The 115,343-nt window shown below is 41.7% G+C and carries 104 protein-coding genes, 1 pseudogene and 2 CRISPR repeat arrays (2 of these 107 only partly in view); of the genes and pseudogenes, 33 read left to right on the top strand and 72 right to left on the bottom strand.

The genetic code is table 11. The features are described from left to right. The 9 genes from DTOX_RS21310 to aroF (DTOX_RS04830) form a co-directional block, all read right to left on the bottom strand. Positions 1–1,410: the 5' portion of a methyl-accepting chemotaxis protein gene (locus DTOX_RS21310; RefSeq protein ID WP_015756617.1), read on the bottom strand. Its footprint begins 177 nt before the window's first position; only the first 1,410 of its 1,587 coding nucleotides appear in the window; it begins with the start codon at positions 1,408–1,410; its stop codon lies beyond the left edge, outside the window. Between the two features lie 388 nt (positions 1,411–1,798). Beyond that, positions 1,799–2,290 carry a CBS domain-containing protein gene (locus tag DTOX_RS04865; protein ID WP_015756616.1) on the bottom strand — a complete coding sequence of 164 codons (492 nt, stop codon included), beginning with the start codon at positions 2,288–2,290 and terminating at the stop codon, positions 1,799–1,801. 32 nt (positions 2,291–2,322) lie between these two features. Continuing rightward, on the bottom strand, positions 2,323–2,811 hold the full coding sequence (locus tag DTOX_RS04860) for a CBS domain-containing protein (protein WP_015756615.1): 489 nt from the start codon (positions 2,809–2,811) through the stop codon (positions 2,323–2,325). Positions 2,812–2,837: 26 nt separating this feature from the next. Further along, positions 2,838–4,208 (bottom strand): sigma-54-dependent transcriptional regulator, encoded by a 1,371-nt coding sequence (locus tag DTOX_RS04855; protein WP_015756614.1) that lies wholly within the window; start codon positions 4,206–4,208, stop codon positions 2,838–2,840. Then, on the bottom strand, positions 4,209–6,044 hold the full coding sequence (gene atoS, locus DTOX_RS04850; protein ID WP_015756613.1) for a two-component system sensor histidine kinase AtoS: 1,836 nt from the start codon (positions 6,042–6,044) through the stop codon (positions 4,209–4,211). A gap of 196 nt (positions 6,045–6,240) precedes the next feature. Next, the gene (locus DTOX_RS04845) at positions 6,241–7,329 is read right to left on the bottom strand and encodes a sulfite exporter TauE/SafE family protein (protein ID WP_015756612.1); all 1,089 of its coding nucleotides are present in this window, start codon (positions 7,327–7,329) and stop codon (positions 6,241–6,243) included. A gap of 2 nt (positions 7,330–7,331) precedes the next feature. Beyond that, positions 7,332–7,598 carry a hypothetical protein gene (locus DTOX_RS04840; RefSeq protein ID WP_015756611.1) on the bottom strand — a complete coding sequence of 89 codons (267 nt, stop codon included), beginning with the start codon at positions 7,596–7,598 and terminating at the stop codon, positions 7,332–7,334. A 501-nt stretch (positions 7,599–8,099) separates the two neighbouring features. After that, complete coding sequence (locus tag DTOX_RS04835) at positions 8,100–9,194, bottom strand: prephenate dehydrogenase (protein ID WP_015756610.1); 1,095 nt, start codon at positions 9,192–9,194, stop codon at positions 8,100–8,102. A gap of 129 nt (positions 9,195–9,323) precedes the next feature. After that, positions 9,324–10,376, bottom strand: a complete 1,053-nt coding sequence (gene aroF, locus DTOX_RS04830; RefSeq protein ID WP_015756609.1) for a 3-deoxy-7-phosphoheptulonate synthase — start codon at positions 10,374–10,376, stop codon at positions 9,324–9,326. A 369-nt stretch (positions 10,377–10,745) separates the two neighbouring features. On the opposite strand from aroF (DTOX_RS04830), the gene DTOX_RS04825 reads away from it, so the two are divergent. Further along, positions 10,746–11,681: a methyltransferase gene (locus DTOX_RS04825; protein ID WP_015756608.1), complete on the top strand. Its 936-nt coding sequence runs from the start codon at positions 10,746–10,748 to the stop codon at positions 11,679–11,681. 20 nt (positions 11,682–11,701) lie between these two features. Here DTOX_RS04825 and DTOX_RS04820 read toward each other — a convergent pair whose 3' ends face one another. Together DTOX_RS04820 and DTOX_RS04815 are read right to left on the bottom strand one after the other, a co-directional pair. Then, on the bottom strand, positions 11,702–12,160 hold the full coding sequence (locus DTOX_RS04820) for a Fur family transcriptional regulator (RefSeq protein WP_015756607.1): 459 nt from the start codon (positions 12,158–12,160) through the stop codon (positions 11,702–11,704). A gap of 219 nt (positions 12,161–12,379) precedes the next feature. Further along, the gene (locus DTOX_RS04815; RefSeq protein WP_015756606.1) at positions 12,380–13,609 is read right to left on the bottom strand and encodes a D-alanyl-D-alanine carboxypeptidase family protein; all 1,230 of its coding nucleotides are present in this window, start codon (positions 13,607–13,609) and stop codon (positions 12,380–12,382) included. Positions 13,610–13,891: 282 nt separating this feature from the next. Between DTOX_RS04815 and DTOX_RS24715 the strand changes: the two genes are divergently transcribed. Continuing rightward, complete coding sequence (locus DTOX_RS24715; RefSeq protein ID WP_015756605.1) at positions 13,892–14,026, top strand: hypothetical protein; 135 nt, start codon at positions 13,892–13,894, stop codon at positions 14,024–14,026. Between the two features lie 100 nt (positions 14,027–14,126). Here DTOX_RS24715 and DTOX_RS22020 read toward each other — a convergent pair whose 3' ends face one another. Next, positions 14,127–14,342: a DUF4368 domain-containing protein gene (locus DTOX_RS22020; RefSeq protein WP_242652600.1), complete on the bottom strand. Its 216-nt coding sequence runs from the start codon at positions 14,340–14,342 to the stop codon at positions 14,127–14,129. A gap of 23 nt (positions 14,343–14,365) precedes the next feature. Between DTOX_RS22020 and DTOX_RS23740 the strand changes: the two genes are divergently transcribed. From DTOX_RS23740 to DTOX_RS22015, 8 genes are all read left to right on the top strand, one after another. Next, on the top strand, positions 14,366–14,770 hold the full coding sequence (locus DTOX_RS23740) for a hypothetical protein (RefSeq protein ID WP_157862857.1): 405 nt from the start codon (positions 14,366–14,368) through the stop codon (positions 14,768–14,770). Between the two features lie 492 nt (positions 14,771–15,262). After that, a complete protein-coding gene (locus DTOX_RS04805) occupies positions 15,263–15,478 on the top strand; it encodes a helix-turn-helix domain-containing protein (protein ID WP_042315423.1) in 216 nt (71 codons plus the stop codon). 30 nt (positions 15,479–15,508) lie between these two features. Further along, positions 15,509–16,492, top strand: a complete 984-nt coding sequence (locus DTOX_RS04800; protein WP_015756601.1) for an SH3 domain-containing protein — start codon at positions 15,509–15,511, stop codon at positions 16,490–16,492. A 20-nt stretch (positions 16,493–16,512) separates the two neighbouring features. Next, complete coding sequence (locus tag DTOX_RS04795) at positions 16,513–17,583, top strand: virulence RhuM family protein (protein ID WP_015756600.1); 1,071 nt, start codon at positions 16,513–16,515, stop codon at positions 17,581–17,583. Positions 17,584–17,613: 30 nt separating this feature from the next. Beyond that, entirely contained in the window at positions 17,614–17,739 is a 126-nt protein-coding gene (locus tag DTOX_RS24710; RefSeq protein ID WP_015756599.1) for a hypothetical protein, read from the top strand. Between the two features lie 11 nt (positions 17,740–17,750). Next, complete coding sequence (locus DTOX_RS04790) at positions 17,751–17,933, top strand: hypothetical protein (RefSeq protein ID WP_015756598.1); 183 nt, start codon at positions 17,751–17,753, stop codon at positions 17,931–17,933. A gap of 55 nt (positions 17,934–17,988) precedes the next feature. Beyond that, positions 17,989–18,996 carry a hypothetical protein gene (locus tag DTOX_RS04785; RefSeq protein ID WP_042315422.1) on the top strand — a complete coding sequence of 336 codons (1,008 nt, stop codon included), beginning with the start codon at positions 17,989–17,991 and terminating at the stop codon, positions 18,994–18,996. Positions 18,997–19,325: 329 nt separating this feature from the next. Further along, entirely contained in the window at positions 19,326–19,637 is a 312-nt protein-coding gene (locus DTOX_RS22015) for a DUF1998 domain-containing protein (RefSeq protein ID WP_157862855.1), read from the top strand. A 296-nt stretch (positions 19,638–19,933) separates the two neighbouring features. Here DTOX_RS22015 and DTOX_RS04780 read toward each other — a convergent pair whose 3' ends face one another. Further along, on the bottom strand, positions 19,934–21,214 hold the full coding sequence (locus DTOX_RS04780) for a glycosyl hydrolase family 18 protein (protein ID WP_015756596.1): 1,281 nt from the start codon (positions 21,212–21,214) through the stop codon (positions 19,934–19,936). 224 nt (positions 21,215–21,438) lie between these two features. On the opposite strand from DTOX_RS04780, the gene DTOX_RS04775 reads away from it, so the two are divergent. Then, positions 21,439–22,101 (top strand): undecaprenyl diphosphate synthase family protein, encoded by a 663-nt coding sequence (locus DTOX_RS04775; protein ID WP_015756595.1) that lies wholly within the window; start codon positions 21,439–21,441, stop codon positions 22,099–22,101. Positions 22,102–22,153: 52 nt separating this feature from the next. Here the strand turns inward: DTOX_RS04775 and DTOX_RS04770 are convergent, their stop codons facing one another. Next, positions 22,154–23,854, bottom strand: coding sequence for a Na/Pi cotransporter family protein (locus tag DTOX_RS04770; RefSeq protein ID WP_015756594.1), 1,701 nt, complete (start codon positions 23,852–23,854; stop codon positions 22,154–22,156). 101 nt (positions 23,855–23,955) lie between these two features. Next, positions 23,956–25,215 carry a nickel-dependent malate racemase, LarAH6 family gene (larAH6, locus tag DTOX_RS04765; protein ID WP_015756593.1) on the bottom strand — a complete coding sequence of 420 codons (1,260 nt, stop codon included), beginning with the start codon at positions 25,213–25,215 and terminating at the stop codon, positions 23,956–23,958. Between the two features lie 140 nt (positions 25,216–25,355). Here larAH6 and DTOX_RS04760 point away from each other — a divergent pair, with 140 nt between their 5' ends. Together DTOX_RS04760 and DTOX_RS04755 are read left to right on the top strand one after the other, a co-directional pair. Then, the gene (locus DTOX_RS04760; protein WP_015756592.1) at positions 25,356–26,783 is read left to right on the top strand and encodes an FAD-binding oxidoreductase; all 1,428 of its coding nucleotides are present in this window, start codon (positions 25,356–25,358) and stop codon (positions 26,781–26,783) included. After that, complete coding sequence (locus DTOX_RS04755) at positions 26,777–28,012, top strand: (Fe-S)-binding protein (protein WP_015756591.1); 1,236 nt, start codon at positions 26,777–26,779, stop codon at positions 28,010–28,012. Before DTOX_RS04760 ends, DTOX_RS04755 begins: the two co-directional genes overlap by 7 nt. Positions 28,013–28,197: 185 nt before the next feature. Here DTOX_RS04755 and DTOX_RS04750 read toward each other — a convergent pair whose 3' ends face one another. Continuing rightward, a complete protein-coding gene (locus DTOX_RS04750; protein ID WP_015756590.1) occupies positions 28,198–29,346 on the bottom strand; it encodes a S1C family serine protease in 1,149 nt (382 codons plus the stop codon). A 134-nt stretch (positions 29,347–29,480) separates the two neighbouring features. Beyond that, the gene (locus tag DTOX_RS04745) at positions 29,481–30,218 is read right to left on the bottom strand and encodes a YkgJ family cysteine cluster protein (protein WP_015756589.1); all 738 of its coding nucleotides are present in this window, start codon (positions 30,216–30,218) and stop codon (positions 29,481–29,483) included. A 204-nt stretch (positions 30,219–30,422) separates the two neighbouring features. Between DTOX_RS04745 and DTOX_RS04740 the strand changes: the two genes are divergently transcribed. The 6 genes from DTOX_RS04740 (at position 30,423) to DTOX_RS04715 (ending at position 34,899) form a co-directional block, all read left to right on the top strand. Beyond that, the gene (locus DTOX_RS04740) at positions 30,423–31,160 is read left to right on the top strand and encodes a hypothetical protein (protein WP_015756588.1); all 738 of its coding nucleotides are present in this window, start codon (positions 30,423–30,425) and stop codon (positions 31,158–31,160) included. Positions 31,161–31,301: 141 nt separating this feature from the next. Next, complete coding sequence (locus tag DTOX_RS04735) at positions 31,302–31,847, top strand: carbonic anhydrase (protein WP_015756587.1); 546 nt, start codon at positions 31,302–31,304, stop codon at positions 31,845–31,847. A gap of 290 nt (positions 31,848–32,137) precedes the next feature. After that, a complete protein-coding gene (locus DTOX_RS04730; RefSeq protein WP_015756586.1) occupies positions 32,138–32,560 on the top strand; it encodes a universal stress protein in 423 nt (140 codons plus the stop codon). Between the two features lie 38 nt (positions 32,561–32,598). After that, on the top strand, positions 32,599–33,567 hold the full coding sequence (locus DTOX_RS04725) for a sulfite exporter TauE/SafE family protein (RefSeq protein WP_015756585.1): 969 nt from the start codon (positions 32,599–32,601) through the stop codon (positions 33,565–33,567). Positions 33,568–33,677: 110 nt separating this feature from the next. Then, positions 33,678–34,061: a PadR family transcriptional regulator gene (locus DTOX_RS04720; RefSeq protein WP_015756584.1), complete on the top strand. Its 384-nt coding sequence runs from the start codon at positions 33,678–33,680 to the stop codon at positions 34,059–34,061. A gap of 16 nt (positions 34,062–34,077) precedes the next feature. Beyond that, on the top strand, positions 34,078–34,899 hold the full coding sequence (locus DTOX_RS04715; RefSeq protein ID WP_015756583.1) for an extracellular solute-binding protein: 822 nt from the start codon (positions 34,078–34,080) through the stop codon (positions 34,897–34,899). Between the two features lie 198 nt (positions 34,900–35,097). On the opposite strand, the gene DTOX_RS04710 is transcribed toward DTOX_RS04715, so the two are convergent. After that, positions 35,098–36,840 carry a SulP family inorganic anion transporter gene (locus DTOX_RS04710; protein ID WP_015756582.1) on the bottom strand — a complete coding sequence of 581 codons (1,743 nt, stop codon included), beginning with the start codon at positions 36,838–36,840 and terminating at the stop codon, positions 35,098–35,100. Between the two features lie 224 nt (positions 36,841–37,064). Continuing rightward, complete coding sequence (locus tag DTOX_RS04705) at positions 37,065–37,577, bottom strand: CBS domain-containing protein (protein WP_015756581.1); 513 nt, start codon at positions 37,575–37,577, stop codon at positions 37,065–37,067. A gap of 406 nt (positions 37,578–37,983) precedes the next feature. Between DTOX_RS04705 and DTOX_RS04700 the strand changes: the two genes are divergently transcribed. After that, positions 37,984–39,312, top strand: a complete 1,329-nt coding sequence (locus DTOX_RS04700; RefSeq protein ID WP_015756580.1) for a sigma-54-dependent transcriptional regulator — start codon at positions 37,984–37,986, stop codon at positions 39,310–39,312. A gap of 22 nt (positions 39,313–39,334) precedes the next feature. Here DTOX_RS04700 and DTOX_RS04695 read toward each other — a convergent pair whose 3' ends face one another. The 3 genes from DTOX_RS04695 to DTOX_RS04685 form a co-directional block, all read right to left on the bottom strand. Beyond that, complete coding sequence (locus tag DTOX_RS04695; protein WP_015756579.1) at positions 39,335–39,613, bottom strand: hypothetical protein; 279 nt, start codon at positions 39,611–39,613, stop codon at positions 39,335–39,337. A gap of 26 nt (positions 39,614–39,639) precedes the next feature. Next, on the bottom strand, positions 39,640–39,807 hold the full coding sequence (locus tag DTOX_RS04690; RefSeq protein WP_015756578.1) for a hypothetical protein: 168 nt from the start codon (positions 39,805–39,807) through the stop codon (positions 39,640–39,642). 129 nt (positions 39,808–39,936) lie between these two features. Continuing rightward, positions 39,937–41,715 carry an adenine deaminase C-terminal domain-containing protein gene (locus DTOX_RS04685; RefSeq protein ID WP_015756577.1) on the bottom strand — a complete coding sequence of 593 codons (1,779 nt, stop codon included), beginning with the start codon at positions 41,713–41,715 and terminating at the stop codon, positions 39,937–39,939. Positions 41,716–41,923: 208 nt separating this feature from the next. On the opposite strand from DTOX_RS04685, the gene DTOX_RS04680 reads away from it, so the two are divergent. Together DTOX_RS04680 and DTOX_RS04675 are read left to right on the top strand one after the other, a co-directional pair. Next, positions 41,924–42,121: a hypothetical protein gene (locus tag DTOX_RS04680; protein WP_015756576.1), complete on the top strand. Its 198-nt coding sequence runs from the start codon at positions 41,924–41,926 to the stop codon at positions 42,119–42,121. Positions 42,122–42,171: 50 nt separating this feature from the next. After that, a complete protein-coding gene (locus DTOX_RS04675; RefSeq protein WP_015756575.1) occupies positions 42,172–43,326 on the top strand; it encodes a THUMP domain-containing class I SAM-dependent RNA methyltransferase in 1,155 nt (384 codons plus the stop codon). Positions 43,327–43,394: 68 nt separating this feature from the next. Here the strand turns inward: DTOX_RS04675 and DTOX_RS04670 are convergent, their stop codons facing one another. The 5 genes from DTOX_RS04670 to DTOX_RS04650 form a co-directional block, all read right to left on the bottom strand. Continuing rightward, complete coding sequence (locus DTOX_RS04670) at positions 43,395–44,774, bottom strand: sigma-54-dependent transcriptional regulator (protein ID WP_015756574.1); 1,380 nt, start codon at positions 44,772–44,774, stop codon at positions 43,395–43,397. Beyond that, a complete protein-coding gene (atoS, locus tag DTOX_RS04665) occupies positions 44,749–46,611 on the bottom strand; it encodes a two-component system sensor histidine kinase AtoS (RefSeq protein WP_157862853.1) in 1,863 nt (620 codons plus the stop codon). The genes DTOX_RS04670 and atoS (DTOX_RS04665) overlap by 26 nt, the downstream gene beginning before the upstream one ends. Positions 46,612–46,999: 388 nt before the next feature. Continuing rightward, on the bottom strand, positions 47,000–47,827 hold the full coding sequence (locus DTOX_RS04660) for a TIGR02186 family protein (protein ID WP_015756572.1): 828 nt from the start codon (positions 47,825–47,827) through the stop codon (positions 47,000–47,002). Continuing rightward, positions 47,827–48,738 carry a sulfite exporter TauE/SafE family protein gene (locus tag DTOX_RS04655; protein WP_015756571.1) on the bottom strand — a complete coding sequence of 304 codons (912 nt, stop codon included), beginning with the start codon at positions 48,736–48,738 and terminating at the stop codon, positions 47,827–47,829. Before DTOX_RS04655 ends, DTOX_RS04660 begins: the two co-directional genes overlap by 1 nt. 11 nt (positions 48,739–48,749) lie before the next feature. Beyond that, positions 48,750–49,133, bottom strand: a complete 384-nt coding sequence (locus DTOX_RS04650) for a hypothetical protein (RefSeq protein ID WP_015756570.1) — start codon at positions 49,131–49,133, stop codon at positions 48,750–48,752. Between the two features lie 551 nt (positions 49,134–49,684). On the opposite strand from DTOX_RS04650, the gene DTOX_RS04645 reads away from it, so the two are divergent. From DTOX_RS04645 to DTOX_RS04635, 3 genes are read left to right on the top strand one after another with little or no spacing between them, the layout of a single operon-like run. Further along, entirely contained in the window at positions 49,685–50,155 is a 471-nt protein-coding gene (locus DTOX_RS04645; RefSeq protein WP_015756569.1) for a CBS domain-containing protein, read from the top strand. 19 nt (positions 50,156–50,174) lie between these two features. Then, the gene (locus tag DTOX_RS04640) at positions 50,175–50,753 is read left to right on the top strand and encodes a CBS domain-containing protein (protein ID WP_015756568.1); all 579 of its coding nucleotides are present in this window, start codon (positions 50,175–50,177) and stop codon (positions 50,751–50,753) included. A gap of 24 nt (positions 50,754–50,777) precedes the next feature. Beyond that, entirely contained in the window at positions 50,778–51,266 is a 489-nt protein-coding gene (locus DTOX_RS04635) for a CBS domain-containing protein (protein ID WP_015756567.1), read from the top strand. A gap of 257 nt (positions 51,267–51,523) precedes the next feature. On the opposite strand, the gene DTOX_RS04630 is transcribed toward DTOX_RS04635, so the two are convergent. The 3 genes from DTOX_RS04630 to DTOX_RS04620 all read right to left on the bottom strand — a co-directional run bounded on the left by DTOX_RS04630 (position 51,524) and on the right by DTOX_RS04620 (position 56,039). Continuing rightward, positions 51,524–53,281, bottom strand: coding sequence for a UbiD family decarboxylase (locus DTOX_RS04630; protein ID WP_015756566.1), 1,758 nt, complete (start codon positions 53,279–53,281; stop codon positions 51,524–51,526). A gap of 89 nt (positions 53,282–53,370) precedes the next feature. Then, positions 53,371–54,753, bottom strand: coding sequence for a YheC/YheD family endospore coat-associated protein (locus DTOX_RS04625; protein ID WP_015756565.1), 1,383 nt, complete (start codon positions 54,751–54,753; stop codon positions 53,371–53,373). Next, entirely contained in the window at positions 54,750–56,039 is a 1,290-nt protein-coding gene (locus tag DTOX_RS04620) for a YheC/YheD family protein (RefSeq protein ID WP_015756564.1), read from the bottom strand. Before DTOX_RS04620 ends, DTOX_RS04625 begins: the two co-directional genes overlap by 4 nt. Positions 56,040–56,379: 340 nt before the next feature. Between DTOX_RS04620 and DTOX_RS04615 the strand changes: the two genes are divergently transcribed. Together DTOX_RS04615 and thrC are read left to right on the top strand one after the other, a co-directional pair. Continuing rightward, on the top strand, positions 56,380–57,327 hold the full coding sequence (locus DTOX_RS04615) for an NAD(P)H-dependent flavin oxidoreductase (RefSeq protein ID WP_015756563.1): 948 nt from the start codon (positions 56,380–56,382) through the stop codon (positions 57,325–57,327). An 11-nt stretch (positions 57,328–57,338) separates the two neighbouring features. Further along, entirely contained in the window at positions 57,339–58,838 is a 1,500-nt protein-coding gene (thrC, locus tag DTOX_RS04610; RefSeq protein ID WP_015756562.1) for a threonine synthase, read from the top strand. A 47-nt stretch (positions 58,839–58,885) separates the two neighbouring features. Here the strand turns inward: thrC and DTOX_RS04605 are convergent, their stop codons facing one another. Continuing rightward, a complete protein-coding gene (locus tag DTOX_RS04605; RefSeq protein ID WP_015756561.1) occupies positions 58,886–59,260 on the bottom strand; it encodes a hypothetical protein in 375 nt (124 codons plus the stop codon). Between the two features lie 147 nt (positions 59,261–59,407). After that, positions 59,408–59,683, bottom strand: coding sequence for a hypothetical protein (locus DTOX_RS04600; protein ID WP_015756560.1), 276 nt, complete (start codon positions 59,681–59,683; stop codon positions 59,408–59,410). 186 nt (positions 59,684–59,869) lie between these two features. On the opposite strand from DTOX_RS04600, the gene DTOX_RS04595 reads away from it, so the two are divergent. Next, positions 59,870–60,598: a hypothetical protein gene (locus tag DTOX_RS04595; RefSeq protein ID WP_015756559.1), complete on the top strand. Its 729-nt coding sequence runs from the start codon at positions 59,870–59,872 to the stop codon at positions 60,596–60,598. A gap of 818 nt (positions 60,599–61,416) precedes the next feature. On the opposite strand, the gene DTOX_RS04580 is transcribed toward DTOX_RS04595, so the two are convergent. Further along, entirely contained in the window at positions 61,417–62,874 is a 1,458-nt protein-coding gene (locus tag DTOX_RS04580) for an IS200/IS605 family accessory protein TnpB-related protein (RefSeq protein ID WP_015756558.1), read from the bottom strand. After that, positions 62,831–63,127, bottom strand: a complete 297-nt coding sequence (locus DTOX_RS22010; RefSeq protein WP_083773367.1) for a hypothetical protein — start codon at positions 63,125–63,127, stop codon at positions 62,831–62,833. Before DTOX_RS22010 ends, DTOX_RS04580 begins: the two co-directional genes overlap by 44 nt. Before the next feature lie 1,206 nt (positions 63,128–64,333). Here DTOX_RS22010 and DTOX_RS04570 point away from each other — a divergent pair. Next, a complete protein-coding gene (locus tag DTOX_RS04570) occupies positions 64,334–64,888 on the top strand; it encodes a Uma2 family endonuclease (RefSeq protein ID WP_015756557.1) in 555 nt (184 codons plus the stop codon). Between the two features lie 215 nt (positions 64,889–65,103). Continuing rightward, entirely contained in the window at positions 65,104–65,640 is a 537-nt protein-coding gene (locus DTOX_RS04565) for a hypothetical protein (RefSeq protein ID WP_015756556.1), read from the top strand. A gap of 107 nt (positions 65,641–65,747) precedes the next feature. On the opposite strand, the pseudogene DTOX_RS22005 reads toward DTOX_RS04565, so the two are convergent. Further along, positions 65,748–66,042, bottom strand: a pseudogene (locus DTOX_RS22005) (ISAzo13-like element transposase-related protein); the annotation flags it as partial. A 531-nt stretch (positions 66,043–66,573) separates the two neighbouring features. On the opposite strand from DTOX_RS22005, the gene DTOX_RS04560 reads away from it, so the two are divergent. Further along, entirely contained in the window at positions 66,574–67,875 is a 1,302-nt protein-coding gene (locus DTOX_RS04560) for a dicarboxylate/amino acid:cation symporter (protein ID WP_015756555.1), read from the top strand. Further along, positions 67,865–68,827, top strand: a complete 963-nt coding sequence (locus tag DTOX_RS04555; RefSeq protein ID WP_015756554.1) for a substrate-binding periplasmic protein — start codon at positions 67,865–67,867, stop codon at positions 68,825–68,827. The genes DTOX_RS04560 and DTOX_RS04555 overlap by 11 nt, the downstream gene beginning before the upstream one ends. Positions 68,828–69,139: 312 nt before the next feature. Here DTOX_RS04555 and DTOX_RS04550 read toward each other — a convergent pair whose 3' ends face one another. The 24 genes from DTOX_RS04550 to DTOX_RS04450 form a co-directional block, all read right to left on the bottom strand. Beyond that, on the bottom strand, positions 69,140–69,391 hold the full coding sequence (locus DTOX_RS04550; RefSeq protein ID WP_015756553.1) for a Nif11-like leader peptide family natural product precursor: 252 nt from the start codon (positions 69,389–69,391) through the stop codon (positions 69,140–69,142). Between the two features lie 59 nt (positions 69,392–69,450). Beyond that, positions 69,451–70,974, bottom strand: a complete 1,524-nt coding sequence (gene nlpM / locus DTOX_RS04545; protein ID WP_242652550.1) for a nif11-like peptide radical SAM maturase — start codon at positions 70,972–70,974, stop codon at positions 69,451–69,453. 16 nt (positions 70,975–70,990) lie between these two features. Beyond that, positions 70,991–72,352 carry a radical SAM/SPASM domain-containing protein gene (locus DTOX_RS04540; RefSeq protein ID WP_015756551.1) on the bottom strand — a complete coding sequence of 454 codons (1,362 nt, stop codon included), beginning with the start codon at positions 72,350–72,352 and terminating at the stop codon, positions 70,991–70,993. Next, a complete protein-coding gene (locus DTOX_RS04535) occupies positions 72,318–73,184 on the bottom strand; it encodes a GNAT family N-acetyltransferase (RefSeq protein ID WP_015756550.1) in 867 nt (288 codons plus the stop codon). The genes DTOX_RS04540 and DTOX_RS04535 overlap by 35 nt, the downstream gene beginning before the upstream one ends. A gap of 70 nt (positions 73,185–73,254) precedes the next feature. Next, positions 73,255–73,398 (bottom strand): hypothetical protein, encoded by a 144-nt coding sequence (locus DTOX_RS22000; RefSeq protein ID WP_422698391.1) that lies wholly within the window; start codon positions 73,396–73,398, stop codon positions 73,255–73,257. Beyond that, positions 73,379–73,633, bottom strand: a complete 255-nt coding sequence (locus DTOX_RS04530) for a Nif11-like leader peptide family natural product precursor (protein WP_015756549.1) — start codon at positions 73,631–73,633, stop codon at positions 73,379–73,381. Before DTOX_RS04530 ends, DTOX_RS22000 begins: the two co-directional genes overlap by 20 nt. A 117-nt stretch (positions 73,634–73,750) precedes the next feature. Beyond that, positions 73,751–73,858, bottom strand: a complete 108-nt coding sequence (locus DTOX_RS25250; RefSeq protein WP_422698400.1) for a hypothetical protein — start codon at positions 73,856–73,858, stop codon at positions 73,751–73,753. A 26-nt stretch (positions 73,859–73,884) separates the two neighbouring features. Then, positions 73,885–76,611: an NHLP bacteriocin export ABC transporter permease/ATPase subunit gene (locus DTOX_RS04525; protein WP_015756548.1), complete on the bottom strand. Its 2,727-nt coding sequence runs from the start codon at positions 76,609–76,611 to the stop codon at positions 73,885–73,887. Between the two features lie 26 nt (positions 76,612–76,637). After that, on the bottom strand, positions 76,638–78,803 hold the full coding sequence (locus DTOX_RS04520) for an NHLP family bacteriocin export ABC transporter peptidase/permease/ATPase subunit (RefSeq protein WP_015756547.1): 2,166 nt from the start codon (positions 78,801–78,803) through the stop codon (positions 76,638–76,640). 87 nt (positions 78,804–78,890) lie between these two features. After that, positions 78,891–80,285, bottom strand: a complete 1,395-nt coding sequence (locus DTOX_RS04515) for an NHLP bacteriocin system secretion protein (protein ID WP_015756546.1) — start codon at positions 80,283–80,285, stop codon at positions 78,891–78,893. A 20-nt stretch (positions 80,286–80,305) separates the two neighbouring features. Beyond that, positions 80,306–81,448 (bottom strand): ABC transporter substrate-binding protein, encoded by a 1,143-nt coding sequence (locus tag DTOX_RS04510; protein WP_015756545.1) that lies wholly within the window; start codon positions 81,446–81,448, stop codon positions 80,306–80,308. A 16-nt stretch (positions 81,449–81,464) separates the two neighbouring features. Next, entirely contained in the window at positions 81,465–81,632 is a 168-nt protein-coding gene (locus DTOX_RS22855) for a hypothetical protein (RefSeq protein WP_157862851.1), read from the bottom strand. 1 nt (position 81,633) lies between these two features. Beyond that, positions 81,634–82,176: a sigma-70 family RNA polymerase sigma factor gene (locus DTOX_RS04505; RefSeq protein ID WP_015756543.1), complete on the bottom strand. Its 543-nt coding sequence runs from the start codon at positions 82,174–82,176 to the stop codon at positions 81,634–81,636. A gap of 25 nt (positions 82,177–82,201) precedes the next feature. Continuing rightward, complete coding sequence (locus DTOX_RS04500; protein WP_015756542.1) at positions 82,202–83,830, bottom strand: xanthine dehydrogenase family protein molybdopterin-binding subunit; 1,629 nt, start codon at positions 83,828–83,830, stop codon at positions 82,202–82,204. Continuing rightward, positions 83,827–84,255 carry an ATP-binding protein gene (locus DTOX_RS04495; protein ID WP_015756541.1) on the bottom strand — a complete coding sequence of 143 codons (429 nt, stop codon included), beginning with the start codon at positions 84,253–84,255 and terminating at the stop codon, positions 83,827–83,829. Before DTOX_RS04495 ends, DTOX_RS04500 begins: the two co-directional genes overlap by 4 nt. A gap of 1 nt (position 84,256) precedes the next feature. Further along, positions 84,257–84,592, bottom strand: a complete 336-nt coding sequence (locus DTOX_RS04490) for an STAS domain-containing protein (RefSeq protein WP_015756540.1) — start codon at positions 84,590–84,592, stop codon at positions 84,257–84,259. Beyond that, positions 84,580–85,080, bottom strand: a complete 501-nt coding sequence (locus tag DTOX_RS04485; protein WP_015756539.1) for an MFS transporter — start codon at positions 85,078–85,080, stop codon at positions 84,580–84,582. Before DTOX_RS04485 ends, DTOX_RS04490 begins: the two co-directional genes overlap by 13 nt. Then, positions 85,077–85,319 carry an acyl carrier protein gene (locus tag DTOX_RS04480; protein ID WP_015756538.1) on the bottom strand — a complete coding sequence of 81 codons (243 nt, stop codon included), beginning with the start codon at positions 85,317–85,319 and terminating at the stop codon, positions 85,077–85,079. The genes DTOX_RS04485 and DTOX_RS04480 overlap by 4 nt, the downstream gene beginning before the upstream one ends. A gap of 70 nt (positions 85,320–85,389) precedes the next feature. Continuing rightward, on the bottom strand, positions 85,390–86,274 hold the full coding sequence (locus DTOX_RS04475; RefSeq protein ID WP_015756537.1) for a 4'-phosphopantetheinyl transferase family protein: 885 nt from the start codon (positions 86,272–86,274) through the stop codon (positions 85,390–85,392). Positions 86,275–86,298: 24 nt separating this feature from the next. Further along, a complete protein-coding gene (locus tag DTOX_RS04470; protein ID WP_042315405.1) occupies positions 86,299–87,936 on the bottom strand; it encodes an AMP-binding protein in 1,638 nt (545 codons plus the stop codon). Then, a complete protein-coding gene (locus DTOX_RS04465; protein ID WP_015756535.1) occupies positions 87,929–88,978 on the bottom strand; it encodes a hypothetical protein in 1,050 nt (349 codons plus the stop codon). Before DTOX_RS04465 ends, DTOX_RS04470 begins: the two co-directional genes overlap by 8 nt. A gap of 102 nt (positions 88,979–89,080) precedes the next feature. Then, a complete protein-coding gene (hisC, locus tag DTOX_RS04460; protein ID WP_015756534.1) occupies positions 89,081–90,214 on the bottom strand; it encodes a histidinol-phosphate transaminase in 1,134 nt (377 codons plus the stop codon). A gap of 4 nt (positions 90,215–90,218) precedes the next feature. Then, positions 90,219–91,472: a hypothetical protein gene (locus tag DTOX_RS04455; protein WP_015756533.1), complete on the bottom strand. Its 1,254-nt coding sequence runs from the start codon at positions 91,470–91,472 to the stop codon at positions 90,219–90,221. A gap of 14 nt (positions 91,473–91,486) precedes the next feature. Further along, positions 91,487–93,604, bottom strand: a complete 2,118-nt coding sequence (locus DTOX_RS04450) for a SpoIIE family protein phosphatase (RefSeq protein ID WP_015756532.1) — start codon at positions 93,602–93,604, stop codon at positions 91,487–91,489. Between the two features lie 383 nt (positions 93,605–93,987). Here DTOX_RS04450 and DTOX_RS25245 point away from each other — a divergent pair, with 383 nt between their 5' ends. Next, the gene (locus DTOX_RS25245) at positions 93,988–94,173 is read left to right on the top strand and encodes a tyrosine-type recombinase/integrase (protein ID WP_422698399.1); all 186 of its coding nucleotides are present in this window, start codon (positions 93,988–93,990) and stop codon (positions 94,171–94,173) included. Positions 94,174–94,258: 85 nt separating this feature from the next. Further along, a CRISPR array of direct repeats spans positions 94,259–98,036; the repeat unit is 30 nt; unit sequence ATTTACATTCCACTATGGCTAAATTAGATC. Between the two features lie 92 nt (positions 98,037–98,128). Here DTOX_RS25245 and DTOX_RS04445 read toward each other — a convergent pair. From DTOX_RS04445 to trpA, 13 genes are all read right to left on the bottom strand, one after another. Next, positions 98,129–99,943 carry an IS1634 family transposase gene (locus DTOX_RS04445; RefSeq protein ID WP_015756115.1) on the bottom strand — a complete coding sequence of 605 codons (1,815 nt, stop codon included), beginning with the start codon at positions 99,941–99,943 and terminating at the stop codon, positions 98,129–98,131. Between the two features lie 159 nt (positions 99,944–100,102). Continuing rightward, positions 100,103–104,558: direct repeats of the CRISPR family, unit length 30 nt; unit sequence ATTTACATTCCACTATGGCTAAATTAGATC. A gap of 324 nt (positions 104,559–104,882) precedes the next feature. Further along, a complete protein-coding gene (locus tag DTOX_RS24705) occupies positions 104,883–105,386 on the bottom strand; it encodes an IS630 family transposase (protein ID WP_278184569.1) in 504 nt (167 codons plus the stop codon). A 19-nt stretch (positions 105,387–105,405) separates the two neighbouring features. Next, complete coding sequence (locus DTOX_RS24700) at positions 105,406–105,933, bottom strand: IS630 family transposase (RefSeq protein ID WP_042315402.1); 528 nt, start codon at positions 105,931–105,933, stop codon at positions 105,406–105,408. Between the two features lie 121 nt (positions 105,934–106,054). Next, positions 106,055–106,333: a CRISPR-associated endonuclease Cas2 gene (gene cas2, locus DTOX_RS04430; protein ID WP_015756530.1), complete on the bottom strand. Its 279-nt coding sequence runs from the start codon at positions 106,331–106,333 to the stop codon at positions 106,055–106,057. Positions 106,334–106,335: 2 nt separating this feature from the next. Beyond that, a complete protein-coding gene (cas1b, locus tag DTOX_RS04425; RefSeq protein WP_015756529.1) occupies positions 106,336–107,328 on the bottom strand; it encodes a type I-B CRISPR-associated endonuclease Cas1b in 993 nt (330 codons plus the stop codon). A gap of 11 nt (positions 107,329–107,339) precedes the next feature. Continuing rightward, on the bottom strand, positions 107,340–107,828 hold the full coding sequence (cas4, locus tag DTOX_RS04420) for a CRISPR-associated protein Cas4 (RefSeq protein WP_015756528.1): 489 nt from the start codon (positions 107,826–107,828) through the stop codon (positions 107,340–107,342). Positions 107,829–107,857: 29 nt separating this feature from the next. After that, a complete protein-coding gene (locus DTOX_RS04415) occupies positions 107,858–110,092 on the bottom strand; it encodes a CRISPR-associated helicase/endonuclease Cas3 (RefSeq protein WP_015756527.1) in 2,235 nt (744 codons plus the stop codon). Positions 110,093–110,103: 11 nt separating this feature from the next. Further along, positions 110,104–110,856 carry a type I-B CRISPR-associated protein Cas5b gene (gene cas5b, locus DTOX_RS04410; RefSeq protein WP_015756526.1) on the bottom strand — a complete coding sequence of 251 codons (753 nt, stop codon included), beginning with the start codon at positions 110,854–110,856 and terminating at the stop codon, positions 110,104–110,106. Further along, positions 110,843–111,715 carry a type I-B CRISPR-associated protein Cas7/Cst2/DevR gene (cas7i, locus tag DTOX_RS04405; RefSeq protein WP_015756525.1) on the bottom strand — a complete coding sequence of 291 codons (873 nt, stop codon included), beginning with the start codon at positions 111,713–111,715 and terminating at the stop codon, positions 110,843–110,845. Before cas7i ends, cas5b begins: the two co-directional genes overlap by 14 nt. A 3-nt stretch (positions 111,716–111,718) precedes the next feature. After that, complete coding sequence (gene cas8a1, locus DTOX_RS04400; RefSeq protein ID WP_015756524.1) at positions 111,719–113,410, bottom strand: type I-B CRISPR-associated protein Cas8b1/Cst1; 1,692 nt, start codon at positions 113,408–113,410, stop codon at positions 111,719–111,721. A 12-nt stretch (positions 113,411–113,422) separates the two neighbouring features. After that, positions 113,423–114,157 carry a CRISPR-associated endoribonuclease Cas6 gene (cas6, locus tag DTOX_RS04395; RefSeq protein WP_042315396.1) on the bottom strand — a complete coding sequence of 245 codons (735 nt, stop codon included), beginning with the start codon at positions 114,155–114,157 and terminating at the stop codon, positions 113,423–113,425. A 292-nt stretch (positions 114,158–114,449) separates the two neighbouring features. Next, entirely contained in the window at positions 114,450–115,274 is an 825-nt protein-coding gene (gene aroF / locus DTOX_RS04390; RefSeq protein WP_015756522.1) for a 3-deoxy-7-phosphoheptulonate synthase, read from the bottom strand. After that, positions 115,261–115,343, bottom strand: the 3' portion of a protein-coding gene (gene trpA, locus DTOX_RS04385) for a tryptophan synthase subunit alpha (protein WP_015756521.1). 736 nt of this gene lie beyond the right edge of the window; 83 of the gene's 819 nt are visible here — the last part of the coding sequence; its start codon lies beyond the right edge, outside the window — the gene reads right to left on this strand; its stop codon occupies positions 115,261–115,263. Before trpA ends, aroF (DTOX_RS04390) begins: the two co-directional genes overlap by 14 nt.

The following is a 115,343-nucleotide window of genomic DNA, read 5'->3' as shown; positions in this document are numbered from 1 at the left end:
AACCTGGTTTATTTCAGTTATTATTTCTGTCAGCACATCGCCTGTTTCCTGTGATACTTTTACCCCATCATTTACCTGCAGGCTAACATCGCTCATGGATGTCACCGCCAGTTCGGTCTGCTGTTGTATCTCTTTAACAATACTGGCAATATCTTTAGTGGCACCGGCCGACTGTTCAGCTAACTTGCGAACTTCCTCCGCCACCACGGCAAAACCCCTGCCGGCTTCACCTGCTCTGGCCGCTTCAATAGCCGCATTCAAAGCCAACAGGTTGGTCTGATCAGCTATATTAGTGATAACTTCAAGTATTTGTCCGATCTCGTGAGAGCGTTTAGCTAAATCACTGATCACGGCTGTGCTTTCCAGTACTTTGCCGTTAATCAAATCCATCTTCTGCATGGTATTATCCACTGCCTGGCTGCCCTGTCGAGCCTTAACTGCCATTTCTTCAGATGTGCGGTTAATAATACTGGAACTGGCAGACTGCTCTTCCACAATAGAGGCCAACTCAGTTATAGTCCCCACTACCTCCTGCACCGCCGAGGTCACTTGTTCGGAGGTAGCAGATAACTGTTGGCTGTGGGCTGCCAAATTATTGGAAGAACCGCTTATTTCCATAATCATGCCTCGCCTGTCCTTAAGCATTTTATTAAAAGTAACCCTTAATTTGCCTATCTCATCATTTGATTTAATCTGCAACTCTCTTTCAGTCAAGTCATTTTCTGCGCCCATTCTGTGCATTTCATTAGTTACTTCAACAATCGGACTGGATATGGACCTGGTTATTAACACTGCAATTAAGAGAGCAATTAAAATAGCTATGGTTATTATAATTACGACCAGTCTTCTCACTGCCGCGGCATCGTCAACAGTACTTGTCACTATTTTATCTATATCGGTATACTTGCTGTCAGTATACTCCTGAAGCAATCTCTGAGTTTCCTGGTATTCATCCAGTACAGTAGTACCCGCTTCCTTTGCTCCGGGCAAATCACCTGCTCTGACCAGAGGGATAACCTCCTGCAGACATACCTCTACATAATGATCATTGCTTGATTTTATCTTATTCATCAATTCTATATTTTTCGGCTGGCGACTGGCGTTTGCAATTTCCTGAGTTTTTTGAGAAGCTTTTTTTGCCGTCTCAGCAAACTGGAGGGCATATTTCTCATCACCGTAAAGCATAAAGGCCCTTAGTTCCATCACCTGCTGGTCAAGGTATTTCTGCAGCATGTAAGCATTATTGTACCTTGGCATTTCGTTTTTCTGCAAATTAACTGCCTCTTCATAAATGACACCGAATTTATACACGGCTATCAGTGCAGCTATTGATATAACCAGCAAAACCAGTATAAAAGAGCTGATTATCTTTGTAGCCAGTTTCATATTTCTAAATCTCAAAACTATCATCCTTCCTCCAATTATAATATATATCAGAATGCTTATAAGTCCCTTTGCTTCATGATATGCACACTCCCTTCTGATTTTAGAGATTTATACGAGGTTTTATTTCCTCCTTTTTATTAATAATTAAGTATATTGACATATTACAATATCAATTTTTATTATAAATGCCTATTATTTTCAAAAATATCTGACTAAATAAAATATTTTTATATAAATTCTAGCAACTTTATAAATTACCTTTTAAATACCTTAAATTCTTAGAACAATATTTATGAAACAAACATAAAAAACCCTGTCGAATGGCAGGGTTTTTATGTCTGTTTCATAAATTTATTATTTTCAAGTGCAGCAGCAACTAAAAATCAGTAATTGTCCGGCGATAAGAATCAAGTTAAACAACAAAATAATTCTTAATAACCGCAAAAATATCCAATACACGCACTACACCCACTAATTGATTATTCCTTAATACCGGCAATGAGTTTACATTATATTTTAGCAATACCTTAGCTGCCTCGTAAATACTGTCTCCGGCATTAACCGAGGCACTGTTAATAGGCCTCATAACATCTCTGACCCTGATTGAATTCTCTTTTAAACGCTGCATATAGTACCAGCCCCAGGACTCAGACTTAATACCTATATCATCAAGCAATTCCTGTAAGCCGGCTGCTTTCAGTAAACCCCGTATAGTTAGGACACCTACAAATTGACTGCAATTATTTATAACCAGAACGCTTCTATGTCCATGCCAAGCCATTCCATCCCGGTGAAAGGAATTCTGTATAACCTTAATTGCATCGTAAACTGTAGCATCCTCGGCAATTTTTTGATAATCTTCTACCGGAATCATTATTTCTTCAACTGCCTTATTACGTACCAAGCCTATACCCCCCGGCGGCAATAATTATCTTATTATTCCAATAATTCTCCCAGTGACCAGAACAAATCAATTGTCCGGACAATGCCTACCAGTTGTTTTTTGTCCATCACCGGTAAAGAATTCACCCTCCTTTTAACCACCAGAAGCAGGGCCTCAAATACAGATTCATCTTTCTGTACGGTAACCATATTAATCGGTCGCATAATCTCTTTAACCGTGATACTTGCATCATCCAGATAATGAGCGAAATAAAAATCACTGAATGAACGGTTTTTTGTCAGTTGCTCACCACCGGCTTTCATCTTCAGAGCCTTTAACAGACTTCGCAAAGTCAGAATACCAATGGGAATCCCTTTATTATTAATTACAAGAAGGGATTGAAAACCGAACCAGGTGCCGTCCTTTTGATGAAAAAATACACTTAAAGTATTAATAGCTTCTACGACTAATGCATCCTGCTTTATGACCGGGTAATCCTCTTTGGGAATCATGATGCTTTGAACTGTAGATACTCGGGCCATATACCAACCCCCGTTTTTACCGTTAATTATTCGATGATACCCAGCTCTTTCATCTTTGCATAAAACGAGCTGCGGTTCATTTTTAAGGCGCTGGCAGCTGCCGATCTGTTCCAGTTATTATCTTCCAGCGCTTTAATTATAACCTCCCGTTCAACCTCCGAGACTATCTCTTTAAAAGATTCTCCTTCAATCTCAGAAAGCCAGCTTAACCGTTTAGAACCCTTTTTTAGACTTATTGGCAGGTCATCCAGAGTAAGAACCGGCCCGCTTGACATCAACACGGCTCGCTCACACAGGTTTTTCAATTCTCGTACATTGCCCGGCCAGTCATAGGCTCTCAACATTGCGGCTGCCTCATTGGAAAAACCCGTTACAGCCTTACTGTACTCAACATTGCAGCATTTAATGATATAGTCCACCAGTGCGGGTATATCTTCTTTTCTCTCTCTTAAGGGAGGCAACATAATATCTACAACATTAAGGCGATAAAACAGGTCCTCCCTAAATACCCCTTCCTCGATAGACTTTTCCAAGTCGATATTCGTAGCGGCAATAATCCGCACATCAACCTTAATAGTTTCAGTACCGCCCAACCTGTCAAATTCCTTCTCCTGCAGCACTCTTAGCAGTTTTGCCTGTAAAGCAGGAGACATTTCTCCAATTTCATCCAAAAACAATGTCCCTTTATTTGCCAGCTCAAACCTGCCTGATTTAACACTCACTGCTCCTGTAAAGGCCCCTCTTTCATAACCAAACAGTTCACTTTCCAACAAACTTTCCGGTATGGAGGCGCAATTGATTTTTATAAAAGGTTTATCCTTTCGCACACTGTTATAATGAATGGCCCGTGCCACCAGCTCTTTGCCGGTACCGCTTTCCCCGCGGATTAACACTGTAGCTGAGGTGTTGGCAACCCGGCCGATAATTTTATAAACATTCTGCATAATAGGTGAAAAACCGATCATCTGATCTTCTTTATATTCAATATCTTCATCCGGCATATCTGTATTATCATCAATCAATTCTTTTATTTCTACAGCCTTTTCCAAAACCCTCATGACTTCCTTAATATTTAAAGGCTTCATTAAATAATCAAAAGCACCTAATTTCATAGCCTCAATCGTCGTTTCCGTTGATCCGTAGGCAGTCATAAGAATTATTGGTATTTGACTGCCCCTTCTATTTATAATTTCCAGCACCTCAATACCGCCCATTTCAGGCATTCTTATATCCATGAAAACAACATCCGGCTGATATTGATCAATTTTATCCAGAGCATCCCGACCGTTTGAGGCTGTTTTCACATTAAAGCCGCTGTCCAGGAAAATATCCGTGAGCACCTCACGTACACTGCTCTCATCATCTACTACCAGAACCAGCTTAGCAGGCTTGGTCATCTAATCTTCCTCCTTCGTTTTTAAATAAAACGAAAATTTTGCTCCCCGACCTACCTCACTTTCCACTTCAATATGCCCACCATGCGCTTGTATTATCTCATGCGCAATAGCCAATCCAAGACCGGTTCCTTTAGGACGAGTAGAAAAGAAAGGATCGAATAGCTGAGCCAAGTTTTCAGGGGGAATTCCACAACCGGTATCCGATACGGAAACATAAACCTTATCTTTGGCCGCACAATATTCAGTGCTTACGGTAACAGTTATTTCTTCCTGTATTGCCTGCATAGCGTTAAAAAACATATTTGCCAAAACACGCTCGATCTGCTCCGGATCGATCCATACCAGAGGTAAATTTGATTGGTAATTTCGAACAAAATTGCATTTATCCTTGTAAACCTCTTGAAAGAAACCTAACACATCTTCTATTAAAAAGTTAATATCCTTTTTGATAAATTTCGCCTCGGCCGGCTTGGCAAAATACAAAAGCTGGTCTACTATTGTATCAAGCCTGGTCACTTCTCTAAACATGGTTGACAGGGCCTTGGGACTTGGGATATTTTGATCCTGCCAGTGCTGAATATAACAACTAATTGAAGTAAGAGGGTTTCTGATTTCATGCGCCACACCGGCGACCAGTTTACCCAGAGCCGCCAAGCGTTCCTGACGGTGAACCCTTTCCCTAAGTTTAACACGTTCAGTAATATCATGCACAGTCAAAACAGCGCCGATAATATTATCTTGAGCATCCAACAAAGGCGAAGCGCTTAAAAGAAGCTGCAACAACTCCTTCGCCTCAGTATGCCAAACAACCAGCAAATCTTTAGAATACCAGTTATCTTCCAGTGTCCTCCTCATATAATCGGCAAAAGGAGGATCAACAGGCAGCACCTCAGCGTAATGCTTATAAAAAAAATCCGGCGGAAGGTTAAAAATCTCTTTAGCCATATTGCTGGCAATAATTAGCTTTCCGGCCGCATCGACCACTAAAATAGCATCATTAATTGAAAGCAGCATAGTTTGATTATATAGATTAAGGTCAGATATTTTTTTAGCAAAACGGTTAACAGCGTTTACTATTTCACCCAACTCACCCGGTGCTGCAGTTAAGGTTTTGCTTAAATTATTTTCCAATAAATTTACACCATCCCTGATATGGTGCACCTGGTCGACAAACTGCCGGAATAGCAGCATGCTGCCGCCAATCCCGGTAACAATAAGAGTTAAAATAACAGCGTAAACTATAGTCTCTACTTCCCGACGCTTGGTATAATAACCAACCTCGGAAAGATAGTCAGCAATTCTGATAACGCCTTCCACCCGGTTATCCCTGACAAAAGGCTTATATATTTCGACAATTCCACCTTCCTCTGAGCCCACATTTTGAAAAACATCCTGTTGTTTTTCCAGAGTTTCATCAAAAGCCTTCTTGCGGCGCAGTGAATAATTTTCATTTAATCGCTCCGTACCGTCATAAAATACATCCAATTCTTTACAATATATCCCCATATGAACATTTGGGTAATCCCGGTGAACACTGCCTATTACCCCGTTAACCATTTTGCCCAGAATGATTCTTTGCTCTTCCCTGCTCAGTTTAGCCGCGCCTTGACTTTCCAAATAACTGCTCAAACTACCGGGTATCTCCTGTTCGATACGATAAGCAGCCATATTGAGGGTTTTTTTCTGATTTTCTAACAAAGCCATCTCACTATTCTTGCTGATATGCAGCATATAACCGATCAAAAGCACCGGGATAACTAATAGTAATAGAACAAAGAACAAAATGCGGTTACCAAAACTTACATTGTTTAGTTTTTTTAGTATAAGCTTGCGCATTAATACCCCCGCTTTTCTATAAGAGATAACTACTATTATATATTCAGTCACTTACTGAAGTAAAGAATATAACTTATCTCTTCAAGGGAGAGTGCCTTATAAAAAAAATTGGCAAAGTTTTAAACTCTGCCAATAACACATATTTATGGGAAGATTAGTAATATTAAGGTCAGAACCTTAATCCTTAATGACATTTTTATGATGCGCTGGCTTTACTTTCAGCAACTTGACCTTTGACAATCGAACCCCTTCGATAAGCCTTAAGCATCCAACTGAGAATAATACCTGAGCCAACCAAACCACTGGCATAAAGTATTAAATTACTGGCCAAAGTTAAGTTATCATGCATGGCTTTAGCCATTGACAAACTACCCAGATCATTCAAATATACAGGAACCATTAATACACGGCTTATGGCCACCACCGCAATAACACTGGTCATAACAATTTTAATTTGAAAACCACGCACTACACGCGTACCGATAGCGCCAAGAGTTAAGCCTAACAAAGAGCCCAAATACAGGCAAAGTACAATTCTTAAATCAACATAGCCGTAAAGAGCATACATGAAAGCTCCCTGCATCCCGGAGAACACAGCCAAAAAGAGTTCTGTACCGGCGGCCACATAAGTCGGCACACCCAGTATATAAATCATTGCCGGCACACCGATAAAACCGCCTACACCGATAGAACCCGCCAAAAAACCTGTGGCAAAACCAACTGCCAGAGCAAGCCAGACAGAGGTTCTAACATTGGCAACCTTAAAATAAACCATGGGCGGAAGGTTTATGTTCTTTATTTTTTCAGCCAAGCCTCCACCTTTGGGTTTTATGCCTTTCTTTATATTACTGATGTCACGGGCCATAAACAGTGATACACCTGTAAGCATAACCACAAACAAAACACTGATATACAAATTTGAACCGGCCTGACCCAACTTATGCAAAACCCCGCTGTTCATAGTTACAGCAACCTGCACACCGGCCAATAGCGCGATAAACATTACTATGCCCATTTTTCTATCAACATTACCAAATTCACCATGTTTCTTGGAACCAACTATAGCCTTACCGAATTTATGTGTAATATTCGCGGCTACAGCCATTATACCAGGGACACCAAGGCTCATCATAGCAGGTGTCATGATAAAGGCTCCACCGGAACCTAAAAACCCGCTTAATAACCCTCCTACAAAACCAATTGCCGCAAGTTTTATAGCAAACGGGGGAGTCATAGTAAGAAACGTAATAGCTTCCCCTGCTGTCGGCATTGCTCCACCTGCCATGTCTATTCCTCCCTCAAAACTTGAGATTCCAGAGTTTGTTCTAAAGTACACTTGCAAAGTTTTGAAATGGCTGCTCCGAAAATATAAGATACAACTACTGTAATGCTCATCGAAATCAGAGGAGCATAATATGTTTTATTAGTTAAAAGATCCATTAACGCTTTAGCATTAGTAAAAACCATATAATATATAATACCTGATAATATGAATAATATTACTGCCTTAATAATTGCTGACGATTTACTCTCTGTATGGTGATCGTGACTCAAGGTACTCCACCTCCTAAAAGCTTTCCCAATAAAATACAAAATTAATTTAATCAATTCATCAAATTACTGTGTCAAATAATGTGCTTGGCTCTTCAACTTCAAAGGTGCTTAAGGATAAGATTAAATTGCTAAGGTGCTTAATTGAGACGGTCAAACTTATTAGTACTTTTTATAACTTGCTTCAGCATACCCCCTCTCTTTACCAGTACAAGTAGCAAATACAATGCCAATATTTTTTCAACCGCCACCCCAGTGATTGCAGCAATTTCTCACCCTAAAACAATAGGCAGGTGATTAGTATCCGGTCAACGCCGGTTATTTTTTAATCACCTGCCACTGAAAAAATCCGCCCATTAAGTTTTTTAAACTTTTTATCGGACATTTTTATAATGCTCAACTGTCCAGATATAAGCCAACAAACACATGTTAAAGTTCATCCGAATAATTTACCCTTACTTCTTTAGCGAAATATTTTTATGCTTACCGCCCAAATTCCTAATCTCACCTTTTTCTCACCAGAAAACCCTGCTCCTGTAAGGTCCGCAACGCCGCCTCTTGCCGGAATTCATCAATAAAAGCCAGGCGAATAGTACCCTCATGCCCTTCACGCACCCTTAATATTTCTATATCAGAAATATTAATATCTAATTCACCCAAATAACCTGTCACATCAGCAATCATACCGGGACGATCCGGTATGGTAACGACAATTTCATAGAGTGCGGGAAAGTAGCCTTTGGACTTGGCCGGAACAGCTGCTCTGACTTTAGCAGCCTCCTGTATCAGTCCCATAATCTTTTTATCATCCGATTTTTCAACTGCCTCCTTAAATAAAGCTAATTGCATATTAAAATCAGCCAAAACCTGCAGCACTTTTTCTCTATTGGACAAAAATATGTCCCGCCACATAACCGCGTTGGACATAGCAATCCTGGTAGTATCTTTAAACCCTCCCGCCGCCAACGGCAAAATACTCTCCCAGCCCGGCAGGGCAGCTAAAGTATTTACCAGCGTATAAGCTACAAGGTGCGGCAAATGACTAATAACAGCAACTGACTGATCATGCTCCTCGGGAGCCAGTTCTACAGTTCTTGCTCCCAGCAAGCTAACCATATATTTTACTTTACTAAGAGCAGCAACATCAGTATCTTCGTTTATGGTAAGCAAATAATAAGCATTTTCAAAAAGATGGGAATCCGCACCCAAGACACCTGAAATTTCCGAGCCAGCCATGGGATGACCACCTACAAAATATATATCCCCGGGCAGTAAAGCTGCGGCCCTAGCAGTAATTTCCATCTTAGTGCTGCCGACATCCGTTATAACAGTCCCGGCTGATAAATACGGCAGCATCCTCTCAAGTAAAATAACTGATTGAGCTACCGGTGCTGCCAGTATAACCAGCTCAGCGGCTCTAACACCCTCCTCCAGGGAAACTGTAGTCTCGCTAACCGCACCTAATTCCAAGGCCAGCCTAAGATTTTCTTTATCCAAATCTATACCTGTTATTTTCACATCAGTAAGTTTATTACTTAAGGACAGACCTATTGAACCACCAATCAGGCCCACTCCGACAATAGCAATTTTTTTAAACATCCTAACTTTCCTCCCACCGAAACAAGAAACCGCCTTGAAAAACGGAACAGCCCGTTTCACAGCAAGGCGGTTCTTAGATTTTAAGCATCCCGCGCGCAACCGCTTATCTTTTTATTACACTGCCAACAACTAACTGATGTCAAGCTGCTGCAAATGCATATCAGGGACGGCCAAATCTCGGCAAACAGAATTCTGCAGGCCGGCCAATCTAAGCATCAATACAGTAAAATTTTTCGGTGTCAGTGACTGTGCCCCGTCACAAAGAGCCTTTTCCGGTTCGGGATGAACTTCTATGATCAGGCCATCTGCTCCTGCTGCGAGAGAAGCCATAGCCATTGGCTCAACATAATTCCAGTGACCCGTTGCATGACTGGGATCCACTACTACCGGCAGGTGGGTAAGTTTTTTAAGTACAGGAACAGCCGCAATATCCAGAGTATAACGCGTAAACTCGTTTACACCTCTAACACCACGCTCGCAAAGGATAACATCTTCATTACCTCCGGCTAAAACATATTCTGCCGCGGCTAAAAACTCCTCAATAGTAGCATTGGCTCCCCTCTTTAAAAGTACCGGTTTGCTAACCCGTCCAACTTCCTTTAACAAGTCAAAGTTTTGCATATTCCTGGCGCCAATCTGCAGCACATCGGCGTATTTAGCCACTAGCTGCACAGATCTTGTATCCATAACCTCTGTTACAATTTTCAGTCCGGTTAATGTCCTGGCCTCAGCTAAAAATTTTAGGCCGTCTTCATTGAGACCCTGAAATGAGTAGGGAGAGGTGCGAGGCTTAAAAGCTCCACCACGCAAAAAAGTAGCACCGCAAGCTTTAACTGTATGAGCTGTTTTCAAAAGCTGCTCCCGGCTTTCAACCGCACACGGCCCTGCCATAACATGAATTTTGTCTCCACCTATTTCCAAATTATCTACCTTAACTACTGTATCGGTTTTCTTAAAAGCCCTGCTGGCCAGTTTAAACGGCGTAGAAACTTCAACTACCCGCTGAACAGAAGCAACCCCTTCAATATTAAGTTTTTTCAAACCATCAACCTTTAATGTGGAAACTATCACCGGATTCATATTGCTTCTGGTCCTAAACGCCAATACACCTTCATCATTAAGCCTGCCCAATACTAAATCTATATCTTTCTCCGGTGCAAAGCGGTTAAATTCAATAAGCATAACAGTACCTCCTCAGCGTTTATAGCTATTTGTTTTGACAGTCTTCTGCCTACTAAACGGAACAGTCACTAAAAAACGCAAAAAACACCCCCTGCAGAGGAGTGTTAACCGGTACTTAAAAACATAATAATCCCCCCTACCATACTTCCATCCTACATTTTACAGATAATACCGCGACTCTCAGACCTATATGCAATAACCCATTCTACATTTTACATTTTAACACACATACCTATTTATTTACAAGCTCACTAAATATTATAGCGATAAAAAATAGCTTTATAATTACTGAAATGTTTTTTAAGATTTAGAGTATTATAAAACAAAAAAATATATTATGATAGTTTAAAACTTGAAAGGAGAATCTTCATGAATATCAATAATTTTGAATTCCCCAGAGAATTCTTGATTGTTGGAGCAGCAGTTAAAACGGGCATTTTTCAAGCCCTGCACAAAGAAGCATTAACCCCGGAACAGTTGGCACAAAAATTAAAAGCTGATCCAAGGGCTGTCTGGGTTGTAACAGAATCACTTTTGGAATTAGGTTACCTTAAACAAACAGATAATGTTTTAAAAATCAGCAATCAGGCCAACTCTATGTTTTACAACCCCGAAAGCCCGGACTATAACGGTTTTGCTTTTATGCATACTTATGACTTGTTTACTCCCTGGTTGGGATTGCCGGACACGATAATCAGCGGAAAACCTTACCCCAAAGAAAAAAAACAGGGACCGCCTAAAAATTTCATCAGGGCCATGAGTCATATCGCTCAAAAAAGCGCCCCCAACGTAACCGCTTATTGTTTAGAAGGACTGCCACGGAAATCTAAAATACTTGATATAGGAGGCGGACCTTTAACTTACGCGAGGGAATTTGTAAAACGCGGAGCTTCCGTTACTATTCTCGATCTACCTGCAGTTATAGATATGATGCAGCCGGATCTTTTGCCGGGTGAACCGATTACTATGCTTAAAGGAGACTTTAATGAAGGATTGCCTGACGGTCCCTTCGATTTAATTTATCTGGGCAATGTATGCCACATATATGGTGAAAAAGAAAACCGGCGGCTCTTTCAACGATCCGCTAAAGCACTGTCGGCAGAGGGAAGAATTGCTATAATAGATATGATTCGCGGTACAAATGTCCACGCCGCGCTATTTGCAGTAAACATGCTGGTAAATACTGAAAACGGAGGCACCTGGACTTTTGAACAATACAAAGAATGGCTTACAGATGCGGGTTTTAAGGTTAAACCTTATTCCGAAATCAGCGGAAGACAAATAATCACAGGAGATAAACAGTAAAACACCCATTTATGGGTGTTTTACTGTTTATTATTTGACTTGGCCATACACTCTTTGCATATACCAAATATTTTTAAGTGGTGGTTGCTAATAGAAAACTGGTAATCATTAGTTATTCTATTCTCCAATTCCTCCAGCAAATCCTCATTTACTTCAATAATTTTATTACACTTTTCACAAATTAAATGATGGTGGTGGTGACCGTCCCCACTGTCATCGCCAAACTCATACCGCTTGCGGCCATCCCCAAAATCCATGGCATGAATAATATTGAACTCACAAAATAACTCTAGAGTACGGTAAACAGTTGCCAAGCCCATATCAGGGGATTTTTGCTTAACTAAATTATATACTTCCTCAGCACTCAGGTGCTTATCTTTATTCTCCAACAATATGCATAAAATACATTCTCGTCTTGATGTAAGTTTGTGTTCATGAGATCTTAGCTTCTCGCTGACTTCTGCAATAAATTTCCGCACTTGTTCCACCACCAGAGCACTTTTTTGTTAGTATATTTAACCAAAATTAATTTGTCAACTAAAAAGAGCAGTATACAATAAGTATAACTGAAATCAATTGTTATTAATATATTATATTCTGTACTTTTTAAGCAAAACCCTTTGAAGGAAACAAAGAATTATTGACATAATTAAAAAAAAGAAAAAGCTTATTGCATAAAAGCAAATAAACTTTTTCTATTATCTTATATATCCATTGGAGTACCGGCGTCTGATATAACGCTTGCGTCTACGAATTCTGCTTATTCTTAACCTCAATAATAATATTCCCAATAATATTCCCACTAAACCCACCGATAAGGACCAAACCCACCACCTGGCAATAATATTTCTTTCAATATCGCTTTGAGCCAGTAAATCAATACGAGCTATGTCGGTTTCTCCATCACTAAAGATTAGCTCGCCCAATTTTTGACCTTTTTTCAGCGGAGCTTTTATATTTTTATTCAAAACCAGCCTTCTTTTTAATTCATTGCCATTTTTAGTAGGCAAATTCCAGGTAAAATCCCTGTCGGTTACCAGGGAAACAGCCTTCAGTGAGCCATTCGACACTTCTGCCTGACCCATAACCTGTCCACGCTTGACCAGATATATATTACGAAAACTATTAAAACCATAGTTAAACAAATTCTCCGTATCAGTCCAAAGATCATTCCCTTCACTCTTTAACACTACCGCAATCAACTCACGGTCATCTCGCTTGACTTCTGCCGCAATACACTGTCCGGCTGCAACAGTATAACCGGTTTTGATACCAATAGCCCCTTCATATCTGGACAACAGCTTATTATGATTCACCATATATTTTTGACCTTCAGGATCAACCCTGGCAATAGTTATTTCTTTTTCCCGCACTATTTCCCTGAACTTATCATTTTGCATAGCATACCTTGCGATTAGAGCTAAATCATAAGCGGTAGTATAATGATCTTCATCCGGCAGACCATGAGGATTAGTAAAATGGGAATGAACAGCCCCTATTTCTTTCGCCTTTTGATTCATCATAACAGCAAAATTATCCGCAGACTTTCCATAGTGCTCAGCAATGGCCTCCGCGGCATCATTGGAGGAAGAAAGCAACAAAGCATAAAGCAAATCCCTAAGAGTTAGTTTCTCCCCTTCTTGCAAACCGATATTTGTTCCCTCAGTATTTGCCGCTTCCCAACTCACAGGTATCAGATCATCCATTTTACCTTTTTCAATAGCAATAATACCAGTAAGGATCTTGGTTGTGCTGGCTGGATACATCCTCTCCTGCATGTCTTTATTATATAGTATTTGCATATTTTGAGCATCCATTAATACTGCAGTCATACCGGTGATATCGGGGGCATCATCTGCAAATACCGGTGCAGCAAATGCCAGTAAATATATTAAAAAGATAATACCGATGATATGCTTCTTCAACATTCCTTTCACCCTTAAACCAGATCATTTTTGTTAGATAAATATTATGCTCATACTATTAACCCCAATAAACATACTATAGTATTATACCAATAAATAAGACAATCTCCAATATCTATTTTAGAGCTTGTGTTCTGCAACATTAAAATAACCAAATAAACGAGCTAACAAACATAATATCATATAATTATTTCCATTTACATTCAAAAACTTTTTTTGTTTGCAGATTATATTCGAGATTAAAGGGAAAAACTATATATAATCATAATCAAGGAGGGTTATATTTTGGTTCAAATTGATACTAACGGATTAAACGTTGCTGATTTAAATAATGAGGAGTTTCAGATGCTCTTAGACGCAGAAAAGAAAATTAACCAGAATAATAAAGACGAAGTCTATCTGCTGGCAGTAAGAAGGTAATGCTGTTTTTCAAAACATTAAAAGAACAAGGAGTGGACAAAGGCGCATATCCATAGGGACAAATTATGAACCGTGGGTATTAGGTGAGGCAGACAGCAGATTAAGCTGTCTGCCTTTGCCGTTGTTCGGCTATTTTCTCGGCTTCTTCTGCAAAAGCTCCGACGACGCAGATGTCACGGCAGTGGATTCTAATTTCCTGCTCCGCCGTTCTGGAGTACCGTTCTGCTCTCTCGCCGACCTCAATCTTTTCGATAAAGATGTTCAGAAGTTCACCGCTTAACTCGGTTATTTCAGTGTACCGCTTCGCCTTGTCGATGAATCGGGTGACGTTTGAGATGGATGCTTGCAGTTCCTCAATCCGATGTGCTGTCTGTGGGATACGCTCCTTCAGGCTTTTTTGTTCTGTGTTGTAATCCTCGGAGGAGACGTTCCTTTTGGTGCAAAATCATCATCGCCCATGATTCCTATTTTATGACCATTTTCATACATATCCTCGGCAACGGTGCCGCCGCCCATAATACCGACCTGTTTATTGATATCGCCCTTGCTGCCAACAGTTCCACCTCCCATGACACCAACCTTATTTCCGGTGAGTTGGTCGCCGGGATTGCCAACCATTGTACCGATGCTACCGCCGCCCTCATCAACTACCCATCCGAAGCCTGGTATCCATACATGGGGCTTGCCGTCGATGACTGTTCTATCGCCTGGCTTTGGTTCGGCGGAGGCTGGAACAGATTTTGACTAAGACTGTACTGCTGGTGCTGTCGGCGTCTCTGTTTCTTTCTCTGTAGTTTTCTCCGTTTTCGACAAGTTGCTTTCCGCGACAATCTCTGCTTCGAGAATCGGGGTATCTTCAGAGATAAAAATATGCGGAACCACCTCTGACCGAGCCTCAGATTCGGCGTTTATGGCGGCTTTTATTGGCGCGGCGGGTTAAACCCTCCACCTCTGCGTTCCGTGGTCACACAGAGGCACACAGCGCGACACAGGTGATGACGCCAATTCCAGCGATTATTTGCCTTTTCTTATAAACCATCTCCCTTCGCCAACACACATACCACAAGACAGTGCAGAAAGCTACTAAAATCTTCACAAAAATGCTGAGGCAAAAATGTGGTAAAAATGCGATATTTGTTTTTTTTATACGAAAAGAGGTGTTTTCAAGCTCCGCATGTGATATAATGATGCCATGCAAGGTAGCATGCCATGAGAAATAGTAACGAGGTGAATAACGTGGCGGTTAGTTATAATAAGCTTTGGAAATTGCTTATTGATAAAAAAATGAAAAAGAAAGAATTGCAGTCTGCTGCAGGTATCAGCGCCAGCTTAGTCACAAAACTTGGGCGCGATGAACCTGTGACAATGACAGTGCTAATGAAAATATGCAATGCTTTAAAGTGCGATATCAGTGATGTCATGGAGATTATCCCGGACGAGCCAAAAGATTAAGCCTTATAGGTGATTTTGTAGGGGATAGAAATGAGTAATATATTATGGGATGACCCGCCCTGGATGCGGTCAGTAAGACGTATGGAAGAGCTTTTTAGAGAGCCCGCTTGGGTGAGGTCATTTAACGAAACGAACTCTCGGCTTAACCAAATTTCACAATTACAAACCATATGGGAGCGAAATAGCAAACTGCTTGATTATTCGTCACAGTTACAACGGGCGACGGAATCAATTCGCATATGGGAAGCCGCTAAGCCTATGCTCGATATGCAGGACAGGCTCAAAGATATTTTGGGCAATCAACAGCTAATGCAAAGTATAAATGGAGCTGCTTTGCTACAAAAAGATTTGTTCGCTAATACTGGACTTATGAAAGCGGCACAGGAAGCTACTGCATGGTATAACAGTAATTCTATGTTGTTTCGCAGCATCGAAACGCTGATGCCGATTATTTCAGACACTCCTCTTATAAAAACCATTGCGGATGCTCAATTAAATTTTGCGGAAATGGTTCGGGGTTTCGATTTCAATTTTATTAGTTTCGGCGAAGGCACACTTATTTATGACGGTCATGAATACACGTCTGCGGAGCTAAGCATGGAACTGGACAATGAAATTGTTTTAGTTCAAACGCATAAGTCGATACCGGAACGGTTTGAAGAATTTAAGAAAAAGTATTGGGTGATACCCTTTATCATTTTTATACTTCTAACGCTACCGGATGTTTCTGACAAGATTGAGTATTATTCTGAAAAAATCAAGGCAGTTATTTCGACACTTAGTCCGCAACACGAAGAAACCTTTGCTTATGTAATCAGAGACAGCGCAGTACTCAGGGAATCAGCCGACTCAAAATCACCGCAGCTTGTACGTTTGCTGTACGATACAAAACTTCAGATGATTTCAGAAATGCCCCGCTGGGTTCAGGTTGAGTACATAGACGAGCAAGGTAATTCTTTTACAGGATGGATTTCAAAGATAAGTGTTACAACCGAGGATGATTCCCCAAATTAACCATAAAGGCGGTGAACATCATGAGTGATAAGAAGAAGAAAAAAAGTGTACAGCTTCGCAACAGCACAGCCGAGTTTTTAATATTTTCATATCAGGTCGGCGGTGATGGTGTTGAAGTCCGTGTTCAGAACGGAACAATATGGCTGAGCCAGAAGCAGATGGGATTGTTATTTGACACTTCATCTGGTAACATTGGCCTTCATCTAAAAAATATTTTTAAAGAAGAAGAATTGAAACAAGATTCAGTTACCGAGGAATTCTCGGTAACTGCCGAAGACGGCAAAAATTATCGTGTCAAGCATTATAACCTTGATGCCATCATTGCTGTAGGTTATCGTGTAAATTCAAAACGAGCGACAGCCTTTCGACAATGGGCAACAGGAGTTTTGCGTGATTATGCTCTGCATGGCTACTTGCTCGATAGAAAGCGGATGGAAAACGGCGCTTTTCTTGATGAGGATTATTTCGAACGTCTGCTTGAAGAGATTCGGGAAATACGACTCTCAGAACGACGCTTTTATCAAAAAATCACCGACATCTATTCAACTGCGATGGATTATGATAAAGATTCGCCCATAACAAAAGAGTTCTTTGCAAAGGTTCAAAATAAAATGCATTTTGCCGTTCACGGGAGTACTGCTGCCGAATTGATTGTTGAACGTGCCGACGCTAAAAAAGATTATATGGGATTAACCAGCTGGGCGAATAGTCCTGACGGGAAGATTCTCAAAAGCGATGTTACTATCGCCAAGAATTATCTGACGGCTGAAGAACTTGCTGATTTAGGCGCTATTGTGAATGCTTACTTGGACTTGGCTGAAAGGCGCGCCAAACGCAGAATCCCAATGACTATGGAAGACTGGGCTAATAGACTCGATATCTTCCTGCAGGCTGATGACAGGGAGCTTTTAACAAACGCAGGAAAAATATCGGCACAAATTGCAAAGGATCATGCAGAAAGCGAATATGAAAAGTATAGAGTCATCCAGGACAAGCTGTTTGAGAACGATTTTGACAAGCAAATGAAAATTCTTGAACAGGAGATTGCAAAATCAGAAAAAGATAAAGATTCTAATGGCGACAAAAACTGAGGTTCAATATAGTTTTCGGGGGTTGATGGTATGAGGCTACCGGAGTGTGGTTTGCTCGCCGAAGAAGAGTATGTTGACTATCTTGACGAACCGACTTCGCTGGATAATATTACGAGTGGTGGTGTTCCGCCGGCAACACGAAAGCTGAGTAAGTGAGGTGAACAGCAATGTGGCATATCACAATCAACGCGGGCGAACGCTCATTGCTGTACGCCGCCGAAACATTTGAACAGTTCGAGGCGCTTCTGCGACTCTTTGAAAAGCTGGGCAATGAGGAAAACGAGGCGTGGCGGGATTTTCAATTATTATTGTGGCCTATTTTTAGATTAACACAAACATGCGAGCGTTGAGCAGGACGATGACATTCGCGGCAATGCTTACGGCATTCAGGTTGGGCTGAAAGTCTTGCTGACCACCCGCCCCGGATATATGAAGCACTTCCTCACAAAGACGCTTAAGCAAATAGGCAATATCCTATCCGGCGACGAACTGCCCGGCAAGGATTATGTTGATGTTCTGCTGACTCAGTGGTTCATCGTCAAGCTCACTGAACCGGCATCAACGGCGACAACATCAGTAAAGAGAAGCGTACCGGCGCATAAACGCACTACGGATATTGCGTTCTCCTACGGTAAAATCAAAGTTGAGTACATACTCGACGATGAAGGCGAACCAGCTATACGAATCCCGTCTATCCGATTGGCGAGCCGTGATAACCCGGTGCTGAGAATCTTCTCAAACGCTGATATGGTATATCAGCACACCATTGGCATCTACGGAAACGATTACGCAGCAACATCAGAAGAGACTATCGTTCCGCTTTCCGATATTTCCGATGCCGACTTTATCAGGTTTTACGCTGAGATAATGATTGGCGGCAAAGAGATTTATACTTCCGGAAACGGACTGAATGCCGTGGCTCTGCTTTTCAAAGACTCAAAACTCCAAACAGGAAAAACCATTGATGAGGGCAACTATGTTCTGTTCGCACCCAAATCGGTTAATATAAAGTTCCAAGGCAATGTCGAACGGCAACGCCGCTCTTATTTCGCTCAGTTGATTGACATTTATATTCAGGGTGAGGTTTTGGTCTTCGCTGACGGAAGATTGCTCTTTTGCTCACGAATGCCGGAAGGTTCGCTCCGTTTCCGTCTGCCGCAAACGCAAGTGGAGTATGTTGCGCGTGACATTTCATACCCGCTGTTCAACCGTGATGAGTTTTCCATTACGGCTATCGGCGCATACGATGGCAAGGTGCGCCTTGTGTTGCTTGCGGTACTACTATTGACAGCGGGTGGAGGAAGAATATCGAGCCTCGGAAAGGCTTTGTTGTTGGCAATGACCCCAACGATATCGTCCCTGCCGGTAGCCGAAAACCACGGAAATACCATCGCGGCGACATCATTTATTTAGGCGATACCGAACGCCACGAACTCGACATCAGCACGTTCCGTTTCGGTGACCACCAAGTTGTGCTTCGGACAACGGCAAACGACTCCTTGATGATTAGCTGTGATACCGAATTCCATGTTTGCGGTTACTGTGGATTCGCCAAGAGCCGCAAGGAATCAAAGAACTGGGGTTTCGTGCATGAAGAGAAGCACAAAGCCTCGTATGGACGGGAATGCTCCAACACAAAGCTGTATCCATACAGACTGTCACACATTTTCAAGACCGATGTTGTGTAGCTAATGTTCTCGGACAACGCGGATTTCGGCACGATGCTGTCCGTGATGTATGCCTTGCTTAGAGCGACTTCGCAGGTGCTTGACATTGAAAGCACGGACATTAGCGGATGCCTTTATGCCGCAAACGGCAATGTTCAATACTCAATTATCCTTTACGACAGCGTTCCGGGCGGAGCGGGTCACATCCACCGCATTGCAGCCGATGAGAGCATATTCCAGAGCGTTATCCGCAAAGCTCATGAGATTTGCTCGGAGTGCGAATGCTCGCCGTCCTGCTACAAATGCCTCCGTGACTACTACAATCAAGACTGGCATCCTGTTCTGAGCAGGGTAGTGGCGGCAGAGTTTTTGAAAATGTATCTGTAGCAAAAGGAGGTAAACGGTTAATCTGGAGCTTTATACCATTACACGAGCATTGAAACCCTTACCATGATTTTGAAATATAAGTCAATCCGCTTTAACAGTTTGTGTGAGGTTAACGATTTACAAGAACAGTATTCAAAAGACACAACAGAATTTCGGTCGGCTTTATTTTGTTAGCTGTTGGAGATAGGCATCATCCCTTGTGGGACAACGCCTATCTCTCGCATTTCCGTACCGGCTTGGGGTATGGTTCAATAAGTTACCCTATTAAAACGTACCTAACCACCCCTTGTTCTTTTTTAGTCAGCCTGTCTAAATTCATCATTAACCATTTTCCAAAAGGAGTCATCCTCAAAACCAAGACGCCAGATGGCTATACCTGAAACGTTATAACTCTTAACCGTTTCCAATTTAAAACGCAAACTGTAGTTATTTTCAAACCACAACTCATGCCTGACACCATTTTTATAATAAATGACACAGGGTACACTGTTTGTATTGTCCCATATAACATTACCGGAATTCTTAACTAAATCATTGACTTGATTCCAGCGCACTGCTCTGGTTCCCTGACTGGACCAATCATAACCATAAGCAGCCACGCCAAGAAAAATTTTTTCTCTGGGCATCACCTCGACTGCATAGTCCATAACCTTGTTAATCCAGGGCACCGAGGCAATCGGACCGGGAGAACCGCCAAACCAGTGCTCATCATAGGTCATAATCATAGCCTGATCAACCAGTTGGCCAATATCCTTATAACTATAAGCACCGGACCAGCTATCATTGGTAGAGTCAAAAGTTTTAGCCGGGATAGAAACGGTAAGCAGCAAATTTTCCTTGTGCAATTGGTCGCCTAATTCCTTTAGGAAAATATTATAATACTGCCTGTCTCCCGGCGGTAAAGCTTCAATGTCAATATTAACACCGTTATAACCATTGGCCTTCACTTTTGACATGATGTTTGCTTCCAGCCTGCTGCGGTTTTCGGCAACTGACAGAGCGTAGTGAGCAGCATCACTGTCAATTGGCTGGCCAATATTATGAACCAACAGCAATGTTTCCACGCTTCTCTCCTTGGCCAGTTTTAAAGCATCCTGCGGCACTTCACCGGTTAAACTGCCATCGCGGTTAACTTTGAAACTGAAAGTAGCTACAGTATCTATATAACTGCTGTACTTATCCAGGGAATTATAGGATAACTTATCTCCTGTATAATCCACTGTATAATAACCTAATACCATCTTCTTTAGCTTGTCTGCCGGAATAGCGGTAAGTTTTTGCAGTGCAATCCATTCCTCAGCATCAACTATACCGTCAACACGCAGCCGGTTAGCTTTCTCAAATTTTGAGACTGCGAAAAGTGTATTCAAGCCAAAATAACCGGAAACCTTTTCTCCTTGATAAAAGCCCGCAACTTTAAGTTTTGTCTGCAGCAAAGTAACATCAGGCCCTCTGTCACCGAGTCTTAAATTACCCGGTGTAACACTTGTTCCCGCCAGTGCGACTGTGGGAAACCATACGGCAAAAAGAAAAAAAACAACCAGACAGGTAACTGACTTGATTCCCAGTTTCCCCATTATCTCCCCCCTACTTAATTAATAAAACAATTAATTATTTTCGATAAAAAATGACAAATCCCTGCTCCGAACCCTTCGGGAACTGCTGGTTATGAGGGGGATAATAACCAACAAAACAGATTAAATCCAAAGAATTATTTAAAAGGTATAAATTATCTTATAAAGGCAAAGATTATCTAGAAGTATGCAGCAGTTTTAGAATAATCTAACTAGGGTGATCAACCATGTCTCTGCTAAAATTCAAGCGCTTGCCAAAGCACATCGGGATTATACCAGACGGAAACAGGCGCTGGGCTCAAAGCAAAGGCTTTGCTAAAGAAGCTGGTTATGAATTCGGACTGGAGCCTGGCTTGCAGCTCTATGATCTTTGCGTAAAGCTAGGTGTTAAAGAACTGACTTTCTATGGTTTTACCCAGGATAACACCAAAAGACCGTCAGCACAAAGAAAGGCTTTTCAAAAAGCTTGTACAGATGCGGTTAAAATGCTGTCCCAAAAAGACGCTTCACTCCTGGTTATAGGTAATGCGGCATCTCCGCTTTTCCCACCGGAACTCAAGGTTTATACCAAAAGACAGGTCTTCGGCAAAGATTTAATTAAAATAAATTTTTTGGTAAACTATGGCTGGAAATGGGATTTATATTCCGCACTGCAAACAAGCAGTTTTAATCAAACCAATCCGGTTAAAGCTATAGCTTCTTCAGAAGTGTCCCGTATTGATTTAATTATTCGCTGGGGAGGCAGACGAAGACTGAGCGGTTTTCTGCCAATTCAATCCATCTACTCGGACTTTTACATCGTCGAGGACATGTGGCCGGATTTTAAACCTGATCACTTCTATGAAGCTCTGGCCTGGTATGATTGCCAGGATACAACCTTAGGCGGTTAATACTCGAAGCAATTGAATAAACGAAAACCCCGTTGTAACTTTTATAACGGGGTCAATAGTATATACTTTCTATATTTTTTTCTGCATGGTCATACCCGTCGAAGGCGTCCTCTCTTTTAGCAAAATCAATATCTACTTCCAGCGACTCGGATACTATGGTATTTGCAATATTTTTTACATGATCGCTTATTCTTAAAAAGGCATTTATCAAATCCAGGTGAATGGAACTGGTTTCCTCCGTACATTGAGCGCCTTCCATCAGGCGATCAATGTGCCTCTGACGAAAGTGCTTCTCCAGTTTAAACAACTCCGGTTGAATACTTAGCACCTCACGGGCCAGATCCTGATTATTTGTGGCCAGAGCAATACTGACCATCCTTATTATCTCACAGACTCTTTCATGCATTTCATTTAGTTCTTGCCAGCCCTTCTCGGAGAAATCAAAATTAATTTTATACTTTTCTTTGGCCAAGTCTATAATATACTTCTCAATAATATCACCTATATGTTCAAAGTCATTGACGATATTCATTAGACCAATACACCTGTTAAAATCCGCTTTAGTAAGTGTCTGCCGCAAAATCTTAGCCAAAAACTGGCTGGTTTCTCTGGCTAAAATATCTACATATTTTTCCTTTTCCATAATATATTCCAAAAGCTCCGGATCATTTTCTTTAAAAACCTTTAAAATAGCAAAGGTCATGTCGGATACATGATCGGACATATGCAATGTCTCTCTGGTAGCTAAGCCAATGCCAATAACCGGTGATTTAATTGACTCATCATTTAGATAGCGTGGAACCTGCATATTTTTGCTTTCTTTTTTATCAGGTATAATCTTACTCAATACAGACTCAAATTTATTCAAAAACGGAAGACAAACAACAGCAACTAAAATATTATACACGGTATGCGCATTAGCTACCTGGTGTCCGTGATTAGACGTGGTCATGGCTACAAAATCGGCAAAAGGATGAACAATGGGCAGCATAATTACTACTCCTATGATCTTAAACAAGACCTGAGCAAAAGCCACTCTCTGTGATTCACGGGAGGAACCCAGACTGGAAAGAATAGCTGTAAAACAGGTTCCTATATTTGCTCCAAACAAAAGAAAGATGGCGGATTCCAAAGATGTTAAGCCCTGCATGGCCAGCAGCATAATAATGCCTATTGTAGCCGCACTGCTGTGTACCAAAAAGGCAAACAGGGAAGCAATTAGCATAGCTAAAAAAGGCTTATTCTCCAAACCCACCATTAAATGCTGAAAAAAAGGGTCATCTCTGAGCGGGTACATGGTGTCCGACATAATTTTCAAACCCAAAAATGTCAAGCCAAAACCCAATATAGCCAACCCGTATTGCCTGTGCTTAACCCGCTTGGTAAAAAAGATAATCATTGCACCGATACCTACCATCGGTAAGGCAACTTCCGTTATCTTAAAGGCTATTAACTGGGCAGTAATCGTTGTACCGATACCAGAGCCAAGCAAAACGCTCAACGTCTGGTTTAAGGTAATTATCGAGGCACTGGTCAGACCGACCAGTATGACTGAGGTGGCTGTACTGCTCTGAAAAAGTACGGTAATAACTACTCCCAGGAGCATGCCGACAAACCTGTTTTTAGTCAGTGTACTCAAGATAATTTTCAAACGCAAACCGGCAATAGTCTGTAGACTTTCGCTCAGCATTTGCATTCCAAATAAAAGAAGACCCATTCCACCCAAAAGACCTAAAAAGAACTCATTCCACATGATAGTTCTCCTCATATTAACAAACAATTACTAACAATATTAAATAAATGTTAATATTATGTTAACACTAAAGATCTAACTTTTCAAGTTATAATTCGGCGCTATTTCCCTGCCCGCGGCAAGACCAATCCTGCCTGGGGCATAATTATAGCCCTGTAATCCGGCCCGTGCTTTTTTTCCGCATAATTTAAAGCCTCCTCCAGAGTATGGCAGCAGGTCATGAACATATTTTTAACATCTTTCTCACTCATAGCCGATACGAGAATTACTTCCTTTTTGTCGAGCACCCTTGCGTATGCGTAAGCTTTGTGACCACCCAGGACAAAGCCCTTATCAAAGCGTTCAAATATGTCCTGCAAGTTCCTGGCCTCGGTCATCCAGTTTGTGAAAACAGGGCTGCCATAACCCTCGGAACATTCAGCTACCAGAATAATCGTACCGTTATCCTTAGTTACTCTCGATGCATTATCCATAGGTTTTTGTGCCTGGTAAAGATTAATATCCTTTGGATAACCGCCTGAACCGGCAATTACCACGTCAACCGGTTCTTTAACATCCACTAAATTTAAATCAGAAGATATGTTTACCCCCGCCTGCCAGGCCTCTTCGAGATCACCGGCTACAACCGCAACAATCCTGTTTTTTTCATTGGTCACTACGTTTAAAATGAAATCCACACCGGCCATTCTGGCAGCCTCTGTCATTAATTGATGTACGGGATTGTCCTTCCAGCGGGCCGTATCAACACGCGGGTCCGTCATACTGGCGTGATTGGCGGTAATTAACGGGCGGGCAGCTACACCCGGCAAAATAGATTTACGACCACCGGAAAAACCGGCTATATAATGTGGTATAATAATACCTGTGGTTATCAGCAAATCAGCCGCAGCTACTTCAGCATTTACCAGCAAATCACTGCCATTGCTCAATTGTCCCAGTGAAAACAAGTTTTCATCACAGTTGTGGTTAACCAGGCGATAATTATCTACAATACTGTCGGAGAATATCCGGCGGTTTTCCTCTTCCGTATTAGGACGGTGAGCTCCTGTGGCGATAACCAGGGTTATTTGCTCTTTATAAATACCGGCTGAGTGAATTTCGTCCAACAAAGGAGGCAGCATATGGTCATAGGGTGTAGGACGGGTAGCATCATTAACGACAACCACCACCCTGTCAGGCTTTTTTTGCGCTGCCAGTTCTGATAATAGGGGGGTACCAATGGGCCTGCTTAGAGCTTCCCTTACCAGTCCGGCAGGATTATCCACTTCTGCTTGTTCCTTGGGCAATAACACACCGGCTACATGCCGGTCATTAATCTCAGCCGTCATATAAGAATTACCGTATTTCAATTTAATTTGCATAGTACGGGCTCTTCTATTAATGAAACATTGATCTCACTTTTCAATGTCTTTTGTGGACAGATTGTTTACATCCGCCATAGCAGAAGGCCCTTCACCTTCCTTTCTAAATATAAAGTTAATTATTAAAAGAGGTGTCTGTTTTGAATCAAATATTTTTAACTGAAAGTTTATTAAAGATTCTCAGCCCGGAGCAGGTGCTGTCTGACGAATTTGATTTAAAATTTTATTCCTATGACAGTTCTTTTCAGGCCAAACTTAACCGTTATTTCCCGGACGCTGTGGTATTTCCCCGTTCTACAGAGGAAGTTGCGGCGGTTATGCGACTGGCCTATGAACACGGCATTCCAGTCACACCCAGAGGCGCAGGCACAGGGGAAACCTGTGGCTGCCTGGCTGTCGAGGGCGGCTTGGTGATGGATTTATCCACCTGGGATACTATTGAAGAAGTCGATACAGCCAATATGCAGGTTTTCGTTCGCCCCGGAGTAGTTCACGCCAATTTAAATAACCATCTGGCCTCTTACGGCTTATTTTTTCCGCCCGATCCCGGCAGCAGCCGCATGTGCACCGTCGGAGGCATGGTTGCCAACAACTCCAGCGGTTTGAGAGCAGTCAAGTACGGCACTACAGAGCAATACATACTTGGCCTGGAGGTAGTATTGCCCAACGGTGAGGTTGTTATCACCGGAGGACAAAAGTCAAGAGCTATAAAAAACGTTTCCGGGCTGAATTTAACTAAGCTTTTCGTTGGCTCGGAAGGTATCCTGGGTATTGTGACAAAGATAAGGCTGCGCGTCTGGCCAAAACCCAAAAGCCGGGGATTGGCAATGGCAGTCTTTGACAACCTGGAACAAGCCCCCCAGTCAGTGCTGGATGTCTACCAGGGCGGCATTCTGCCCTCCGGCATTGAAATCCTGGACGATTCAGCCATTAAAGCTATTAACATGTATAAACCGGAAATCAACCTTCCGAATGCCGAAGCCATCCTGCTTTTTGAAGTGGACGGAAACCCGGCAGGTGTGGAATGGGAAGGCCAACAGATAAAAGAAATCGTCTCCCGCAGGGCCGTCAGTGTTGAATGGGCCACTGAGCCCAACAGAATCAACAGTCTCTGGCAAGGACGCTCAGTGGTAGCAACCGCTGCGGCCCGTGTCCGTCCCGACGGCAGTAGAATTTTCGCCGGAGAAGATATCAGTGTGCCACTAAACAGGGTTACCGAATGCCTGCGCCGCATCAAAGAATTAGCTGCCCAACATGGGATTGCTGTAGTGAACTACGGCCATATCGGGGACGGCAATGTCCATACTGCTCCCGTGATCAATATGGACAACCAGGCAGAAGTTGAACAGGTACAAAAACTGACCGATGCCATCCACCGCCTGGCGGTTGAACTTGGCGGTGCCACTACCGGAGAACACGGTGTCGGTGCGGTCAGATCCCGCTACGCTCCCGCGGAACATGGCAGAGCACTTAATGTAATGAGAATGATTAAATCTGTCTTGGATCCCAAAGGCATTATGAATCCCGGCAAATTACTTCCCCCGGAGGGAGACGATAGCCAGTGCTAAGTCAACCGGATCAATTAAAAGATATACAGAGTCAATTTCAAAAATGCGTGCGCTGCGGGCTCTGCCGATCGGTCTGTCCTATTTTTAAAGAAGACCGCAGGGAAACCGCAGCTCCCAGAGGCAAAGTATTTTTAGCACAAATGCTGGCAGAAGGAGAAATTACACCTGACAGCAAAGCCGCCCAAAACCTTTCCATGTGCCTGATGTGTGAATCCTGTTCCAGCGAGTGCCCTTCGGGAATCGAAGTGCACAAAATAGTCAGCCTGGCTCGATCCATGGTTAATGAAAACAATCCTTCATTAACAAACAAGGCAAATAAATTGATCTTCAAAGATTTATGGAGCAAACCTTCTTTAATGAATTTAAGTTTCAATCTAATTAAAACCGGTCAAGCACTCGGACTGCTGGATTTCGGCACCAAATCAGGACTGCTGCCAAAATCAGGACGCCTGCTGGGTGAACTGCCAGGGAAACCGGCACGACAGGCACTGCCGGAAATAGTACCCCCCACAACCAGACAAAAGGCGCGCACCGGGTATTTTTTGGGCTGTGCCACCAACTACCTCTATCCTCAAGTGGCTTTCAGTACAGTAAAAATACTGTCACACCTTGGCTGTGAAGTAGTAATACCTCGTGAACTAACCTGCTGCGGCTTGCCTCAGCTGGCTAACGGCGAACCTGCTGCCGGACACAATTTAGCCAGGCAAAACTTGCAAATCTTTAAACGGGCCGGGGTTGAAGCAGTAGTCTGTGACTGTGCTTCTTGCAGTGCTACCTTAGCGGAAAACTGGGGACAAGCTCTACCGGTATATGACGCCGTAAAATATATTATACAGGAATTAAAGCTGGATTTGTCAGATAAAAAACAAATTAATAATCAACCAATTAAAATAGTAACCTACCATGATCCCTGCCACCTAGCCAAAGCACAAAGAATCAGGCAGCAGCCACGACAATTACTGCAGATGCTGCCGGGCGTGGAATACAGGGAAATGCCCGGGGCCGATAACTGCTGCGGCGGTGCCGGCACTTTCGTCGTGAAAAACTATGATCTGAGCATGCGTATTCTGGATCGAAAAATCGCATCCATCAAAGAAACCGGTGCTGACATTGTAGCCACCTGCTGTCCTACCTGTACTATGCAGCTTAAACACGGTTTGGATAAGCACGGACTTCAAATTGAAGTAAAACACCCACTGGAACTCCTGGCCGAGACACTCGGGCTATAGCGGTAACATAGGCAAAGGATCAATAGGATTGACTCCAAGGGATAAACTGCAAATCTTAAACTATAAGTAAACCCGTATCACTACATAAAGTGGTACGGGTTTTTCATGCTGTTTACTTCTATAATAAAGATATAGCTGAGATTTGATTTGTTTTAACCGATCTTTTTGCTTAAATCCCCTTCAATCTATTTAGTAAGCTGGGAGGGCTTCTCATTGACAATTATGCTAACATAAAAATCCTTTTCCCGGTGAACTAAAAGCTTGAGCTTTTGACCCACCTTAGTTTGTCCTACAATATCTATCAAATTATCAACAGACTTAATTTTCTGACCGTCAATTTCCAGGATAATATCACCCTGCTGCAAACCTACTTTCTCTGCCGGGCTGTCCTTTACCACACCGGCTACCAGAGCACCATCCGTATTCTTTAAACTATAATATTCGGCAATTTGCTCGGTAACCGGTTGCAATTGCACTCCCATCCAGGGATGAACAACCTTGCCTTTTTGAATTAACTCATCAAGCACAGACTTCACGGTACTGGTAGGAATAGCAAAGCCAATTCCCTGGGCCTCAGCATTAATAGCTGTATTTATGCCCACAACTTCACCGTCCAGGTTTAAGAGAGGGCCTCCGCTGTTACCGGGATTAATAGAGGCATCCGTTTGCAGCAAATTTTTATACTGCCTTTGTTCTATATTAACCGGCCTGCCTTTAGCACTAATCACCCCGATGGTTACAGTATGGTCCAGTCCATAAGGATTGCCTATAGCTATTACCCAGTTTCCCACTTTTATCTGCTCTGAATCTCCCATTTTCAAAACCGGCAGCTTCTCTGAAGAGTCGATTTTTATTACCGCCAGATCCAAATCAAAATCAGAACCCACCACAGTTGCTTTAGAAGGCTTATCGCTGCCCTTCATAGTAACCTCTATTTGCTCGGCCCCGTCTATTACGTGCTCATTAGTCACAATATACCCATCCTGCGATATAATAAAGCCGGAACCCAAACCTGTCTCCTGCCTCTGCCTGGGCTCAGATAAACCTGGCCCGAAGAACTGCCTAAAAAACGGGTCGCTGAAAAACGGGTTATTCTGCCTTCTCACATCAACAGTAACCGTAGTACTGATTTTAACCACTGAAGCACCGGCCTTATCCACAATATTGGCAATTGTATCAGGGCCTACTCCTGCAGCTGACCCACTGGCCGAGTATTTAGATTTGTCTGCCTTGGGCGATAAATCTTGCACCAGCAGGGAAGCACCGGAAAACATCAACCCTGCCACAAAAGCAGCTATGGCCACAAACAAAAGATTGCGCCTCCAGTTCTGCATAAATCCCCCTCCATTTTAATCTACTTTCTAATGTTAACATTGAATAAACTATTCGCTGGCCTCGCAAAATATATAATGAAATTATTGCCAGTGCCTAGAATAAAACCGGCATATTAATCTGCCGGTCGGATTGCTTACAAATTAAAACTTGCAGCATCATCAATATATTTATCCAGTGCCTCACTTTTACCGGTATCAATATACTCTTTCAGCACTTTCATCTTACGAACTCTCGCTCCCTCACTCAAAACAGTGTGAGCCAAGTGAACTGCGGCAGGTATAAAGGTAAGGTTTTTTTCCACAATTTCCGGAGGCAGCAGCAAACCATCAAATTTACTTACCTCAGCCAGATACTCGCCCAATTTCTGCCTGGTTACTTTCTTATTATTCAACAACTCAACTTTATAACAGGGCGACAACTTAAAGTTAACAATTTCCTCCGGTAAGCGGATATCATGCTCACTCCGGAATTTTTGCGCTAGAGCTGCCATTTGACCCTCAGTTCCAAAAACAGTGTCTTTTTCCGGCAACACGCCAAAGGTGCGACAATTATATGGTCTGACCGGGTATATAGCGCATTTGTTTTCTTCATCTAGAAAAGGGCACTTAATATTAATGTCACCCAGTTCCAGGAAATAATAGCGAGCGGCTTTTTTCAAAATTTCCGGTAATTGTTCCTGCAAATTGTTTTTCAAAAAACGATATATGTTCAGATACTCCATCAAAAAAGCAGGTTGAGGCACCGTACAACAGGTGCCGCACTGTTCACAGGAAGTGTCCGGCAGCTTATTATATATTTCCTGAAGCTGTTTAAAATAGTTTTCTGTTTCAGCCTGGTTTATTAGCATGTACAGTTTGTCCACCGGTAACATATATATCACTCCTTAAATTAGGTTATTGGTTAAGACAGATATTTTTCGACCATTTATAATTATACTACAATATCACCTACCCTGCCAGACAGCAAATATTATTAACTAAGTTCACGGTATATATATCCTCAAAGATTTAAAGGATTCCTTGTCTTAATCACAAATAATATATTGTAGAGACATAGGTTTTGGGAGGTTAAAATATTGTATCCACAAACTCATCTTTATTTTGCGGAAAAAATCCTGGGTAAAATATCTGATGAAATAACAATAGGAAGTATTTTCCCCGACTTTATTATTAGCAAGACACTACCTCACGAAGTTAGCCATCAAAGCGGTCATAAAATATTTAATCTCTGCCGTAGCAGCGAAAAATTCCTTGATTTGGCCCGGGCCGTTATTACACATGGCATTAAACCTCACGGGCTTGATTATTACGGGGATGAAAAATACCTTGACTATGAGCGAGGCTACTGTTTTGAAAAGGGGAGGCCTTTTATCGGAGAAACAGTAAAAGCCTGCAATATCCCCTTGCGCATGGGCTGGTGGAAAGCACACAATATTATTGAAATGGGTATAGAGCTTCGCATAAATGCAATTAAGGATTTTGGCCCCACAATCCGCGGTGCTTTAGAAAACAAAGCCCTGCTCAAGGATCTGGATGATCTGCTGGGCGATATCAGCCCGGAGAAAAAACACTGCCTGGTACAAAAAGCCGGATTCTTCATTGATTATATTGAAACTGCCAAGGTAACCGCGCTCTCACTGGCTGCTAAATACAATACCCAGATGATAACAAAACACAATATCTCTGTCAATATAGCTGAAGTAGCTGCCTTAATTGAGAAAGCAGCCTTGGTCGTGGAGAATGATCTGGAGGACTTTTTTCTATATAGTATCAATAAAGTTAAAGATACCCTGAAGCAAACAGACATAAAATGATAATCTCCCAAATAAAGATGCTTGTTAATTGTTTACTATAATAATAACTAATTGACAAATAAATTTACCCTATGGTAAACTCTTATATATAGATAGATATTTTTTTCACATGATTAATGGGAAAAAAGGGGGAGATTAGTAATGTCTTATTTTGTGCCAGTTAATACGGTTAATGACATTTTTCCTGAGTATCAAAACACTCCCATCGGCAGACTATTGGAATACCACAACCTTGATCGTCCTCATGACGATTATGAACATGCCGATATTTTAATTGGCATGTGCATGGACAACAGAAAGAGGCTGCATATCCCTGAAAACTTTGCCTATGTAATTAGAACAGGCGGTGGCAATTTAAGATTTAGCGAGTTTCGTGTCTCCTACTCCATTGCAATTGGCGGTGTCAAAGCCATTGCCCTTCTCGGTCACGATAACTGCGGAATGGTTAACCTTGTCTCCAAACAGGAAAAATTTATTAACGGCTTGGTAGAAAAGGCAGGGTGGAACAGGGAGGCGGCAGAAGCTCACTTTATGCATTTTGCGCCTATGTTTGAGATTGGCAATGAAGTTGATTTTGTACTGAGCGAGGCTAAAAGATTGCGCTTGCGTTATCCCAAAATTCTCGTCGCACCCCTGTTTTACATGCTGAAAGAAAATAGATTGTATTTAATGAACGAAAACGCATAATTACTCCTAAAAGACCCGATAAGGGTCTTTTATTTGTATTATTAATAAAACAGCGTGCAATATATCTTCCAGCAATAAATAGTACATTGGGAAATATTTAACATGACCTTTTTATAACATTCAATAATTAAATCGAAAGTGAAAATCTTAACAATATTATCTTAAATATATTGATGTCCCGCCCAAATCATGCTATTATAGATTTAACTCTATATACAGCATGCAGATAGGGATATTGGTTTTAACAGAACAGTTCATCTATTTAATAAAATAATAAAGGAGTTGATTCCATGTACAAAAAAATACTGGTTCCGGTTGACGGTTCTGAACAGGCCGCCAAGGCTGCTCTGCAAGCCGCAGAAATAGCCTCCGCTATGGGAGCGGAAATAACCTTGTTTCATGTAGTAGTTCCTTTAACAGTGATTGACACACCCAGCGACATTAAAGAACTCTTTATGAGAGAAAACCAGCAGCAAGGGCAGCGCATACTGGAACAGGCGAGGAAAAGAATCGATAGCTATAACTTGACTGTCAAAACAGAAACAGCCTCTGGTCACCAGGCACATGAAATATGCAAGAAGGCCAAGGACAATAATTATGACCTGGTAGTTATAGGCAGTCGCGGTTTAGGGGAAATCAAAAGCTTTCTGATGGGAAGTGTCAGCAAACAGGTTGTCCAGCACGCGGACTGCCCGGTACTAATCGTCCGCTAAACAGTTTTCCTTCATAATACTGAGAAAGGGCGATTTACATGCTTTTTCCTGTCTCAGGAGTAGATGTTAACCCATTTATTCCGCCTTTAGTAGCCTTCCTGGTATCGTCTGTCACAGCCTCAGCCGGGGTATCGGGAGCTTTCTTGCTTTTGCCTTTTCAAATGAGTATCCTGCATTACACCAGTCCTTCCGTAAGCCCGACAAATCTCGTTTACAATATAGTGGCCATTCCGGGAGGACTGTACAGATTCATTAAAGAAGGACGCATGGCCTGGCCCTTGACCTGGGTGGTTGTAGTGGCTACTCTGCCAGGCGTTTTTTTAGGCTCCTGGATCAGGATATATCTTTTAAAAGGTGAAAAATCCTTTAAAATGTTTGTAGGCTGTGTCTTATTGTATCTGGGCATCAGGTTGATAACTGAATTTACCGGAAGGGCTAAAAATCAAAAAACTCAGAACAAAGCCCTGCAGCAAAAATTCGAAGAACATATGAAAAAAATAAAAGCGGAATCCAATAGTAAAATGACCGCAGGCTTACCGGTTGACGCAGTAGTCAAAACCAGAACTTTTTCCCTGAAAAAGATTGAATACGATTTTTGGGGCGAAACCTATTCTTTCAGTACCATGACAATTTTTGTTCTGGCCCTGATTGTGGGACTAATCGGTGGTATTTACGGGATCGGCGGCGGAGCCATTATTGCACCTTTTTGTGTCTCTATCCTGCAGCTGCCGGTTTACACTGTAGCCGGAGCAGCACTGGCCGGTACCTTTATAACTTCCATTGCCGGAGTTATTTTTTATACTATTCTGGCTTCAACACAGGTAGGAGCAACAGCAAACGTTTCCCCTGACTGGTTATTAGGTTTTTTATTTGGCATAGGCGGGCTAATGGGAACCTACTGCGGTGCCTACACTCAAAAATACCTTAAAGAAAAAACAGTTAAAGCCATCATGGCCGCACTGGTGCTTTTCCTGGCAATAAAATATATCACGCAATTTTTTTCTTAAGCCTTTCAAATCATAATCTAAGGAGACACAATTTTCTGGGTATACTAATTTTAGGCACGGGTTTTACTCCCGTGCCTAAAAAATATTCAGTTAGACAAAAGGTGGCGCAGATGAGTAAAGAGGAAAAGGTTATAAATAAAAGTTTTCACAATACTTCCCCGGAAAAACTGACTTACCCTGCAATACTGCTTCTACTGGCGAAGATTGAAGCACACGGCTATGACATTATTCAGCGCTTGAACCAGCTGGAATATATTGAGGGAGAACTTGAAACAGCAACCGTATACAGAATTTTAAGGCGTATGGAGCAGGATAAGATCATTGTCTCCCGCTGGGAACACGGCGAATTCGGGCCCGCCCGCAGAAAATATCAAATAACTCAATCGGGTTTGCAGCTGCTGGATAACTGGGTTGCTTCAATACAGACAAGAAAGCGGCAAATTGAGTTATTCCTTAACTCCTATAAAGAATATATAATAATAAAAAATGATTAGAGGATTGGTTGCTAAAATGTCTGATAACAAACATACCCTAAGAATCCTGCATGCGGGAGCCTTAAGAAAACCCATAAAAGAAATTTCACACATGTTAATGGATATTTGTCCGGGAATCAAAATAGATTTGGATTATGCCGGCTCCAGATCCTGCGCCTATGCTGTGCTGGATGGTGATGACGTCGATATTATAGCACTGGCAGACCCTCATATTTTTGAGGAACTGCTGGTTCCCCACCACGTGGAGGTATTCTTTGTTTTCGCAACTGATCAAATAGTAATTGCTTTTGATGAGTTTTCCAAACACAGTTCAATAATCAACAAAGATAACTGGCCTGCTATTTTAACCAAACGAAGAGTAACCTTTGGACGCTCCGATGAAAATCTTGATCCCTGCGGCTATAGAACTCTGATGGTCTGGCAGTTGGCAGAAAATCATTACAATATTCCCGGTCTATACTCAGACCTGAACCAGAAGTGCTCCAAAGAATTCATTTACCCTAAATCAATTGATTTAGCCGGTGCGCTGCTGGAGGGCAGGCTTGATTACACCTTTATCTATCGCTCCGTAGCCAAACAATTTGGCTCACAGTATATAGCCTTGCCCTCCAGAATAAACCTCTCCAACCCTATCTATGCTGATAAATACAAAACAACAGTTGTTAAGATTAGAAATAAAGCGGGAGATATTTCGCAAATAACCGGGGCACCCATAGAATTTGCTGTTGCTATCCCTAAAAAATCAAAAAATATTGAGCTGGCCAGAAAGTTTATAGACATTCTGATCGGTATGCAGGGAGAACAAGTACTGGAGAAATGCGGTCTGATACCCTGCTAAAATAAACACAGGAACCCGGAGCACTGTCCGGGTTCCTGTGTTTATTTTCTCAACATCATTTGTTTAAAATTTCACCAGTTTACCTTCCCGATAACAACTCAGATTTCCTGAAAACCACACAAATCAATCAATTAAGCTGTCGGCTACACTGGTATAAAACTTGCATAACTTAACTGCATGCGTAAAACTCGAGTATCATTATACCGTTGCACTTGCATAGTTGTTAGCCTGGTTAAGTGTCTTGGATGAAGGAACAAATACATCTTCTTCAGAGGTGAACACATTTTCTTCACCAACCATACTGACAACATGACCCTTTTCCAGCTGCTTTCTGACATTTTCATTTACGCCGTAAAGCATTACCTTCTTATTATCGTGCAAGGCTTTATGGATAAAATGTTCAATAATTTCCAGCGAGGTAAGATCAATCATACCAACACCCTTAAAACGCAGAATAAATACCTTGGAATTATTGAAAGCGGCATCCAGCTTGCTTTCCAGGTCAGAAGCAGAACCGAAATACAGGTTTCCTTCAATCTGCACTACAGAAACAAGCGGGCATTGTGTTTCGTCATAATGAGCATCAACCTCATGCTCAACATATTTGCCTTCGCTATCTTTAACCGGTACCAATCTCTTAACATAAACTGAACCGGTATCTCTTAAATACAGAAGTATTGAAATAGCGAGACCGGCGTAAATAGCCTGCTCAAGTTCAGGAGCCAGGATAGTGGTTAAGAAAGTAACAGTCATAACAATGGCATCATTTCTGTTGGAGGTTAATACCTTTTTCACAGCTTTTTTATCAATCATTGAATAAGCAACTATCATAAGAACCCCTGCTAAACTGGCATTTGGAATATACTTGGCATAGTCCTTCAAGAAAAGCAGAACGATTAAAACAATAACACCGGATATCACCGGGGCCAGTCTGGTTCGGCCACCCGATTGGAAAGTAACAGCAGAACGGGTAAAGGAACCGGAACCGGCAAAAGAACTAAAGAAAGCGCCTCCCATGTTAGCGACACCCTGCCCGATAAATTCCTGGTTGGAATCAATTTTTTGTCCTGTCATAGAAGAAATGGCTTTTGATATGGCAAGCGCTTCAACCAAACCGATTAAGGCTATGATAATCGCGCCTTTCCACAACATCAACATAGAGCCGACATCAAATATATTTACCGGGAAAAACGGAGGAATTGCTGACGGGATTTCACCTGTAAGCTTTACCCCGTATTGATCAAGATGCATAGTCATTACTAAAATTACGGAAATTATAATACCAACTAAGGGACCCGGTATGTTTTTATTAATTTTCTTACAGACTATAATCAAAACCAAAACAAAAACCGCTATAGCAAAAGAGTATTTATTCATTGTGTCAAGATATTTAAAAGGTAAAACTAATTTGTCCAGGGATGTGAATACCTCTTTACCTAAGTCGTGCGGCTTGGGAAGCTTAACCCCTAAAAACGCACCCAACTGGCCAATAGCAATAATTGTACCGGCTCCGGCAGTAAAGCCTACAATTACCGAGTGAGAAACGTAATTAACCAATTTACCCAGTTTCAAAACACCCATACCAAACTGAATTGCACCAACCATAAAGGTAAGCAAAAACAATATGGCAAAAGGATATGCATCTTCTCCCGCCTTGGCCACAAAAGGTCCCATATTGGCGCAGATTAAAAGCGCAATAGCATTGGTCGGACCGGTAGTAAGGTGATGAGAGCTGCCAAACATAGCACCTAAAATAACCAGCACTATGGCCGTATATAATCCATAGGCAGGATTAACACCGGCAATAAGCGCATAAGCCATAGATTGCGGCAGCGCAACAATAGCCACGGTTAGAGCGGCAATTAAATCAAATCTCATATCTTCTTTTTTATAGTTAACTAGTGTGTCTAATATTGGAACGAATTTTAAAGCTTTTCCCATAATTACGCCCCCTTCCTTTTTCCCATCAAGGTAACTCATTCATTTTTGTGATTTTTATCTCTTTCTACAATATGAAAATACCGTTTGATTAAATATTAAGCCCCCTCTCTATAGCATTTTATTATCACTGCTACCATAATTTATTTACTGCAAACCGGTAACAGTTGTTGTAGTAATTATACACTATAGATAACCCTTTTCAATATAGAGTCTATAAATAAACCCTAAACACTCCTGCCAATCTCATTAAATACATCCACTGAGTGAACAACCCCGATAGGTTCATTATTTTCCACTACAACTAACGAATCAACCTCCCCCTCGGTCATTAAATGCAAAGCCTGCGGCAGATCATCATCAATCCCTATAATGACTACTTCCCTCGGGTACATAATTTCTTCAACACATCTGGCTAACTGCAGGCGGCAGCACTCGGTGAATAACCCCGGTTCAAAAGGCGGTGCCCTGTCTGAATATACCTCACCTCCCGAACGGCAGATATGGTTTTCCAAATATAAACCCAGTGTTCGGAGAACCATTTTTCTGTCTGTAACCCCAATCCAGTTTTGAGTATCGTCAATAACCAGAAGAATGCCACAGTCAGGGCTTTGACTCTCCTGCGCTTTTTGAATCAAACAAACAGCTTCCTTAATCAGACTGGTGCTTTTAACAGCCGGGAACTGTTTTATAGCAACCATTATATCTCTTATTTTTTTTTCCTGTTTAAGGCTGCTCATAACAGTACCTCCAAATGAAGTCGCTTACCTGATTATACACGCAAAACCCATGCCAAGGGAGGAAAGCGCATCCTGAGAGACTTTCCGGGGCCAAGACAAAACATTATTGTACATTATCAAACACATTATTTTTGCTTATGTATGTTATCATACCATTTTTCATCGCTGCTTCTCATGGTCAAGTAAAAGCCCCAATTTCCTGGCTGCTAAAACTGTCTTACCGGCCTGAATTAAAAAAGGGTATACCGGTGCATGCCATTAAATAATAGATCTTTACATTAGCTGTAAATATTACTTTAATCTAAACAATATCAGAGTCGAATTGAATAACCGGCTATGGTATAATCATAATAGACTATTTTACTTTTATGTTTGCCATGAGATAGCATTAGGGAGATGGACATATATGACAGACTCCAAAATATTAATAATTGATAACGATATAAGCTCTTGCCGAACAATGGAACGGGCTATCCAACAAGAAGGCTATCAAGCCATAATCGCCACTAACGAGCCGGACGCTGTCTCGCTTTTAATAAAAGAAATGTTTTACTTAGTCTTTCTAGGCCTGGAAACAGATAATAATGATCCGCTCATAAATATAAAAAGCTTTTCCCCTTCTGTTCCGATAATTATGCTAGCTCACCAGGGTACTATTGAAAAGGCTATTGACGCTCTTAAAAAAGGTGCCATGGATTACATGACGAAACCGGTAAATCCGGAAAAATTAAAGAATATCCTCAAAACACTGTCTGCCAGCCACAAAAATAAATTAAGCTCTACTCAAGACTATAACTATATATTGGGAGAAACTCCAGCGATAATAGAAATTAACAGGCTAATCGAAAAAGTAGCAGCCACAAACGCCACTGTTTTAATTACAGGAGAAAGCGGCACCGGCAAAGAAGTAGCCGCTATGTCCATACACAGGGCCAGCCAACGCTGCAACAATCCCTTTGTTACCGTAAACTGTGTGGCACTTCCGGAACAGCTTTTAGAAAGCGAGCTGTTCGGGCATGAAAAAGGTGCTTTTACAGGGGCTTTTACCAAAAGACAGGGCAGGTTTGAATTAGCGCATACAGGTACGGTTTTTCTTGACGAAATCGGTGATATGCCTTTAACTATGCAGGCAAAACTGCTTCGCATATTGCAGGAAAAATCTTTTGAAAGAGTTGGCGGAACAGAAACACTCAATATTGATGTCAGGGTAATTGCAGCCACTAACAAAAATCTGTCTGATGCTGTGATGAACGGTATGTTTCGGGAAGACCTGTACTACAGGTTAAACGTAATCCATATCCACCTTCCTCCTCTGAGAGAGAGAAAGGAAGACATACCGCTCTTAGTTTCGCATTTTTTAGATAAATTATCACATACCTATCAGGCTAAAAAAGTATCCGGAGAAGCTATGCGGCTTCTTTATAATTACTGCTGGCCCGGCAATATCCGTGAAATGCAAAATATAATCGAAAGGGCCGTAATTATAAGTCAGGACCTGGAAATACTTCCCGTGCATTTACCTCCGGAACTGCAAAAGTCCTCTGCCGCCACTGTTGAACCAATCATAAGATTGCCCGACGAGGGAATCTCACTGGTGGAAGTAGAAAAACAACTTATCATCATGGCACTGCAAAAAAGCAAAGGCAATCAGACCAAAGCAGCTCAATTGCTGGGCATAACCCGTTCGGCTTTACTCTATCGCACACAAAAATATGGGATTCCCCTAATAACCTGATCTTTAGGGAAATCCCCGGTTGCTATACTGTCTTATGCTGCCCCTCTTCCAATACTTTGTCGTCTCCCCTTTGCAGAATTTCGAAGTGTTCCTGGTCTACCTCACCCAATTTGCCCTGCCTGTATTTTTCCACAGCAGTACCTTCCGCCAGCTGCTTTTTGACAGTTTGCAAGTCTTCATCTTCGTACAACAACAAGAATCCGGAAAAAGGCGCAAATCTTACTCTGGTTTCCTCAAAACAAGCTGCCTGTTCATCCGGCAAAACATCCAATCTTCCGTCAGGCAATTCTATTCTAACCATATAATAAACCTCCTTAAGCCTGCTAATTATATCCTCTTCAACTTACTGCTGTTTTGTTCTTCTCTCTGCAACCTGGACAGTTCCGCTTCAAGCTCTTCCAATTCAGCAATCATAACCGGTTTAACCGAATGTGCCGGTAACCGATTCTTTAAATCTGCAATTTTTTGCTGCAGTGTCTTAATTTCTTCACTCATCACATACCTCCGAAAACTGTCCTCATGATTATACTTTACCAGAGTATTATATAGTATTTTACCTTGGTAATTCAAGAATCACTATTTTCTCAGCTTTAATTTTCCGGATTGTAAAATCCCCATTGCTTATTATTTTAACTTTTGAATCGGCAGCAGCACCTTTTTCGTCTTAACTTCCCAGAGTCCCTCGGGAGAAAGCCTTAACTCCGGCAAATGGGCTGTGGATAAAAAGAGTACTGTATACACAGGATCATGAAATCTATGTCCCTTCTTTTTCAGGATTTCTGCAAAAAGCAGGCACTTTCTCACCAGGCAATCAACCGGTTCAGCAGTAATACTGCCGTTTAGGGGCAAGGGCAGTTCAAATATACAGGCACCTGCTTCATAAATAACTATACCGCCGCCCAACTCATACAAACGATTTGCCGCCATAGACATATCCTCCCGGCTGCTGCCGATAACAACCAGGTTGCCCGCAATACTGACAGAACTGGCCAGCCCGCCTATATGATCGGCAAAACCGCTCAAAACACCGCCGCAAACCCAGCTGCACCCGTAATCGAGCAGGGCCGCATATTGCAATCCCGGTATGCCGCCGATATCCAGCAAACCGTGTCTTACCGGCAGTTCTTTATCCCTTCTTCTGGTAATAACCGGGTTTTCCAAATACATCACCGGAAAAGGCCTGCCCGTAGCCTGAATGCTGAAAAAATCAGGGGATACTGTTTGGCGCGGAATCGGTCCCAAACCATATTTCTCCCAATTGACAGTAAACCCATCAGTTTTCGAAAAATCACTTTTCCCCGGGCAACCGTTAAGTGTCTTATCGGCGAATACTTTTCCGTCAGCCATAACCAGCACCGGAGTAGGGTTATCCAGTTCCTCCAACAATAATATATCCGCATGGCAGCCAGGAGCAATTCCCCCCACCAGATTATCTAAACCATAATAGGTGGCTGCATTCAGAGTAGCCATTTGATAAGCGGTAACGGGATTTAACCCCGCCTCCATGGCAGTTCTTAATACATAATCAGTAAAGCCCTTTGCCAAATAAGCGGGAGAAGGCCCGTCTGTGGTCAACATGGCCCGGTTAAGAGGCACACCCGCCGCCAGTAAAGCTTTAATCAGCCGGGGTAAATCAGGTCGTAAAGAGCTGTGCCTTAAATTTGCATACATACCAAGCCTCAACCTGCGCAAGACCTCTTCCCCTGAAATACTCTCATGACAGGCAGTAATACCCGCGGCGGCCAAAGTGTTGAGGGTGTCCTGGGAAGCGCCGGGAGCATGTCCCTCAGCTTTCTTACCGGTTTTTAAAGCTGCCAGAATTCCTTCAACCATACCCGGCTTTCCATTTAACAAAGAAGGCCAATCAGTGATCTCACCTACCTGTAAAACCGACCGGTTATTTACCAGTCGGCTGATATTTTCAGGAGAAAAAACAGCATCAAGCCTGGCTGAGGAGGCCTGCGCGTCCAGGCGAACACTCCAAAAAAGCTTTAACGGCAGTTTTTTCAAATCCTCAATAACCGTCTCAAAACCCTCCGGACCCAGCGCCCGAAAAAAGAAAAGATTATCTGCCACCATCATAGTAGTACCCAGCGGCAATATTTTATCAGACAAACTGACCGGGTTATACATTAAAAAAGGATGCCCGTGCGGTTCTATGTAACCCGGACAGAGAAACCTGCCGGAAGCATCTATAACTTCAGTATCCTGACCCAGCGACCTATCAGATTCACCCACATAAGCAATATACTTACCGCACACCGCGACATTAGACTTAATCAATTCCCCCGTATAAACATTTATTACAGTGCCGTTTATTATATATGCATCGGCAGACCTGAGGCCCCTGGCTGTATCAACAACTTCCCGGTAAGCAGCGGAATAATCAGTTCTTAAATTCAATTATGGGCCATCTCCCTTTAGAAAATTTAAATACTTTTGGATTTATATATTATAATATTGTTCACAACCGTTTGGAAACATATAAAATTACTTGATTAATAAAAGAAATTTTATATTGTTATGTTTTTTTCTCCGCAACAAAAGGGTTAAGACGTTGTACATGGAATTTAATATAAAAGAGATATGATTTTTGAGAGGAGAGATTTATATGTCAGGATGTGGCAGCTGTTCTTCCTGCAGCAATAATGATAAGGCCAAAGAATATATCAACGGGCAAGGTTTGTTTGCCGCTAAGTGCCCGGAATGTGATAAGGAAGTAACTTTCATAAAGTTACCGAAAAATAATAAGCTAACCTGCCCTGAGTGCGGAGCGGTTTTTCAAGTAATCCGGCTTCTTTTAAATTAGATGTGCATACCCCTTGGGGGAAAGGTGATACTAGTGACAGGTGATATATTATGGATAAAATTGAACTTATAGCCACAGCAACTTTCGGGCTGGAAGCAGTAGCAGCGCAAGAGCTTAAGGCTCTGGGCTATAATGACCTGAAAGTCGAAAACGCCAGAGTTACCTTCAACGGTGATCTGAGTGATATCTGCCAGACTAATTTATGGCTTAGAACGGCTGATCGAATATTGATTAAAGTTGGCGAGTTTAGGGCTGAGACCTTTGAGCAGCTTTTTGAAAAAACCAAAGCCCTGCCCTGGGCCGACTGGCTGCCGGAAAACGCGGAATTCCCGGTTGAAGGCAAGTCAATCAAATCCAAACTCTTCAGCGTACCCGACTGCCAGGCTATCGTTAAAAAAGCTGTGGTTGAGAAACTTAAACAAAGCTACAAACGCGAATGGTTTGAGGAAAAGGGCCCGCGCTTTAAAATAGAAATTTCCCTGCTAAAGGACCTGGCAACCTTAACCATAGATACCAGCGGGGCAGGCTTACACAAGAGGGGCTACCGCAAACTGAGCAGCAGCGCCCCGCTGAAAGAAACACTAGCAGCTGCCATGATCCTTTTAAGCCGCTGGAGGCCTGACAGGGTTTTACTGGATCCTTTTTGCGGGTCGGGCACTTTGCCGATTGAAGCAGCATTAATCGGTCAAAATATCGCGCCCGGCATTGGCAGGAATTTTATTTCCGAAGAATGGCCTGTCATTCCCAAGCAACTGTGGCAGTCAGCACGAAAAACAGCTCACGAACAGGCAGATTATAACCGCAAGCTTGACATCCTGGGGCAGGATATAGACGGCGAAGTATTAAGCCTGGCACGCTATCACGCCCGCGAAGCCGGAGTGGAAGAACAGGTGCACTTTCAAAAATTGCCTCTGTCAGAATTGCGTTCCCGGCATAAATACGGTTTCGTCATCTGCAACCCTCCCTACGGTGAAAGGTTGGGAGATATAGCCGAAGCAGAACAGCTCTACCGGCAAATGGGACAAATCTTCAGAAACAACCTGGACACATGGTCTTATTACGTGATAACTTCACACGAAGGATTTGAAAAGCTTTTTGGCCGTAAAGCGGATAAAAACAGGAAGCTTTACAACGGGAGAATTAAGACATATTACTACCAGTTTTTCGGGCCCCGCCCACCGAAACAAACCTCGAACACAAAATGACAGCCGTAAATTCACGACAAGAAAAGGGCAGGACAAAGTTATTTGTCTTTTGCCCTTATTATTTTAACTTACAACAAATCATACTCTTTCATTTTCGCATACAAAGACCTCCTGTTCAGACCCAGTGCTTTGGCTGTATTCTGTCGATTCCAGTTATTTTCGTTTAATGATTTCAAAATTACTTGTTTTTCCACTTCAGCAACAATATCTTTAAGAGATCTTTTATCATTAGTATCCAATGATATTTTAGCATTGTTCTTAAATTCCAAAAATCCATTGCCATTTCCTATAAGTGGCATATCATCAAGCATTAATACTGAATTGCGGGCCATAACAACAGCCTGCTCACACACGTTTTTAATTTCTCTGACATTACCCGGCCAAGCATATTTCTCTGCGAAAATCATTGCTTCCTGGGATATGCCGCTTATATTTTTATTATACTTTCGAGCAAACTTTTTCACAAAATAATTAATTAATAACGATATATCTTCTTTTCTTTCCCGAAGCGGCGGCAGTTTTACATTAACCACATTTAACCTGTAGTAAAGGTCCTCGCGAAACTTGCCTTCTTGCACCATATCTTCAAGATTTCTGTTGGTGGCGGCTAAAATACGTACATCCACCTCAATACTTTTAGTGCCCCCAACTCTCTCAAATTCCTTTTCTTGAAGAACGCGCAGCAGCTTAGCTTGAGTGTGCAGCGGCAGTTCACCTATCTCATCCAAAAATACAATGCCATTGTGAGCTATCTCAAATTTACCTGCTTTCTGACTGACAGCCCCGGTAAAAGAACCCTTTTCATGCCCGAACAATTCACTCTCCATTAACTGCTCAGGTATCGTGGCACAATTAATCTTAATGAAAGGACGGCTGCTGCGCCTGCTGTTGCTATGAATAGTCCTGGCCACTACCTCTTTTCCGGTGCCGCTTTCCCCTTGTATCAAAACAGTAATATCACTGTCAACAACTTTACCGATAGTTTTAAACACATCCTGCATATGCCTGGATTGTCCGATAAAGCTATCTACTGAATCTGTTTCTTGATCTAACTCTTCTCTCAAAATAGCTACTTCAGAAACCAACCTCTGCATTTTTATTGATTTTTGTACGGCAAGCACCAATTCATCTAAATTTAAGGGTTTATTCAGGTAGTCATGTGCTCCCTGCTTCATTGCCTGAATAGCAATCTCAGTTGTACCGAAAGCAGTCATTAAAATAACCGGAACCTCTATGCCCATTTGTTTCAACTTATCCATAACCTCTATTCCATCGGCATCAGGCAGTCTGATATCCAAAAGCACCGTATCGGGAAATTCTGTTTCCATAATCTTTAAAGCATCTTTAGCGTTATAGGCCAATGTAATTTCGAAACCCTCATCTTCCAGGACATCCTTCAGCATCTCACAAACGCCTTCTTCATCATCGACTATCAACACTTTTGACATTCATATCATCCCCTATAAACATCGGTAAATAAATTACAACCATAGTCCCAACATTTAGTTCACTTTCCACCTGAATTTCCCCGTTATGCGCTGATATTATCTCTTTTGCAATAGAAAGCCCCAATCCTGTACCTTTCGATTTAGTGGTGTAAAACGGCTCAAACATATTTTGTATGACATCTTTAGGGATACCGCAGCCATTGTCCCTCACTCCCACGCATAACATATTCCTTTCTTTTTCCAGCCAGGTCGTTATCTCTAAATTTCCTGTGCGGTTTATAGCCTGATAAGCATTATACAGGATATTAGACAGAACCTGTTCCATTTGATGTGCGTCTATCCAGGCTAAAGGCAAGTTTTCCGCACAATTACAGGAAATCTTAACATCACTGCTGCCGTGTATATCTCTAAAAAATTGCACGGCTCTTCTGATTAAAATATTTAATTCATACGGTTCAAATACCGCTCTGGAAGGTCTGGCAAACTGCAACAGCTTATCAGTTACTGAGATCAATCGATTTAATTCCTGGTTAACAATATTTAATGATTTAGAAGAAGGAACCCGACCCTTATTCCAAAACTGCATATACCCGGTAATTGAAGTTAACGGGCTTCTGATTTCATGTGCTACACCGGCTACCAGCTTACCCAGTGAAGCAAGTCTTTTCTGCCTGTTTACGCTTTCCCTTAAACGGGATAACTCTGTAATATCCCTGAAATGCAGCAGAGCACCCACCAATTCCTGCCTGACATTAATCATTAAGGATGTACTGACCAACAGGTGCCGTGGTCCATCAGTAAAGTTTTCGAAAATCAAGTCCTTATCCTTTACCGCTTTACCCTCAATAAGAGTATTCTTCAGATAATAGGATAGAGGGAAGTCCGGAGGAAAAACCTCATCTATTTTTTTCTCGATACAATTACTATCGAGATCCAGCATTGCACCCGCCGTTGAGTTAAAACTCATTATCTTTTCATTCTTATCTATAGTAATGATGCCGTCATCTATGCTTGTTAGAATAAGCTCGTTATAGTTTTGAATATCAATTAGTTTATTGAACATATCATTAACTGCATCAGTTATTTGTCCTAACTCACCTGTAGCTTTGGGCAGCATAAAGGTTGGATCGTTGCCCATGATATTCAGACCCTTTTTAATCTCATTGACATTTTTGGCAAATTTACTAATCAAACTAAAAGCCCCGCCAAAAGCCAAAACAACCCCAAGTATCATTACAACATATACAACCTGCTGGATTTGGTCAACCCTTTTTTGAATAGGTTTTATATCCTCATTAGCCCATATAGCTCCAATAATCTTCCCGTCACGCCTTAACGGCCGATAGGTTTCTAACTGCCCGTCTCCGCCCTGGCCCAAAACCTCAAATACCATATTGTTAGTCTTTAGGGCGTCATCAAAATTTCGTTTTCGTCGTGTAGAAAAGTTCTCATGTAAATGCTCGTTATCTCCATCTAAGATTACATCAAATTCCTCTGAATAAAAACCCATATCCATATTGGGATACTTTTTCTTAACATTGTCCACCACAGGCTTAAGCGCCTGATTAAGCGCTTTTTCTTGATCGCGCCTTTGCAAATTCCCCACATTCAAGCCAGATAAAATTTCATCGAACGAGCTATTCATACTGCTGTCAAGTTGATTCATAGCTTCTTCCAAAACCTTTCGATGACTGTTAATTATGCCTAGTTCCGTAGAATGCAGCATATAAAATAAATACATTGAAAGAATTATTGGAATCAGGAGTAAAATAACTACTAATATAAGCAGTTGATTTGTGAAGCCTTCATATTTTAATGTTATATACTTCTTTTTCATTAACATAAATACTCCTTTTATATTTTCTTAAGTATATAAAGCAACCGCCGGTGACAATTGTTCTGTTTGCAGAGAACCGTATCTCCATGTCTTTATTATATCATCTCACATTCTCCTGTGAGCAATATTTTCACAACATATTGGGCAATATTTGCCCGGTTTTTATAAAATTGCAAGAAAGCCGCCTTAAGAGACTTTTGAGCAGCTGCAGGCACTCATGTTCGATGGAAATTATGCAGTGCTAACCTTAACTTATCCACAAATCCATCATAAACATGATTTACTGCAGCAAAAAAAAATAGCTCTCAAGTGAGAGCTTCCGGTCTTTTATTAAACCGGTTGGGAAAATTTAGGAAGTTCCGCACAATACGGAATTTATGCAAAGGGCTTAATGGCTTGCGCCAGGGTCAAACCCGGTTTTTGCACCACCACTTAAAATACTATCTATATAATTAAATATTAATGCAATTGCTATGCCACAGGCCAATGCTATCAGGACTGCCATGTACCCGTACATAGGACCATTATAAATTGCCTCCATGTTCAACCACTTTACCAAACCAACACTTGATACTTTGAACGGAATACTGGAGGAAGTTATAAGTTTGCCGTTTTTAACAGCATAAACTGTTATTTTACACTCTTCCTGAGGAATATTCGGCGGTAATTTAACCGTAGTATTAAAATTTTGTCCCTCAACATTAACAACATTTTCCTTAACTAAATATAAACTGCTCTTTTTATATATATCTATCAGTGATTTAATATAATTTTCTGATTCCTCTTCAGACAGAGCTTCTGAACCTATTTCTGTATGTTTAGTCACCTTGCCCACGGAATAAATCTGGCTAAAACCCTGGTCAAGTCCAAGCTGCTTCTGCAAATCCAAAGGCATTTGTGATAATGGATTTGATGTCATTACCTGATATAACTTAGGAACATTTGTTACATTGGTATTTTCAACATTCATCCAGAAAATAGATACCTTGCCTTTCTTACTAAGCTGCAGCACTGAATCGTTGGGTGAAGCTACTTTAATATATACATCACTGCCACTGGGAACTTTTCCGGAAACAGCTAAATCGGCACCTTTAAAACTAAGTCCTATATCAACTTCACCCGGTGACACACTTATATTAGCATCTTGGGCCCAAACCGGGTTAACACTTAATAAGAATAAAAATAGCCCAATCAATAAGTAAATATGCTTTTTCATTAATGACCGCCTCCCAAACCAATCAACGCGGCAGGTGTAACCAATAAATCTACAAGCATTTTTACCATCACCAGAAGAACAATTGCGGAAAACACAACACGAAGCTGCTCAGCTTTAAGCTTTTTACCCAATTTGGCGCCAAACTGCGCTCCGATTGAGGATCCAACCAACAAAACCATAGCCAATACCAAATCAACTGTGTGATTTAAGGCACTGTTAGCAACAGTAACATTTATAGCTGTGAAAATAATTACAAATATACTGGTTCCAACCGCATTATGTGTTGGCATACCGATTAGATAAATCATAACCGGCAGCATAATAAAACCGCCGCCAACGCCCATTAAAGCAGCCAGAACTCCAACAAGCAAACCAAGTGCAAAAAGCACTATAGCCGAACTCTCAATACCTGATACTTCAAAATACATTTTCACAGGCATTTTGTCCATAAACCGCTTTACCGCTGAAGGCTTACCGCTGCCGGTGTCATCCTTTTTCCTCAGCGAGTTAATACTCTCAATAAACATGAATGTTCCTACAACAAGCAGCATAACCACATATGAAGATTTCAACACAAAATCAAAATTACCCATAGCACGAAGAACTTTTACAAGTGCTGTACCTAAACTTCCGCCAACCAGGCCGCCTATAAGAATAATAAAGCCAAGTTTAAAATCAACATTTTTATTTTTGGCATGAGCCAATGTGCCTGAAGCTGAAGCTGCAACAATCTGGTTTGTATCACTGGCCACAGCAACTGCCGGAGGAACCCCGAGCATCATCAACAAAGGTGTCAACAAAAACCCCCCGCCTACACCGAACAATCCGGAAAGAAGCCCGACAATTCCACCTAATCCTAAGATTGAAACAATTGATATAGGCATTCTGGCAATCGGGAAAAATATATTCATAATATCCCCCTCTATTGAATTCTTGGCATAGTTTGTCTCATCCTTGGTTCCCTGTTTAATAAAACTTTTGTATAACTGTTTATAGCCATATTATAAGCTAACGCACCTATTACCATTATAATCATTAACAGCATAGTAGTACCCCAACTAAAGTTGCTAACCTGAGAGTCTGACGCAGTATAAATATTATCTTCGGAATCTTTCCAAGAATATATTTCCTTTGTATCAGGGTTTTGCTGAACAATTACATGTTTAGACGGGTTATAATAGTGAGTAAATACGTCCGATTTAAGAAAATTGAGCCCCAAACCATACAATAAAATAGATAATATAAATATTCCACAACTAATTTTAACGCCGAACTTGCTTAAGCTTTCTCTACTTTGTGCAGTCATTGTGTACTCCTCCCTTTTTATTTGTCATATTAAGTTAATAATTTTAAGCAACCATTAACACTTATTGATTGCAGACACGACACCTCCTTTTATCACCTCCAGAAAAAATTAATAGTGAAATTTTTTACTTATTCATCTGCCAACTAAGAGTTGCAAAAGGTATGCCAGGTTTCAAAATAAACATAAGCGTACTCAGATGCCTTTTATTAGCGGGTATTTCAAAAGCTAAAATACAGAAACAAATAAATACACTCCGTCAATACATAAATCACCTTCAAGATGGGCAATTTAAGCTCATTTTGTGGGCATATTTTACCCGCAACTCACATATACTCTAAACATTTTTAACTTGATATTAACCCATGCACCAAACTAATGTCGGTTGCAGTTGATTATTTTAATGCGGTGAACGTAATGTTATTCAAATTTAAGTTAACGGATAATTGGTACAATAATTGCTTATATAAGTGCTTATAATCTATATATTTAAGTCTTAAATTCTTGCATTGTTTAGGGATAATAAATAAAAGCTTGATCGGCAGGTGGCCAATGTGGGAATTAAAGCGGAACAAGTAATGACATCTATTAATGAATATCCTGTAGTTTATGAAAATGACAGTATTGAAAAAGCCGCCGGAATCCTTATTGAACAATACAAAATAAAAGATTTTTCCTGGCAAGGCTATGAATCATTACTTGTTTTAAATGACATAAACAAAAAAGTAGGTTTTCTTACCCTCCGGTGTGTTCTAAAAGCTTTAGAAATAAATGACTCTGATAATATGAATCACAATTCATGGCACACACTTACAGATAAAATTAAAATATCCTCCGAATTATGTGTCAAAGAACTGATGCGTCCTTTGCATACCGATTATGTTAAATCACAAGATGATGTGGATGAGGCAATTAAAATAATTATGAAAACAGGGACAAACTCTGTTTTTGTTTATGATAAATTAGATATTGTTGGAATAATAAGATCTATTGATATTTTATGGTTTTTAGAGGATTTACTATAGTTTTACGAGGGGGGTTAGTATGTCACCAGTACCTACGGTGGATTCTTACATGATACCGCTTGAGGAATATCCCACTATTCAAGACAGGGAAAACATTTATCATGCTATCCGGACACTGAAAGAAAACCTGCATAATAATAGTTCCCCCTGGCAGGGACACCGCTTATTGATTGTTTTAAATGATCACGGCGAACCGGTGGGAATCTTAACTTTAAAATGCCTGCTTAAAGCTGTCTGCTTAAGATTAATGGAAGAGGATATTTCCTGTAAAAGTGAATCCGTAAGCTGGTATTTCATTAATGAAATGAGAACTAAAGGCAGAGTAACAGTTCGTGAAGTGATGCGGCCTCTCACGCAATTTTCATTACACCAGAATAATCCTGTTACTAAAGCAGCACGTATTTTTATAAAACAAGGGATTAACTACCTCCCGATCAAGAATGAACAAAGGGTGGTAGGTATATTAAACTCCCGTGAACTATTTTTTAAATACTATGAAACGACAAAATTTAAAATAGTGCACAGACACTGGTTAGGCATTAATTTCTCCATCTCAGCTTTTTTTAAAAAATCAGCACTGCGTTTAATTGGCAGCTAATAAAACAAAAAGTAGGTGTAAAAAATGCCGGACAGATTAGCTAAAGATATAATGATACCTTTATCCGAATATGCCACTGTAAATGTAACTGACTCATTAAAAGATGCCATACGTATTTTGAAAGAATCCTTGCCCATAGGGCACCGTACACTGGCTGTATTGGATGACAAGGGTGACTTAGCCGGTTTTTTAACTACCCGCACCATATTAAAGGCGTTAGGGGTTTATGGAATTGACGAGGATGCCTGGAATAGAATCGCCTGGGGGACCTTTTTCTCCCGAATTGAGAAAAACCGTCTTAAATACCAGGGTCTAAGTAAAATAATGCGGCCGGTTGTAAATATTTTTGTTCACGAAGATTCTTCCCTGCACGAAGTTACTCAGGTGATTCTAAAAAATCAGATAAACCATATTCCCGTATATAATAAACAGAAAAAAGTAACAGGAATCATTCGTACCATAGATATTTTAGACACACTTGCCGATCTTTTGGATATACAAAATCAAAAATAATCTGATAGATTATAGATATAAAACAAAAGAGCTTTTCCAGCAGACACTGCAACTTCTCTGAGCATAAAAAATCCCTGTGAAAATAAAAACACAGGGATTTTTTATGCTCTAGGAAATTATGCTTATAATGGATCTGCGGATAAGTCATTGTATAATGAAGTACAAATTTATATTGCACAAGCAATGTTGGCACTGCGTAATTTCCGATGAGCACGAATGCCTGTGGCTGCTCGAAAGTCGCTTTAAGCGACTTTCTTCTACTTGAAGTATTCCGACCAGCGTTCTTCAACCAGCTTCACTATATCTTCTCTGGGCAGCAGCTCATCCGGGTAGAAAGGCTTCATCCTGGCATCAATGATAACAGGTCCGCGATACTCAATCTTGTTGTTTACTATGGCCGCATCGGCATATATATCGTGTGCCGGGTCAAAACGAGTGAACACCGTCCATAAAAAAGTCGTCTGGTCATAGATTTTATCTGTATCATCCACCAGAATAACCAGCGGCCATGGCGCCAGCTTTTCCTGGCTTGACTTTACCAGCTGAGCAGCCAGTTCCGGCTTTTCCACATAACTGCTTCCGGAGAGCAGCAAACAACCGCCGCAGTAATGCTTTATTTTTTCAATAGCCAGCAGCGGGCCTGACCGGTACTCGCGGGGCAGCTCCCTCAACGGCCGGCCCAGACCTGTCATGATAGCTTTACTGCCTTCATTGAACTTACGCCCGGTATAATCCAGAGTATCCATAGAAGTATTGTTTAATATCAGCAAGTCACGGGCCGGGTCAAAGCGCTGCAGTATGTTTTCCAGAAGCTCAGGAAAATCGCTTAACGCACAGGGCACATCTGTAACCATCAAAAACTTGGTCAGAGTAAGCTGCCCCTCTCCCAAAATCCTGAAGGCATGTGCCATGGCTTCCCTGCGGTAACTGTCCCTCACTATGGCAGCAGCCAAGGAGTGAAAACCTGTTTCTCCATAAGTCCAGAGTTCTTTAACTCCTGACATAACTACCGGGAATAGAGGGGATAAAAGTCTTTGCAAAAATTCACCGATAAAATAATCCTCCTGCCTGGGTTTTCCTACAACAGTGGCCGGGTAAATCGCATCCTTGCGCCGGTAAATCTCTTTCACGTTAAAAACGGGGAAATCGTGCACCAGAGAGTAATAACCGTAATGATCACCAAAAGGACCTTCCGGGCGGCGGACTTTCGGCAAAACTTCACCGCAAATAGCGAATTCGGCTTCAGCTATCAGGGGATGCCGCTGACCGGACACTTCTACCAGGTTAAGTTTCTCTCCGATTAGAAAGGAAGTGAAAATCAATTCCGGCAGCATCTCCGGCAAGGGAGCTATGGCAGAGATTATTAGGGCAGGCGGCCCGCCCAAAAACACGGTTACAGGCAAGGGGACATTGCGCATTTCCGCCTCGTAATGGTGGAAGCCGCCCCCTTTGTGAATCTGCCAGTGCATTCCGGTCTGGTTCTCCGAATAAATCTGCATCCGGTACATACCAAGGTTATGCTCCCTGGTGACAGGGTCTTCCGTATAGACTAACGGCAGTGTGATAAACGGTCCACCGTCCTCCTGCCAACCGGTCAAAGCAGGCAGCTCTCTTAAATTAACCTGGGTTTCCCGGCACTCAGTGACCGGAGCCTTACTCCTATCCACCCTTTTCAAACCTGATCTGGCAAAATCCAAAAGCCACCTGCGCTCGTTCCAGAGAGCCCTGGGTTTAGGAGGAAGCAGTTTGTCCAGGGAAGAAACAGCTTTTTTGACCAGATTTTCCGGACGGGGACCGGTGGCCAACTCCACTCTTCTCTCAGTCCCGAAAAGATTGGTTACCACCGGGTATTTACTGCCTTTAACCTTTGTGAATAATAAAGCCGGGCCTCCTTCATCAATAACCCGCCGGTGGATTTCCGGGAGTTCCAGAAAGGGATCTACTTCAGCCTTAACCTCGGTAATTTCTTTCTCTTTTTGCAGCAAACTAAGAAAACTTCTTAAACTCGTATGCATAGGACACCTCGAAAACAGCTTTTACCATAGAATAAGCCAATCTGCTGCAAATTGCAATTAAGTGATGAAATGTTTTGCATAATTTTTTATTATTCAAGCCGCCGGCTGGCTTTGTTCTTGCCGAAACCGGCTGCAGTCACTGCGTAAAAAATGGGGGTTGCGCATATATGCAGGTAATTTTCATAGTCCATTACTTGAAAACCTTTAAAAGAAGGCCGTACATTAGCCTCAAGAAACCAGAAGCGCCTGGATGTGTCCACGGCCAGATCAATGCCAAATTCAGCATAGTGCTCACCCGGTTCCTCCATAAGCCCGCAAAATTGGCTGCCAATTGAGATAACCTCTTTTTTAAAAAGAACAGGACTTATCGAAGGGCCAAAGGCCAGTTCAGCCGCCAGAGCTATAGGCAATGCCCGGCCACCCAGTGAAATATTGGTCAGATATTGCCCTGGGCCGGCCAGCCTGCATTCAATGCCCGTACATACCCATTTTTCCCTGGCGTTTTTCTGCATGACAATGCGAATATCAAAAGGGCAACCGTTTATCCTGGCCAGTTTCAGGTATGGTTGAACAATGTAATTTCGTTCTAATAATTTATATCTTTGCAGGAATGACTTAATAGACTGCTTACTTATTCTGGTGGATTTCTGGGAATTTATATCGTAATAGTTGCAACCGCTCAACTCTATGCTTTCATCTCCCGCTTCATTGATTACACAAACACCCCTGCCCCTGGAGAGATCAACCGGTTTTAAGATAACCTGGCAATACTTTTTTAGATAGCTTAAGAGTATTTGAGGAGAAGTCAGCCTGGCAGTATCCGGCAGGTGACGGTAAAAATTCTGATTACTTTTCAGTTTAGTATGCATCTTCCATTTATCCAATCTTGAGGAATTAAATAACTTTACTCCTGCCTGTTCTGTTAATCTTTTGAACTCTTCTCCATTTTTGTGAAAGCCCCTGCGAAACACTACAGACGGGAGAGGCAATTTGCCATACTTCCATGCCTTACCGGTCCAGTCAAAAAACAACCCGTAGACATAATTCGTACTCCAGTCTATGGAGAAATATCGAAAAGCGCAAAACAGCCCTCCAACCCTTTCATAAACCTGCAAAGCGTCAGTTAACTCTTTTAAATGACTGTCATGATAACAATAATGCTGCTCACCCAGCAAGAAACCGATTACCGGGCCTATACTTATTGTGTCACCTGATAAGAGCATTTGGTAAGTTAAGCCGTCTTGAATTAACAAATCATCAATTACACTCCTGCTGCAACTAACCGGCAGCGGATTATGGAAGGAATTATTTTGAGACTTTACAAAGCCGGGTAAAAAAGAAGGAGACACTATTGTTTCTCTCATTCCAAAACGTATCTTAACTTTCTCCGGCATGTCTCTCACTACAACCCCAGGTAAAAAAAAGGATTTCTCCTGGTCCCTGTTCACCCCTTGCAGCTTAATCCAGGTCATACGACACCTTCATTTTGTTTTTCTTGATTTCTCAGGAAAACTAAATATGCCATTGAGTTCTTCAGATATCTCCACCATAACTCCCCGTTTTTTATCTGGAAGAGATGATCATTTTGCTCGCAACCACCAAAATACAATAAATAGGGATTGCCCTTTTCATCTATCACGAAATCTAAAGTACAACTCCCCAGATTACACATGTAATAGCTTAAATAAACACATATATTAATAGAATAGCTGTACAGCTTCTCTTCTACTTCATCAGCCTGCTCAGGAAAAATATCCGCTAAAATATCATGCAATAAATAAATTCCTTTTCTTTCACCGCCCCTTTGCAAGTTCTCCTCCTTAACCAGCATCTCAGTAACCTGCCAATTGCCGCTAGCGTCTTTTTGAATATAGACCCTGGCTTCCAGCGGAAAACCCCCGCGTCCTAACAGGCGAGTACCTTTCAAAACCATGTACTTTCTCTCTTTAATCAACTTTCTGATGTTAAGAAAAAGATAATTTTCCTGGCAAAAAACTTTATCTTCACCGATGTTAATACTATAACTGTTATGCATGCCATCTATATTTTTCTCTATAATAATACTCTTGTGAACAAACAAACCTCTTTCCGGCACCAGAAAAACCAAATCATATTTCTGCAAAAATTCCAGTAAAATTGCTTGCGACAATTTATCATAGGGCAGCATTAAATCGTCTATATCGGAAATTGACGCCAATATATCAAAGATTATTGATTGATTGAACCTGTTCACCGGGTTAATTACCGTTATCTTCTCCATCATTCTCAATCTTCTCATGCCTCGTATACTGGAGGTTTTCTCATGCAGCGCCAGGTTATATATATAGGAAGGTATTTGGGTAATATAACTTCCCACGAAATCACCCGAGACAAGTATGCCGCTAACCAGTTCCTTTTCTAAATCAAGTTCATCTATAGAAAAACAGATAATGCTGATGCCGTGCTCCCTGGACAATGATTTTAATTGTTCCAGAGAGTTAATGATTACAGACTTCTGTTTTTTTCCGCTGTAGAGTATTCCTGTATCGACTGTTTTAATATCTCTATAGATTTCCAACAGGTTATTAATCAACAGCCTTTTTTCTCTCATTTCTTCTACCTGCATATAAATTTCACTCAAGTCGTTCTTATCTTTCTCAGACAGGCTGCCATCGGCTATTAAACCTTCTAAGATTTCCTTTTCCTGTGCGAGAAGCTCAGCTATTTGTACACCTTTATTATATAATGTGTTAATTGTGTTAAAGCACAACACTTGCATTGTCCTGTCACCTCACCTTCTATATATCTGGAGTCAGCTCTGTCCTTTTCCTAACTGTTCGGCTGCTTATATGTTATAAATACTTTGCTCGAGTCACTCAAGATTGGAAAAATTTCTAACAAAGCTGCCTATATGATTTTATTCAAAATAACTAAATAAATTCGGCTAATTTCTTGGAATGTTGATTTCCATAATCCTGGCCGCTGTGTTATAATTGGCATTAATTACCTTAATAAAAATAAATTTAATAGAATAAAATCATAAATTATTTGTCAAATCAATCCGATTTATGGTTTAATAATCTTATGTATTCTTTGCCTACTGAGAGGAGATATGAGAAGTGAAGCTTCCAACCCTAAAAATAAAAGATCTTATGCCACAATACCCGATTATTCAAGGTGGAATGGCTGTAAGAGTTTCTACAGCACCGCTGGCAGCAGCGGTAGCCAATGCCGGTGGGATTGGAGTTATCGGGGCTACAGGAATGAGTCCGGATGAAGTGCGGGAGGAAATCATACAGGCCAAAAATTTAACCTCGGGCATAATAGGTATCAATATAATGTTTGCAGCCAGGCAATTTGCCGCTATTATCAAGGCGGCCATAGAAGAAAAAATAGACATAATCTTTAGCGGGGCGGGCTTTTCCAGAGATATGTTCAGTTGGGGTGCCAAAGCAGGAGTACCGGTAGTTTCTATTGTCTCTTCCAGTAAAGCCGCCAGGATTGCCGAAAAAGCCGGTGCTGCCGCAGTCGTGGCGGAGGGTTGTGAGGCAGGCGGACATCTTGGTACTGATCAATCCATAGAAAAGATTCTGCCGGAAATAAAGGCCTCTGTCAAAATCCCTGTAATTGCAGCAGGAGGTATTACAGACGGCTATGATATGGCTAAAATGATTAAACTGGGCGCAGACGGCGTGCAGTTGGCCACACGTTTTGTCCTGAGTGAAGAATGTACTGTGGATAACTCTTTTAAACAACTCTATCTACAGGCTCAGGAAGAAGACGTGCAGATCATAAAAAGCCCTGTCGGCTTGCCGGGACGGGCTATAGTCAACAAATTTGCACAGATGATTATGAAGGGAGAGGCACCCCAGCCGGAAAAATGCGACAAGTGCCTGAAAAACTGTTCCCATGAGTATTGCATACTGGCTGCCCTGAGTAATGCCAGGGACGGCAACCTTGATCAAGGTGTTGTCTTCAGTGGAAAAAACGTATACAGGATTAAAGATATTTTACCGGTACAGAAAATATTTGATAAACTGTTAACAGAATTTGCTTTAGCAGACTAAGGGGGAAAAATATGTTTTATGAAAGTACGAGAGGAAAGCACTCCTCAATATCATCAGCAGAAGCCATAAAACTGGGTATTGCCCCGGATGGTGGTCTGTTTGTACCCAGTGAACCGGTTACTGTCTCTGAAGAGCTAATAAACCGGATGACAGGGCTAACCTATAATCAGAGGGCAGAGGAAGTTCTAAGGCTTTATCTGACTGACTTTACCCCCCAGGAATTAAAGGACTGTGTTTATAACGCCTATAACGAAGAAAAATTTGATCACGGGTTGATTACGCCTCTGCACAAGCTTTCCGATAAGGTTTTTATCCTGGAGTTATGGCATGGGCCAACCTGTGCTTTTAAAGATATCGCTTTGCAGATTCTACCTCACCTGCTCACCAGATCTGCTCAGAAAACCGGAGAGACTGATGATATAGTAATACTGGTTGCCACTTCAGGTGATACAGGCAAAGCGGCTTTGGAAGGCTTTAAAAACGTGCCCCAAACCAAAATAGTTGTATTTTACCCTAATGAAGGTGTCAGCCAGGTGCAAAAACAACAAATGGTCACCCAGGAAGGAAACAACGTCAGTGTGGTTGCCGTTCAGGGCAATTTTGATGATGCCCAAACCGGAGTGAAGAATATATTCGGCAATGCCGCAGCCATTGATAAATTCAAGCGGCAGCATTACAAGTTTTCCTCTGCCAATTCTATCAATTGGGGCAGGTTAGTGCCACAGGTAGTCTATTATTTCTCTGCTTATGCCGATTTATTGAAAATGGAAGAAATCAACAGCGGAGAAGCCATCAACTTCGTGGTGCCCACCGGCAATTTCGGCAACATTCTGGCCGCCTTCTACGCTCGTTGTATGGGCTTGCCTATAAACCGTTTAATCTGCGCGGCCAACGAAAACAATGTGCTAACTGATTTTATCAACAGCGGCATCTATGACCGGGAAAGATTATTCAAAAAAACCCTTTCTCCTTCTATGGATATTTTGATCTCCAGTAATTTGGAAAGGCTGCTTTACGAGCTAACCGGACATGACTCAACTAAAATTAATGAATGGATGAGGGAACTAAAAGAAAGAGGCAAATACAAAGTTGCCCCGGACACTTACTCAAAAATAAAAGAAATATTCTGGTCAGACTATGCCAGCGATCAGGAAACGCTGTCCACAATCAAAGAGATCTGGAAAAATTACAAGTATGTTATGGATACTCATACGGCTGTAGCGCAAAATGTCTATGCTAAATATATTGCAGCCACCGGCGATAAGCATAAAACAGTGATAGCTTCTACTGCCAGTCCCTTTAAATTTAATGAGAGTGTAGTCAAAGCTCTCTTAGGCGAAGCAGCTATTCAGGGCAAAAACGAGTTTGAACTTCTCAACGTCCTGGCGGATACAGGCAGCCTGGCTATTCCCAAAGGTTTGCAAAACCTTGACAGCAAGCCTGTTTTACATAAACAAGTAGTAGCCAAAGAAGAAATGCTGGCTGCTGTAGAAAATATCATTCTTAGCTGATACAAAGGACCGGAGTATTAATTTCTTCCGGTCCTTCTATTATCGTACTAAATATAGTAGTCATAAAAACGCAGCTGCAGTTCCGTCAGTAAAATCTTTCTCTTGGAAATCTTATTCAGAATCTCGTTGACTTTCATCTGCGCGTAGACTGTCACACCGATACTCCTGGGATCAACCTCATCCAGATTGATCTGGTGACCGCCTTTTTCCGTCGAGTACAGCTTGCCCCACAGAGACGGCAGCACTACCCCGACATAAGGACGGTCAACCGGCACTATCAAAACATCATATACCTTCTTGGTTACCCCGTTAAACTCCACATCTTCTTTTATAACAGGATCAATTTTCTGCTCATAGTTATCCCAGTCTATAATATCATCGTAAACCAACAGGCCGATACCAAAATGGCGCTCCATACCCATACCTTTCTGCCTCCTTTGCAACTTCACGGTATGATTATTTATAATATTTTACTTTAAATCAACAATAATTTCACCTGTTTTATAAAAATAAAAAGCCCCCGTGAAACGCTGCGGGGCTCAAGGTATAAATATTTATATTGCTGCCGCTTACTCTCTCTCCGGTGAACTGCTGTCTTCCATGTAATAAAGCACATAGGCATGCTCCGGATCTGTCCGTATATCCGCCATAATTGACGGGCTGACAGATATTTCACCAATAAAATTCATCTCAGCATTAATATCGAAGTCCTCTTCATCTATTGCTTTGTAGCACTCCAAATCGGCAATCTGATGCTTAGGCTTAACACCCAGTTCCAAATACTTGGACCTGGCTTCTTCTTCAGAACCGGCAAAAACTATTCTGGTATTAGTCGGGTGCAGCATATCTATTCCTCCCAGCGTTTTAATTTTATTGTAGCCCAAAAGTGCTGATATTACCAGAGGTTATTATAATAATAAATCCATAAATTATTTGTTATAATACGATTCAAGTGAACATTTTCCTGACACATTTATATTTTATAATCATCTCATAGTAAGCCATACATAATTAAAAAGCGAGGTGTTGATATGTTAAACATGAGTAAGAAAAAAATTGCCGGTCTTCTTGTCGGTGGAATGCTCCTGGTCGGTTCAGTAGCCAATGCTTCTTTTGCAGACTCAGATACGCAAACTACAAAAGAACAGACTAAAGATCAATATTTCCAGGAGTTTGTCAGTGACTTTGCCAAAAACCTAAAAGTCGATGAGGATCAGGTAACACAGGCACTTGAAGCTACTAAGAAACAGATGCTCCAAAACGCAGTTCAACAAGGTAAGATTACCCAGGAACAGGCTGATAAAATTGCCGCAAAAAAAGATTTCTTTTTTATGGGTAATTTCGATCATGCTAAACGTTACAAAATCGATCTGACTCAAAACCCCAATTTCCTGAATGCCGCTGCTTCTGCCCTTGGAATTAATGCTGATGACCTTAAATCAAAGCTGCAATCAGGTACAAAGCTGGAGCAAATTATAACTGAGCAGGGCATGACTATGGAGGAATTTCGCCAGAAAATGCCTAAGATTAAAGGTGATATCACCCAAAACACTAATTTCCTCAATGCGGCAGCCTCTGCCCTTGAAATGACTGCTGATGAACTGAAATCAGAGTTGCAGTCAGGCAAAAAGATGGATCAAATAATTACTGAAAAGGGCAAAACCATGGAAGAATTCCGTCAGAAAATGCCTATTCAAAAACATATAAAAAAATATAACCCGGACAGCAATAGTACCGACAGCACTTCAACAAATAGCTGACATCCTAAATTCCTGACTTTAGAAGATTGATGGTTAATAAACCGCCGAATCGCTTGAAACACAAGCAATTCGGCGGTTTTAAAAATGTCCTGTTATTTCATGTTTATTGTCAAATCCAGTTTAGTGCATGAACGGAACTTAGTCAGTGTCATGTTTGTCTTTATCTGAGGAAGCTTGAGTATCTTTGCCAAATCCAAGTATGTCTGTGATACCTTCATCGGTGCTACTACATTGTTAGGATATTCTCCCTGAGTTAGGTAAAAAGGAGGTAAATGGTTTTTGTATTGGGACTAAATGGTAGTCATGGTGTAGGAAAGTTGGTAGTTAACTACCCCACCCTATCCTAATGATTAATAATAAAATTACCGGTAATAAAAGTATAAATATTCCTAAAATAAAACATATAAAAGAAATAGTATAATATTTTTTACTATTTTTCTTCTTTGATTTTAAGTAAAAACCTTTAATTAAAAAAGCTATGGCTATAAGTACAAATAAATATGGCAAATATACCATAATAGTATAAATAATTTTTTCGAAATTTCCCAACTTATTTTTACCTGGTTTCTAAAACCTACTAAAAACTACAAGTAGTTTTTTCACCCGTCCGACAAACGGATGGCAGTGTCACAGGATTCAACTGCTAGGCCATAGGCTCTCGCCTATGTTCCGGGTGGTCTCCTCTAAAAGAGTTCCCCGCCACTGCTTAAAGCGAGCGTACTAACCGGAGAAGGTGTTACCTCCGCCTGGGTTCTGACTTGCGGCAACAGCCTTTCGCTGCGTGTACTGTGCCGCCCGCAAAATTTATAGCAAAGGGATTAACCTATACCTAACACATTTTTCCGGTGAATCTGCCATGAAATCAGGCTATTCACCTTCTTCCTTTTCGTGATTTTTTTAATCTTGGCCAGCACAGACTTTTTAACTGCTGACCATTGTTTCCAATTTGCCATTTGTTTAAATTCAGGTTTCTTTTTAACCAGTTTATCAAGCAATATCTTGGGTATCTTCTCATGATCAAAGCCCAAGCCACGCCGGGCTATGACATAGCCTGCCGCTTCGTGAACAGCTATGCCGTACATGTGCTGGTATTTTAGGATGCCTATGACTGAAGTAAAAGCCGGTTTTACCTTTAATATCGGCACTCCCTCACGGGCAGCACTCCGGTCAACTGCTTTTAGAAACTTCGACCAGACAAAACTGTGACTCATTCGGTTAAACTTGGCCGTTACGGACTTGTCATTTTTAAACTTCAAGTCCTCTACCGCCAGGGCGTAACCTTTTTCTTTAGCCTGGAGGATCACTTTCTTAGCCATTTCGCAGGTTTGGTTATTTCTCCGGTTTGTTCTGGCATAAGTCCATTCGCCTTGACCAAGCCATTCACTGCCCCGGTATTGCCCCAGACAGTCTACCTGGGTTACGCCTAATCCGTCCGGGTTGGTGTCTACACCAAACGCACCCTTATGGTTATATGGCATCGGAACTTCTTCTTCAATACTCACATGGACGTAATATTTCCCGTCTCTGCGGAGGATTTCTACCTGATAGGCACTGCCTGTTTTAAGATAATCCAAAACCATTTGCCGGTAGTTGATACCATTAATCTTGCCGGTCTTTTTCGATGGCTTTTGAGCTAAATAGATCGGCACCGTTATGCGGTTATACCGAACGGATTTCCCTTTCTGTACCGGGTCGGCAGCTATATCAAGATAGATTTGGTCTTGGCCTTCGTATATGCGGGTATTTAGGTTGCCGCCTTTGGTTTTATCTCCCCGTGACAGATAACGGTTACTTCTGACTTCCTGCCACTCTTCTCTGGTAATATTGCCTTTGCAGCGTTCTTGAAAGAGCTTCTTTCCTCCGAATACAACAGGCGGAAAAGTATTGTTATCCAGGTGCTTTTGCCAGAAGGCCAGTTTACGCTGTTCCTTTTCTAACCGTTTTTGCAGTTTGGCAATCTTAGCCGGTGATTTAGCCTTGGCGATACGCTTTTCTGTAAATTCAACCTTTGTTTTGGTGTTTTCATAGTGCATCTGCACTAATTCATATTGGCTTTTGATTGTGGTCTGGGCATCATATACTGCATCGTTAGCCTGCCGGGAGTTAAGTCTGAACTTTCCTTGTACAGTTATACGAATGTCCTGTACTTTCCATCCGTCCAGCAGTCTTTTAAATGCCCAACGAACTGCGGCACAGTAACGATCCATGAGGTTATCAATGTATTCTTTCTGTTTAGGTGTCAGTTCCGGGATTATCCCCATCGCCGTTGTCTTCACTGGCAGTCACCTCGCTTTCAATGACCTTTGACAGCTTTTTTGCTACTCTGCCGCCACGTTTTCCATATATACGAGCAGAAAATGACGTTGTAACAGCAATTAAATCTTCTACCAACTCTTGCTGTTCATCGACGTCTTTTTTTTCTATTAGTATAATATGCCCGCCAAAGTCGCTAATGTATTTCTCTAAGTAGGCAGCCTCTGCCCTTGAAATGACTGCTGATGAACTGAAATCAGAGTTGCAGTCAGGCAAAAAGCTGGATCAAATAATTGCTGAAAAGGGCAAAACCATGGAAGAATTCCGTCAGAAAATGCCTGTTCAAGAACATATGAAAAAATATAATCCGGGCAGCAGTAGTACCGACAGTACTTCAACAGATTGGATACGCTATTACTTTAGTAGGCCAACTCCAAATTGAAAAATCCATTTTTATGCTATGTTAAAATGAGCCACTACTAAAGGCCTGATATACAAAGGCTTTCGTAATACCATCATTTGACATTACCTATTATATTACCGTGATTAATAGTTTCCGATGATAACTTTTATAAAGTTCTTGATTTCTATATCAGTAGACTATCTTAATAACCCATTTAAATCACAAAATCTCCCCTAAATAATAAAAGGAGAGAATGAATATTCAATGATTTATTTTTTTTGTAAATAAAAAGTCAGTCAGTCAAACGTACTCAATATACCCCAATATATAGATATGGCTTCCCTGGGGAAACTATTTATCTTCTGCGATTTTATTAGTCAATTGCAGCTTATATCATACTGTTTACCTTGTCAAGAGGATATTTTATTTTTTTGTATCTTTGACTTACCGAGGTAGAGATGGAGATGTTGTTATTTCTACTATTTCGGTACTGGTATATTTTTTATGTAGCGATGGCACGATTTTTGGTATACTCGAAACGTAGCGTATCCATTAGACGGCATACCTCTTTGAGGTTGCCGTTTTTTTTATTCTAAATTCCTGATTTTAGACTGACTTTCAACCAATAATTTTTGTCAGACCTCAAAACCTTGAAAATAAAGGCTTTAAAGACATCTGAAAGTCTACACTGCAAACGGCATTTTTGAAGTACAAATCCAGTAAAATCAAAGCTTTGAAGGCGATTTAAGGTTGAACATGAGATAAAAGAAAACCTGCGGAATAGTTTTGTAAATTTATTTTAGACAATAGGGTTATCTGGTTGTCTAACCATAATTACCAAACATGTAGATTCGGGTAAATCTACTGCTATTCGAACAACTATGCCTAACATAAATATTTCCCGCTACTGCTTCGTTTACTTGGCTTCTTCCGAATTGGTATCCGGGGAAAAGCCTGCTTTGCCAGATTAATGCACAGCCTTGTCGAGGTATGTCTGAGAATAAACGCCTGTTTACTTGTGCTGACAAGACAGACTGCAAATAGTATAATGTAAATATAATGAAAGGGGGTGAAGCCGGATGAGAGAGGGTTTGACTGTTTCAGATGATAAGGTTTACACAATAGAGGATTATTTAAAATTGGACGATGGCAATCGGTATGAATTGATTGGAGGAAAGTTGTTAATGGTCCCATCTCCTGTTGTTAAGCATCAACGTATATTATATAAACTTAGCCAAAAAATATCTAAATTTGTAGATAAGAATTGTTTAGGTGAGGTTTTCATTGCCCCTTTAGATGTTTATTTAGGGAGTCAAACGGTACAGCCGGACATTTTTTTCATCTCCAGAGAACGGTTGGAAATTGTAGAGGAATATGTTCAAGGTGCTCCTGATTTGATTGTAGAAATATTATCCCCAGCTACCATGAGTCGTGACCGAAAGAAAAAACGCAAATTATATTTCGACAGTGGTGTGAAAGAATACTGGATGGTTGCTACCGATGACAGACTAGTGGAAGTGCTTATAGCCGGAGAAAAGGAATGGCGTTGGGGTGGTATATTTGATTGTGAAGACGTTCTAACCACATCACTAATGCCGGGATTGGAGATAAAACTGCAAGATGTTTTTATATAGACGTGGTAACTATTCAGGCACCTAATTTTTATCAACACAAATAAGGAGACGGAGTCCCCTAACCCACGGCAGGACTAAAAACCTCATATTATAGTAGTATTCAACCTGTGGCAGCATCATACAACGGGTGGACCAACCTCATTGATGACCTGAATACAAACCGCAAAGCAAGCGATTTGTTCAGTAAGCCATAAGATGGATGGATGGATGTTATCATGAAAAAACACTCACTGCTTATCGTACTTGCAATCATATGTTTAATATCTATATCTATAAATGTTTTATCAGTTGTAAATTATAATAATGCAAAAAAATCATTTTTATACGATACCTACAGTCATTTGGCGAATATTTCAAAGCTTTTAGATAATATGGCATATTCCATTTCAAATGATGATGTAATGATAAATTATAATTTGTCTACTTTGGAAAGAGAGTGTATTCAACTTGATGACTCAATTCGTGGATTAAGTGCGCTTTCTCCACATAATATAACATCTTATAAATTCGAGAACTTCAATAAAATGATCTCAAGTGCTATAACGGCAAATTATAATAGTCCTGAAAAAGCAATAAATGATATTACACAGCATAAAGAGAGAATACAAGAACTGATTAGAAAGCTATCTCCCAAAGAAGAGATTAGCGACAATGAATATGGTGAGCTCTCTTTAACCCCTAATTATTCGTTAAGTGTTAAGCAGATCATCAATTCAATCAATGACACATTAGCAAATGTGCCCCCAAGCTAATTAGAGCCCTAAGTTTTGGTTTCTTTGGAGCGCACTTTTACCGCAGCACTCCACACCATCCATTTATGAAACTTAGGGCTTGCATATTTTAAACTACGATATTAACATTAAATGGTATTTAAGAGATTAATTATATAATTATAATCATTATGGAACCTATATCTTTTTATGTTTATTTTTTGCCATCTCTTCATCCGATATCTTTTTTCCTCTTTCATAGACATTAGTGTTCAATGCACTTTTTACAGTTAAACCGCTTTTTGTTTTTGTTGATGCAATCAGGTTTACAATTGTTTCATAGTTTACTAGTGGTCTATGCCGCCAGTTCTGACTGATGAATGAAAATAGTTGGTGTTCAATTTAATTCCATTTACTGGTTTCAGGTAAGAAATGCCATACTGTAAATACAACACATTTACCTCAAACCTTAGACTGTCCCTCTGAGGGGTTTGAGACTGTTCTGCTATGTAATCATCCAAAAAACAAAACACGCAAATGGGTGCCCAATCCCATTCGCTATTTGAAAGGAGTAAATTATTATCACACGGTAGAATGTCTGAAAAACTCCGTATGATAATTATAAAAAATTAACATCATGCCAGGGTAAAAGCTTTTAAGACTTAAAACCAAACAAAAAGACCATGAAAATTTCTTGCTTCAGCAAGACAAACCTTCATGGTCTTTTTATTTTGAAATATTTCTGACCGTTTTTTGTATTATTTGAAAATTCATAGCGATATCATGAAATTTAGATACAGTAATATTGACGAAAATTTTACTAAAAGTCGTGTAATGAAAACCCTGCCGCAACGTATTAATATTCATAAAGTGCTTTGTCATACTGTGATTAATATTTACAGATTCCGTCAAACTCAGGTAAACTTGATCATAGGTTGCTGAAAAAAGTAATTAGAAAAGGATATGGTTAAAGTTATGGCAGGAAAAAGGCTTGAGATATTACTAAACCCACGAGTAATTATTCTGGGCATAGTAACTGGTGTAATCCTGGGTATATATTTTAAGAGCTTTGTTTTTTACATAGAACCCATAGGAAAAATCTATCTTTCATTGCTCCAAATGAGCGTTATTCCCATAATGGTTTCAGCTATAGTTGTCAGTATAGGCAAACTTATGAAATTAAAGGATGCAAATGTTTTTTTAAGAAAAATATGTGCAGTATTAATTGTATTTTTATTTTCCGTATCTATTATTGGAATATTTGTTGGAATTTCTTCAAAATTTTCAGTCGGTGTAAACAGTAAGGTTAAAACAACAATAGGTAAGGTAGTTATTGGAAGTAAGGATACAGCAATAAAAGAAATTGACTCCAGGTTTAATACAAAGATAGATGAGAAAAAAGAAGGAGAAATCGTAAGATTCATAATAAATTTAGTTCCTAAGAATATATTTACAGCTTTAACCCAGGGAGATAATCTAAAAATAATATTTTTCTTCATAATTTTAGGGATAATGCTGAAATATATCCCCGAAAACTCCAGTAATAATTTGATACTTTTGTTTGAAGGTTTTTTTGAAGCCTTTCAAAAAGTTGTAAGTATTTTAATGTATTTGTTACCTTTTAGCTTATGCTCATTAATTGCGTCCCAGGTAGCTAATATGGGGTTTTCAGCTCTGGCTCCTTTTATCAAACTCATAGTTTTGATCTATATAGCTTCAATAGCTATTTGTTTTATCAGTCTACTGATAGTCTCCAGATATGCGGGATTTAATTATTGTCAAGTGTTCATAGGTCTAAAGGATGCAATGATTATAGCTCTGGGTACACGTAACAGTTTTGCTGCCATACCTTCTATGCTTAATGGACTTCATGAGCAGCTTAATCTGGACAAAGACAAATTGAATTTAGTAGTTCCGTTGGGAATAACCTTGTGCAGATATGGCAGCGTTTTGGTATTTTCCTTAACAGCTGTTTTTGCAATGTACCTATATAGTCATCCTATAACCATCGGAAATATTATAATTACTTTTGCAAGCTCAATATTAGCGGCCATGGCAACAGTGGGGTTACCCGGTTTGCTGGTCTACAGCATGATAACTATTGTGCTCACCCCTTTAGGAATTCCGGCTGCGGTAATTGTCCCAGTATTGATAACTCTGGATTCAATTATAGATCCCGTGTTAACCCTGTTAAATGTATGTTTAAGTTCTGCAGTTGCATCGATCATTGCAAGCGACAATTCCATGAAGACCAGAGGTGAGAAATGTGGAGCGTAAAAATGTACCAATATATTTGTTCATCATAATGTTGGTATTACTATTTATATCAAAATTGCCCGGCACTCAAACCTTTTCAACAGAGCAAAAAAACACCGGCAATGCACAAGCAGTACCGGCGGCGGCAGAAAAGAATCAGGATAATTCCACAACCACTGTCCAAGCACCTGCAGTTAGTTTGAACGATAAGAATGTTTCCCCTGATATACAGAAAATCTTATCCAGGGGCAAACTAATCGTCGGCCTTTATTGCAATGACCAGCCGCCTTTTTTTATGCTCAACCCCCAGGGTAAACTCTATGGCATGGATATTGCTCTGGCTAAAGACATAGCGGCCAAACTAGGTGTGGCATTGGAATTTAACAGAAGTGCAAGAACATTTAATGAGTTAACAGAAATGGTGGCAAGAGGGGATGTAGACACAGCTATATCTGTGCTCAGCAGAACCCTTGACAGGGCTAAATTAATTAGTTTCACTAAACCATATGTTGTTTTACATCAGGCATTGCTGGTTAACAGAGTGGAAGCTGCTAAAAAGGGCATAGAAGACTACCCGATGGACTACTTAAAAAAAGAAGATGTTAAAATCGGAGTTAAGGCAAAAACATCATATGTGGAATTTGCCAGAGAATTATTCCCTAAAGCACATATTTTAGAATACAAGGAATGGGAAGATGTTGTGGCTGCTCTTCTCAAAGGAGAAGTTATCGCAGCGGTAAACGATGAGAACGAAATAACCCAACTAATTAACAAAAGGCCGAATATTTCCTTGTATGCCTGCGTTTATATTCTTAAGGATAAGAAGGACTATATTTGCATGGGCGTTTCGCAGCAAAATACACATTTACTGGACTGGCTTAATACATACCTGGATAATTACGATATAAATATGAATGTCAAGTCGATCATGGAAGAATATCCGGAAATATATAAGCAAAATCCTGCAAAATAATTAAAATAGTTGACCACCTTGGAAAGAAAGAAAAGACTAAGCTGCGGAAGAGGTTATATCCTCTATACTGCACTCGGTAAGAAAACGACAGTTTTCTTACCGCTAAGTGCAGTTTATACTTGCTTCCTTGGAAAATTTATTCCCGTTGCAAGTATAGCATAACTTAGTCGCACTTGCTCCCATCCTTCTGTTTCCCCCGATCTTCGCGGGGTCTGCCAGACGATGCGCAGATATATTTAGTAATAACCCGCATTGACTAAAGAGTACTCACTCTCATAGAACAAACTGCCGGAATTTTGAACATTCCCATTACTAAATATCATATCCACACTGATTTTCGCTCTCACAAGTATAACCGCAGCATTTACCGCCTGCCACCTGTTCCAGCTCATCGTCCGTCAGTTCCGAAGAAGCCTGCTCCATTTCCTCTCCGGTAAAGTCGTACCCCAGTCCCTGAGCCCACTGCCGCCGCTCTTCCCTGGTCTGGAAAGACGCCGCCTGCTCCCAAAGGTCATTTTCATTTTTTACCCGCTTGATGAATTCACGCGCATGCTCGATTGACATTGTTTTCCCTCCTTCCATTTTTAAATTTCAACCTGGAATAGCTTCAACTGTCCCAATGGTTAAAAATCCAGGGGACACGGAGGCCGGGCAACCACGTTGTTCTGATAGAGAAACTCCCTGTCTTCAGCGGTCAGCTGGCCGGCCGCGTCAAGCAGTGTCTCCATCATCTGCCCGAACTGCCGGCAATATGTCGGGTCGGGCCGGAAAGGCCCGCTGGCGGACGCAATGTTGGTGTACGTGCAGCCGCCGCCGCACACGTACTTGAGCCAGCACTGCCGACACTCCTCACTTTTGGTAACCGGGCTCTCATGGAACAAGCCCCGGGGCGGGTCTTCCTCCCCGCTGACGCTGCCCAACAGGTATTCCTTCATGCCCACGAAACGGTGGCATGGATACAGGCTGCCGTCCACGTCCACCGCTAAATAGTTGCGCCCCACGCCGCAAAAAAACAGCCGGCGGACTATGAACGGCACGCTGCCGATGGATGTGAGGCGGGACAAGTCCCGGTCCTTCAAGCGATAAGCGGCCTCCGCCGGGTCGTGCCGCTTCACCGCCGCCACAAACGCCGCCGCCTCCCGCCGCAAATCGGCCGCCCGCTCCCGGTCCCGGCGGAAAAGCGCTTTTTCCTCCGGCACGCCGGTCAGCAGGCAGCCGGAAGCCGGGACCAGATGACAGCTTTGAAATCCGATTTCCTTCATCGCCGCCAGGACCTCTCCCGGTTCCGTCCCCCCATACAAGGTGGCCCGGCCGCAGGCCAAGGGAAAAGCGGACAGCAGCTGTTTTATCCGCGGCGCCACCTCCGCATAGGAAGGCCTGCCGTCTTTGAAAGGCCGCTGCTTGTCCTGAGCCGCCGGCGTCCCATCGAAACTGATCACGACTTCAAACTGGTTGGCCCGCAGAAAATCAATCGCCGCCTCGTCGGCCAACGAAGCGTTAGTGGTGATGCTAAATGTAAATGTCTTGCCGTTTTGCTCACCAGTCTGTTTGGCATACTCCACTGTCCACCGGATAAGCGGCAGATTGAGCAGAGGTTCGCCGCCGAAAAAAGATAAATTCAGCTTCCGGTTACCACCGCTGTGGCGGATCAGCCAGTCGACACTCCGGCAAGAGGTTTCCACCGTCATAAGCCCGCCGCCGCCGTATCTTCCAGCGTCGCCATAGCAATACACACAGGCCATATTGCATTCCTGGGCCACCATAAGACAAAGGCTGCTAGTGCGGGCGGCGTCAGTGGACAGCCACCCGGCCACCGCCCGGCTGTCCCTTTCCAGCCGGGCGGCGGCCGGGTCCGGGCATGTTTTCCCCTGGTCCCCCACCAGCAGGCCCATTTTTACCAGCGCACTGCGCACGTCGTCCTCCGGTTGGACCCGGGGATCGCCTTCCCACGCGGAAAGAAAGGCAACCGTCCTGTCATCCAACCGTTTACAGCAAAAGCGGTCGGCATTTACCGCGTAAATCCGCCCTTCTACCTCAAAGCGATGGTACGGCATCAGTTGCAGCTTGCTTTTTTCCACAGTGCCAGCTGCGCATTGCAACATGACATTCATCCCCTCCTGTTGCATTTCCTTGCCGGAAATCAGCATCACGCCAGGCAACCGGTCACGCTTTTACCGCCAGCCGGCCCGGCAAAACGCCGGTCTCCTGCAAGAACGCTTTATCCTCGTCTGAGCATTCGGCAATCACCCGGACGGCTGTTTCGATTCTGGCCCGCCGCAGGCGGCAAGTGTTCGGGTTGACCCGGAAAATTGAACCGGTACCACCCAAGTGTTCCACAATGCAGGCGCCGCCGCAGAAATAACGCGCCCAACAGGACCGGCAATCCTCGCTGTGGATCAAAAGGCTTTTTTGGTGCAGTTCTCCCTGGAAACCGTCCTCAGCAACCGAACCCACCCTGTATTCCGGCAAGGCCAGGAAGCGCGGGCATGGATACAAATCGCCGTTAACCGCCACCGCCAACAGCTGCCTGCCGGTGCCGCAGGAAAACCAACGCCGCCGGACCGTGCCTGCCCAGTCCGCATGGAACATTTGCCTTAATCCCTCCATGAACGCGCCATCCACGGCGATCCGCCGCAATCCGGCCGCATCCCGGTCCCGGACAGCGGTTAGAAAACGTTCGCCCTGGCGGCGCAAATGGGCCGCCAACTGGCCGGAAGATGCCGCTTCGTCATTTTTTTTCCCTTCCGGCAATAACGAACTGGACACTTTTTCAATGCGGCACTGCCGGAAACCTAGCTGCCGGGCTGTTTGAAGCACCTCGTCAAGATCGGCGCCGGCATAGAGTGTGGGGCGGAGCGTGGCGTCCGGGCAGCGCGCCAGCAGTTTCCGGATTTTTTCAGCAATAAGATGGAAAGAGCCCCCGCCGCCTTTCAGCGGCCGGTTGCGGTCTTGTACGGCAGGCGGCCCGTCAAAACTGACGGTAACCTCGACTTGCCGCTCAGCTAGAAAATCAATGACAGGGTCGGTCAGCAGCAGGCCGTTGGTCATGATGCCGTAGCGCACCCGCTTGTCGGCGGCTGCCGCTTGCCGTTCGGCGTAGACGGCAATTTTTTGCATCAGCGAAAATTTAAGCAAGGGCTCACCGCCAAAAAATCCGATATTAACCGTTTTCGAACCTGCCGAGTTCCGGATCAGCCAGTCGACAGACCGGCACGACACTGCCTCGGACATCTGGTTTTCCCGGATATCAGGAATTTCTCCCTGGCAGCAATACCGGCAGGCCATGTTGCAGGCATAGGTCAGCATCAATACCAGAGTGTCCGGCGGCGCAAACAGGAACCGCTTCCGTCCGCAAGGTTCCAGCGGGACCCCCAGCCGGCTCAGGACCGGTTCAGCCGGCCCGCCCAGCCTTACCACCGCCGCCGTCTCCGGATCGATCCCGGCAAACCGCATGTATTCCGTGCTGACCGCGTAATTGGAGCCATCAACCTCAAACAGATGAAGACGAGGATCGATTTGGCCCATATTTACACACCTCTCTCCTTTCTTCCACTGCCGCCGGCCGCGGCCCCGCCAGAAAGCGCCGCGCAGCCGGACTGGCCGCTGCCACGTCCAGCAGCGTGAAGAAGTCATAGGAATTAAATTCGCTGTCGCAGTAAGGTTCGCCGCAAATCCAGCCACCGCTGCGCAGATAGACCTGCAGGATGGGAGGTATGAGCCTTTTCACCGCGTCTCCGGCCGACCGGCCGACCGCAAGCTTGAGCTGAACGGCGGGAACAGCTCCGGAGGACAGCGGGTGGACGCGCAGATGATCAGGCGATAAATGGCGGGCCTGGAAATACTGATACAGCGGGGCCAATTCATGGGATATGCGGGCCGGCACGCAGGAACAGCCAAACATGTACCGGATTTCAGCCTGCCGCAGGTAGGCTGCCATACCCCGCCATAATAAGGTAAATACCGCGCCGCTGCGGTACCCGCGAGCCACACAGGCCCGGCCTATTTCCAGTTTACGGCCCGCCAGGTGCAAAACCGCGCTCATTTCAAATTCCTGCCGGGCGTAGTAATCGCCTGTCTCTGACGGATTGAGCCGGTAAGTGGCCACCACTTGCCCCGTATCCCCCGCTTGTACGATCATATGGTCGCATTGCGGGTCAAAACGGTCAATGTCAAGGCCCGACGGCAAAGGGGCACCCAACAGTTCCCTCCGGAACACTTCGTGGCGAAGCCGCAGCGCCTGTTCTATTTCCGACCCGGTTTCAGCCGTTTTCACAATATACAGGTTGGTTTTAAATTTTACGTTCCACCGCGGTCGGACAGCCTTTGCCCATAGACCGTCAGTTGTATCCGGAACCATTTGCTTTTTTCTCCTTTTCGCTCACGGCGGTTTAAAATCACTGCTACCATCCAGCCAAAAACCAACAACTTCATAAACCACACCTACCGACAGCGACCTCATCCAATTGTTCATCAGTCAACTCGTCTATATTAACCGGCAGTACCCAATAGACCACTTTGGCCGATTCCTCAACGACTTGAACATTCCCATTACTAAGGAATATCATATCCACACTGATATTCACTCTCACAAGTATAACCGCAGCATTTACCGCCTGCCACCTGTTCCAGCTCATCGTCCGTCAGTTCCGAAGAAGCCTGCTCCATTTCCTCTCCGGTAAAATCGTACCCCAGTCCCTGAGCCCACTGCCGCCGCTCTTCCCTGGTCTGGAAAGATGCCGCCTGTTCCCAAAGGTCCTTTTCATTTTTTACCCGCTTGATGAACTCACGCGCATGCTCAATTGACATTGTTTTTCCTCCCTTAATCATCAAAAGTAAGCCAACCCATCACAGAACCTCCCAGGTAGCTTCAAATGTTAATACGTTATTTGCGCCCTTTCATTACACATTTTTTAAAAAAATTCATCAGGGTACGAAACAATAAGCGGAAAACTTCCTAAATTCATTTTGCCAATCCTTTTCATTATATTGCAGAGGGTTTACCGCCTGCCATTTGTACCTGTAAGATTGAATTCTATCCCGGTTATTGTACCCCTTCCTCAGGCAAGCTGCCTTTTGGCCAACTCTGCAAAGGCACCGCCACGCTCCATTAAATGTTCATAACTGCCGTTTTCAATTACTTTGCCTTTATCCAGCACGATAATCCTGTCGCATTTGATAACAGTGCTCAGCCGGTGGGCAATTACTACCCGCGTCGCCCTAAGCCGGTCAAGGCTTTCACTGACGATAGACTGGCTCCGGTTGTCCAGGGCACTGGTAGCTTCATCAAAATATATTATTTTAGGCCTGTTGACAATGGCCCGGGCAATCAGCAGTCTTTGCCTCTGTCCTCCCGACAGCGTGGCTACTCCCTCACTGACCACCGTGTGCATCCCCATGGGCATCGCCTTGATATCCTGTTCCAGCCCGGCCATTCTGACTGCTTCCCAGACATCATCCATGGTTAAGTAAATATTGGCCCCTACAATATTGGTGAAAATATCTCCCGACATCAATTGCCCGTTTTGCAGGACTACTCCCAGTTGCCTGCGCACGGAGCGGATGTCTAAATTATCAAGAGCCTGGCCGTTATAAAACACCTGACCCGATTCCGGCTTCTCAAAACCCAGCAGAATGCGGAACAAAGTTGATTTGCCGCTGCCTGAGGTTCCCACAATACCTATGTATTCTCCTGCTTGAATTTGCAAGGAAACGTTGTCTATAACCAGCGGCGCTTCTTGCTTATAGCGAAAGGAAACATGGCTGACTTCAATGGCACCGGTCAATTCCCCGGGGTCACTCTTTGAATCGTCATATTCCGGCAGTGCCTGCAAAATCGGCTTTACCTTTTCATACAGGGGGATAATCTCGTTTATTGAACTAAATGATTGGAATAAGGCAACAGTTGCGGTTATAAAGCTGGTTAAGGCTGAATTAAAAGCAACAAAATTACCCGCCCCCATGGTATTGTGTTCAACCCCAACAAGAAAATAGAAAATAACGATTGAAGTGATAATTGGAAAAACCGAATCAAAGACAGCCAATCGGTTGACCAATATCCTGCTTTTAAAGATAATATTTCTCAGGCCGGTGAATTGCCTTGACCACAAATAAAAAGCTCTTTTTTCCGCACCGGCAACCCGGAGTTTGGCCACACTGCCTATTAATTGTAAAACCAGGCCGGCAATTTTGTTGGAAATATCAACGCCTTGCCGACGGCAGCGTATCTGGCTGAATTGAAAAATTGCATCCACAACCACAGCCATCACTATCAGAACGGTGGCTACTCCTGCCAGCCGGAAGTTGTAATAAAACAACAGCCCGAAGTTAAAAACAGAAAACAGACTGGAGATAATGGTAGTAATAACAACCCCGGATAACAGTTTCCGTATTTGGCTTATGCCCATGGCCCGCATAGCCAGTTCTCCGGAGGTATACTCTTTAAAAAAGGGTACAGGCAGGCTGAGCAGCCTGTCCCAGACGGCTGCTTGAACAGCTCCGTCCATTCTCCCCTCCAGCCGCAGCATGGCAAGCGAGCGGGTTAATTGAAACAAGAACCCGGCCAGAGCGCCGGCAACAAGAACAAAGGCAATTTGCAGCAGTTGTGCTTTATCTCCGCCGGGAATAATGGTATCGAAAACAATGCCTGTAGCTATGGGAATAACCATGCCCAGCAGTCCGCCGAGCAACCCCATCAGCAGCACCGTTGCCAGATCGCGTTTCCAGCAGTTTTCCAGCCCAAAAGTCAAAATATCACGCAAGGACAACGCTTTATTTGGAAACGGGCGATAAAAGGCAACTGCAAAAGGCTTTACCCGGGCAGCAATTTGTTCATCTACCGTCATAATGGTTTTGCCGGCCGGATCGTGCAGCCGATATTGTGACGGGGATAGTGGAAGCAAGGCCACCGGCCGGTTGTCCTCTTCCAGATAAGCCAGCAGGGGACCATTGTCCTGCTTGTACCACTCTCCTTTTAAAGCTACCTGACGGGTTCGTATATGCGACGCATTGGCAATATTGCCAAGCAAATCTTTCGCTGCCATCCTTTCTCCGGTCCGGGAGGGAGAAATAATCTCAATTTTCATCGCCCTGCCCACCAGCCGGCAGGCTGCCAGCAGGGAATCATCTTTAACATCATCTTCCAACACGTCTCCGGCCTGTCCCGGATCCGCAACAGACAGTATGCCCTTAAGCGCATTATCAAAGAAAAGCCGGTTATTTTCCTCTTTTTCCTTAAAACGCTGCTTTTCAGCCTGCTTCTGCTTTTGGCGACGGTCAATGATTGTTTGCATGGCCAGACTGTGAAATTGATCCAAGGTAATAAGCCCGTCGCCGAAGGTCGAATGTTTAACCCAGATCACTTCTTCTGTGGCAGGGAGAATCTTGATCTCAAGCATTTCTCCGGCTGCAGTGTCTTGGACCAGAGCATTTACCCAATCGCCAAGCAAGCGGGCGGGCATAGCCTTGTCAGCAGACCGCTTCGTCAATTGGTTAAAGCTTGCCAGATCGATCTGCAGCAGTCGGGTTCCCGGCAAACCTGTCAACAGCAAAGCCGTCTGTTCCTCACCTGCCGGCTTAACGCCAAAAATGACTCCCCTTTCTGCCACCTCAGATAAAAAACTTCTCTTGCCCAAATTAATACCTTCTGTAATCCGAACAGAAAAAGCAACTGCCTTCCCTTGCTCAACCATCCACACCTTGCCCGGATCGGTTATCAGTAAAGGATTATTCCCCTCCAGTACAATCCTTGTCCCTTTTGCAAAAAAATAGTCCGGATTTATTTTCATCACACCCACCAACATTTCTTGTTAACTTAAATTGCCTTGATCAGTTCAGCATAATGGCCATCGACATCTTTCATTTCATCATGAGTGCCGCGCTGCACTATTTTGCCTTTTTCCAAAACGATAATCTCATCACAGTCCCGGATAGTGCTTAAACGGTGGGCAACAATAAGGCAGGTACAACCGCGACGGCGAATTCTCTCATCCACTGTTTTTTCCGTCAGCGGATCCAGGGCGCTGGTGGCCTCATCCAGAATCAAAATTGAGGGATTGCCGGCCAATGCCCTGGCAATCTCCAGCCTCTGCCTCTGCCCACCGCTGAAATTGTTTCCCCCCTCAGCCAGCAGTTGATCATAGCCCCCTGCTTTAGAGGTGATATCATCATGAATGCAGGCGTCCTTTGCCGCCCGGATCAAGTCAAATTCAGACACCGTCTTGTCCCACAAGGTAAGGTTATCGCGAATCGTCCCTTGAAACAAAAAGATATCCTGATCCACCAGCGACAGTGAATTATTTAAAATCGAACGAGGTATATATTCCCTCGGATTTTCATCAAATAAAATTTCCCCGGACCACGGCTTACAAATTCCGGAGACTAATTTTGCGATAGTGGATTTGCCGCTCCCCGACCCGCCAACCAATGCTACCCTGTAGCCCGGGGACAGTTTTAAACTGAAATTTTCAATTAGCGGAGGCTCCAGGCGGCTATAACCAAAGGTCAAATTACGCAGTTCGATATATCCTTCCAGCTTTTCAGGAAAATCCTTGCTGCCGTCATCCGGCAGGTCTTCTTTCGTCTGCTCATCAAGGGGGTATTGCATAACATCGTCCAACCGGTTCATATCCCCTTCTACTTCTTGCAACCGGCTGCCCAGGGAAACCAGTCCGTTTACCGGCTCCAAAAAGCTGCTCATCAGACTTTGGAAAGCAACCAGCGCCCCGATGGTCAACTCTCCTCTGAAAATTAGAAGGCCGCCTAAAACCAAAACCACGGTATTGGTCAAGGTAGTCAGAAAGGTTGGGATAGCCGATAAAAATTGAGTGGAAACACCCAACTCCTGCTCTGCGTTTAAGGTTTTGGCCTGGTATCCCGACCACTTGGCAAAAAAGTCGGATTCTGCTCCGGAAGCCTTTATGGTTTCAATAATCTGCAGGCCGGACATGGCGGTACCTCTAAGCTTGCCCCGATCCTGCAGCAGCTTGCGGTTTGTATCCACCCGGCGGCGAGAAACATATTTCAAATAGGAAATATTGGCAACAGCAGCCGCGATGCCGACCAGCGATAACCAAAGGTTGTACTGAAGCATAATAACAAAATAAAATACAGTCATTACCAGATTCAGGGCATTTGTCGCCAACTGGCCCGACAGGAGCTGGGCCACCGTGTCGTTGCTCTGTACCCGCATACTAATGTCTCCGGCAGAACGCTGGGTAAAAAACTCCACCGGCAAGCAAAGCACATGCCATAGAAACTGGGCGGAAGTACTCAAGGCTATTTTGGTTTCCAGCCTTAAAAGATAATACTGCTGAAGCCCGGTAAGAAAGCCCCGCAGGATGGCAGTAATTGCCATACCCAGCAACAGGGGAACCAGCCAGTTCCCTTTCCCGCCCAGCAATATATCGTCAATAAATATTTTAGTAAAAACAGGAATAACCAGGCCCGGAATGACCAGAGCCAGACCCACCAAAATAACGTAAGTCAAGGCTGCTTCCGATCCTTTGAGCCGCTTTTTTAAAGCAGCCGCTATATTAGGCTTGTTACCGGTTTTTTCAAAATCAGGCTCCGGTTCAAAGGTCAACACAATGCCGGTAAAAGACTGGTCGAACTCTTCCTTGGGCACTGACCTTGGTCCGCTGCCGGGGTCATTCAGATAAAAAAGTTCTTTGTCGAAACCTTCCAGAACTACAAAGTGATTGAAGTTCCAGTGAATAATCACCGGCAGTTTCATATCCTTTAAGAATTCCGTTTCTTTACGGAAGCCCTTTGCCACCATCCCGTAATTCCTGGCTGCTTTCAAAATGTTGCTGGCCTTACTGCCGTCACGGGAAACCCCGCAGGCAATCCTGATCTCTTCCAGGGGCAAATATTTACCGTAATAGGCCAGGATCATGGCCAGGGAGGCCGCTCCGCATTCCACCGCCTCCATTTGCAGCACAGTAGGAACCTTGGCCCGTTTCATATATTTTCTTCCCATTTGCCATCCCCCGTTGCAATAACTAATAAATGGTAACTATTCAGCAGAATAGTGGATGTGAATGTGGCAGCCCACGAAAGTGACGCTTTAGTATATGGAAAGAACTCTTTTAAGCGTGGGTATAACCATGCCGATGGGATGCTCTTTATTGATGGTCACTGAACCTTCGCAAAGTATGCCGCTATTGATTTTTTGCGGAGGGCCACCGGTAGATGTCCACTTGAACCCGCTTACAGTGGAGGCATCCACAGTTATGTCCACATGCATTTCCAGGGATGCACCTTCCCCCGCCAGCTTGGTCACCAGCCCTTCATTCCCCAGGGTATGCATCATATCCTGGCTGGTGGCCGGATATTCGGAAATCGAAGTCACTCTGCCTAGTATATAGCCGTATTGTTCCTTTTTCACTGTACTGGGGGAAATCAACGCCTCCATCCCCGGTAGAATTTTTTTTCCTTCCTCAGCCGATACATACAGCACTGCTTCCTGTTTGATGGTGCTGCCCTCGCGATCCATGCTAACGAGACACGTCCCAGACTGAACAATATCTCCCCTATTTACCTTTATTTCGACCACCCGGCCGTCCACCTGCGCCGCTATTTCAGAGGAAGTGATCAATTTATTCTGTAATTTTTTTACTTCATCTTCTGCTTCAGCAATTCTAGTCGCCTTTGTAGTGGCGAATTGCTCTTTTAGCATCTGCAAAGATAGCTGAGCTTGCTCCAGATTTTGTCTATACTTAATAATCGTGTCCTGCCACTGTCCGGCTGTCAGCTTACTTAAGTTTTGCTCGGCTGACTGTACCAGCATACGCTGCAAGTCATAATCCCTTTTAGCGTTTTCATAGTCGTTTTTAGAAACAGCGCCACTCTGGTACAGAGAGGTCATTTTATCCAAATAACTTTTTTTACCCTGCTCACTAACCCGGGCTTGTTCCAAACTATTATCCGCCATTTGTATATCATAGGACAGACCCGATATGGCATTTTCATAATCAACCTCTGCGTTTATAAGGGCTGCTTTAGCTTCCGTTATCTTTTGGGTTAGACTGAACAAATCAGCCAATTCCGACCCTATGTTTTTATCATTACCTTCTTTTATGCCGTTCTCGTCCAGTTTTTTTAACTGCTCCAGTTCTATTTTTAAATCATTAATTTGCTCTGCCAACTGAGGATGATTTATTCTCGCCACTACTTCCCCTTTATTAACATGGTCTCCCACCACAACCCGAATATCGGAAATTTGGCCGGAATCGCCGCTAACTATGTTGTAGATGCCAAAACTATTGGCTATAACTCCTTGCCCGTATACTTTCGTAGGGATACTCCCGAAAACACCCCACAGAACAGACGTTAGAAGGATGCACGCAATTGCCAGCAGCGCAAACCAGGACCTGGTCGTTGTCACCGTGATTAACCGGTCCAATTGTTCGGGGGATGAAAGCCTGTCCAGCGCCACCTTGCGGAACAAACCCTGTGTCATGAAGCAAGCACCTCTTTGAGTTAATGGATATAAACAAATTGTTCGTTTTTAAGCGTTTTCAGCACAACCAGTTTGCCAATGTCGTCTCCGTTGTCAGCAAAGGTGTGAATGCCGGCCACACCGGATACGTCCTTGAATGTCCGCAATTTTTGTGCAACTGCGGAAGGGCTCGCTGAACCGGTTTCTTTAACAGCCTTCGCCAGCAGGTTGACAGCATCATAACCCTGGGCTGCATATTGAGTCGGCATTTTACCGTATTTGCTGTAAAAATTATTGATAAAAGACTTTACTGCTTGCCTGGGATCCTGGGGATTAAAAATTGTCCCAATCACTGTACCTTCCGCCGCATTGCCGGCAATCCGGTAAAGCTGCGGCGTATCCATGGCGTCACCGGCAAAAACCGGCACGGATATGCCTAGCTTTGCCGTATCGGCAATAAACTGTGCTCCGTCAGGCATATATTGCGCCATAAAAACACCGTCATAATCAAGTGCTTTCCATGTCGCACTGATTCTGTCCAGATCTCTTAGATCGGCGTAGTAGGAAAACCGGTCAACTATCTCAATCCCGGCTTTTCGTGCATAATCCTCAAAAGAATTGGCCAAACCAATTCCGTAAGAATCATCAGCATAATAAATCACCATATGCCGGTGGCCCAGCCCGGCGGCATATAAGGCCAACTGCCTGGCAATCTCATTATCACTGGGAATATCTCTGAAAATATATTTATATCCTTTTTTAGTAAGTTCAGGGGCCGTAGATGTGGGAGAAAGCATAACGATACCGGCTTTCTCATAAATATATGAAGCAGCAATGGAAATATAAGAAAACCTATGACCAATCACAGCCGTCAGGTTGGGAACTTTCGTAAAAGACTGGGCAACGTTCATCCCGCCGGTAACAGTTCCTTTATCGTCCTTCTCAACCAGGAGTACCTTATGGCCGTTTATCCCTCCCCCTGCATTTATCTGATCGACAGCCAATTCGACACCTTCTTTAAACAGCTCGTTTTGAGAGGAAAAAGGCCAGGCTGCACCAATAACAATGTCCCCCCGCTCTTTTTTATTCGAGTACCCTGTATGCAAGACAAATATAACAATGAGCAAAACACCTGTCAGCAGAATACCTATTCCCCAAATTTTTGCCCAATGACCCTTTGACATGGCAACATATCCTCCGCTATGAATGTCGAATAAATACAAAAATGTCTAAATATAATATAATAAATTGCAATATAATACCTATTAATGCATTCCCACCGGCTGCGGCATCCAATTCATCATCGTTAAGTGCAATTTCACCATTACAGAAGCGTTCGGCCAATTCTATGTTATCCATATCTCGCAAATCATTCCTTCACAACTAAGTTGGATCTCATCCTTTGCAATGCCCTGTAAATAATAACAGCTACATTGCTTCTCGTCAGCCCGGTGATTTCAGAGATCTCTTTGTTATTAAGCCCAAATGCAAATTTAAGGCTAATAATGTTCCGCTGCCGATCATTAAGACATGACAGTGCCTGAAAAAGTTCTTCCCGTCTTTCGTTGCAAATGGCTGCTTCCTCCGGCCCGTGACCGGCACATGCCACCCCGTCCACCAGTTCAAGGGAAATAAAACGGCAACGGCTCAAGCTGCGAAGGTAGTCCGTCAGTGTATTATTGGCAATAGTATAAAGCCATGTGGCAAAGGTTGCCCGTTCCGGTTTATAATTTTTGATATTTTTCAAAGTCAGTTCAAAAACCTTGCTGGTTAAATCTTCAGCTTCGTCCAGATTACCAATACGGTAACATATGTACTTATATATGCGGTATAAATAATAATCATAAACCCCGGCAAAATCAACCGGATCGTAATCAGCACTCAAATCCGACGTCTTTTCAACACTCCCCATATAGCCCTCCTTATAACTTATGAAGCTATATAATACGTCCCGACAGAAGTCTGGCAGCACCGATAACTGCATTCCCAAAGGTAAATGTTGTGCGGCTGGCAGATGATGAGCCGGAAGGCAAAGCTTTTTGGGTATCCGGCAAAACCATTTTCAGCCGGTCAAAGCCCTGGCCTAAAATATCCCCTGCTATTTGCAGATAAGTTGTGGCATTGCCCTGTCCCATATCCGCCACACCCACATAAATGATAAAACAGCCCTCTGGGTCAAGCTCGATTTTGGCATTGGCATTGTCAGGAATTACAGGCCCAAATCCCTGAGCATGGTGCATAGCTGACAAACCGACACCACGCCGCGTAAAAGGCGGCGCACTGTTTATCCAATTTTGGCGATCTTTCCACTCAGGGCAGGCAGCTACTGTTTCCAGACAGGCAGTTAATCCGACGGATTGGGTCATAATCACCCCGGCTGAATTTCTCTCCCCCTGTTTAACTGCATTTACCAACCGGAATATAAGCGGGTCAAACCCGGCGACTTTAGCCAATTCGTCCATCGCCTGCTCAATTCCCGCTGTGGTTTGTGGAACGCCAAAACCACGGAAAGCGCCGGCCGGAACGTTATTTGTATATACCGCCTTGCCCTCAATAATAACATTGGGAATACGGTAAGGACCTCCGGCATGTTCCATCCCCAATGTCAATACTTCCCCTCCCAGTGACGCATAGGCTCCGGTGTCCATCAAAACATCGCAACAAAGAGCCGAAAGCTTGCCTTGCGTATCACAACCCAGTTCTACGCAAATCTCAGCTGCGTGTCTTTTTGTCCCCGTTGCAATGCTCTCTTCCCTTGATAACTGTATTTTTACCGGTCTTCCGTTGGAGTTTAACGCTGCCAGTGCCAAATAGGCTTGTACAGATACTCCGTCCTTGCGGCCAAAGCCACCACCCAGAAAGGGTGCTATAACACGTATGCGATCCGGTGGTATCCCCAATGCATGTGACAGTTCTAGCCGGTCCCGGAAAGGACTCTGGGTGGATGCAGTGATAACCATATTACCGTCATCCTCAATCCAGGCCACACCGCATTCGGTTTCCAGGCAGGCATGCTCCTGGCATCCCAGTTGCAATTCAACCCTCACCTTGTGCGCACAGTCCCCAAGTGCCTCTTTGGCATTGCCTGTTTCAAGCTTCCCTGCCAAAAGGATATTTCCGTTTTGCCAGTCGGCATGGACTTTTACACTGTTTTCTAATAGAGCAGCTTGGGGACAAAATAAAGGAGTCAGCGGCTCATACTCCACCTCAATTTGAGCAAGCGCTTCCTCCAGAACTTCTTTGTTTTCCGCAACAGCCAACACTACGGCATCCCCGATGAAACGCACAACATTTCGGGCCAGTACAGGCTGGTCCTTCACAATAATGCCCAGTTGATTGGAACCCGCTATATCCCGGTGAGTCAACACAGCAACAACACCCGGTATTCTTTTTGCCTTCGAGGAATCAATCTGTAAAACCCGCGCATGTGGATAGGGTGATCTCTTGATGCCTATGACAAGGAAATCTTCCGGATAATAGTCTGCCGCATATTTTTCTCTTCCCGCTGCCTTGTCTTCCGCATCCAACCTTGGTATTGACCGCCCGACTTTTAAAGGCTCATTCATTTCTCATCCACCCCAAAAGCAATTTTTATTCTCAACACATTCTTATTACCCACTCTCTCATAGGCAATTTCATCCACAAATTTACGTATAAGAAATACACCCAGCCCCCCCACCGGTCTTTCCTCTACGCCCAACGATACATCCGGTTGGGCAAGCTCGACAGGATTAAAGGGTTTGCCTTCATCCGATATGGTAACCGTTAAATGCCCGGCACTGCCGGCAACTCTTATTTCCAGGGTTCCTGCTCTATCCGGATAAGCATAATTGCAAACATTCGTCACAGCTTCCTCAGCCACCAACCGGAGTTTTAAGATGCCTGTTCCAGACAAACCGGCTTCCTTTGCATTTGCTGTAATGAACTCCAGGGCGGCAGGAATTTGCTCTTGTTGAGCAGCGAAAGACTTTTCTCTATTACTCTCATCCATCTTATTTAGCCTGGCTTTTAGCCGCGGCAACACTTTCAAATACAGGTATAACACTGTCAAATCCGGACACTTCAAATACTTCCTTGACAAAATCAGTAAGAGCGCACAATGCAAGTTTTCGTCCACCGGCACGCAGCTTTTTAGTAACTGCCAGTATACTCCGCAGACCAATACTGCTTATATAATCCAGTTTTGCAAGATCAAAAATCATATCCGCTTTATGATTCTCCAGCAGCGCTGCTATCTTTTGGTCAAATTCGCTTGCCGAAACAGTGTCCAAGCGCCCTATGACTTCTAATATACAAAACCCGTCTTCATTCCTTTCTATAATTTGCATAATATATCCCCCCCTGGAAACCTATATTTTGGAATGACCAGAAAACCGAAATTGACAATTAACACAGCAATTCCGTTGAAAATTAAAAGCTGCTGCAGTGAAAACATATTCAACAGGAAACCGTTGAGTATAAAGGTCAGCGGAAACCCTAAAAAAACCAGCAGATAGAGCAGCGGCAGAGACAACCAGTCAAACATGCACAGGATAAACAGAACAGAAATGAAGAAAAACCTGGCTCCATCAGCAATAAGCATACATTTTTTTCTGTTCATCCTGTCTGCCAGCGTGCCGGCCATAGGGCCAAACAACACTACCGGCAGAATGCTTGACGCCATCAAAATCCCCAACAGCACTCCTGAATTTTCCCCTTGCGATAAAACCCACCAGGCAAGGGCGATAGTATAAAACTTATCGCCCACTGCCGAAATAGACCTGCCCAGGAAATACTTTCTAAAATCCGAACATGCTATCAGAGGATGATTCTTCATTGTTTTACTTCATTTAAGATGTAATTGGCAAAGTCATGCAGAGTCTTGAGCTTGATAAAATCATCCATACGGATTGTACAGTCGTATTTTTCCTCGACTGCCGCGATAATTATTGAGATATCAAGTGAATCAAGGTTAATTTGTGAAACATTGAAATCATAATTGATGCTTTTGGCCCTATCTCCCAATTGATTTTTAACAATTAACATCAATTCTTCAAGAACTGTTTGTCTGTTCATACAGAACTCCTCCTTTTATTTTTAAACTTGGCTTCTACCATGTTACAGGTTTCCTGATTTCTCCGGCGTTTCAAAATGCCGTTCCCAGATAATCATGCCAATCCTGCACAATGACGGCTTCCGGTAATCCCCCGTGAGCGGCACAGACAGCCATCTTGTAGCGATAGTCTATTCCGTATCGTTTAAAAAACCAGCCGCCCGGCATATCCTCCGTTTCAAGCCTTACATTTCCGCCTTCGTCGATCCTGATGGAAAAGGAATCAAGCGGTCTGGCAAACCCTTCCCCCCGGGCCTTGATATAACTCTCCTTCAACGTCCACAGTGAAAAAAAATAGTGCAGCCGTTCCGCTTCGTTCTTCGCCATCAGGTCACCGTACTCGGCCGGTAAAAAAAATTTACGCGCGATATTGTATTCCACCGGCCGGATCATCTCAATGTCGATGCCAACCGGCGCGTTGTCAGTGACACATACCACCCATTCCCCGGAGTGGGAAAGATTAAAGTGAAAATCACCAATACCCACCAGGAAAGGCTTGCCATAGGAGTTGGCACCAAAGGATATTTCTTTGCCGGACAGCCCCAGGCTTTCCAGTATGATTTGCCTGAGCATCAGTTCCGCCAGCACAGACCGCCGGGCGTCTTCTTTGCTGACAAACTTCCTGATTCGTTCCTGCCTTTCAGGAGTCAGGCGGGAAGCTATCCGGTCAAGGTCAAAATCGCTAACACCGGCCGTTAATTTAGCCGCATATACTCTCATCTCCCACCTCATCTCGGTATACTCCAAGCCGCTGCGCGTATAGGGGCTTTTCGTCTCTTTTCCAAGGGCAGCTTTTGCATCAGCAAACCGCCGGTCCCGAACCAGCGGGGCGCCAATCCCCCCAAGAAGAAGCTCCGGGTCTGCAGGCCATCCACACCAGTAATAAAAAATTGTGTTTACATAATTTCCGGCGAACACGAGTGCCTATGGCTGCCTCAAAAGTCACTTGAAGGCGACTTTCTTGATTGCCTGTTCTTTGAGCTTAAATTTTTGCACCCTGCCACTGGCTGTTTTAGGAAATGAATCTACAAAATAGACATATACAGGTACTTTAAAATAAGCTATTCTCTCCCGGCAATATTTTTTCAATTCTATCTGTGTTGCTGTTTCACCCTCCTGCAAAATTATAAAAGCAACAGGTTCTTCCCCGTAGTACTCTGATGGAATTCCAACCACTTGTGCTTCTTTCACTTTAGGATGGGTCATCAGATACTCTTCAATCTCTCGGGGAAAGATGTTTTCTCCTCCCCGCACCAGCATTTCCTTGATTCTGCCTACAATACTGATACCTCCATCCGTATCAATAACTGCCATATCTCCGCTGCGGTACCAGCCTTCAATATTAATTGCTTTTTCTGTCGCTTCCGGCCTATTATAATAACCCTTCATAACACCCGGGCCTCGAATTAATAATTCACCGGTTTCTCCTGCTGCCGACACCCGTTCGCCTGCAGCTTCAACTATTTTCACTTCACCCCCCTGCATGAGTTTGCCGGCTGAAGTAAACTCTAACTCTTGCCTATGACTGATTCTATTGCCGAATACAACCATTGTTTCCGTTGTACCGTAAATGTCCCAGATTTCCTTAATGGTTGTTCTTTCTAAAATCCGGTTTACCGTTTCAGTATACAAAGAAGCACCTGCTAAAACCGCTTTGCTTAATGAAGACCCGTCATTCTTTAAATTTTCCAGTGCCTCCATCCATCCGATAAACATAGTCGGTGTACCGCACAATAATGACACTCCGGTTTTTTGAATGTCTTGCACTATTTGATTTGCCTGGTTTTGTTCACAAATAACGCTGGCAATACCAATTTGTGCTGCCAAATTAGACATACCCAGTCTAAACGCATGAAAAAACGGGATTGGCAGACATATTCTGTCTGATTCTGTAAGATTTAAGTATTCTTTGAGTGAACGCATGGTGATAAGAATATTTTCATGTGATATCATTGCGCCTTTAGGTTCTCCTGTTGTCCCTGAAGTGAACATGATAAAGGCCGTAGCATCTGCTTTAACCTTCAGCTTCCGTTTTAAAAAAGCAGAGTCCTCTGTTTTTTCAGCAGCCTTAATAATATCGGACCACATCAGCATACCCGGCAGTCTTTTTTCACCCAAACCAATCACATAACGAAGCTTAGGAAACCTGTCGCTATTCCACTCCCCGGAAGGCTTTTCCAAAAGCCCGGGACACAGAATACCGATAGTTTCAATATAGTCGTTGGCAGTGCTTTGCTTGTCTGCAATAAACAAAGCAACCACATCCATCTGTTTTAACGCAAACTCCATCTCCAGCATTCGATAACTGGTATTAATCATAACTAATGGTGTTCCAACCGCCGCGCTCCCGTATTCAAGCGCCAGCCACTCCGGACTGTTCGGCGACCAAATGGCTATGTGTTCTCCCTGTTGGATTCCCAACGACATTAACCCTTTGGCCACCGCGTTTGCCTGCGCCCACAACTGTCCATAACTAAGATCTACATCCTTTGAGGGAAACAGCAATGCTGAATTATTTTCTCTTACCGAAGCATTGTACTCCAGCAAATCCCACAATGTGGCTCCCTCTACGTTAAACATTCGTCTCACACCCCAGCTTCTTTTCATAATCTGCTTTAACCATTGCCAGGACCTCTTTGCCTTGTTTGGAATAAACCTTAATCTTGCTAAAGTCAGGCTCATACAGTGTTTTTTGCATTAAAAAGCCGTCGTGGCCAAACCATCTCGGCAGAAGTCCTCCCAACCAATACCCTTCATTTCTCAGATTTTCTGCTGCCTTGTCAACTAACGGAGTATTCAGTGGAATAATAACTTGATACACCTTGCTGCCGCTGTTTTTCAGTTCATTATGCGTCCTGTCCAGCCATGATGCAAAATCAATACCTATTTGGGAAACTGTTATTCTTGTAATACCGGCACCCGGCATAGTATTAATATTTGCACCGGTATTTGACCCGTCTTCAAGGTTACTGTCCGGTCTTAAAAATTTATGACCGAAGTTAAAAGGTGCATACAGTTTTTTTAAGGCATCCTCATAGGCAAGCGGTAAATATACCACTTGGCTGTCCGGGTCAAAAGCTTTAAACACTACAAGGGCAGATACACGGCTATTTATATTCTGTCCGCGTTCAGATAGTTTTTCATAGGCAGCTTCCGGCATCATATCCACTTCCAGCGCGCAAGCTATATGCCCGTTTTTAATAGACAACATCTGGCTTACCAAGTGATTACAAACCGCTTCACCCCAGATCTGACCTAAATTATGCATTTTCGGCAAGCTATTGCATACAAATCTCACGAGCTGAATTGCCACATTTTGTGTCTGGTATTCTTTCAGAACCATAAGTCCGCCGCCCTCATACAGTTCATTATTGGTAGGCACAGACCTGAATAAAGCCACTGTTCCGATTAAGCGTCCACTGGGCAAGCGTGCAACAACCCTGTAAGAATCATTATTTTGTACCTGTTCTCTATGCCAATCCGCAATATAAATATCCGGCAGGGGAAAGTATTCACCATATATGGCCCGGTATAAACCGACAACTCCTTCGGCATCTTCCGGCTTGAACAAATCTATCACCCAGGATTGTTCATGTACACTTTTCTCTTCTTGCAAGTCCATAGCCATCCCCCATTTCTGTTCATACTTACAAAAAGCTAACTATTCAGGTATTAAAAACATATCAAAACGCTAATCCGTTTTCTCTTGCTAACTCCTGAATAGTTACTGAATTCCCACTCTTTTCTTCAATAGGATCTCCATGGCATTGACAAACTCCTCCATCGCAGGAAGTTTGGCCAGGGTTAAGCGGATGTAATTTGGAAAACGAAAGGCCGTCATTGTCCTTACCATAACACCATGCTGCATTAACCGCCGGTATACCGATGTATCGCTCATCGGAACCCGGATCATTAAAAAATTCCCTTCACCTGCAATATAGCTGAGTCCCAACCTGTCCAATTCACCGCATATATACTTTCTGGAACTGTTAATCATTGCACGGGTTCTGCTGATTTGAAACGCTGCGTCCCGCAATGATGCCTCTGCTGCCACCTGGGCAAGCATATTTACCGAGTAGCAAATGCTTGTTCTCCGTATGATATCTGCCAGCTTTGGATTACTAACCAAATAACCAATACGTAAAGCTGCCAGTCCAAACATCTTGGAAAATGTACGAAAAACGATCAGATTGGGATATTTCCGGATCAAAGACAAACCATCCGGAAAATCAGACTTTTCAATAAATTCGGCATATGCTTCATCCAGCACAACGATGCACTTTCCATCCACTCTGTCTAAAAACTGTTGGAGTAGAGACTCGTTCCAATACGATCCGGTAGGATTGTTGGGATTACATATGAATATTATTTTTGTGCGACCATCCATCCTGGCCAGCATTGCGTCGGGATCGAACCTGTAATCAACAAGCGGTACCAGCCTGGCCTCAAAACCTGAAAATTCGGCTACCCACTCATAAACCGCAAAGGTCTTATCTGCTGTTATAATATTGTCTCCTTCACAACAAAAAGCTTTGATCACAAAAGCAATAACTTCATTGGCGCCGTTTCCGACAATAAAGGCTTCGCTTGAGTGTTCGGTTGCTTCCCCAAGCCGTTGTCTTAAAAAATAAGCATCCCCGCTCGGATAAATTGACGCCGATGCGGAATTAAAAGATTTGATTGCTTCAAGAGCAGCCGGTGAGGGTCCGAAAGCATTTTCATTATTGTTCAGGCGCAAAAGGTGATTGCATCCGAACATTTCTTTCAGTACAGCATCGGGCTTGCTGGGAATATAAGCCTCAAATCTTTGTATATAAGGAGGTACAAGTGTTTCTAAAGCAGGAAACCTTCCGCTCATGCTTTTATTTCCTCCTTTTATACTTGAATATGGCAACATCTCCCTGTCTGGCCCATGGCAATACCATCCATGGTTCAAATCCGGCTGACAAAACCATCGGGGCCATCATGACTTCATCTGAAGACCCGAGCTGCATCAAAAAGCTGATATCCTCTATATTCTGGGTTTGCAGCAGTTCTACATGTGCACGTAAGTTTTCCTCAAGATTTTGCCCTGCCCATAACAAGGTCAATTCACTTCTTTTACTTTGCCGGTCAATAGCTGTCGCAAGGGCTGAATATTGTGCCAATTCTTCGCCTGTATACTCCACATCCTGAATAACACGCGGCAGTACTAAATTTTCATAAAAGTCTTGCAAGAAAACTTTAAAGCAGGAATGTGTAAATATTCTCGCCCCGTTATCATCGGACAATTGGCGATAAACAGCACTGCCCTGCAGCGGCTCAAAATATTCAGACGGAGTCTGCGGGGTTGGTTTCATGATCACCAGGCAAAGCGTATCTTTTGCACGCCCCAACTTTTCAATCATCCCTTCTACCAGCATTTGTGGCAGACCGTCTTCCTTCCCAAAAACATAAGGCCCATAAGCTTCAGACATTTGCCTGTTTCTGCTGAAAACAATCCCGCCGCCTACCTGCCCCTTTTTATTAATTGAGACCAATGCATCATAGTCTCCACTGGCTGCCATATCAATCAATTTTCCAGGGACAGTCAAAAATGAATCCACTGCATTGCCATAACAGGACAGTATCCGTGCAGACAATTCCTTCAACGATGATATATCGGCTTCCTGCACATTAAACCGGCCGCTCAGTTCAGGCAGCGCTGCCGGTTCAACAAGCGGGTAGCGTTTATCCATAACGAATCTCAAGATAAAAGTATCCCTGCCCAACCGGTCGACAGACAGCCTGTCCACAGTCCTTGCTGCCAGGATCAATCCGAGCTGCTCCGCGCCTTCCATATCGCCGGTAACACCACTCTTGGTTAAGTTAAATGCGTCCACCGGGAGTATGCAGCTTTTTAGCTGAAAAGACATTTCAACATAGTACCCGCCATTGCGGCATACAATCTGAATTTCATTATTGGAAGTACCTGTACCGGCGATAAATGCAAAAACTTCTTCCGCAGCAAGAGTGATGGCAAGACATTCCCTCTTCATAAGTCCGAAAGCATTCCCGGCCTTCTCGACAAATCCTGTCACTACCTGCGTCAAATTAACATCAGCAGGAATGGATAACGTAGCCCGCCTGCATTGCATGAAAAATCCACCTCCTATAAAACCGTGGCATTATTCTCGCATCCGTTGTACCTTAAAACCAGCATAGTTATATCATCAGACTGGGACATACCCTTTACGTGCTCCCTGATGTCCTTTTTAATACCCTCTACCAGTTCCGCTTCAGCAAAATCTTTGAGTCTGTTTACGGTTTTTTGCAAGCGCATTTCGGAATAAAGCCGTTCTTCATCATCCATGGCTTCGGTTATTCCATCGGTGTAGATAAATAATTTGTCTCCTTGATCTAATACCAGCTCATTTAACTGATACTCTATATTCTCTAATCCTCCCAGCACAAAACTTTTTTTAGATGTTAACCAGTCATATTCCCCTCCATTTCTGCATAGCAGGGGATAATTGTGCCCTGCGTTGGCAAATGTCAGGCTTCCGGTATGCACATCCAATATAGCAAGAAATGCTGTTACAAACATATTCTCATCATTATCCTCACACAGCATATCGTTTACAACTGTCATAATCTCATCAGCAGGCAAACCTAAAAGCGCATGGTTTTTTATAAGGGTTTTAGTGATAACCATAAATAGGGCAGCAGGTACACCTTTTCCCGATACATCGGCGATAACAAAGCACAGCTTGTGTTGATCAATAAAAAAGAAGTCATAAAAATCTCCGCCAACTTCTTTGGCAGGTTCCATTGAAGCAAATATGTTGATTTCCTTCCGTTCCGGAAATGGTGGGAATATCCTTGGCAGCATACTGTTCTGTATTGCATGGGCAATCTTCAGTTCACTTTCAATCCGTTCTTTTTCGGCTGTTGTTTCTTCAAGATTTTTTATATATGTATTTAAGTCAAAGGTCATTTTATTGAATGCAGCTGCCAGATCTTCAATCTCATCCTTTGTATGCACAGCCAGATTATATTCAAGATTGCCGCCACCGACTATTTTTACTCCGTTACTTAATGCAAGCAAAGGCTTTACCATTTTATCCGAGAGTCTGACAGCTAAAAAGATAATTATCGACAACATAATAACAAGCATGACAGCAAACCGTGTCAGAACACTTTTTATGGAATCAGTTATGTATTCATTTGACTTACGGGTAGAAGCAGCAATTTTATGTTTTGTCTCAACAATCGGCTTAATAATCTCATTTTGCGGCATTATAACAGCCAGAATCCAATTGGTTGAAGAAACAGGTGCATAAGCAACATATTTATTTTCATAGCCGAAGCTGTTTAGCTCAACACCGGTTTTCCTTTCAATTACGGTATTTATTAAAGACGTGTTCCATTTTTCATGTTCAAGACCCGTTTCGGGACTAACAATGAACTCTCCCTTTTCATCCATTAATAGCGCATATCCCATATTACCAATTTGTGTATTGATTATTTGCTCTTTTAACGCATTTAAAGTAACATCTGCCGATACGACTCCAACAAATTGTCCTTTTTTCGTATAACACGCCTTGGCACAGGTAACCATCAGCCCACCACCAAAAGCGTCTTCATATGGTTCTGTCCATATAACATCTTTTTGTTTCATTGCTTTCTGATACCAGGGACGTACTCTCGGATCAAATCCCTTATTATCGAAAGGCGGTGAGTTAGAAAACAGCACGGTAATTCCTGACGGTGTTCCTATAGAAACCACTGAAATATTCAAATTATTTGAAAGGATAGGGCTGAATATATATTTCATATTTCCCAAAAGGCCCAATTCTTTTTTCATTGCCGCAGGATCAATTGCTCCGGGCACTTCAAGATAATAAGGAACTCTCACCCTCGTTCCTGCATCAATCAACGACAGCGGGGGATTGGACACAAAGGCATTGGGGTTATTCCATAACGCAGCTGCATATTCTGCCATCTCATTGATATTATCTTTTACATGTTGCAGCATTTTGTCGCTGATATCCGCCTGATCCTTGGCAACACGCAGAATATATTCACCGGTTTGCTTTTCCAGCGCATTTTGACTGTCATTAGCGGCACTGGTTCCCAGCTTGGCACTGGACTCCACTGCATAGTTACCAAGCTTTTTCATGGCATCATAAGAAATATAGGCAAATATCAAAAGAGATACCAGTGAAATTCCAAGAACCAGCAAGAGCAGCTTATTTCTAATGCCAAATTTCAATACCAATTGATTCACCTTCCGGACCCTTGTATCCTAAAAATACTATAATCCATATATAATCCATAAAAGACATAAAACCACAGGGCATATATAAATGTTTTTGGTATAATTACTTATAAATACTTATTTTACAATGTATAACTTTGAGTTATTGTATATTATACATGTATTACGAAACAGTTTTTTCTGGGTCCGGAATGTAAGATAATGAGCCATCCGAATCTCAATTCCAATTTCGTTGACCAAATTTTACAGGCCTTCCTTAAAAATATTATAATTATTTAAAATATTGTATAGTTTAGAATTGATGCATACAAGTGACTTTCAAAGAAAAGGTCATATGACTTTTTGTAAAACGAAAAAAGGGGCCGGCTTTCAGGTAAAACCTTTTAGCTTATATCATCAGAAAAACATTTGCATCGCGCATGCTTAAAAGCAAAACTAATGTTGATACGATAGCAAATTCGCTCGGTCATAGCGACACATCAACCGTCCTTAAATATCTGGCAACAGATGGTGATACCATGAGGCAATGTGCCCTTTCACTGAAAGGCATTGAGGTGAAGGGAGGGATGCTGTCATGAAAAAAACCTATGTTTATCGCAGCAGCCTTGCTCCATATATCGAAGGATTGATCTGTCAAAAAAGGGCTGATCGGTGATTTATGTACTTTACATTCCACTATGGCTAAATTAGATCCCGGTGTGATGCCGATAAACTATTACACCAAAGAAGCTTTACATTCCACTATGGCTAAATTAGATCTCGCGAAACGGTTTATCCCTGCTGCCCTTGGGAGGCTTTACATTCCACTATGGCTAAATTAGATCTTGATTTGCGGGTGGATGCCGGTGACTTGGATCCGGCTTTACATTCCACTATGGCTAAATTAGATCACCGGAATAAGCGGAGTAACTTGCGGTAATGGATATCTTTACATTCCACTATGGCTAAATTAGATCTAAATACAGCCCAAGGAGCTTCCCAGTCAATTGACATTTACATTCCACTATGGCTAAATTAGATCCCTAACGGAATTCAAGAAGCCTACGGCTTTAAGATATTTACATTCCACTATGGCTAAATTAGATCGATATGGGGTGGATTATATAAAAAGAGATATGGGGATTTACATTCCACTATGGCTAAATTAGATCCCTGGTAGACCCGCCGACATCGCAATACAAATAGAATTTACATTCCACTATGGCTAAATTAGATCGACAAACGTGAAACAGCTCTTACGGATGCAGACGGATTTACATTCCACTATGGCTAAATTAGATCACAACTATTTACGGTCTTAATCGTTCAGCTAATAAAATTTACATTCCACTATGGCTAAATTAGATCACCCAATAACCGCCGTATCATATTGCACCATGTAATTTACATTCCACTATGGCTAAATTAGATCGTTACCATGTTATTTTCAATTTCTGTTTGAATAATTACATTTACATTCCACTATGGCTAAATTAGATCCCCGGACCGACTGCAGATTGAAAGAGAAAAAATGCTATTTACATTCCACTATGGCTAAATTAGATCACCATCCGGCATGTTCATAAGGCGTTCCGCTTCAAGATTTACATTCCACTATGGCTAAATTAGATCGGTCATTATGATACAACGATAAAAACCGCCTTAACATATTTACATTCCACTATGGCTAAATTAGATCCCTGGAAAATCAGAGTAACCAGCACTGAAAAACCGCATTTACATTCCACTATGGCTAAATTAGATCAAGGATCCAGGCCGAAGATCGCTGCCACCGCATAATTTACATTCCACTATGGCTAAATTAGATCTATGGTGACGATCAGCGCATCGGGCTTAATCTATTCATTTACATTCCACTATGGCTAAATTAGATCCTGATCTCATTAATGCATGCTGCACAATGCGATCATTTACATTCCACTATGGCTAAATTAGATCGCTACAGGCTTTAAGGGCGATCAACTTCAAAAAGCACATTTACATTCCACTATGGCTAAATTAGATCTTAGTGAAGCTGTTGATATTGAACAATTAGTTACTAATTTACATTCCACTATGGCTAAATTAGATCCATTCATGCCACTCACGCAAGACAGTGCTGGAAGAATTTACATTCCACTATGGCTAAATTAGATCTTGCCGAGATAATTACGTATGATAACTGCCTCGCAATTTACATTCCACTATGGCTAAATTAGATCATATAAACTCCCTATTCTACCAGTAACAACACCTTCATTTACATTCCACTATGGCTAAATTAGATCCAAGTTTATCGCGTCCTCAACATTGGCCCACAATAATATTTACATTCCACTATGGCTAAATTAGATCTTTTATGTCTTCGGGAGCTCGGTTAATCACTTCCACATTTACATTCCACTATGGCTAAATTAGATCCGTCGCTAGTGTCCTGAAATTCGTCTATAAAAATAATTTACATTCCACTATGGCTAAATTAGATCCTATGCAACGCCTTGGGGTGTGGGTGGATCTGCTGGATTTACATTCCACTATGGCTAAATTAGATCTTTAAATTGACTCCAAAAATTATCGACCCGATCTTTATATTTACATTCCACTATGGCTAAATTAGATCATTGGTGCAAGAATTCGTGAAATCAGAAAAGCTAAATTTACATTCCACTATGGCTAAATTAGATCGGAGAAGGTTATTTTTGAAAACGACAGCCAAATAGTATTTACATTCCACTATGGCTAAATTAGATCTCATTCGAGAGCGACCTGAGGAACTGGCAGCGGCAAATTTACATTCCACTATGGCTAAATTAGATCGAGAATTAGAAGACGATTGGGTTGTTATTTTAATTGAATTTACATTCCACTATGGCTAAATTAGATCTCTACTGCTTGCAATCCATGACATGATTGAGAGTAATATTTACATTCCACTATGGCTAAATTAGATCTAGAGGAAATGAAAGATTAAAAGGAGTGATTTTAAAATTTACATTCCACTATGGCTAAATTAGATCTATGTGAAAAAGATAAAAAATGCGAAGTTCATCATTATTTACATTCCACTATGGCTAAATTAGATCGTTATTGCCCCTTCTGCCTCCTTTCTGGTGTTATAATTTACATTCCACTATGGCTAAATTAGATCCTGCCGGTTGAGGTGTTGGTGAGAGGGTTGACTCTTATTTACATTCCACTATGGCTAAATTAGATCCCAGGATACGCTAGGTCAATTGGTAGCATTAAAAACATTTACATTCCACTATGGCTAAATTAGATCCTGGCCTCTAAGCCAGTATCCCTTCCGACTGTGCAAATTTACATTCCACTATGGCTAAATTAGATCTATGGCTGAAAATCCCCATTTGTATGTGATAGGCTAATTTACATTCCACTATGGCTAAATTAGATCTATGGCTGAAAATCCCCATTTGTATGTGATAGGCTAATTTACATTCCACTATGGCTAAATTAGATCTTGAGTCAGATAATGCTAGTATTTGTGGTTATCATTATTTACATTCCACTATGGCTAAATTAGATCCTGCACATCAATTTGATCATGCGTTTAATAGTACTATTTACATTCCACTATGGCTAAATTAGATCGCCAGTAACGGTTTTCAGTCAACCGTGGCAGTGGAATTTACATTCCACTATGGCTAAATTAGATCTATCAAGTGCTCCAGTCAAACACCAACGCCAGCAAAATTTACATTCCACTATGGCTAAATTAGATCCTTATTCATGTTGTAGTCAAAGAGCATTATGCCGAATTTACATTCCACTATGGCTAAATTAGATCCTTAAGTTCGTTTGTCAAACTGAATGTGACTTATATTTACATTCCACTATGGCTAAATTAGATCACCTGTGACCGTGAATGTTATGACATTTTCCTTCAATTTACATTCCACTATGGCTAAATTAGATCATGACCGGAAGTAACGGACTAATAATGACTGAGTTATTTACATTCCACTATGGCTAAATTAGATCTGTTTCCGAGAGAACGGACGAGGCATTTACACAGCCATTTACATTCCACTATGGCTAAATTAGATCCACCAGTGCTTTTTATCCGGGCCGATTTTTACTTTATTTACATTCCACTATGGCTAAATTAGATCGAACCATAAATAAAACAGTACCACAAGTTAAATCTGATTTACATTCCACTATGGCTAAATTAGATCTAATAATCCTGGCGTAGATGTATAATATCACTGTAATTTACATTCCACTATGGCTAAATTAGATCTTTTTCATACCCCCACGCTCACGATAACGAATATATGCAATTTACATTCCACTATGGCTAAATTAGATCCAGAGTTTAAAATTGCAAACCCTATAAACCTAGCATATTTACATTCCACTATGGCTAAATTAGATCTTTGCGCCTTCTTTTCGGCAAATTCAGCCTCAAATTATTTACATTCCACTATGGCTAAATTAGATCATCATAAGGGAAACCAATAACGGGCTGATTTGTCTACTAATTTCCCAGGTTTCGCACTAAGGGATCAGTAAACTGGGAACCACTGCCAAACCTTATTTTCTAAAATTATCCTTAAACCATTTCTCAATATGATAAGAAAAATTGATTGCTGAATTAATAACCTCTATTAATTCAAGTGGATGTGGTAAGTTAAACAGATTAACCAATACATCAATAGTATTAGGAATATTCGTCCCATTCCAATGGTGTATACCAATAGGCTGCAACCTTTGTTCTGAGATAGTTAGGTCGCCAAGTTCTCTCTGTAATTTTTGGGGAGACATCTTTTTGCCATTTTTAGCTAACAGCCAGGCTGCTAAATTAAGCACAAGCATAGCCAATACTTTTAAAAAGCAATAGGCATCTACTCTTTCAGGATTGCGAAGGAATACTTGTTGTAAATCAAGAGAACCCTTCAAAAACCTAAAACTGATTTCGATGTCGTTCCTACCACGATAGCGGGTAAGCAGTTCATTAGCATCAACCTTCTCTTTGTCATGGTTGGTTAAAAGCACAAAGATACCGTCGGTTTTCTCAAGCTCTGGAATTATAGCTTCATCTTTTGACCAGGACATAACAATAGCATTATGTTGATTTAGTTTAATTGTTACATTAAACAGCCTACGCATTTCAGGCTGCCCTTTAAAAATATTATCTACTGCTTTTTCACAGGCTTCCTTCGTAATTAAGTTACGTTTGTTGAGCTTACCATTTAGTTCTACTAATGCATCTTCTGTGCTGGTTATACGCTTTTGACGACGCTCTTGTTCCTTAGGTTTTTTGTTTAAATCACAATAAATAACCGCCCTTATAGTATGTGTCGCAAATATTCGCTTACTTTTTTTGAGTTGCTTTTTGTTCTTACTACCCTCTGAGGGAGGCTCAAGTTTTACCTTAAACGTATATTTTGTCTCTAACGCCTCGTAGTGTCTGGGTAGATTTCTTTCTATTTCTTTCTTAGAGCGATAGTCAATAGCAGCAAAATCATCTTTTTTAGCCTCATTTAATTGCTCTAAGACCCAATTCTTTGATAGCTCATCCTTGAGTGGACCTATAAAAAAGGCCTTTTGGTTGCTATTAGTAAGCATCAAATGCATATTATCTTGGGTTAGGATACCACGATCAATAATCATCTCAAATTCTTGGTCATCGGTAATCTCTTTAACCTTCTCGAATGAACGCTCAAAAGTCGTACCGCCTTGAACATTACCGGAATCAATTGATGATGTTACCGGCAAAGATGCACCAGAGGCTATCGTAAGATTAAGGATTAATTGTTTTAAACCCGGTAGACCACCATACCCGTATTGAACTTTATCGTTATCCTCCATAACACCAGAGACTGGAATGGAGGATGTGTCATTGTAAAAAGTGTTAAGTGGAACTCCAAATTTCTTGGATGCTGATAAAACAATATCCTGCAATACATTAGCCATATATTTTGCATTTGAGTTTATAGCGTCAAGGGCTCTACCCATTTTGTCATCATTAAATTTTTCGGACGGTATACCGAGTATTGTTTCGACTTGCCAGTTTTCACAAGCTTCTTCAAATTTATATAAACGGGTGAGATCTTTATTTCTGCCCAGCATGTCGCCAACCATTATTTCACATGCCAAACCAGTACTTACCCGACATTTAGAACCGTTGGCTCTGTCTTCACGTAGATGCTCATAAGTAACATATTCTTCGCCTATAAAGTTGTCAATTATTTTACCGATGCCCAGGCTTCTTGCTAAAAAGACACCGATAAGTACTGCACCTGAGGGATCTGCCTTCGGAACTTCTACTTTTAATTCGGGCATTATCTTCATCAATATTTCGGGGGGTAATTTAGCTAGTTGTTCTAAAATAGGTTGTAAGTCCATGACGATCCCTCACTAATATTTATTCTTATTAGTGATAATTCGACACAAAAAACAGAGATCCTTCCAGTTTATGGATCAGTTTTTTTTATGGTTGTAATTAATATTATTTATGCTCCACTATTTTACAGGTTTAGATTTTTATCTTGCGGAAGGTGGGTAATTTACATTCCACTATGGCTAAATTAGATCATTCTACTAGGTATTACCTTGTTTACCGCATCTGATATTTACATTCCACTATGGCTAAATTAGATCCATACCAGTACCGATTGAAAAGATACGAGCTAATTCAATTTACATTCCACTATGGCTAAATTAGATCGGCTAAAAAAGTACTTTTCACGCACTCGTAATGCGTATTTACATTCCACTATGGCTAAATTAGATCTCACCCGATAGTTAATAATTGCAAATAACTTAGACCATTTACATTCCACTATGGCTAAATTAGATCAAGGCGTATTAACTGACCTTTAGTGTCAATTAACCATTTACATTCCACTATGGCTAAATTAGATCGAGGCCGCAGCGTTGAAGTCAAAAACACCTTATCCCATTTACATTCCACTATGGCTAAATTAGATCGAAAATCAAAGCGGATTATCTTACCTGATGAACCGTATTTACATTCCACTATGGCTAAATTAGATCGTTAATAGATACTAGCACATAGGATCTCATAACACTCATTTACATTCCACTATGGCTAAATTAGATCTGTAAGCGGTGTCATGACATCAAGACAGTTAAGGAAGAATTTACATTCCACTATGGCTAAATTAGATCCTATGACAGCTTTTATTCCTTTGCCGCGAACCACCATTTACATTCCACTATGGCTAAATTAGATCAAAGGCTTAAAATCCATGCCCTCTTCAAGTATCATATTTACATTCCACTATGGCTAAATTAGATCAAGGGTCGTATGCAACATCATGTATGTGGTATGCATATTTACATTCCACTATGGCTAAATTAGATCAAATTTTTCATTACTGTCTACAACTTCAACATGCACATTTACATTCCACTATGGCTAAATTAGATCGTACAAAAACCCAGGACGTATTACAACAGTTTTTCGATTTACATTCCACTATGGCTAAATTAGATCTTCATCTGCTATACCCACCTCTTCTGGTTCTAACTTATTTACATTCCACTATGGCTAAATTAGATCAGTATTCGCATCTAATTAATTTACTGGCATATTGTTATTTACATTCCACTATGGCTAAATTAGATCGTTATCGCCATAATAGCTAAAATCAAATTTGTCGAATTTACATTCCACTATGGCTAAATTAGATCTTGACAGTCCCCCTCCTGCACTCCTGGCATAATATTATTTACATTCCACTATGGCTAAATTAGATCTGCCTAGTGTATTTTTCTTCCCACTTGCCGTTGTCATTTACATTCCACTATGGCTAAATTAGATCATTGATGCCTCCTTAACGGAACAAACTGTCATTGCATTTACATTCCACTATGGCTAAATTAGATCTGGCATAAGCGGAATGGTTACCCAAGAAGAATTAAAATTTACATTCCACTATGGCTAAATTAGATCACCAGCGCACACACATAGCCCAGGAGTGCAAATCCATTTACATTCCACTATGGCTAAATTAGATCTCCAACAATCCTGATTAAATCAGGTTTTTCATCATATTTACATTCCACTATGGCTAAATTAGATCAATATAACAAAGCAAATCACGCTTCTTGATCTCTGTTAATTTACATTCCACTATGGCTAAATTAGATCGCAGCTAAAAAATACAGTTTTTTAGATTAAGATGTCATTTACATTCCACTATGGCTAAATTAGATCGCTAATTAAACTCTGTTCCATTGTTAAACAGCTAATCATTTACATTCCACTATGGCTAAATTAGATCATCTCAATGATAACCATTTGTTCATCTTTAAAAAAATTTACATTCCACTATGGCTAAATTAGATCGACGCTTGGCGGCCAGTACCGGCCTGCGTTTGTCTTATTTACATTCCACTATGGCTAAATTAGATCAAACAGCAGAAAGCCTGCTAGCGGGTTAAAACGAAATTTACATTCCACTATGGCTAAATTAGATCGGTATGATTCGTTTTATAGCTTTGCCGCGAACCACCATTTACATTCCACTATGGCTAAATTAGATCAGCTGACGGTCTGATTCTGACCGGAAAAACAGGCCAATTTACATTCCACTATGGCTAAATTAGATCTATGACTATACTAATAATTTACAATCAGGAGACATAATTTACATTCCACTATGGCTAAATTAGATCTTCTTGAATTCCGTCAATAACAGCGGGGTCAGTAGCATTTACATTCCACTATGGCTAAATTAGATCTAAGCTGTAACTATTGATACAATTTCGTCCGGCGTATTTACATTCCACTATGGCTAAATTAGATCGGTTTAAAAATGGCGCTATGTATGACAGATATATTTTATTTACATTCCACTATGGCTAAATTAGATCATCACCGGCAGCCTGTATCTGCAGCACTTGCTCTGATTTACATTCCACTATGGCTAAATTAGATCGAGAAAATCAAAGATTATAGAGGGAGGTGTTAAATAATTTACATTCCACTATGGCTAAATTAGATCACAGGTTAGAGGTTTCTCATAAGTTCGCTGAACTTTATTTACATTCCACTATGGCTAAATTAGATCTCTAGGCATTCCTCCTTGGTCACCTGGTAGATATAATTTACATTCCACTATGGCTAAATTAGATCTATGCGCCGGCGCCGCACTCCATACAGCGCCATCATTTACATTCCACTATGGCTAAATTAGATCTTGGCTGCACTCCCATTTTCATAAGTAGGGTAGCAATTTACATTCCACTATGGCTAAATTAGATCCCGCATACTTTGCGATTATCTGGAACGTTTTGTTAGATTTACATTCCACTATGGCTAAATTAGATCACAGTCCTCCTTACGGTAATTTTCTTTTTATGTCATAATTTACATTCCACTATGGCTAAATTAGATCACGCTAAGTGTCCTGATAGCTGAAGCTGACGCCACCCCATTTACATTCCACTATGGCTAAATTAGATCATCCATTGCACGAATTTCCGCAACGGTTGCAGTTACATTTACATTCCACTATGGCTAAATTAGATCTCTTCTCCCAAGCAACCTTTACCTGCTGCAATAACTCATTTACATTCCACTATGGCTAAATTAGATCTAGGCCAAAGCAACCATGCTATCCAAAGCCCCGGAATTTACATTCCACTATGGCTAAATTAGATCACTCTCTTGCCTCCCGCAAACGCAATCCTACAAAGGTATTTACATTCCACTATGGCTAAATTAGATCACAGCCCCGCTAACTCCTCAATATCAGTATTTAAATAATTTACATTCCACTATGGCTAAATTAGATCACGCCGGGCGCAGGACTCGAACCCACATCAATGCTTACATTTACATTCCACTATGGCTAAATTAGATCACTTTTTATGGTTTTCAGCAGCAGTCCAGAAAAGTATCATTTACATTCCACTATGGCTAAATTAGATCTGTGTAATGAAATATATTTCCGGACCTTATACTCAATTTACATTCCACTATGGCTAAATTAGATCCCTGTTTTATGGCTGGTGGCTTCGCACTGACCTGGAAATTTACATTCCACTATGGCTAAATTAGATCCGCTTGACGGTTCTCCTTGCCCTTCGTCCATATTTAATTTACATTCCACTATGGCTAAATTAGATCACGAGCGGGCCGGGAAGCCCGCGAGGAGAGGTACTTGATTTACATTCCACTATGGCTAAATTAGATCAGTTATATTCCTCGTATAGAGCGTTCCAATTATACTTATTTACATTCCACTATGGCTAAATTAGATCGTATCGTGCTAAGTCAGGTAGAGGCTGCACTAAATACATTTACATTCCACTATGGCTAAATTAGATCTGAACAAATCGCCAAAGGTGCTTTATTCTCTGAAGTATTTACATTCCACTATGGCTAAATTAGATCACAGTTGTCGGAACAGTTGAATCATACGTAGAATTAGGATTTACATTCCACTATGGCTAAATTAGATCTTACGAGTTGTCGGGGTATATATAGGAGGTGCAAAAATTTACATTCCACTATGGCTAAATTAGATCGCCGCTGACATGAACCGTGTTATTAGTGTCAATACTATTTACATTCCACTATGGCTAAATTAGATCCCTGACGAAGCTGCCGAATTGTTACGCATTAGTCGCATTTACATTCCACTATGGCTAAATTAGATCACGCAGCAGGCTGCCACATCGGCCCCGGAATATAGGATTTACATTCCACTATGGCTAAATTAGATCTTGATCTGCTGTTGCTGCAGGACTTAGCAGTTCGGGATTTACATTCCACTATGGCTAAATTAGATCGCTATGCGCGAGTCTCTTGAAAGCATTATGGACGATTTACATTCCACTATGGCTAAATTAGATCCGTCTATGTTCTACAAATAGATATTGACGGAACCAATTTACATTCCACTATGGCTAAATTAGATCTTGAAATAGTGGGGCATAGAGGTGTATATAAAAGTGCATTTACATTCCACTATGGCTAAATTAGATCACCCCTCAAGGTTGGTGTGCTTAAATATTAAACACGAAAAGATAATTATTGTCGATTGCTATTCACATGAGTTTATTCTACACCTAATTTTATAAAATCTGAAGCAATATATTCTAAAAAGCACCGTAACTTAAGCTCTTGTCTATCTATATGGTATTTTGCACTAACAGAGATCGACAGATTTTTTTTCTGAACAAATAATATCTTTAGTATTATCCTATTTGTTAGTAAAATAATTAGATTCCTCCGTTAGAATTCATCAAATCCTATATTTCAGCTTATTGTAAATATATATAGAACCGAAATAATAAATATCGTTATAAATTAAACGCAAAGTCTCTTTTTCACATCTTCCGAACAGCATTTGATTTCCTCTAAAAACGAGTCAACAGATTTTTGAATTTCTGAAGCATTTTTATGAAAGCGATTATAAATAGCTGTATTTTTTAACCATTTCCATAACTCTTCTATGCAATTCAGATTGGGTGAGTAGGGTGGAAGAAATTTCAAAAATAGATGATCCTTATGCTCGTCTAAAAAGTCTTTAAGTAATTTTGCATGATGAACTCTTGCATTATCAAGAACAATGTAAATTTTAGAAATGTCATCTTTTAAAAAATGTGATACCAATTTTTTAAGAAAATCTTTGAATTTTTCTGCATCGATTTTGTCATAATTTACACAAAAAACTTTACCCGTATGGTAGTTTAAAGCACCGTATAATGTAACTTTTGCATGGTGTCCATAGGTCTTAATCTTTTTTTGCTCACCTTTTGGGAACCATGCTCGTTGTAAACCTTGATAGTCCCTAATATGAGATGCATCCACATATAGGAGTATTTCACATTCAGTGAGATTTTTTTAACTCTTCCAGCTCATCTTGAAAAGCTTTTTGTTTTTCCGGATCAGCTTTGGCTAATACATAAGTGGGACGATTATAACGAAAATCCATCTTAAGAAGCATGCGCCAAACACCATCTGATGTATATTTAACGCCGTATGTATCATGAATGTAAGCAGCGAGGGTTTTACAATTCCAAGTAGTATGGGTACTAAAACCAACCTCTGATGGTGATTGTTTCAGTACCTCTTTGACCTCTTCTTTTTGTTCACTGGTTAGCCTTGGCGGTCTTCCCGGTTTTTTTGATACATGAAGCAGTTTTTCAACTCCACCTTCATTAAAGTAAGCAACGTATTTTCTTATGGTTTGTTCACTTATATCAAGATATTCGGCAATCTGCTTTGCTTGTCTCCCTTTCATGACAAGAATAACAGCTTGAACTCTGCATCTTAGTTTATATGGTGTTTCTCTTTTTATCTTATTCAAATCCTCAATGGTTAAATTTTGTGGATTGTTTAAATGCAATTTCCTCATGGTAATAATACCCCTCCTCACACTTGATTCTATTTTACAGGATAGGAGTAAAAATTACCATTACTTTATTAATCGTTTCTATATAGCAATAATTTATTGCAATTTTTTAAATGTATTGTAACTAAAAGAAATTTGATGTTTTATCATCTTCTTTTCCCCAAAATTCTTTTTGAAGCCAACGCTCTTCTCTACTTTTAAATACTAATACCGAATCCCTATCCTTTCTAATAAACTTGTCTAGCTCTATTCGTAACTTTTGCAGCAAGGATGGTGTAATATCGCCCTCAAATACTGATTTTTGTATATGAGTAAGATACTTTTTACAGGTTTTGAAAACTCTTCTTGATGCTTTCGCTCCACCCTCATCCATCTCGATATCGTATACTAATATAATGTACATAATCACCACCAAATTGTAAATCCTTCATATTTTTTATCACTCATTAGATGCTTAATTAGTTTATAACACTCAAGCCGGATTAAATATCGATAAGATACGTTTTTATTTAGAACCTTATGCCGAATAGTACGCTTCAAATCTTCGTCATACTTCTGAAGCAACCGCTTACGTCCATTATCCTTCAAATAGCAGAAATTAGATTGGCTTTCAAAGTCCTTTTCAGTGAGCATATTCTTGTTCAGCATAGAAAAAATTAACCGATCACCTATTAGCGGTTTGAAGATTTCTGAAATATCCAAACATAAAGAAAATCTTCTTTCCCCAGCACTATGGAGATAGCTTACAGTTGGATGTAACTGAGTCTTATATATTTCCGTCAAACAGGTTGCATATATCAGTGAATTTACAAAGGATATGAGCGCATTAATCATGTTATCGGGCGGGCGTTTCACCCTCTTTTCAAAATCAACCTCTTGATTGATAATATCTTTCCAGCTATTATAATAGGCTTGCCTAATACATCCCTCTATTCCCATTAATTCATTAATGTCCTCTGTCCGGGGAATAACCTTCCTTAATCCTTTGATTTCTGTCATGCATGCCTGCAGATCTCTGCCTCTCTCACTGTAATAACGTAAGTTCCGCAAAATATTATAACTAGCCGCTTCAATAAATGCCTTGGCTATTTCCAGCCGCTTATACTTATCCGTATAATGGTTGACCTGTTCGATAAGCAGCTTACCCGAAACATTTTTTTCCTTAGGATAAAAGCTGCCTGTATATGAGCCATAATAATTGAATATGTGAATTGGGATGGATAATTGACCCGCATAATTCAAACACTTTGTATTTAAATCAACCTCCCCAAACAGATAAATATCTTGTGTCATCTCCACCTTAATATCCTTGTATCGCCCATCCGAAGCAGTAATCCTAAGCACGTTATCCTTTCTTTGCAACTCTCCATTTGAAAATAAGTAGAAACTTTCAGCCATGTCATATCTCCTCAAATATAGCAGTATTCATAGTAAGCACAGCTTTTACAAATTTTAGATTCAATGGGTGGGGGCATTTTTTCTTGTAGGAGGATTTTTTCTATGCTTATAAGTATCTCCTCAATTTTTTCCGAATCACCCTCTTGTAAGACAACCTCTCTGCGCTTTTTTATTTTAGGGTAATCAAGAATTCCCTTTTCGATTTTTATCCCCCTTTGATTCAGGAAATACAAATAGTATTTTACCTGCCAAATAGAGGCTTCCTCAATACTTCTGCTCTTTTTAATCTCATGAAGCACTTGCCAATCCTTAATAAAATCAACATTGACGGTTTGGTCAATCATAATATGTTTATGTTCTCTGCCATATGCACTTTCATCAATTAACTTGCCTAATATCACCTTTTCGCTTTCATTCTCATAGTTGATATAATTGTAAAAGCACCATAACTTCCGGTGACAAACAAAATAATAATAGAACATGGTTCCGGTAATATGCACATAATCGTCCCCTTGTGTTTATGTCCTTTTTAAAACGAATGTGATGAAAAGTCTTCGCCCCCTGTCTTCATGTCCGGCTTAATAATTCCCTCCTGACTGTTATATTCGCACTCAGCAATAGACAATTGTTCATATGCGTTAATATATATTTTTTTAAGTATTATTTTTTGAGCCAAATAAAAGGGGATATCTACGGTTTGCTCAGCGATAATACGTCTTGCACTTGCCCTGTGCACCCTCGCTTCACTTTTATCAACGCCACTATAATCTGCTTTCAGTATATTTATAGCCTCATTGATTTCTACTGGATACTTATTATAAACGCCACGTGGGATAACACTTACCGTATCAATACTGCGAAACTTGTTATTTACATCTGTTTTGCTAAACTCATATTCATTAATGCTTTTTACATAATCAATATTTTCTTTAATGTTACGATAATAATCAGACAGTTTTTCCTTTGTGTAAAGTTCCTCAACCATAGCAATTTTTTGCCCTTCAGTAATAATTCCATCAATACCTACAAGGGACTCCTTTGAACAATTATGAACTTTTTTATCAATAAACGCTCCCACACCGCTGCATCGTTTATTGCCACCGGTAAATACAAAGCAGTTATATTCCATGTCTAAAATCCTATTTCTATAACACCTTCCCATACGTTGGAATAAGCCGTTTAGGTCGGATAGTTCAGTAAACAACAGATCAAAATCAATATCCAGAGATGCCTCTACAATTTGTGTAGCAACCCAAATACCGCACTGAGTATTTTCCCTTTTCCCCATTTCCATTATATGACTTTCTTTGATAGATCGATCTTCTTTTGTAAAGTGACTATGCAGGAGCCAAACCTGCTGCTTACCCGCCACTTGAGCAAGTTGATGATATAATTTAAGCGCACTTTTAATAGTGTTGCAGATAACAAGAATTTTCTTACCGCCATATTGCTTACTAATATCCACAATATCCTTAGAGTTAATATCCTCGTCCAGTACCTTTAGACTATGGCGGATTATATCATTTGTGAATATTTGGGCCGGTTCAAATATAATATCCTGTTCCCGCAGCAGGTCTAAAAATAAAGTCGGCAATGTTGCTGTCAAAATGGCAAATTTCCCCTCCATACGGGTGATATAGTGCAATCCGAGCACAAGATAGGCTATTAATTCGGGAGAATACATCTGCACTTCATCAATGATAACCTTGGAATAAGATAATGTCGCCAGTTTCTGCTCAAAACCCCTGTAGCGAAAAACAAAATTAAATAGCTGGTCTAAGGTACAGATGGTCAAGGGCAGGGACAACTGTCTTGTTTTTGTATAATAGGTATCAAGGGATATACTCTCATCCTTTTCTCCTTGTTCAAGATATTTGATATAAGTATCCGAATGAAGCAACCCCACCCTCTCATCCATTTTCTCACGAACTATTTTTTCTGATATCCGCTTGTAAATAGCATTGATAGCACTTTTAAGGGGCAAAGTGAAAAAGCCCTTGGCGTTGCCTAGCCATAAAAGTCCCGCTTCTGTTTTACCCATACCGGTTTGTGCAATTACAATGAGGTTTTTGTCAGGCTTGTTTCTCATATATATCTGCAAATCATTCCAATTGGTATTCTCGTCCACTTCTTGCCAACTACACATTAACTCATCCATTGAAGCAGATAAGAAATCGTTTGGAGTCTCCACCGGAATACCTGCACTGGCGGCATAATCCATGCGGTTAAGCAGTCCCTCCAGCATAATGAATTCAAAAAACAGATCTTTGTCACGTTCCTCATAAAATCTCTTGTTTACACTAAAATAACGCTGGTTAATTTCAGTCGCTATCTTCAATTTTTCTGGAAGCTTATCATATTCAAAGCTTGCAAAATTAGGATACAAGCCTGCAAACTCTTTTTCAATCTCTTCATTTTGGAATGGCATTTTCCGGTCGTGATGATAGGCAACAGCTTGATATAAAAGTTTAATCGCATTTCTGTCATACCCCATATTCTTGAGAGCTTTGTGATCAATCATGGCCAGGCTCAAAAGACCATGGGGTATTTCACCCGGGTGATGTTTAATCCCTTTAATACGATCCTGAAATTTAAAATGCAGCTTACCTAAATCGTGATAGACACAAGCCCAATGCAGCAGACCCCAATCTACTTTTAGATTGGGGTATAATTCTTTTAATAAATTCACATTCTTTAACAGGTTGTCTGTATGGGTTTGTATATCCTCCTTAGGTGCTGATTTTGCTAATGCATTTTCATCCAAAGAAAAACCTCCTATACCATAAAGGCCACAAAATTATCCTCATCAATCATAAAGGTTTCCTCGGCCAAAGCCGTTACACTGGCATACACTACATCGACTTTATTCCACCGTCTAAAGAGTTTCGGAACTTTCTTACTGCCATAGTTTACTAGTTCATAATTTTTGGTTAGCTTGTATCTTGTACCTGTATAGGTTACTCCCGTTACATTATTTGTCAAATTAACTCTTTCATCCCGCACCATCTCATATGGGATATAGGCATAATAGCCGTCAAGAGACTTTATCTGTTGCTCCAATTCTGTTTCGGTTAAGGTAACCAGCTTCACTTCCTCTATAGTTAGAATGTCCTCCCTGCGCCCAAGTGAAGGGTATTCCCTCGGTCGTATAAAAGCATCATAGATTTCATCCACCAGTGTTTGATCCTCAGGGGCAATGTGGATCAGCAGTTCCACATCCACGAGGAGTTCTGCCGTGGCAACCCCTTGACAAATACCATATTCGCCCACTTGAATTTGATGTCTGGCTAACTCGTATTTCATAGCGTTTTTAAATTCATAACGGGTATACAAATCATTGACTTTGGAAAAGTATTTTCCCTGCACACTTACCTTCATGGACTTATATTCTTCATAGCCACAAAGGCTGTGTACCATGCCGATAATAGTCGAATACGGAGGCAAGGGATAAGTTTCCTTTAGTTGAAAGCTGGTGGGCTTTTTGTAGTTAACCATATCCTGCCATAAGCGTAATCTAATTGCTTTCATAATACATATCCACCTTTTGCTTCAATAAGGTGAAAAACTCAGGCATTGACAATGCGTGAAGCTGTTCTTTCAACTCGTTTGTGTTGTCAAAGCTTCTATCTACTACCCCACAAAAGGTGTCAGGCTTGATGCTGTCGTATAAAACGCCTTTAATCTCGGCTACGTCAATGCAATTGTTCTTAGCATTTACAACATTTTGAAATACAGGATTTTTAATATCATAAACACCACCGATAGCAAAAAGCGGTTTTAAATCCTCCCTGCGGCCGCGAATATCCCTATACAGGAAAGCAACCGTGTCCAGTAAACGCTTCACCCTGCGGGCACGCTCTCCATTTTCAAGGATAATGCCATATTCCTTATCCTCACCTATTTGCTCTAAATCTGCAGCAATAGTATATCGATAATAAGAACGGTGGATTTCTGCCTGGGCTATATTCATATTTTCCTTAATTTTATCCGCCTGACCTTTATTAGTTAGAAAGTCCAGATCTCCTTTAAAACTTTCTAAGGAAATGGCATTGGAAAGACGCACTTTAGCACTGCGCTTTTTCCCAGCAGTACCTTTTTCGGTTTTCAAATAGCCAAAAAAATCAATCTCAGGATACTTATCAATAGTTGCTTCCTCGCTAAACTGTACAACTTTTTTATCGCCACTACCTTCCGCCTTTACCGGGGCTAGGTCCTCTCCCAATTGCTCAGTTATGTTATAGCGCAGGGCTTGCCTGGAAATATAGGTGTACTGATCTCCCTGTCCCCTGGAAATTTTCTTAAGTGAGGCAACATTACCAACACTTTCACCATAATTGGCACTCTCCGCCTGAAATATAATAGTTATGGTTAGTCCTTTTATTTTCATAAGTTATTCCCCCTCAGCCTTTTTCTCCTTATTACCGCTTCCGTCTTGCCCGTCTATCAGTCCTGACACAAAGGCATAGCCCATTGTACTAAAGTCCTTTCCCCTACCCAAAGCATCTGTAATAACCTTTGGAACTTGACTATTCACATAAAGATAACAATTAAGTGTCACATCCATAAACATGTTTTCATTAGTGGTTTTCAGTGCGTTGAGCAGCCGGTAACAAATTCCTGCCAGCTTATGATTCGAATCTTTATTGAAATATTTATTGCGCAGCGACTCTCCCGCTTCTCTTGATTTTTTAACTAGATAGGTATTATCCATCTTCATCCCTCCCAAACGACTACATATTAATTGGTTGATTATTAACACATTTCTAACATGCGACCCGTTAAAATAGCATTTTGATGCATCGGAAAGCTTGCCGTACAGCATTTTGTGTATAAGAGTAAACAAGTTTTGATTATTGAAAATTCGTCCAATGACCTCATCGTAAACATTGATATTTCTGCCGTTTTCAATAAAATTCACTCTTATCAGACTGTCTAATTCTTTCTTAGAATTTACTATTATCTGCAACATTGGTTTGGCCAAAATGTTAAAGCGGTAGCTTTCATTCTCATAACGCACTACCTGTACATCAGCAAGCTCATATTTGGCAGAGTCATTTTCCTGCTCATGCAATACACTAACTAATGCATGGTATATAGGGCGCATACTACCATCTTGTGAACGCAATATTCTGCTTTTGATTTTATTATTTATCCGTACGGCATCTTTTAGTTTGATAGTTTGATTGATATAAATCCCCCTGTTGTAAGTGTAGATAATCCCCGCAGGCAAACAGGAGTATATTAATTTACACAGAGGGCAAATGGTTATGTCATTTTGAAAGTTCCATACATGAGAAGACTTTCTTGCAACATCAAAGCCCGTTGCATTCAGGAAACTTAAATCATTGCTCATATCCTTTATTGGAGCATCGCAGACAAAGCAATTATATTTATATTTGCCTTTTTCACTTTGTAGATAACCGGTAGCCGTATCAACAAAATAGCTTTTGTAATCAGAATAGATATTCTTTTCCTTTGTCTGTGAATTAAGAAAACTCACACCATTCCAGGCATTATTAATAATATTGTAAATGGCATTTTTAGCACCGATGTACCTTCTTCCTTCAGAACTTGCACAGTAATTAATAATCTGCTGCAAAAGGAGAAATCTTCGCTTAACTTCATTAACAATTTCGGACTTGTCCACATCAAATCTCTGTTGATTTTTCGGCTCTTTAATGGTGATAAGCTGTTTTTCAAAGGAAAGCAGTTCAACTTCTGAATCTATCAACTCATATGCCGCCTTATAGCTATTACTTTTGATGTAGCGCTTTACATCTTTTATATATACATTCAAAAATTCTAAAGCCTTTAGGTCAAATTCCTCAAAATTGTTTTCTTCGTATGTGTTAAGCCTGTCCTGAAAGTTAACAATTTTGTACCATGATAGAGTTTTTTCATAGGTGTTGATAAAATATGCAAAATATTTGTTTTCAAACCCATCAAGAGCTTCCGGCCAAAATTCAACCGTATCCGCTTCAATATGGCAAACATTTTCCTCCCCCACAATGTTAATGAAGCCGATAACGGATGCATTCCACTGCCAATCACCAAGTGTAAGGCGTATTTTATCACTTTTCATTCTCATCCCTCCTCACACTATATCAAGGCAGCCGAAACCCAAGGACCGCCGGCTGCCAATTCCTGCCTTATAAATATATTCCAACAAATACCTTTCCCCCTCTAAAATGAAATTTCCGATAGTGCAGGGTATATAAATGTCATAATTTCTTACCACCGTTTTTCTCAGCTTAATGGGCTTGATTTGCAGTTCATTAATATCGCTGCTAACATCCCGGCCAAACTTGTTTTTCAGTTCTGCCTTTAGGTTTCGCTTCCAAATAATTTCAAATTCACTATCTTCATAGGTATAGTACCAATCCTTTTTCATTTCTTTATTGTCGTGGTCCCTAATAACTATTGGTGAGAGAATTCTAAAGAGTGCGGTATTAGCGGTAATAGGTCGCTCCTGAACATTGTTAATTGACAGAGTGCGCAGCTTATTATCGCAATCCGCCAGGGGGAACCACTTATTGCGACGAGCCATTAAAGCATTGATCAGGTGTACCCCCATTAAAATATCAGGAGTCGTAAACCAGGCAGTAAAGCGTTTGCTACGCAGGATGATCTCCTCCTTACCTATTTCCACCTCCGGTAAAAAATAAATACTAAAACAAAAGGATTTGGGTGAACTGCCCATTTCGTAGAGTTCCGTGTATAATTCCTGATTGTAATCTTCAAAAGCACTTTTAATATAAGATAAAAATTTTCTTCTGTAATCAATTGGCAGTTCCATAGATCCGGTTTCTATATCAACTTTAATTCGCATCTTCACACCTACCTCTAAAATTATTGATACCAAACTCAAAATTCCAGGATGGTTAGATTAATAATAAAAATTAACAATATTTACATTACATTATGTCTTAGATTAAATACAGATTATTTAAACCTATTGTTAATTTTTATTATAATAATATATCAATCTCAATATGTCAATGCTATTTCATTAGGAAATTCATAATTTTTAACTTATTAGGTAATAGCACAAACAATATAATATAAAACCGCCTCAAATAAAAAAACCGCGGCACCAGTTAAACTGATACCACGGTCCATTATTAAGCAGATACTTTTTTATCAAACAATAACCGAAAATTGCGCAACCCGTTCATCATATCCTTAAACTCCTGCGGCCTTAATGACTGGGCGCCGTCCGACAGAGCTTTTGACGGATCAGGGTGAACCTCAATCATTATGCCATCCGCGCCTGCCGCCAGGGCTGCTGTGGCTACCGGGCCTACTAACTCCCTGCGGCCTGTTCCGTGGCTGGGATCGGCAATCAGAGGCAGGTGGGAGAGATGCTTAATAGCCGGTATAGCGTTTATATCAAAGGTATTGCGGGTATAGGTTTCAAAGCTGCGAATGCCACGTTCGCATAATATCACCTGCTTGTTGCCGTTCATCAATATATACTCGGCAGCCAGCAGCCATTCCTCCAGCGTAGAGGATAAACCGCGTTTTAACATTACCGGTTTATCGGTTTTGCCTGCTTCCCTCAAGAGCGGAGTATTCTGCATGTTGCGGCTGCCGATTTGGATAATATCCGCATAACGGCAAACTAGATCCATTTGCCGTATATCCATAACTTCCGTTATTACCGGCAGTCCCGAGGCTTCTCTGGCCTCAGCCAATATTTTCAAACCTTCCAAACCCAAACCCTGAAAATCATAAGGGGATGTTCTCGGCTTAAAAGCGCCGCCGCGCAAAACATTAACGCCCATTTCTTTAATCTGTACAGACAGACCGACTAACTGTTCCCGGTTTTCCACCGAACAGGGGCCGGCAATGACAACCACCGTACCGTCACCTATGCTGACATCCCCTACTTTTACAACCGTAGAATCTTTCTGGTGCTCCCTGCTGTAAAGCTTACACTGCGGCAACTGCCTCACCCTCCTTCCGGCTGATGGCAGCTTTCAACTCGCGAACTTTTCCGGCCAGTATTTCCGCCA

Source organism: Desulfofarcimen acetoxidans DSM 771 (assembly GCF_000024205.1).
Classification (GTDB): Bacteria; Bacillota; Desulfotomaculia; order Desulfotomaculales; family Desulfofarciminaceae; genus Desulfofarcimen; species Desulfofarcimen acetoxidans.
This window is presented reverse-complemented; position numbering and strand designations above follow the sequence as displayed.

What these genes read in the sequence shown, in the direction of transcription:
- DTOX_RS04860 (WP_015756615.1), bottom strand. Translation starts at nt 2,811, where the DNA reads ATGGCCCGAGTATCTACAGTTCAAAGCATCATGATTCCCAAAGAGGAT.
- DTOX_RS04855 (WP_015756614.1), bottom strand. Translation starts at nt 4,208, where the DNA reads ATGACCAAGCCTGCTAAGCTGGTTCTGGTAGTAGATGATGAGAGCAGT.
- atoS (WP_015756613.1), bottom strand. Translation starts at nt 6,044, where the DNA reads ATGCGCAAGCTTATACTAAAAAAACTAAACAATGTAAGTTTTGGTAAC.
- DTOX_RS04845 (WP_015756612.1), bottom strand. Translation starts at nt 7,329, where the DNA reads ATGGCAGGTGGAGCAATGCCGACAGCAGGGGAAGCTATTACGTTTCTT.
- DTOX_RS04835 (WP_015756610.1), bottom strand. Translation starts at nt 9,194, where the DNA reads ATGTTTAAAAAAATTGCTATTGTCGGAGTGGGCCTGATTGGTGGTTCA.
- aroF (WP_015756609.1), bottom strand. Translation starts at nt 10,376, where the DNA reads ATGCTTATTGAATTTAACCGCTTTGCACCGGAGAAAGATATAGATTTA.
- DTOX_RS04825 (WP_015756608.1), top strand. Translation starts at nt 10,746, where the DNA reads ATGAATATCAATAATTTTGAATTCCCCAGAGAATTCTTGATTGTTGGA.
- DTOX_RS04815 (WP_015756606.1), bottom strand. Translation starts at nt 13,609, where the DNA reads ATGTTGAAGAAGCATATCATCGGTATTATCTTTTTAATATATTTACTG.
- DTOX_RS23740 (WP_157862857.1), top strand. Translation starts at nt 14,366, where the DNA reads ATGCTTGCAGTTCCTCAATCCGATGTGCTGTCTGTGGGATACGCTCCT.
- DTOX_RS04800 (WP_015756601.1), top strand. Translation starts at nt 15,509, where the DNA reads ATGAGTAATATATTATGGGATGACCCGCCCTGGATGCGGTCAGTAAGA.
- DTOX_RS04795 (WP_015756600.1), top strand. Translation starts at nt 16,513, where the DNA reads ATGAGTGATAAGAAGAAGAAAAAAAGTGTACAGCTTCGCAACAGCACA.
- DTOX_RS24710 (WP_015756599.1), top strand. Translation starts at nt 17,614, where the DNA reads ATGAGGCTACCGGAGTGTGGTTTGCTCGCCGAAGAAGAGTATGTTGAC.
- DTOX_RS04790 (WP_015756598.1), top strand. Translation starts at nt 17,751, where the DNA reads ATGTGGCATATCACAATCAACGCGGGCGAACGCTCATTGCTGTACGCC.
- DTOX_RS04780 (WP_015756596.1), bottom strand. Translation starts at nt 21,214, where the DNA reads ATGGGGAAACTGGGAATCAAGTCAGTTACCTGTCTGGTTGTTTTTTTT.
- DTOX_RS04775 (WP_015756595.1), top strand. Translation starts at nt 21,439, where the DNA reads ATGTCTCTGCTAAAATTCAAGCGCTTGCCAAAGCACATCGGGATTATA.
- DTOX_RS04770 (WP_015756594.1), bottom strand. Translation starts at nt 23,854, where the DNA reads ATGTGGAATGAGTTCTTTTTAGGTCTTTTGGGTGGAATGGGTCTTCTT.
- larAH6 (WP_015756593.1), bottom strand. Translation starts at nt 25,215, where the DNA reads ATGCAAATTAAATTGAAATACGGTAATTCTTATATGACGGCTGAGATT.
- DTOX_RS04750 (WP_015756590.1), bottom strand. Translation starts at nt 29,346, where the DNA reads ATGCAGAACTGGAGGCGCAATCTTTTGTTTGTGGCCATAGCTGCTTTT.
- DTOX_RS04745 (WP_015756589.1), bottom strand. Translation starts at nt 30,218, where the DNA reads ATGTTACCGGTGGACAAACTGTACATGCTAATAAACCAGGCTGAAACA.
- DTOX_RS04735 (WP_015756587.1), top strand. Translation starts at nt 31,302, where the DNA reads ATGTCTTATTTTGTGCCAGTTAATACGGTTAATGACATTTTTCCTGAG.
- DTOX_RS04730 (WP_015756586.1), top strand. Translation starts at nt 32,138, where the DNA reads ATGTACAAAAAAATACTGGTTCCGGTTGACGGTTCTGAACAGGCCGCC.
- DTOX_RS04725 (WP_015756585.1), top strand. Translation starts at nt 32,599, where the DNA reads ATGCTTTTTCCTGTCTCAGGAGTAGATGTTAACCCATTTATTCCGCCT.
- DTOX_RS04720 (WP_015756584.1), top strand. Translation starts at nt 33,678, where the DNA reads ATGAGTAAAGAGGAAAAGGTTATAAATAAAAGTTTTCACAATACTTCC.
- DTOX_RS04715 (WP_015756583.1), top strand. Translation starts at nt 34,078, where the DNA reads ATGTCTGATAACAAACATACCCTAAGAATCCTGCATGCGGGAGCCTTA.
- DTOX_RS04710 (WP_015756582.1), bottom strand. Translation starts at nt 36,840, where the DNA reads ATGGGAAAAGCTTTAAAATTCGTTCCAATATTAGACACACTAGTTAAC.
- DTOX_RS04705 (WP_015756581.1), bottom strand. Translation starts at nt 37,577, where the DNA reads ATGAGCAGCCTTAAACAGGAAAAAAAAATAAGAGATATAATGGTTGCT.
- DTOX_RS04700 (WP_015756580.1), top strand. Translation starts at nt 37,984, where the DNA reads ATGACAGACTCCAAAATATTAATAATTGATAACGATATAAGCTCTTGC.
- DTOX_RS04695 (WP_015756579.1), bottom strand. Translation starts at nt 39,613, where the DNA reads ATGGTTAGAATAGAATTGCCTGACGGAAGATTGGATGTTTTGCCGGAT.
- DTOX_RS04690 (WP_015756578.1), bottom strand. Translation starts at nt 39,807, where the DNA reads ATGAGTGAAGAAATTAAGACACTGCAGCAAAAAATTGCAGATTTAAAG.
- DTOX_RS04680 (WP_015756576.1), top strand. Translation starts at nt 41,924, where the DNA reads ATGTCAGGATGTGGCAGCTGTTCTTCCTGCAGCAATAATGATAAGGCC.
- DTOX_RS04675 (WP_015756575.1), top strand. Translation starts at nt 42,172, where the DNA reads ATGGATAAAATTGAACTTATAGCCACAGCAACTTTCGGGCTGGAAGCA.
- DTOX_RS04670 (WP_015756574.1), bottom strand. Translation starts at nt 44,774, where the DNA reads ATGTCAAAAGTGTTGATAGTCGATGATGAAGAAGGCGTTTGTGAGATG.
- atoS (WP_157862853.1), bottom strand. Translation starts at nt 46,611, where the DNA reads ATGAAAAAGAAGTATATAACATTAAAATATGAAGGCTTCACAAATCAA.
- DTOX_RS04660 (WP_015756572.1), bottom strand. Translation starts at nt 47,827, where the DNA reads ATGAAAAAGCATATTTACTTATTGATTGGGCTATTTTTATTCTTATTA.
- DTOX_RS04655 (WP_015756571.1), bottom strand. Translation starts at nt 48,738, where the DNA reads ATGAATATATTTTTCCCGATTGCCAGAATGCCTATATCAATTGTTTCA.
- DTOX_RS04650 (WP_015756570.1), bottom strand. Translation starts at nt 49,133, where the DNA reads ATGACTGCACAAAGTAGAGAAAGCTTAAGCAAGTTCGGCGTTAAAATT.
- DTOX_RS04640 (WP_015756568.1), top strand. Translation starts at nt 50,175, where the DNA reads ATGTCACCAGTACCTACGGTGGATTCTTACATGATACCGCTTGAGGAA.
- DTOX_RS04635 (WP_015756567.1), top strand. Translation starts at nt 50,778, where the DNA reads ATGCCGGACAGATTAGCTAAAGATATAATGATACCTTTATCCGAATAT.
- DTOX_RS04630 (WP_015756566.1), bottom strand. Translation starts at nt 53,281, where the DNA reads ATGCATACGAGTTTAAGAAGTTTTCTTAGTTTGCTGCAAAAAGAGAAA.
- DTOX_RS04625 (WP_015756565.1), bottom strand. Translation starts at nt 54,753, where the DNA reads ATGACCTGGATTAAGCTGCAAGGGGTGAACAGGGACCAGGAGAAATCC.
- DTOX_RS04620 (WP_015756564.1), bottom strand. Translation starts at nt 56,039, where the DNA reads ATGCAAGTGTTGTGCTTTAACACAATTAACACATTATATAATAAAGGT.
- thrC (WP_015756562.1), top strand. Translation starts at nt 57,339, where the DNA reads ATGTTTTATGAAAGTACGAGAGGAAAGCACTCCTCAATATCATCAGCA.
- DTOX_RS04605 (WP_015756561.1), bottom strand. Translation starts at nt 59,260, where the DNA reads ATGGGTATGGAGCGCCATTTTGGTATCGGCCTGTTGGTTTACGATGAT.
- DTOX_RS04600 (WP_015756560.1), bottom strand. Translation starts at nt 59,683, where the DNA reads ATGCTGCACCCGACTAATACCAGAATAGTTTTTGCCGGTTCTGAAGAA.
- DTOX_RS04595 (WP_015756559.1), top strand. Translation starts at nt 59,870, where the DNA reads ATGTTAAACATGAGTAAGAAAAAAATTGCCGGTCTTCTTGTCGGTGGA.
- DTOX_RS04570 (WP_015756557.1), top strand. Translation starts at nt 64,334, where the DNA reads ATGAGAGAGGGTTTGACTGTTTCAGATGATAAGGTTTACACAATAGAG.
- DTOX_RS04565 (WP_015756556.1), top strand. Translation starts at nt 65,104, where the DNA reads ATGAAAAAACACTCACTGCTTATCGTACTTGCAATCATATGTTTAATA.
- DTOX_RS04560 (WP_015756555.1), top strand. Translation starts at nt 66,574, where the DNA reads ATGGCAGGAAAAAGGCTTGAGATATTACTAAACCCACGAGTAATTATT.
- DTOX_RS04550 (WP_015756553.1), bottom strand. Translation starts at nt 69,391, where the DNA reads ATGTCAATCGAGCATGCGCGTGAATTCATCAAGCGGGTAAAAAATGAA.
- nlpM (WP_242652550.1), bottom strand. Translation starts at nt 70,974, where the DNA reads ATGCTGATTTCCGGCAAGGAAATGCAACAGGAGGGGATGAATGTCATG.
- DTOX_RS04540 (WP_015756551.1), bottom strand. Translation starts at nt 72,352, where the DNA reads ATGGGCCAAATCGATCCTCGTCTTCATCTGTTTGAGGTTGATGGCTCC.
- DTOX_RS04535 (WP_015756550.1), bottom strand. Translation starts at nt 73,184, where the DNA reads ATGGTTCCGGATACAACTGACGGTCTATGGGCAAAGGCTGTCCGACCG.
- DTOX_RS04530 (WP_015756549.1), bottom strand. Translation starts at nt 73,633, where the DNA reads ATGTCAATTGAGCATGCGCGTGAGTTCATCAAGCGGGTAAAAAATGAA.
- DTOX_RS04525 (WP_015756548.1), bottom strand. Translation starts at nt 76,611, where the DNA reads ATGAAAATAAATCCGGACTATTTTTTTGCAAAAGGGACAAGGATTGTA.
- DTOX_RS04520 (WP_015756547.1), bottom strand. Translation starts at nt 78,803, where the DNA reads ATGGGAAGAAAATATATGAAACGGGCCAAGGTTCCTACTGTGCTGCAA.
- DTOX_RS04515 (WP_015756546.1), bottom strand. Translation starts at nt 80,285, where the DNA reads ATGACACAGGGTTTGTTCCGCAAGGTGGCGCTGGACAGGCTTTCATCC.
- DTOX_RS04510 (WP_015756545.1), bottom strand. Translation starts at nt 81,448, where the DNA reads ATGTCAAAGGGTCATTGGGCAAAAATTTGGGGAATAGGTATTCTGCTG.
- DTOX_RS04505 (WP_015756543.1), bottom strand. Translation starts at nt 82,176, where the DNA reads ATGGGGAGTGTTGAAAAGACGTCGGATTTGAGTGCTGATTACGATCCG.
- DTOX_RS04500 (WP_015756542.1), bottom strand. Translation starts at nt 83,830, where the DNA reads ATGAATGAGCCTTTAAAAGTCGGGCGGTCAATACCAAGGTTGGATGCG.
- DTOX_RS04495 (WP_015756541.1), bottom strand. Translation starts at nt 84,255, where the DNA reads ATGGATGAGAGTAATAGAGAAAAGTCTTTCGCTGCTCAACAAGAGCAA.
- DTOX_RS04490 (WP_015756540.1), bottom strand. Translation starts at nt 84,592, where the DNA reads ATGCAAATTATAGAAAGGAATGAAGACGGGTTTTGTATATTAGAAGTC.
- DTOX_RS04485 (WP_015756539.1), bottom strand. Translation starts at nt 85,080, where the DNA reads ATGAAGAATCATCCTCTGATAGCATGTTCGGATTTTAGAAAGTATTTC.
- DTOX_RS04480 (WP_015756538.1), bottom strand. Translation starts at nt 85,319, where the DNA reads ATGAACAGACAAACAGTTCTTGAAGAATTGATGTTAATTGTTAAAAAT.
- DTOX_RS04470 (WP_042315405.1), bottom strand. Translation starts at nt 87,936, where the DNA reads ATGTTTAACGTAGAGGGAGCCACATTGTGGGATTTGCTGGAGTACAAT.
- DTOX_RS04465 (WP_015756535.1), bottom strand. Translation starts at nt 88,978, where the DNA reads ATGGACTTGCAAGAAGAGAAAAGTGTACATGAACAATCCTGGGTGATA.
- hisC (WP_015756534.1), bottom strand. Translation starts at nt 90,214, where the DNA reads ATGAGCGGAAGGTTTCCTGCTTTAGAAACACTTGTACCTCCTTATATA.
- DTOX_RS04455 (WP_015756533.1), bottom strand. Translation starts at nt 91,472, where the DNA reads ATGCAATGCAGGCGGGCTACGTTATCCATTCCTGCTGATGTTAATTTG.
- DTOX_RS04445 (WP_015756115.1), bottom strand. Translation starts at nt 99,943, where the DNA reads ATGGACTTACAACCTATTTTAGAACAACTAGCTAAATTACCCCCCGAA.
- DTOX_RS24700 (WP_042315402.1), bottom strand. Translation starts at nt 105,933, where the DNA reads ATGAGGAAATTGCATTTAAACAATCCACAAAATTTAACCATTGAGGAT.
- cas2 (WP_015756530.1), bottom strand. Translation starts at nt 106,333, where the DNA reads ATGTACATTATATTAGTATACGATATCGAGATGGATGAGGGTGGAGCG.
- cas1b (WP_015756529.1), bottom strand. Translation starts at nt 107,328, where the DNA reads ATGGCTGAAAGTTTCTACTTATTTTCAAATGGAGAGTTGCAAAGAAAG.
- cas5b (WP_015756526.1), bottom strand. Translation starts at nt 110,856, where the DNA reads ATGAAAGCAATTAGATTACGCTTATGGCAGGATATGGTTAACTACAAA.
- cas7i (WP_015756525.1), bottom strand. Translation starts at nt 111,715, where the DNA reads ATGAAAATAAAAGGACTAACCATAACTATTATATTTCAGGCGGAGAGT.
- cas8a1 (WP_015756524.1), bottom strand. Translation starts at nt 113,410, where the DNA reads ATGAAAAGTGATAAAATACGCCTTACACTTGGTGATTGGCAGTGGAAT.
- cas6 (WP_042315396.1), bottom strand. Translation starts at nt 114,157, where the DNA reads ATGCGAATTAAAGTTGATATAGAAACCGGATCTATGGAACTGCCAATT.